Source organism: Bacillus sp. FSL K6-1366 (assembly GCF_037976695.1).
GTDB lineage: Bacteria > Bacillota > Bacilli > Bacillales > Bacillaceae > Bacillus > Bacillus subtilis.
In genome coordinates this window covers 2010574-2125916 of the sequence record NZ_CP150268.1, presented here as the reverse complement: position 1 = coordinate 2125916, position 115343 = coordinate 2010574, and the positions used below count along the sequence as shown (strand labels likewise).

Genomic DNA, 115343 nt, shown 5'->3' with positions numbered 1-115343 from the left:
TGTTCCCGATCTCATGCATTGCGGCGGACCGCGAGATCCTAGGCGTGTTTAACCCAGGCTCACACGGCTCAACATTTGGCGGAAACCCGCTTGCATGTGCAGTGTCTATCGCTTCATTAGAAGTGCTGGAGGATGAAAAACTGGCGGATCGTTCTCTTGAGCTTGGCGAATACTTTAAAAGCGAGCTTGAGAGCATTGACAGCCCTGTCATTAAAGAAGTCCGCGGCAGAGGGCTGTTTATCGGTGTGGAATTGACAGAAGCCGCACGTCCGTATTGTGAGCGTTTGAAGGAAGAAGGGCTTTTATGCAAGGAAACGCATGATACAGTCATTCGTTTTGCACCGCCATTAATCATTTCCAAAGAGGATTTGGATTGGGCGATAGAGAAAATTAAGCACGTGCTGCAAAACGCATAAATCCGCACCATGGCGGGATATTCACTTCGTTTGTATAAATTTACAACAGAAAAATTAGCACTCCCTATTTGCTCAGCTACAGTATTTTAGTATAATGTATCTTTATGAGAAGAAGTGAATTTTATATTAAATAGATAGAGACTCTTTGGACAGCAAACTGGGATAGCACCATGCAGATGTTCCAGCTTAGATCCAATACAAGTTGCTGAAGGGGTGCAGAATGTGAATACAAACCAAGATAACGGAAATCAGCTCCAGCGGACAATGAAATCGCGCCACTTGTTCATGATTTCATTGGGCGGAGTGATCGGAACCGGTTTCTTCCTTGGAACCGGGTTTACCATTAACCAGGCGGGACCGCTCGGCGCGGTTCTGTCCTATTTAGTGGGCGGCTTTATCATGTTTTTGACCATGCTCTGCTTAGGAGAGCTGGCAGTCGCCTTTCCTGTGTCGGGGTCCTTCCAGACCTATGCCACGAAATTTATCAGCCCGGCTTTCGGGTTTGCGTTCGGCTGGCTGTACTGGCTCGGCTGGGCGGTTACATGCGCCATTGAATTTTTATCAGCGGGGCAGCTGATGCAACGCTGGTTTCCGCATATAGACGTGTGGATCTGGTGTCTGGTCTTTGCGGCACTGATGTTTATTTTAAATGCGATCACCACAAAAGCCTTTGCGGAATCTGAATTCTGGTTCTCAGGCATTAAAATTTTGATTATCCTTTTATTTATTATTCTCGGCGGAGCTGCCATGTTTGGCCTGATTGATCTGAAGGGCGGAGAGCAGGCGCCGTTTTTGACACATTTTTATGAAGACGGGTTATTTCCGAACGGCATAAAGGCAATGCTGATTACGATGATTACCGTGAACTTTGCGTTTCAGGGGACTGAGCTGATCGGGGTTGCAGCCGGAGAAAGTGAAGACCCTGAAAAAACGATTCCACGGTCAATCAAACAGACAGTATGGAGAACGCTTGTCTTCTTTGTGCTTTCAATCATTGTCATTGCCGGCATGATTCCGTGGAAACAGGCGGGTGTCGTGGAAAGTCCATTTGTTGCCGTATTTGAGCAAATCGGAATCCCATATGCAGCTGATATCATGAACTTTGTTATTTTAATCGCGCTGTTATCTGTTGCGAATTCAGGTTTATACGCATCGACACGTATTCTGTACGCGATGGCGAATGAAGGACAGGCCTTCAAAGCGCTCGGAAAAACAAATCAGCGCGGTGTACCGATGTACTCGTTAATCGTAACGATGGCTGTGGCCTGCCTATCACTTCTGACAAAGTTTGCGCAGGCTGAAACTGTATATATGGTACTGTTATCTTTGGCGGGTATGAGCGCGCAGGTCGGCTGGATTACGATCTCGCTTTCCCAAATCATGTTTAGACGCAAATATATCCGCGAAGGCGGGAAGATAGAAGATTTGAAATTTAAAACACCGCTGTACCCGGTGCTTCCGCTGATCGGCCTAACATTAAATACGGTCGTGCTCATCAGTCTTGCATTTGATCCGGAGCAGCGTATCGCGCTGTATTGCGGCGTACCGTTTATGGTCATTTGCTACATCATTTATCATGTCGTCATTAAAAAACGCCAGCAGGCAAATCGTCAGCTAGAGCTTTAAAAACGTTGTCCGCAAGTCATCTTTGTTATAACCCGCATAGGACATTATCTTAAATGTTGAGGTGGAATCACAGATGGATAAAACGATTTCGGTTATTGGAATGCCAATGGATTTAGGACAAGCACGACGCGGAGTGGATATGGGCCCGAGTGCCATCCGGTACGCTCATCTGATCGAGCGGCTGTCAGACATGGGGTATACGGTTGAAGATCTCGGTGACATTCCGATCAACCGCGAAAAAATCAAAAATGACGAGGAACTGAAAAACCTGAATTCCGTTTTGGCGGGAAATGAAAAACTCGCGCAAAAGGTCAACAAAGTCATTGAAGAGAAAAAATTCCCGCTTGTCCTGGGCGGTGACCACAGTATTGCGATCGGCACGCTTGCAGGCACAGCGAAGCATTACGATAATCTCGGCGTCATCTGGTATGACGCGCACGGAGATTTGAATACACTTGAAACTTCACCATCGGGCAATATTCACGGCATGCCGCTCGCGGTCAGCCTTGGCATTGGCCACGAGTCACTGGTTAACCTTGAAGGCTACGCGCCTAAAATCAAACCGGAAAACGTCGTCATCATTGGCGCCCGGTCACTTGATGAAGGGGAGCGCAAGTACATTAAGGAAAGCGGCATGAAGGTGTACACAATGCACGAAATCGACCGTCTTGGTATGACAAAGGTCATTGAAGAAACCCTTGATTATTTATCAGCATGTGATGGTGTCCATCTGAGCCTTGATTTGGACGGACTTGATCCGAACGACGCACCGGGTGTCGGAACCCCTGTCGTCGGCGGCATCAGCTACCGGGAGAGCCATCTGGCTATGGAAATGCTGTATGACGCAGGCATCATTACCTCAGCCGAATTCGTTGAGGTTAACCCGATCCTTGATCACAAAAACAAAACAGGCAAAACAGCAGTAGAGCTCGTAGAATCCCTGTTAGGGAAGAAGCTGCTGTAATAAGAAAACCCCCGCATCCCGCGGGGGTTTCAGCGTGTCGACAAACCCTCGCATTCGTTGTCAGGCCTGCGCTTCGGTGCTCACGAATTCCAAACATTCGCTGCGCTCCAATGCTCGTTCTTCCTAGACTTCAAGGGTTTTCAATCACGCTGAAAAGATGAAAGAATCCTAAAACTACAAACCGTTTTAGGATTCTTTCGTTAAATTGAACCCCCGCACCCGCGGGGGTTTTTCATTTATCCAATCATTTTCTCAGCGACTTTCATTTCCTGTGAATGGGTTTGATGGTCTGCAATAAACCAACCTGATAAAATCACCGCTGCGACGCCTGCGCCAATCAGAAATCTTTTCATTTATATAACCTCCGTTCGTTTAATCAGTTCTTCAATCTGTAATGCTTCATAAAAAAAGTGGGCAGCTTCTTTGTAAAGCTCAAGTTCCCTATACCGTTCGCCAGCCAAAATGGAAAGTTCTCTTACACTGTCATACTCTTTCTCGGACAACAAGTCATCCATATGTTGTTTGCATAAGTAAAACGTTTCCGCATGACCCCCTTCTGCATAAATGGCATATAAAATGTCTATTTTTGCCTCACATATTCTATTCGGCTCAGCAGCCAATTTTTCCTTCACTTCTTGGTAATAAGATAAGGCCTGTTCTTTCATTTTGATCTTAAACAGCTCTCGTATCAGCAGGTAGGCAGAATGATAATAATAGGCGGAGCGGGCATACTCATCGTTCTGTAAGGCCTCTTCTAATTTCGAAACCGCTTCTTCTGATTTGCCGCTTTGCGCATGAAGAAGGCCGAAGTTATGCAAAAGCTGGGCTTCAAAAAAATGATCCTCTAATTCACTCGTGATCCGAATTGCTTCGTCCAAATAAGCCTCAGCTTCTTCAAACTGGCTCATCTCTGTAAAATTGCCTGACATGGTAATCAGCGCTGAAGCCAGCTTCTTTTTATAATCAGTCTCTTCCCTGAACGTTTTGACCGCTTGCCGTGTATGATTGAGGGATACAATATTTTGTCCCAGCTTATAATAGAGCTTTCCGACCTTCAGGTGAAATTCGGCTTTCTCAATCGGATCGGGAATGTTGTCGAGATACTGCTCTGCATCTTTATACAGCCCAATGGCAATGTCATAATTATTTTTATAGGCCTCATACATGCCTTCAAACAGAAAAAAGTAATATTTCAGCATGTCAGACGTAGCATTCATATGAGAAGGCTCCTCATGCTGAAAGCCCTGTCCTCTCGCCTCGTGAAGCAAAACCTTGTGGCGCAGTTCCAATAAGGAGAAGTAGGCAAGCACCTCCTGATCCTCTTCCATGTCATCCAATAAAGGCTTCACTTCTTCAAATAAACGGGAGGATTCTTCAACTTCATGTTTCTTGATAGCAAGGTACCAATCGTTGAGCATGCTAGCGATTTCTGCGGGTGCAATCTTATTCATGTGAAACTCCTTTCTCTAGTGACTTATCAATCTCAGTTGCTTATTCTGATAGTAACACCTCTTTCTATTTTATGTAAAATCCTCTAGTCAATATATGAAGGAGAGATGATATGACAATTATGCTGAGCCCAATGCAGACAGAAGAATTTCGGTCTTATCTCACGTACACAACAAAGCATTACGCGAAAGAAAAGGTAAAAGCGGGAACATGGCTGCCTGAAGATGCACAGCTTTTGTCTAAGCAGGCGTTTACTGATCTGCTTCCGAGAGGGCTGGAAACACCCCATCACCATTTGTGGAGCCTCAAGCTGAATGAAAAGGATATCGTTGGCTGGCTCTGGATACATGCTGAACCGGAGCATCCGCAGCAGGAAGCGTTTATTTATGATTTCGGGTTATATGAACCGTATCGGGGAAAGGGCTACGCAAAGCAAGCATTGGCGGCATTAGATCAAACGGCACGCAGTATGGGAATCCGCAAGCTGTCCCTTCATGTCTTTGCCCATAATCAGACGGCGCGAAAGCTATATGAGCAAACCGGATTTCAAGAAACAGACGTAGTGATGAGCAAGAAGCTTTAACGAAAAGGGCCTGATAAAGGCCTTTTTCTGTAAACGATTTCTAAAAATTCTGTAAATAACCTAGTTACTTTCCTTATTTTCCTAATATAATGTGGGTGAGGAAATTACCTTTCCTACACTCACAAGAAAAGAGGAGATGTAATGAAGTTGAAGAAACGAGTGTCGATGTTTTTGGTAGCGCTTACAATGTGCGGCGGCCTGTTTGTTTCTCCCGCCAAAGCCGTAAAGACCACAAATTATGCTGAAGAAATTGCCGCACTGCAGCCAGGCACGACACCGGAAGAAATCATGAAATCTGCCAGCCAGATTGCCAAACAGCAGCACGTAAAGCAGGACGTTATCCTAAAACAGTTCTATAAGGAAATCACGGCTGATAAAGCAGAAGGAGACCGGCTCGCCAAGGAAAGCGGCATGTCTATCATGGGCGGGTCGTCCGGCACGAAAAAACTCCCGACAAGCGCGAAAGGCAATATCTATTACACGAACTCCTACACAGCCTACTACAATCATGGCCACGTCGGCATGTACTCCGCTGCTGACAAAATTGTTGAATCTGTCCCGGGCGACGGCGTCAGGCAGATCGCTTATAATGCCAGAGACGTGGAAGACAACTCCATTGTGCAAACCGTCAGCGTATCCTCATCTCAAAAAACAGCTGCTGCCGACTGGGCGGTATCAAAAGTCGGCGACCCATACTCATTTAACTTCGTCAATAACAGAAATACCGGCCATGACGGCGCCAAAAACTGTTCAAAGCTCCTATGGTCTGCCTTTTTGCTAAAAGCAGGGATTGATATAGACAGCAACGGAGGCTTAGGCGTGTATCCGCGCGACATCACAAGTTCTTCGTATACGACAACTATCATGACCATTTACTAAGGAGAAGGCTATGAAAAAGTGGATGATTACCATCGCCATGCTGATTCTCGCAGGAATCGCACTATTTGTCTTCATTTCTCCTCTCAAAAGCCATAAAACCGTAAGTCAGCAGGATCTCAGAAACCCCGATTTCCTGGATGACAAAGAAGTCCTGCTGTATTTTTCATCCTCTGCAGATCAAGATGCATTTGGCGGCGGGAAAAGCTACGCCCTGTTTATCAGCCAGGACGGGACGCTGTCTTCCTTTAAGATGAAGGGCCTTGAGCTGGGCTCAGCCGAGGTTCACGGCGACAGTGTGATGCTGGAGGACAAAAACAAAATTTATACGATCAAAAACGGTCTGCGCTCCCATAAAAGAACCTATCAGCACACAGGCGACAGCGCAGGCTTTCTGCAAAACACGGACGGCTTTTACACCTTATACAACTCCGGCTACGACAAAAAGAAAGAAGGATACCGCTCAGAGCTGTACCGCCAAATGGACGGAGAGTGGAAAAAAGACGTCATCCCCTACTACATCCGAGCCTCCGGTTTTCATGACGGCGCCATTTACGCACTCGTCCCGACAGCTGACGAAAAAGGCTATGAGCTCCTTCAGATTCAAGCGGATCAGAAGAAGCTCACTTATCACACGATAACGGAATGGCAGTACCGGGAAGGAGCCTCAGTCGAATCCCAGCTTGCCGTGGACGACCAAGCTGTGTATGTCATGGTTCGCGGCCAAAAAGCCCACAATCTCTATCAAATGGTCAAGATTAACAAAAAAAGCGGCAAAGTAGAGCTGCATGACATCGCCGAATACAAAAACGACGAACAAACGATATACAGCTCCATGCCCTTCAGCTTTAAAAACAGCTTTTTCCCTTATGACGGGAACCTGTATTTCATTGACGGCTTCGGAAAGGTACACAAAATCGATGCCAAGACAGGAAAAACAAGCATCGCCTTCACCCTTTCCCAGGACAAAATGAAAGCCGATTTCAAAGAAATCACCCAAAAAGGCAGCAGCCTCTATTTCTTCACATACACGTATAACAAGCCTGCCTACATTGAACAGTACAGTTTGAAAACCGGAAAGAAAATGAAAGAAAAAGAGATTAGGAAGGTAAAGGATGTCGTGACGCCGAAGAGTCATTTGAAGCTGTATGATGTTGAGGTGATGAAGAGGTTTTAAGGCAAGGAGGTTAGTATGGGAGCCATTGCCGTTTTATTTATCGTTTTTGGTTTTCCGATCATCGCAGGTGTATTTGGTATAGCGGGTCATTTTTTATTTAAGAGGTTTTGGGTGGCACCGCTCATCGTTCTTATCGCGAGCTTGATATTGTTATTTACGTTAGCTTCGGGCAATAGCTCATTCATGTTTTGGGTTGTTATGTATACGGCGATTGCGTTGGTAACCAGTGTTGTCACATTATTTCTCAGGAAATTTTTTGAGTGATCTCTAATTATGAAGAGACTGGTGTGAAGTCTCTTTTTTTGTTGAACCGAAGTTTGCAGAGGATTTTGGGTATGTTTTAGAAACGAATCTAAAGGAGGAATTACATGCGTACCAAACGGGTTATTCTTCTGGCAGTTATGATCTGCATGGTTTCGGCCATTACTGTGTTCCTGTTAAATGGGTGTAAAGTCGACTTTTTAGACATCGCCGGAACCATTATTGGCTGCTTTCTTGGCATATTTGTTGTTGTAAGAATACAGAAAAAACAGTCGTGAGAAAGGGAAAGAGTCATGCCGAACCGAAGTCATGTTCAAGGACGGAGAGTCCAAACACATGAATGGGAGGAATGGCGTTGACAGGAAACAAAGCGGTTGTGTACAAAGGCAAAGGGACTGTAGCGGTGGAGGATATCGGTTATCCGGAGTTAATCTTGAGGGACGGGCCCGGCGTCCCGAAGGCGAATGTGAATCGAAAATGTGAGCATGGGGTTATTCTCAAAGTCATTACAACCAACATTTGCGGAAGCGACCAGCATATGGTCAGAGGCCGCACAACGGCGCCAGAAGGCTTGGTGCTCGGGCATGAAATTACGGGAGAAGTCATTGAAACGGGGCGTGATGTTGAATTTATCAAAAAAGGAGATATCGTATCCGTTCCTTTCAATATTGCCTGCGGACGCTGTGTGATGTGCAAAACGCAGAAAACGCATGTGTGCCTGAATGTCAATCCGGACCGGCCGGGATCGGCTTACGGCTACGTCGATATGGGCGGCTGGGTCGGCGGCCAGTCTGAATACGTCATGGTGCCATACGCTGATTTTCAGCTTTTGATATTCCCTGATAAAGAACAGGCGTTAGAAAAGATTCTCGATTTGACCATGCTGTCCGACATTTTCCCGACCGGCTTCCACGGAGCTTACACAGCGGGCGTGCAAACAGGTTCAACCGTTTATATCGCGGGAGCGGGGCCTGTTGGCTTGGCAGCTGCACACTCCGCTCAGCTCCTAGGCGCCTCAACCGTGATTGTCGGCGATCTGAACGAAGACAGACTGGCACAGGCGAGAAGCTTCGGCTGTGAAACGGTCAACGTGCAAAAACACGACCGCCTCGGCGAGCAAATTGAACAAATACTAGGTGAACCAACCGTTGATGCCGCAGTGGACTGTGTCGGCTTTGAAGCATCCGGACACGGCAATCAAGGAGAAGCGCCTGCCGCCGTGCTGAACTCAATCATGGACGTCACCCAGGTCGGAGGCAGCCTTGGCATTCCAGGCTTATACGTGACCGAAGATCCCGGTGCAAAGGATGCGGACGCCAAAACAGGCTCACTAAAAATCCGCTTCGGACTCGGCTGGGCTAAAGCCCACACCTTCGTCACCGGACAAACACCCGCCATGACATACAACCGCAATTTGATGAAAGCGATCCTGAGCGGCGGAGCGCAAATCGCAAAAGCCGTCAATGCCACCGTCATTTCTCTGGACGACGCGCCAAAAGGCTACAGCGACTTCGACAAAGGCGCAGCCAAAAAATTCGTCATCGACCCGCATGGAACATTGAAGTAAAAGAAAAAGCCGGACGTTCTCAGAACGCCGGCTTTATTGCTGGTAATCCGTTTCTTCAAAGCGATTTCCTGTTTCGTCTTGGACAATTAAGTCCCCTTCGATTTTGTCCAGTCCAATCAAAATATAAGGGTTTTTCTCATTTGCCGTAGGAGCAGGTTTTCGTTTCACAGTTACAATCGTTTCTTTAGGTGAGAATTTGACGTCTGACACTTCAAGCTTCTTATCTTTCTCGCTGCTTCCGAGAGACACGACGACCATTTTTTTACCTTCTGATATGGTGAAGACTTGATATCCTTTTACGTCATCATGCATTTGAAGATCATTTACGTACATTTTAATATCTGTCACTTCATCAAGTCGATCCTTCTCTAACACCCAATAAGATGGCTGACAACCACCAAGCAGCAGCATGATCACAAAAAGCCAAACCCATCTAAAGCGCAAATGCAGACCTCCCCACACATCGGTTACATCCAAACTAACACACGAGCGAAATAGAGTCATCAACAGCTTGTTTGTCGAATTGTGGATAAAACTCAGCCCGAAGCACTACTAACATGTGAATAAATAGGTTATATTGAGAAGAGAACATTTGTAAAAATGGAAGAAAACATCGGAGGATTTGAACATGAAACAAGCGTATTATTCCTGTGAAGAACACATCGAAACGGTGCTGGATATGTACATAGACGACCACGAGCTGCCGCCCGAAATCAGAAAAATCGAACATACTAACAGTTTATCCACAGCCTGTGAATTATGTGGAGACCCCGCAGTATATATAGTGGGGAACGAATGATCTTACACAAAATACAGAAAAGATATCCACAATTGTGGACAACATATATGAATAACTTGTTTTTAAAGTGGGGATGACCTGTGAATATCAATATTGTGACAATCGGAAAACTAAAAGAAAAATACCTCAAGCAAGGCATTGAAGAATACACCAAACGACTTTCGGCCTACGCAAAAATCGACATCATCGAACTCCCGGACGAAAAAGCGCCGGAAAACCTAAGCGACCAGGACATGAAAATCATAAAAGACAAAGAAGGCGACCGCATCCTATCAAAAATCAGCCCCGACGCCCACGTCATCGCCCTCGCCATCGAAGGAAAAATGAAAACATCCGAAGAACTAGCCGATACAATAGATAAGCTGGCTACATATGGAAAAAGCAAAGTCACCTTCGTCATCGGCGGATCACTCGGATTGAGTGACACGGTGATGAAGCGAGCGGATGAAAAGCTGTCGTTCTCGAAAATGACGTTTCCTCATCAGTTGATGCGTCTCATACTGGTGGAGCAGATTTATCGGGCTTTTCGGATTAATCGTGGGGAGCCTTATCATAAATAGAGGAAAAATTGAGTTTCAGGAAAGATAGAGGAGAAAAACAGAGTGGGAAACATAGAGAGACAAAATATTATTAGGTTTTAGGGGGAAAACCGAGCTGCGAATCACATTCTAAAAGGGCATGCTGTAAATCATTTAAGGTTCTATTGATTTAAAGTAAATCTATATAGAATGAAATTACATTATTTCAAATATATTTTAACCGTACCTCTTACCAGTAATCTTTTGTCTTCACTAATAAAGGAGGAGGACTATGTATTTAAGTAGTTTAAGCTTATTTAATTTCAGACAGTTTAGTACAAATAATGATGGTTCACCAGGAGTTACAGTATATTTGAATCCTACATTCAATCTCTTAGTAGGTGAAAACGATTCTGGGAAAACAGCAATAATCGATGGAATTAGATATCTATTGGGTAGTGTAAGTGAAGAGTACATTAAATTCAATCAAGAAGATTTTTATAGTCCATCTAAGGATAATTATAGTGATCATTTTTATATAGAAGGAATTTTTACAGATTTAAGTGATAAAGAAGCAGGAGCATTTCTTGAGTGGTTATCGTTCGATGAAGAAGGTAAGTATAGCTTGCGATTAATCCTTAGAGTAGAAAAACGCAAAAATGAAAATGGCATTGAATATTTGGACAGAAGATTATTGGCTGGTGAAGAGGATTTTGAAAGTAGATTAGATGTAGAAGCTAGAAATTTACTAAAAGTAACTTATTTAAAACCGTTAAGAGATGCGAGTGCAGAGTTGAAACCTGGTTTTAGGTCGAGGTTAGTTCATATTTTAAAGGCGCACCCAACGTTTAAGAATACAGAACAAGAAAATCATAGATTAATAGAAGTGATGAGGGAAGCCAATAAACAAATTGAAGAGTATTTTGAGGATGAGTACATTGAGGGGCACTCTTTAATTAATGATATAGAAAATCTTTTGAGTGATTTTTATGATAATCTGGATCAAAGTAAATCAAAAGCCAAATTTGAGGTTAGTCAAACAGATTTAAATTCCATTCTTCGAAAATTAAGTTTAAATACTGAAGATGTAAATCTCGGTTTGGGTAATTTAAACTTACTATTCATAGCAACTGAATTATTATTATTAAATAACTACTTATCAACAGAGGAAATCATAGGACCAAATATAACCTTAATTGAAGAGATAGAGGCACATCTACATACGCAAGCACAAATTAGACTGATAAAATTTTTAGAAGAAGAGCTAAAGAAAGAACATAATAACAGTCAGTTTATCTTATCCTCCCACAGCACCAATTTAGTATCGTCGGTAGATCCTAAGAATATTATATTGATACATGACCAAAAAGCATATCCAATGAGTGAGAAATATACTAAGTTGGACGCAAACGATTATAAATTCTTGGAAAGATTTTTAGATTCAACGAAGAGTAATCTATTCTTTGCTAAAGGAATTATCTTTGTTGAAGGAGAGTCTGAGATGTTCTTATTACCTGCTTTGGCAAATTTAATAGGATATCCACTACATAAACATGGTATATCCGTTGTTAATGTAAGGGGTACATCATTTGAGAGATATATTAGACTATTTTCAAGGTCAAAGCTTTGGAAAGATGAGATGAAATTATCCGAGATTAACATACCGATATCGATTGTAACTGATATAGATATCAAACCCTATATTTATTATGAATTAGAGGATTTAGAGAAGAATATCTTTGTTGTTAAGAATGAGGAAAAACTGAAAGAAATACTAACATATTTATGTATCCAAGAAGATAAGATAAACGAGGATTATATTGGGAAAAAGTATTCCACATTAAGAAAATTAGCTAAAGATTTTGGATTTAAAGTGACATCAGATAATGAAGAACACTTGATATCTCTGTTAACAACCGAGATCAGTAAGGAATATTTAATTTCTGAGGCTAAGGATAAAAGAGAACTAATCAGTGATCAATATAAGAAGTACAATTGTAATTTAGGGCTATATATAGCCCCGGAATGGACGCTAGAGTATAGTTTAGCTTTTAGCGTGTTAAGAAAATTACTCTATAAAAGCATCCATACAATGAGGTATAAAAAGCCTTTTGAAGGTAGATATAAAAAAGAGTATGATGAAATGATTTGTAAAATTAAGGATCATAAAAGAAACCCTGAAATAACAGCCTATGAAATATTTAAACCGTTAAATGATAAGATCGTTTCAAAAGCAGAGGTTGCCCAAACGTTAGCTGCTGTTATTAATAATGGAATTAAAACTTCTCCAGAAAAAGCAAAGAGTTTAAGAGAGAAAGTCTTAAATGATAATTATTTGAAGTACTTAGTAGATGCAATTATTCATACCTCTAATTCAACAAATAATGTAGTGGAGGTAATGTAAATGTTAGTTAATGAAAAATATTTAGAAGAAATCGAGAAAAGATTATTACCCAAGGGTGCCAGTTTCTCTGGTCAGCAAAAAGAAGTGATTCTTAACTCAGGCTCAGCAAATGTTGTGGCAGGTCCAGGTTCAGGAAAAACAACTGTTCTTACAGCAAAATGTGCCCTATTATTAACTGGTAAAAACAGTTATACTAAGGGTACTTGTTTAATTACACATACTAATGTTGCTGTTGATGAAATTAAAATCTCACTAAATAAAATAGGTATCAAAAATATTGACTATCCAAATTTTATAGGAACTATACAAGAATTTTTCAATAGATTTTTCACAAAGAAAGCATTTCATAAGTTGTTAGGCGACAGAAGGTTTAGGGTTTTAGAAGATGAAGAGTATAGAGAACTTTTTGAGGAGTATTTCGAAATAAATAAACCACATTGGTATACATATCGAACTCCAAATGTATTCAATTGCAATCCAAAACTTAGAATAAATGGAGACTCTTCATTCCATATTATTAGTAATGCAAACTCATCTTATAAAGAAGGCCTTGAGAAAAGTATTGAACAACTATTTAAGAAAGGGTTAGTAACTAATAAGCAGTGTCTTGAATTAGCAAATTGGTACATCAATAATAATAGAGACCTGATAAGGAAAGCCATATCCCAAAGATTTCATTTTGTATTGCTTGATGAGGCCCAAGATACTAATGAATTGCAATATACATTATTGAATGAGATTTTTTATGATAATGATCTCTCTTTCCAAAGATATGGTGATCCGTATCAAGCCTTATATAATATTTATGAAGACAATAGTGATGCCTGGGTTCCTTCAGAAGAGTTAGAGGTGATGCCTAGGTATGATATTTCAGAGACTTCTAGGTTTAGTGAAGATATTGCGAAAGTTGTCAGAAACTTATGTATAGAAAAATATCACAATTTTCGTTCTCTAAACACAGTAGATTCATTTAAACCACATTTTATAATATATGAAAATAATGAAGATTTAGTTAATACTTATAGAAATCTTATCAGTGAAAAAAGTAGTGTTTCTGAAATATTTTCGAGTTCTACTAAAAAAGATGCTATCTTATCGGTTAAACATGATGATTTGACCGAGATATTTAGCTTTTATACTAAGCCAACTGTAAAGGTCAAAAAAAGCCAAAGTAGAGTTAAACAAACATATGATTATTTTCTTGGTTTAATTGCAAAAGCTCAAAATATATCAGTCAAAGAGATCAAGGGTATGTTGGAAAATAATCATAATTGTAAGTCATTCTTGAGTTTGGGCGTAAAAAGTTTGTTGCTTGGTAAGGAGATAAATGAAGTTCAATTATATGTAGAAAAAACACTTGCTGAATTATCTCGTACTCTAGAAGTAGAATTATCGATTATAAACTTACGAGACCATATAGGGAATTTCCAACTGGAAATACCAACTACTGCATCCGAGCAAATGGAAAGTATTAAGGACGAATTTTATGTTGGTACCATTCACTCTGTAAAGGGAGAAACTCATCGCTCTACTTTACTTCTATTGAACTCAGTTTTTGAAGACTTTTCAAGTGGTAACAGCTACAATATTGTTGAATTAATTAGAGAGTATTTAGTAGGTAACTATCAAGAGCCTTATCTAATAAAAGATGGAATTAAACAGTCCGAAACATATAAAGCTCTAAAATTAGCATATGTAGCTTTAAGTAGACCTTCTCATTTAATTACAATAGGTATTCCAAAAGATTTAGCAGATAAAGAGTTTTTGGGTGATTTATGTAATTTTGGATGGGTCCGATATCAGATGGAAAAGGAAAGTATCGGTATAATAAATTAAAGGACTTAAACAGTTTACTTTAATCTTTTTGTTTTAATCTAATAATATATACTTATCCTTGGTGGTTTCTATTATTGCACTTTTTATAGATACCTTAAAAGATCTTCAACGTCAGAAACGCTATCTTTCAGGAAAATCGAAGTGATTGAATGTAACCGAATACAAACTTCTTGATCGGAGAGGTGTTTTTGGCGTTATTTTTTTGAATGCGGAACGTAGCAAAGGTAGATGTTTATATCGTCATTGAAGACATTAATCAATTCACCATAAAGTAAATACAAATATCCAGATTCCAAACGTGCCTTTTGATCTTTTGTACTAGTGTAACGGGAACAGTATTTTTATTAATTGATCTTTTAGGGAGAATTTGCTTCTCGCCAGTTACGTGATCTTTCAGGGTTGCGTTCCCTTCAACGTCAATATGAACATCTGCATGATCGAACGTCATCTTAAGCTCTATCGTTGAGGTTTGGAACTTTTTGTATGTATCTTAGTATTCAGCGGTATCTCCAGCATTAGGTAAAACCAGGTGGTTAATGTACTTACGCTTAAACTTCCTTTTTGTTTGTTCAATTAAAATAAGTATCCTAAACTTTTTAAGAGAAATTAATCTTATATGACTTCTATTAGTTCAGGTTTGTATATTCAAGGTAAGGGCTCTATTATCATCGAAAGTCTAAAATACGAAGTAGAAACCGGCTTTTAACGCCGCAGCAGACGAATGGGTATTTTCAAGAAATGTGCTACCTTCAAAATGCAACGTCTGTACCAGCTCCGTCATTCTTTTTCATGTTTATAAATAACCTCATGTAATCTTCTTCGGGTTTGTTTGATACCCGGATTTTAATTTATGTTTGTACAAAGTAGCTTCTTCCTTTATTTGCACTGGTATTTTTTAAGGATTTTATGACGAATAGATAACCATACTTGTTAGCAATTTTCTGTGCTAAATGAGAAATCGAAAAAAAGAGCCCAGAGAATATCTCTGAACCCCCTCCATACACCTCACTTCATATACCGATACTCCCGCAAACTCTCCAAAATCGCAACTTCCTGCAGCAATTCCTCACCAACATTCGTTTCCTTCACTTTCTTCCGCTCAAGCTCTTTGTCCACTAAGCGTTTCACGGTTAAGACATCGGTTCCGGTGCTTAGGACTTCTGCCTTGGAGTTGAAGTGTTTATGGGCGACGAGCTGCATGCCGTAGGAGTTGTATAGCAGCGTGTAGCCTGCGATGCCTGTTGTGGATTGGTAGGCCTTGGAGAAGCCGCCGTCGATGACGATCATTTTTCCGTTTGCTTTGATTGGGTCTTCTCCTTCGATTTCTTTTACGGGTGTATGGCCGTTGATGATATGGCCATGATCTGGATTGAGGCCGAATTCTGCCAGGATGTTTCGGCAGGTTGCCTCGTCTTCGCGTAAATAATAATACGGGTTTTTCTTTTCTTTATGTGTTTCCTTTTCTTTAATGAAATACCGCTCAAATGTTGTCATGGCGCGTTTTCCGAAGAGGGAGGAGTACTCGCCTGTCCATAAATACCAGGCCATATCTGTCGCCAGGTCATCGGTTTCTTCCGGGTGGGCAAAGGCTTCTCGCAAGAACCGTTCAAATACATCGAGCAGCTCACGGCCCGCATACGGTTTATCCTCAATCATCATCGTTTCCATATTGCCGTTTTCATCGACAGGAATACAGCCGTGAATTAGCAGGTTGCCGTTATATTTTAAATAAAGGCTGCCTTTTTTCATCATAAAATTCATATGGCGGCCCAGCTTTTCGGAATGCTGGACAGAGAATAGCAGCTTGTCTATGACTTCTGCTTCTTCTTCTAATAGCTGGTCAGGCTGCTCCGGATTAATCGTCGCAAAGCAGGTGTTTTCCAGTTGATATGTTTTTCCGTTTAGCGTGATTTCGTTTTTGTCGTAATCTATTTTCTCTAATAACAGCCGCTCTTCCATATTAAAGTTCGGCCGTCTCTTGATAATCGGGCTCTCAAGCTTGAATTGGATCATGGCAATCGCTTGATGGATTTTTGTGATTTGCTTAATCTCATCCTCTGGCCTGTTGTCGTCTGCTTTTGGACGGAACGCTGGGTTATCATCATAATATTTTTCGGCCAGGTTTAGCAGCGGTCTCAGGTTGATGCCGTACACGTCTTCAATAATATCCAGGTTGTCGTAGCGGGCACAGATGCGGATAATATTGGCCAAGCACACTTTGGAACCGGCATAGGCGCCGATCCAAAGGACATCGTGATTTCCCCACTGAATATCGACAGAATGATAGTTGATCAGTTCTTCCATAATCCTATCCGGCTGCGGTCCGCGGTCGTAAATATCGCCGACCACATGCAGATGGTCGACCACCAGCCGCTGAACGCTGTAAGCAAGGCCGGTGATCAGCTTATCGGCTTGGCCAAGTTCAATGATCTGATCAATGATTTCGGAGTAATATTGCTCCTTGTTGCCAGCTTGTTCTGTTTTGTATAACAGCTCCTCCGTAATATAAGCAAATTGGGCAGGCAGTGCTTTGCGCAATTTGGAGCGGGTATACTTGGAGGAGCAATATGAAACGAGCTTAATCATTCGATGAATCGTTTCTTTATACCACTCGTTTAACGCTTCTTTCGCATCAAAGTCATGTTTGATTAACTTCAGCTTGTCTTCCGGATAATAGACCAATGCTGCTAATTCATCGATTTCTCTATCGTAAATGACACCGCTGAAGATGTCGCGTATCTTCTCTTTGACTCGTCCTGAACCATTGCGCAGCACGTGCTGGAATGCCTGATACTCCCCGTGCAAATCACTGACAAAATGCTCAGTGCCCTTTGGCAGGTTCAATATCGCTTTCAAATTAATGATTTCTGTTACCACTTTTTCTTCACAATCGTATTTTTGCGCGAGTAGATCTAGATACTTGCTTTCCAAAACCGTCCATCCCCTTTTTAGAATAAACCCCTATTTATGAGCATGTGCATGATAAGGTGAATTTAAAAGTATGACATTGTTTTTCATCATTGGACCTTTATATGATAGTACCGCATAACTGCTTTTAGAGACAATTAAAACGAGAGAAAGAGGTGCCAAATGGGGGAAGCAAGAGCTTAAAACAGCTTTTCAGTACAGGTTGGTTTAGGGTAAGATTGTTTGCCTCATTTCTTCCACTTAAAATCTTTATATCCCTTAACTAGTGTAGTCAATATTGATGTTTTACTTTTCATTACGAAGCTTTAAATCAAACTATGGCCTTTCATTCGGTATAGCTTAGAGGGGCTAGAGGACTATAGGCTTTATATACCAAGAATAGTGACATTTTTCAGATTTTTTAGGTACAATATATTGACATGTATTGAATCATATAGAATAATTGCTTTATATTAGAAAAGAAGGAGGGATAATATGAAAAAGGAAAACACTAACAATGAGACTGTGAAAAACTTAGAATTTAAGGGTCTATTAGATGAATCACAAAAGCTAGCAAAAGTGAATGATCTTTGGTATTTTGTAAAATCAAAAGAAAATCGCTGGATTCTTGGAAGTGGTCATTAATTAGAGGGGTACAAAGGAGAGTCTAACTCTCCTTTACCATTTGTTGGGGGATATTTCATGTATAATAAAACAGTATCAATCAATTTAGATTCAAGGTGTAATGCATCCTGTGACCATTGTTGTTTTTCTAGTTCACCAACTTCAACAACCAGGATGGAAAAAGAATACATAAGAGAGTTAGTAACTGAATTTGCAAAAAACAAAACCATTCAAGTGATTTCTTTTACAGGTGGGGAAGTTTTTTTAGATTATAAATTTTTAAAAGAACTAATGGAAATCATTAAACCATATGAAAAACAAATAACGTTGATCTCTAATGGATTTTGGGGTTTGAGCAAGAAAAAGGTCCAGGAGTACTTTCATGATATGAATTCTTTAAATGTGATAGCACTGACTATAAGTTATGATGAGTACCATGCTCCATTTGTCAAGTCTTCCAGTATTAAAAACATATTAGAACATAGCAGGAAATACCCTGATATCGATATTTCTCTTAATATGGCAGTTACCAAAGACAAAATGTCCAACCATATTTTAGAGGAATTGGGGGATTCAATCTTAGGTGTAAAGATAACAAAATTTCCAATGATATCAGTTGGCGCTGCTAAAACTAGAATTAAGCAAGAAAACATACATAAATTTTACAGTCTTGAAGATGAAGATTCCTTACATTGTCCCGGATATGACATTGTATATCATCATGATGGAGAAATTTATCCATGTTGTTCCCCTGCTATTTTTGAAACGAAAATAACCCTAAGGGAAGAATATAACCAAAGTTTCGAAAGAACCGTGGAAAAGTTAAATTCCAATTTGCTATTATTTATTCTTAGAAAAGAAGGATTCAAATGGTTTTTGAATATTTTAAAAGAGAATAACAAGATAGAGGAATTTGACATTCCTTATGAATTTTCCTCTATTTGTGGAGTTTGTGGTTCCTTATTCAACTCTGCAGAAAAAATAAACTACTTCTATCCTTATATGGAAAAATACTATAATGAAAATTTTAAAGTATGAAGATGAAAAATATGAAGTGCTTGTGCAAAACAACGTATTTATAAAAGACAAAAAAAGCGGAGAATACTATAAAAATAGTTTAAGTTCTCTGTCAGGTGAACAATTATTACGTTTTAAAATGTATAAAGAGAAAGTATCACCAAAGTTTTTTTATCTGTTCTTATCCTTTACGGCTCTCATGTTCATATTAAATTATATTCATTTAATAAAATTGCAAAATGGATTGTCCTCAGTATTTTACGGCTGGAAAATGTGGATAATTATAGTTATTTACTTTATAATGAATATAGTGCTTCATGAACTGGGACATATTTATTCCTTAAAATTTTTCGGGAAAAACTTTGATAAAGTGGGATTCAAACTGAATTTTTATGTATTTCCTGCTTTTTATGTCCAATTGAATGAAACCTACATGCTATCAAGAAATGAAAAGATAATCGTTCATTTATTTGGCTTGTTTATCAATTATCTTTTAATAAATACATTAGAATTAATAAATCAATTTACATTTTCCAGTGAAGCATTAACTATGGCATTTATGCTTTTCTCGTCTACTTTATTGTGGAACTTAATCCCAATATTGAATTCTGATGGTTACAAAATTCTTTTAGCTTTTCTGAGCTTAGATGAATATAGCCGTTTTAAGACAAATCATTGGTTAGTTCTTACGATTCAAATTATAGGGATTGGCCTTGCAGTGAATTCAGTTGTACATTGGATATTATATATTGTAAACTAGAGTAAAAGATCTCCAAATTAGCCATCTAAAAACATTTCTTTCGCTTCCGGATCGGAAACGAAAGAGGTACCTCAAAAGCTTAGACATTAGTAACAAATCACAAGGCAGAACATTTTATTATTATGCAAATATTTCCTAGGAGTATGTATATGAATATAGCGAATTACACTTTAAAAGTGAAAGGCAAAACGTTACTTCAGGACACCGACTTGCATTTTTCGAGCGGGAAAATTAATCACGTTGTCGGAAAAAATGGAGTCGGTAAATCACAGCTTGCTAAAGACTTTTTGTTGAATAATAGCAAAAGAATCGGCAGAGATATTCGTCAAAATGTTTCTTTAATATCCAGCTCGTCGAATATACCTAATGATGTTTCTAAGGACTTTTTATTACACTTTTTGAGTAAAAAATTTGATGCAAAAATGATAGATAAAATCGCACATTTACTTAATCTGGATAATATTGATGGAAAAGTTCTGATCAAAAATTTGAGTGATGGACAAAAGCAAAAATTAAAATTGCTCAGTTTCTTATTAGAGGATAAAAATATTATTGTTTTAGATGAAATAACGAATTCATTAGACAAAAAAACGGTTATAGAGATTCATGGCTTCTTAAACAAGTATATTCAGGAGAACCCCGAGAAGATTATCATCAACATTACACATGATTTGTCTGATTTAAAGGCGATAGAAGGGGATTATTATATATTTAATCACCAAGAAATTCAACAATATCATTCAGTGGATAAATTAATTGAAGTGTATATAAATGAGTAATAAAACAGTGGGGGCTTGAGATGAAATTAGAGTTTAAAAAGAGTATTAGCAACAAAGTTATCATTATTTTAGGAGCAATGTTTGTATTTTTATTTTTGCTGGGTTATTTTTTACTTGTTGGAATCGATAAAGTCAGTAATGTTACACCTGAAATGTTTTTCTTTAGCTCCTATACTGTTGCGACCCAGTTTGGTTTGATGTTATTTTCATTTGTTATAGCTTTCTTTATTAATAGAGAGTATTCAAACAAAAATATTCTCTTTTACAAGTTAATTGGAGAGAACATCTATACTTTCTTTTATAAAAAGATAGCTGTTTTATTTTTAGAATGTTTTGCATTTATAGCGCTAGGCCTGCTAATCATATCGTTGATGTACCATGATTTTTCGCATTTTGCATTATTACTTTTTTTATTTTCTGCAGTTATACTGCAGTATATTCTAATTATCGGAACTATAAGCATGTTATGTCCTAATATATTAATTAGTATAGGTGTCAGTATCGTTTATTGGATGACTTCTGTTATCTTAGTAGCTATAAGCAATAAAACGTTTGGTTTCATTGCTCCTTTTGAGGCAGGTAACACTATGTATCCCCGAATAGAAAGAGTGCTGCAATCTGATAACATGACACTTGGGAGTAATGATGTTTTATTTATTATTTTGTATTTAGTTTCAATTATTATCATAAATGCGATTATCCTTCGCTTTTCTAAAACTAGATGGATCAAAATGGGCATTTAATAAAGGGAGCTACTTCACAATGAAGTAGCTTTTTATGTGCATCTATATATCATTAACATCAAGATTAATGCATGTGACTGGCTGAGTTTGTTAAGGGAAGGATGTTTTTCTGTTTGCATCGCCCAAACTATTATTGTTTTTCTTTCACCATCTTTACAAAGAGGAAAAAGATAATGAATACGATAAAGTAGTTCATTGGATTCTTAACGATACTCATCTCTAGTGAAATTTGTAAGAGTATCCAGAGCGCAAAGATGGCTAGTATGGCAGTAATGATGATTTTGTTCATGTCGACCACCTTCCATAGTGAAGCAGCTCTACAGCAAAAAACTATTAGCCTGTACGACAAACTGCGACTGCTTATAATTATACGAAATCTTCGAGTAATCAAACGGCTGCCCATTTGTCAGGTGAAAAATACTTTCTATATACAGCTTCGGCAGTCCAGCCTCTAATCCCAAATATTCCGCTTCTTCCTCATTAAGCTGGCCCACGTGCAGAAACAAATCAGAAAAACCAATCTTCAACCCCAGTCCTTCCCGGATGTAATGGAAGATGGAGTGGGAAACGATTTCGTTGTTTAAATACGTCACGATGGATTTGTTGTAATAGGATTCTTCGTAGCAAAGGGTCTGGCCGTTGATGTAGCGGACCCTTTTGACATAGTAGATGTCCTCGTTTATTTCGATATTCAGGTTTTCCGCCGCTTCCGGTGTTGGCTTTCTCACGTCCAGTTCGATGACTTTTGAGGTGACGTTGAAATCCTCGAGATCTTTTTTAAATCCCTGATTCGACAGAAGGCTGATATAGCCTTTTCGTTTATGTTTTCTGACGAAAATGCCGCTTCCTCTGACCTGAAAGATCGCGCCTTTTTGCTCTAATAGCTCGAGGGACTTTGTGATGGTGCTTTTGCTGACTTCAAACTGGGCCATGAGGGTTTCTAGGACTGGCAGTTTGTCTCCCTGCTGAAGCTGGTGTTCTTCTATATATGTTTCAATTTCCGTTGCGATTTGCTGGTATTTTAACATACGCATTCCTCATTTATTCGTTTAGTTTCACTTGTCAAAATTATAGCATAAACCGCTTACAATGATAGTTAGTGCGTAAATATTTTGTTTCGGCGTTGATAAATTATACCGGTACAATTATAATGGAAGCGTAACCAAAACGAAGGGGTGGGTGAAATGTCGGGGAAAGTGAGAGATTATACGAGACTAGCAAAAGACATTTTAGAGGCCGTAGGCGGGGAAGAGAATGTGATTGGGGCTTCTCGCTGCGCTACCAGACTTCGATTGGTGCTGAAGCGGTCTACCCCTAAAGCGAAGGATATCGTGAAATCGATGCTACCATCCCGGCGTCATTACGGTTGTCATGGTTACGCCTACAAAGCATGCGATTGGCCTGCGTTCAGCGTCCGGCGTCGAATTGCTTGTGCACATCGGGCTGGATACGGTGACATTTGACGGCACGCCTTTTTCCTTGAAGGTAAAAGAAGGCGATACCGTCAAAAAAGGCGAAGTGCTTGTTGAGTTTGATAAAGCTTTCATTGAAGACATTGAGGAAAGTGCATTACATCAAAAAATATTTACAGTCGTAAGCTGAGGAGGAATTAAACATGGGAAACATGCCAAAGGATTTTTTATGGGGCGGTGCTTTAGCTGCCCACCAATTTGAAGGCGGATGGAATCAAGGCGGTAAAGGGCCGAGTGTCGTCGATGTGATGACAGCGGGTGCGCACGGCGTGCCGAGAAAAATCACTGACACGATTGAAGAAAACGAATTTTATCCAAACCATGAAGCCATTGATTTCTATCACAGATACAAGGAAGATATCGCTTTGTTTGCGGAAATGGGATTAAAATGTCTGCGGACGTCCATCGGCTGGAGCCGCATTTTTCCGAAAGGCGATGAGGCTGAACCGAACGAAGCTGGTTTGCAGTTTTATGATGATGTGTTTGATGAATTGCTGAAGCATGGGATCGAGCCGGTCATTACCCTGTCTCACTTTGAAATGCCGCTGCACCTGGCAAGAGAATATGGCGGCTTCAGAAACCGGAAAGTCGTGGACTTCTTCGTCAACTTTGCAGATGCTTGCTTTACCCGTTACAAAGAGAAAGTGAAGTACTGGATGACATTTAACGAGATCAACAACCAAATGGATGTGAACAATCCGCTGTTCCTATGGACGAATTCAGGTGTTGTGGTTGACGAAAACGAAAACGCCAAGGAAGTCATGTACCAAACGGCGCACCACGAACTAGTGGCGAGCGCATTAGCAGTGGCAAAAGGAAAAGACATCAATCCAGAGTTCCAGATCGGGGCTATGGTATCACATGTGCCGATTTATCCTTTCTCCTCCAATCCTGAAGATGTGATGCTGGCTGAAGAAGAAATGAGGCAGCGCTATTTCTTCCCTGATGTACAGGTGCGCGGTTATTATCCAAGCTACGCGTTGAAGGAATTTGAACGCGAAGGCTACAACATCACATTCGAAGACGGCGATGATGAGATTTTAAGAAACGGAACCGTCGATTACTTAGGCTTCAGCTATTACATGTCAACAACTGTGAAAAGCGATGTGAAAAATGATAACACTGGCGATATTGTCAATGGCGGCTTGCCGAATGGTGTCGAAAATCCGTACATCACTTCGAGTGACTGGGGATGGGCGATTGATCCAACCGGGCTGAGATATACGTTAAATCGTTTTTATGACCGATACCAAATCCCGTTATTCATCGTTGAAAATGGCTTTGGGGCAGTGGATACGCTGGAGGAGGACGGCAAGGTTCATGATCCGGAACGCATTCAATATTTAAAATCGCATATTGAAGCATTGAAAAAAGCGGTCACGTACGATGGTGTTGATTTAATTGGCTACACGCCGTGGGGCATTATTGATATTGTCTCCTTCACAACTGGCGAAATGAAAAAACGCTACGGCATGATCTATGTTGATCGTGACAATGAAGGAAACGGATCCATGAAGCGGTATAAGAAAGATTCCTTTGAGTGGTACAAAAATGTCATTCAAACGAACGGCGAGGAACTATAAGAAGCTGGCCCGAATCGAGCACTTTTACCGTAGTGCCTGGTTCGGGTTTTTCTGTAGAAAAAGAAAAATCCGCTATCCTGCCAATCTGGCAATATAGCGGATTTTTTTATCAGTTACGGATTAGGTAATCAAACGCGCCGAGGGCGGCAGTTGCACCTGATCCCATCGAAATAATAATTTGGTTGTACGCACTGTCTGTGCAGTCGCCGGCAGCAAATAAGCCTGGTACGCTTGTTGCGCCATGTTTGTCGACGATGATTTCGCCCATGCGGTTGCGTTCAACCGTTCCTTCTAACCATTCTGTGTTTGGCACGAGACCGATTTGGACGAATACACCTTGAAGTTCAACGTGTTTTTCTTCGCCTGTTTCGCGGTCTACGTATGTGATGCCGTTAACGCTCTGATCGCCTGTGATTTCTTTTGTTTGTGCGTTTTTTACAACAGTAACGTTAGGCAGGCTGTAGAGACGTTTTTGCAGGACTTCGTCTGCTTTCAGTTCCGGTGCGAACTCTAGCACAGTAACGTGATTGACAATACCTGCAAGATCAATCGCTGCTTCAATACCAGAGTTTCCGCCGCCGATTACCGCAACGTCTTTGCCTTCAAACAATGGCCCATCACAGTGCGGGCAGTATGCGACACCTTTGTTTTTGAACTCTTGTTCACCGGGTACGTTGACATTGCGCCAGCGTGCACCTGTTGAAAGGATCACTGTTTTACTTTTCAGGACAGCGCCGTTTTCGAGTTCAAGTTCGAACAGATCTTTCTTCTCAAGGCGTTTCGCACGCTGAAGGTTCATAACATCAATATCATATTCCTTCACATGCTCTTCAAGACTTGCCGCAAGCTTCGGTCCTTCCGTCGCTTTGACGCTGATGAAGTTTTCGATGCTCATGGTGTCGAGAACCTGTCCGCCGAAGCGTTCAGCGACAACCCCAGTGCGGATGCCTTTACGTGCAGTATAAATCGCTGCACTTGCACCAGCAGGTCCGCCTCCGACAACAAGAACGTCATACGGCTCTTTGTCAGCAAATTCAGATGCATCTGTGCCGCTGCCCATTTTCGCAAGAATTTCTTCAAGCGTCATACGGCCGCTTCCGAAGGACTCGCCATTCAGGTAAACGGTCGGCACTGCCATGATGTTTTTGCTTTCAACTTCTGATTTGTATGCTGCACCGTCAATCATCGTGTGCGTAATGTTCGGGTTCAGCACGCTCATCATGTTTAAAGCTTGTACAACATCAGGACAGTTGTGGCATGTCAGGCTGATATAAGATTCGAAGTGGTATTCACCACTGATCTTCTTCACCTGATCAATGACTTTTTGGTCCACCTTAGGCGGTCTGCCGCTCACTTGGAGCAACGCCAGCACTAATGATGTGAATTCGTGGCCCAGAGGGATACCGGCGAAAGTCACGCCAGTGTCTTCTCCGACACGATTGACACTGAAGCTTGGCGTTCTGTTTAATTCAGCTTTTTCAACTGAAATTTTCGATGACATGGAAGCCAGCTCATCAACGAGAGCCAGCATGTCCTTAGAAGTGTCATCTTCGCCTGCGCTAACTTTGAGAACAATGTCATTCTCAATTAGCTGCATATATTGATTTAATTGTGCTTTGATGTTTGCATCAAGTACCAATTGAATGCACTCCTTAGATTTTACCTACTAGATCAAGGCTAGGTGTAAGAGTTTCGCCGCCTTCTTCCCATTTAGCCGGGCAAACTTCACCTGGGTTTTGACGAACGTATTGAGCTGCTTTTACTTTGTTTACAAGGTTGCTTGCGTCACGGCCGATACCGCCTGCATTGATTTCAACAGTTTGGATAACGCCGTCTGGATCGATGATGAATGTTCCGCGGTCAGCAAGGCCAGTTTCTTCGTCAAGAACATCGAAGTTGCGAGAGATCGTTTGAGATGGGTCGCCGATCATTGCGTAAGTGATTTTGCTGATTTTTTCAGAGCTGTCATGCCAGCCTTTGTGTACGAAGTGAGTATCTGTAGAAACAGAGTAGACTTCAACACCTAATTCTTTAAGAGCAGCATATTGTTCTTGAAGATCTTCAAGCTCAGTTGGGCATACGAAAGAGAAATCTGCTGGGTAGAAGCAGAATACGCTCCATTGGCCTTTCAAATCTTCGTTTGTTACATCGATGAATTCACCGTTTTTGAATGCTTTTGCTTCGAATGGAAGTACTTCTTTACCGATTAAAGACATAATGTATATTCCTCCTAAAAATGTATTAGAAAGCATAATCGCTTTCAATAATAATTCTAATTATATATGAATTATTAATTAATATATATTTTTTGTCAAGCCATAACCTACTTTTTTTCATCTTACTAAAGGTGTGACAGGTAGGATTTATGCATTTCTTTTATAACAAATGAGAGGCTGATTCTCAATTAGACAAGGTTTTCAGGGACTTTTGTAAATCAGAATGACAGGCCGTTTTGGCATTTGAACATTTTATGACACCATGGGCAAGGGGCAAAGGACAATGGCCAAAAGCAGAATAGAACGGAACAGCAAGCTGCTGTCACATGATAATCTTGGGGAATGTTTCTAGCTATTATTGTATCACTGTTTATGATATTTAAAACATAACTTATGTCTTCTGTTGTTTGGGATAGAAGAAAAAAACACGGTTCAGTTGAAAACTGACCGTGTTTCTGATGACAGGTTATTCAGACCAATTCGTATGGAAAACGCCGTCCATATCAGTCCGTTCGTACGTGTGAGCGCCAAAGTAATCGCGCTGCGCCTGCAAGAGGTTCGCATTGGAACGCCCTGTGCGGTAGCCGTCGTAATAAGAGAGCGCGGTAGTTAAGCATGGGAAAGAGATTCCGGTGCTGATACCCTCGCAAACGACTTTTCGCAGGCCAGTTTGATAGGCATGGAGCTTATCTGTGAAATAAGGCGCGATCAGCAGGTTAGCCAGATTTGGCTGCTCACTGAATGCTTCGCTGATCACGTTTAGGAAATCAGCGCGGATGATGCAGCCGCCTCGGAAAATCAAGGCGATGTCTTTGAGCGGCAGATTCCAGCCGTAAAGCTCAGATGACATCTTATATTGGGCAAAGCCTTGTGCATAGGCGCATACTTTCCCCATGTAAAGAGCCTGTCTGACGTATTCAATCCAGGTGTCTTTATCCAAGTGTTTTTCTTCGGCTTCCGGGCCTGCTAATACGTCTTGAGCTGCCATCCGTTCTTCTTTTAAGGATGACAAGTAGCGGGCGAACAAGGACTCTGTGATGATCGTGGACGGGATGCCGTTATCAATCGCCTGCATGCTCGTCCATTTCCCAGTGCCTTTTTGTCCGGTTTTATCAAGGATGACATCGATCAGAGGCTGCCCTGTTTTTTCGTCTTTTTTGCGTAAAATCTCAGCTGTAATCTCTATTAAATAGCTTTTCAGCTCACCTTGATTCCATGTTTCAAAAATAGATGCAATTTCATCTAGCGGCAGACGAAGCGTTTCTCTTAGAAACGTATACGCTTCTGCAATCAGCTGCATGTCTGCATATTCAATGCCGTTGTGCACCATTTTTGTAAAGTGCCCTGCCCCTTTTGGTCCGATATAGACACAACAAGGGTCATCTCCGACTTGAGCTGCGATTTTCGTCAGGATAGGAGCGGCTTTCTCATAGACGTCGCGATCTCCGCCCGGCATGATGGAAGGCCCTGTTAATGCACCGACTTCACCGCCGGAAATGCCGACTCCCAGGTAGCCGATCCCTTTTTCCTTCAGTTCGTCATATCTTCTTTCTGTGTCTTCATAGTGGGAGTTTCCTCCGTCCATGATGACGTCGCCTTCTTCAAGCAAAGGCTTTAATGATTGGATGACGGAATCTACGGGTTTTCCCGCTGTGACCATCAAAAAGATTTTTCTTGGTTTTTCTAACGATTGAACAAAGTCCTCAAGCTCGTAATACGGGCTGAGAGATTGTCCATCCAGCTTTTGGATAAGCTGGTCCGTTAAATCTCTGGTGTAATTATAGACAGCGACGTTTTCACCTTTATTTGCCATGTTTAAGGCGATGTTGCTTCCCATTACGCCTAAGCCTATGACACCAATCGAATTGAACATGTGTTACAGCTCCTTCTTAATTTCATACAACTAAACTTAACAATAAAATGAATCCCAGTCCAGCAACGGAAATAATGGTTTCCAGCAATGTCCATGTGGCGAATGTTTCTTTCATGCTTAATCCGAAGTATTCCTTGAACATCCAGAAGCCGGCGTCATTGACGTGTGAAGCGATGACACTTCCGGCGCCTGTTGCGAGTACGACTAACGCCAGGTTAACATCAGAATGGCCCAATAACGGAATGACCAGACCTGTTGTGCTTAGTGCGGCAACAGTCGCTGAGCCTAGAGAAATGCGCAGGATCGCCGCGATGAGCCATGCCAGAATGATTGGCGATAATGCCGTTTCTTTGAATAAGTCTGCTACGTAATCGCCGACACCGCCGTTGATCAGCACTTGTTTGAAGGCGCCGCCTCCTCCGATGATCAAAAGCATCATGCCGATTTGTGAAATGGCAGTTGAACAAGAATCCATCACGGTTTTGACTGGAATGTTGCGCTTGATGCCCATTGTATAGACTGCGACCAATAACGAAATAATCATAGCAGTCGATGCGTTTCCAATCAATCTGATAAAAGCTAAAATTCCGTTATCTGCAAACCCGATTGTTTCTTGAAGCAGGTCGATAATGGTCGCGACCGACATGATGATAATCGGGAGCATTGCAGTAAAGACACTTATTCCAAAGCCGGGTGTTTCTTCAAGGTTAAACGTTTTTTGTGTGCCGAGTGATGCAATATTGCCGTTTTTCGCAAATGATGCAGGAACGATTTTTTTCGCGAACTTTGTAAATAACGGCCCTGCGATGAGCACTGTCGGAACAGCAACAATAAAGCCGTACAGCAGCACTTCTCCAATGTTTGCGCCATACTCACCGGCGATCGCCGTAGGTCCCGGGTGCGGCGGCAGGAAACCGTGTGTGACGGATAGTGCTGCGACCATCGGGATTCCGAGAAATAAAATAGAAATCTTCAATTCTCTTGAAATCGCAAAGACAATCGGAATTAATAGAACCAGTCCTACTTCAAAAAATAACGCAATCCCAATAATAAATGAGGCAATGACAACGGCCCATTGAATATTTTTCTCACCGAATTTGTTGACGAGCGTCATCGCAATGCGCTGTGCGCCTCCTGAATCCGCGATCAGCTTGCCCAGCATCGCACCGAGTCCGAAGATGAGCGCGATGTGGCCAAGAGTCCCCCCTATTCCTGCTTCGATGGAGCTGACAACTTTATCGAACGGCATCCCGAGTGCCAGTGCCACGCCGAACGATACGACCAGCAGGGAAATAAATGTGTTTAATTTTAAGCCCATAATCAGAAATAGTAATGCTAAGATCCCAAGTGCAACGATGATTAACGGCATGGTAATGCCCTCCCCTTCATGTCATGTACTATTTGTGTGTGATTAAGCCCCTCTGATAATCTGCAATTTGTGTATATTGATTTTCTAATAATCTTGATAGATTGATGAAAATCGGCATTAATGTTCTGTATTCCTTGGCTGAGTCTTCAATCGGCGTATGTCTGTATGTGCTGCCGATCATGTCGGACACGGCGTCGAAAGAGTCAATTTTTCCTGTTGCATACAGGCCTAAAATGCAGGCGCCGAGACATGAGCTTTCGTAGCTTTCTGGAACGACAACCTCTGATTCGAAGATATCAGACATCATTTGGCGCCAAACCTCCGACCTTGCAAATCCCCCTGTCGCTTGGATGCGGGTTACCGGGCCATCCATGCATTCAGTTAACGCCAAGAACACCGTGTACAGGTTGTAAATGACGCCTTCCAATGCCGCGCGTATCATATGCTCTTTCTTATGCGACATGGTCAGGCCGAAAAATGAGCCCCGTACATCCGGATTCCACAACGGAGCGCGTTCTCCGGCGAGATATGGGTGGAACAGCAGACCGTCAGAACCGGGTCTGACGCGTTGGGCAATTTTCGTCAGCACGTCATATGGATCAATGCCCAGCCGTGTCGCTGTTTCGATTTCGGAGGAGGCAAACTCGTCTCTGATCCAGCGAAGGACGATGCCCCCATTGTTCACAGGTCCCCCAATAACCCAATGCTTGTCCGTCAAGGCATAGCAAAAAATTCTCCCTTTTTCATCGGTTTGCGGCTTGTCAATAATCGTCCGGATGGCACCGCTTGTACCGATGGTGACGGCGATTTCTCCCTTTTTAATGGCGTTGACGCCGAGGTTGGACAGCACGCCGTCGCTGGCCCCGATGACAAAAGGCGTTTCCGGATCGATTCCCATTTGGATCGCTATTTCTGGGCTGCAGTGCTGAAAGATCTCGGTTGTCGGCACGAGTTTGGATAAGTGATCCGGCGTGATGCCTGCGATGCGCAGTGCCTCTTCGTCCCAAGCCAAGCTTTTCAGGTTCATCATGCCTGTCGCTGATGCCAATGAGTAATCGATGACATACTCATTGAACAGCTGTTTAAAAATGTATTCTTTGATGCCGATATATTTTTTTGCCTTGGAAGCGATTTCTTTCCTTTCATTCGTGATCCAGGCAATTTTACTTAACGGTGCCATCGGATGAATCGGTGTTCCCGTCCGTTTGTACACCTCATGTCCGTTCAATTCCTCTTTGATCTTATGCGCCCAGCCTTCACTTCGGTTGTCGGCCCATGTGATGCATGGCGTCAGCGGCTTGTCATTTTCGTCGATTGCAATGACGCTGTGCATGGCGCTGCTGAACGAAATGAAAGAGATCTGTTTTTCGGGATGCTGTTTTGTAATTCTCGCTGTTGTATGGATGACTGCCTGAAATATCTCTTCCGGGTTTTGTTCAGCTGTTGAGATGTCCGGTGTATAGAGCGGGTAGCCGATGCTTTCTTTCTGTACCACATCTCCGTTTTCACTGAACAGCACAGCTTTTGTGCTTGTCGTGCCGATATCGATTCCTAACATATAACTAGTCATTGTTGTATTCAGCTCCTTTTGCCAGCATTTGTTGTGAGAGCCATAGGTCTTCTACCTTATCCTGCACATCATCAAAGTTTTGGTGAAGAGACTGAATCATCAGCGCCCTATCCTTTGTTTTGATGGCTTGAATATAAAGCTCGTGGTTATCTAAAATCCTTGTGAAGTCTTCATACTTTTCCTTTAACCGTACCCGCATCGATAAAAGAATAAAGCTTTCCATGACGGGTTTTAGATTGTTCCAGATCATCTGAATGTATGAATGATCAATCGCTCGGATAATGGTTTCATGGAACAGCACATCTTGAAATGAAAATTCGTCAGCGTCCTCATATTTGATTGAGACTTTCATCATTTCAAGAATTTTGCTGAGATCCTTAACTAAAGGCTCAATGTCTATTTTGACAAGCCGTTCAAAGACAAATGTTTCTAATAGTAACCGCACATCATAAATTTCCGCGATTTTCTTCTCAGTTAAACCAATTACGACCGCTCCCATTCGTTCTAAGCGGATGATTTTTTCGGATGCGAGAATTTTTAGCGCTTCGCGAACCGGCGAACGGCTTACTGAAAACTCGGCGGCGATTGTATTTTCTGATAAAATGGTACCGCTTTCAATCAGGCCTGAAACGATCCGCATTCTCAGCTCGTATGCGACACGAACTCCGGTTGACGCTTTTGAGAGCCATTTTGCGGGATACAACAGGTCTTTGGAGTCTAGCATACACTCACCTTCCTCACTCAAGAAGTATACTTGTATACAAGTATGATAACGTGAATATTTCTTTTATGCAAACACTTTCATTTCTAATTTTTAATAAAATTTTTCCCAATCATTATGGTATTTATTTCTAAATGGAATATGGTACATTGGAGATAACTAGCATAAGTGAATCATGTTTTGAAAGAGGCGATTTGGATGAAAATCATCATTGCACCTGATTCTTTTAAGGAAAGCTTATCAGCTCTGGAGGCCGCAGACGCGATAGAAAGAGGTTTCAAGTCGGTCTTTCCGGGTGCTGATTACAGAAAATTGCCGATGGCGGATGGCGGCGAGGGAACTGTTCAATCTCTGGTCGATGCGACCAACGGAAGGATCATAGAGCAAGTTGTCACAGGGCCGCTGGGGGAACCGGTGAGAGCTTTCTTTGGCATGATGGGAGATGGGAGAACAGCTGTGATTGAAATGGCTGCTGCTTCAGGGCTGCATCTGGTGCCTGTAGATAAGCGAAATCCGCTCATCACTACAACAAGGGGAACGGGAGAATTAATCGGAGCAGCTCTTGATGCAGGAGCGGAGCGTTTGATCATCGGAATCGGCGGAAGCGCCACGAACGACGGGGGAGCCGGGATGATTCAGGCATTGGGCGGAAGGCTTCTTGATAACTCAGGCAGCGAGATTGGCCCAGGGGGCGGCGCGTTATCTCAGCTTGCATCAATAGATGTGAGCGGGCTTGATTCCAGATTGCGGAATGTCAAACTGGAAGTTGCCTGTGACGTGGACAATCCGTTAACAGGACCAAAGGGTGCTACGGCTGTTTTCGGACCGCAAAAAGGCGCGACGGCCGACATGCTGGATGTACTAGAACAGAACGTAAACCATTTCGCTGATATGGCAGAAAAAGAGCTCGGATCAACCTTCCGAGATACAGAGGGCGCCGGTGCAGCGGGCGGTCTTGGATGGAGCCTGCTGACTTATCTTCAGGCTGACCTGAAAAGAGGCATTGATATTGTCCTTGAAGCGGTTGATTTTGAAAGTATCGTTCAGGATGCAGATCTTGTGATTACCGGCGAGGGACGGATCGACAGCCAAACGGTTCATGGAAAAACGCCGATCGGCGTAGCCAAGGCGGCTAAATCATACGATGTGCCTGTCATCGGTATTGCGGGATCAGTATCACGTGACAGTGATGCCGTCTATCAACACGGAATCGATGCGCTTTTCAGCATCGTCCCCGGAGCCGTGCCGCTAGAAGATGCGTTTGAACATGCCGCGGAATATATGGAAAGAACGGCGCGGGACATTGCAGCGTCTATCAAATTGGCGAAAACGATGTTTCTGATATAGCCGATGCACACGCCAATGCATAGCCATCCTTCTTTTTGGGTAGAGACAGTTAACACACAATGAGGAATTCATCCCAGAAGGAGGACGCAGATATGACTGTACAAGAAATCAAAGGAAAAAAACTAGTAAAAGGCATTGCGCCAAATGTGGAGCCGGAAGCTCTGTTAAATGATAAACGAAAAGTATTTTTGTTTGGTTCCCCTAGTTAAACAAACATTGGAGACCAAGCGATTGCGTATGCGGAAGAGAAATTTATCAAAAATCATTTTCCGTATTATGAATACATTGAGATTATGGATTATGCGACGGATGAGGGCATTGAACTGGTGAAGGAGATCATTCGTGAAGACGATATTGTCTGCTTTACAGGCGGAGGGAACTTAGGAAACCTTTATCTCGATATTGAGGAAGACAGAAGAAAGGTCTTTTCGGCGTTTAAAGACTACAAATCAATTTCTCTGCCACAATCCGTTTATTTTGAGGATACAGAGGAAGGACAGAAGGAAAAGAAAAAAACACAGGATGCGTACCATCAAAATACAAACTTAACGATTGCTGCGCGTGAGACGCAAACACTGGATGTTGTGAAAGAGACCTTCAACTCCAATGTGATCTTTACACCGGACATGGTGCTTTCCTTGGATATTGTGCCGCGAGAGCTCGAGCGGGACGGCGTTCTCTTTATTTTAAGAGCGGATAAGGAGAAAGTGACTGACGAAGATTTTATTTCACAGATGAAGCAATGGGCAGAAAAAACAACTTACACAGAGCGTACCGATACGGTGCTGGATACGGTCGACACCATCGATTACGCTGATCGTGAAAAGCATTTTATGGAGATGCTGGACCGCATCGGCTCCAGTAAATTGGTGATTACCGACCGCCTTCACGCGATGATTTTCTCGATTATCACCAAAACACCTTGCCTTGTCTTTGGAAACAGCTATGGCAAAGCCAAACATTCATACCGGGATTGGCTTGAAAGCTTAAACTTCATTGAGTATACGGATAAGAATGATGTTGAGGAGCTGGAGCGTATGATTGACCGCCTGCTTCAAGCAGAACCGAATGACGTTGATTTATCTAAGGACTTTCAGCCGTTGATTGATTTTTTTGCTTCTTAAACGAAAAAGACTGCCCTCCCCCGGGGCAGTCTTTCTTTGTTAAATATGAAACAGCCAGACGACGAGCGGGCCGAAGAATGAGCCGAGCACCGCACAAAGCGTCATGGAGACGGAACTCATGGAGACGGCCAGTTCCCCATATTCCAATGCTTTGGAGGTGCCCAGTGCATGGGAGGCGCTGCCTAATGCAATGCCTTGTCCAAGGGAACTGCGTATGCGAAGCCATTTTAGGAAAAGAGGCCCGAGGATGACGCCTGAAAAGCCCGCAATCATGACAAATACGACTGTCATGGAAGGGACGCCGCCAAGATCGGCGGCGATCTGAATAGCGACAGGGGTTGTGATCGACTTTGGCAGAATGGATAATAAGAGATCATGATCAATCCCGAATGCTTCTGCGAAGATCAGCCCGCTGATCATTCCCATGCATAATCCGACCAGGACGCCGCCTAAAATGGGAACACAATGTTTGACAATAATATGCCATTGTTTATAAAGCGGATAGGCCAGTGCCACGACAGCCGGCCCAAGCAAAGAATTGATCCATTTCCCCCCGATCATATAGCCTTCATAGGAAACATGGAACATCATCAAAACCGCTACAATCAAAATGGTCGTTGTCAGAACGGGGATCAGAAATGGAAGCGGGAATCGCTTATAGAGTTTGACCATCGCTAAATAAGCGGCAACTGTTAAAAGAATTATAATGATCGCGATACATGCTTGCTGCATTTCTCTTTCTCCTCCCGTTTTTTTGCTTTTTTCTCTAATAGCTGGCTGGCGAATCCAGCCGCAATGATCGTGACGATGGTGCTCAGAACGACTGTAATCAGCAGCATCAGGCCATTGAATGAAATGAGAGACGGATAGTTTATCACTCCTGTCATTGCCGGGATGAACAACAATGGAAGGAAGGATAATAAAAACCCTGCTCCGTCTTCAATGATGGAGACGGGAACAATACGGAGGCCCAAGCAGATCAGAAGCAATACCAATCCAACGATGCTTCCTGACACGGGTAAATGAAACAGATGCTGAATGGCTTCCCCGATCATAAAAAATACATATAATATCAACACTTGCAAGATAATTCGTATGACTTTCACATCAAGTGCTGCTCTCCAATCAGAACAGCTTCCTCCTTTCTGGTGCTTGCTTCTAGGATGGTTCTGAGGAATCGCTTTACTTTCTTTTTATATGATTGTACTATACAAGTATAATGATTGATTTAGTCATATAACGACTTGTATTTATTCAGTTAATGTACATTTGTATTATACAAGTATATATGATGTTGTCAATGCCAGAGATTGGAATAGGGAGCGAGAGCGATTGCAAAATCAAAATCCAGTTGAATTAATTGAATATGAGCTGACGACTTTTATCAGGAGAGCTGTTTATCTGGATCAATCAGAGAAAAGAACAGGGAATTTGGAGAGATCTTCGTACTTATTACTGAGACAATTGGATGAGTTTGGGCCTGCTCGTGTTAAGGAATTGGCAGAATCGTTTAAGCTTGATATTTCTACTCTTTCAAGACAAGCAGCTGCATTAGAGGCAAAGGAGCTCATCTATCGTTTCTCAGACCCATCTGATGGGAGAGTCAGCCTGTTTACTATTACAAAACTCGGCAAACAACTATTAAAAGCCGATCAGCAAAAGCGCCTTGAACGTTATGAACAGATGCTGAAAGAATGGTCAACACAGGAAAAAGAGTTGTTTGGCGAGCTGCTGCAGCGTATGAACAAGGCTTTTATCGATTAACAGCTGAAAAACCCATGGTTCGCTGGAACAGCATGGGTTTTTCTATCATGGTCAGAGATTATCTGCATCGTTTGGCGGCAGCCCAAGCCACTAGTCCGGCAACAACAGCCGCCGATACAATGGGGCGCTTCGTCGCTTTTGTGTAGTAGCTTCTTGACCTCATCCATCCTTTATTTGTGCCTCTGTCATGCATACCGCAGCCCGCATCATAAAGAGCGCTTTCTTCTCGCGGTTTGGACGGTCTTTCGGCATGCTGGCTGTGATACATGATTTTTTCCATCAGTCTGTCGGTCAGACGAGGGAAAAGCGCGCCCAGCATGGCGATGGCTTTGGCCTGTGAGCCGATGTACATGTCGCGCTTAGGGTGTTCGGCGGCAAACAGGATAGCTTCGGCGACTGCTTCCGGCGGATAGATCATGGAGCGGTAATGAGCCGGCTGTTTGTCGAGGTAGCTGTGCGCATGCTCGTTATAAGGCGTGTCAATTCTGCCCGGGTGGATGAGCGTTACCGAGACTGGCGCCTGTTCCTTTTCGAGCTCCATTCGGATGCTTTCCGTCCAGCCGTGAAGCGCAAATTTGGCAGATGCATATGTGGATTGAATGACCGTTCCCCTGTCTCCGAACAGGCTTCCTACATTAATGAGTGCGCCCGGCACACCTCTGCCGGTGTAGTGTTTGACAGCCGCTCTTGTTCCGTAAACAGGTCCCCAGAAATTTGTGTCGAACATGCGCTTCATGTCTTCGACGGTGACGTCCATGGCATGTCCGAAAGTCGAGACGGCCGCATTGTTGACCCATGTGTCAAAGCGGCCGAATGTGCTGATCGCGGTTTCTGCGATGCGGTTGACGTCCTCTTCTTTTCCGACATCCGCCTTTACCCATATGGCGTCGTGCCCTTTTTCCTTAAGTTCATCAGTGAGCTCCTTCAGCGCGTCTTCATTTCGCGCTGCTGCCACGACCTTTGCGCCTTTTTCAGCTGCCATTCGTGCCGTGACAAGTCCGATTCCGCTTGAAGCGCCGGTAATGACGATCACCTGATCCTTAAGCTTTTTCAGTTTGAGCTTTGTTTTTATGGCGGGGTTTTGTCGTTCAAGTTGTTCTGTATTTGTGACTGAATGATCGATTGTCATTGAGAGATCCCTCCTAGACGCTGTTTTTGTACATTACCCCATCCGGAAGGGTCTTACCCCTTTTGACAATCACAGGGTTCTTTTTTATATTATATAAGTCGCTCTACCATACCTAGGAGGGAATGTTTTAATGACTAGCAGAGGAGATTCACGTGAAAAAATCCTTCACACGGCGTCACGTCTGTTCCAGCTGCAAGGATATCACGCGACAGGTTTGAACCAGATTGTAAAAGAAAGCGGTGCTCCTAAGGGATCGCTTTATCACTTTTTTCCGAATGGCAAAGAAGAATTAGCAATTGAAGCGGTTACATATACAGGGAAATTGATTGAACATCTGATACAGCAAAGCATGGATGAGTCCTCTGATCCAACAGAAGCGATTCAGCTTTTTATCAAAAAAACAGCCAGCCAATTTGACAACACAGAAAGCATTAAAGGTATTCCAGTCGGTTTGCTGGCGAGTGAGACAGCGTTAATCAGTGAACCGCTGCGGACGGTTTGCATGAAGGTGTTTAAAAGCTGGGAAGCAGTTTTTGCCAGAAAATTAATGGAAAACGGATTTGCAGAAGAAGAAGCAAATCAGCTTGGAATGCTGATTAATTCGATGATTGAGGGCGGCATCATGCTTTCGTTAACGAATAAAGACAAAACGCCCCTTCTTCTCATTGCCGAACAAATACCAGTGCTGGTGAGAAAAAAAGGGTAGCATTTTGTTATCCTTTCTCCTACAATTATATAGAACGGTCTAGACAAATAAATGATAATATATAGACTGGTCTAAATTGGAGGAAACGATAATATGAAAACATTATGTACACATTCATTGCCTAAAGAAAAAATGCCTTATTTGCTCCGGAGCGGAGAAGGCGAGCGCTATCTGTTCGGCAGACAGGTTGCCACGGTAATGGCGAATGGGAAGAGCACAGGTGATCTGTTTGAGATCGTGCTTCTTTCCGGGGGAAAAGGAGATGCCTTTCCGCTTCACATCCACAAGGACACACATGAAGGAATTCTCGTTTTGGACGGGAAACTGGAACTGACACTTGATGGTGAACGCTATTTATTAATATCAGGTGATTATGCGAACATTCCGGCGGGAACACCGCACAGCTACCGGATGCAGAGCCACAGAACAAGACTGGTATCTTACACGATGAAAGGAAACGTAGCGCACTTGTATTCCGTTATTGGGAATCCGTATGATCACGCTGAACATCCGCCGTACGCAAGCGAAGAAGTCTCAAACGAGCGATTTGCAGAAGCAGCCGCTGTAGCGGACATTGTATTTCTAGATGAAGGAAAGCCTGCATGTTCGGCCAAATTAGCGGAACTTACAGAGCTGCCAGATGGAGCGGTTCCATACGTTCTTGAATCTGGAGAAGGAGATCACCTGTTGACTGGAGATCAGCTTCACCGCATTGTGGCTGCACAAAAAAATACAGATGGGCAGTTTATCGTCGTATCCTCTGAAGGCCCTAAAGGTGACCGAATCGTTGATCACTACCATGAACATCATACAGAAACATTTTATTGCCTTGAAGGTCAGATGACGATGTGGGCAGATGGCCAGGAAATTCAGCTGAATCCGGGAGATTTCCTGCATGTCCCTGCAAATACCGTTCACTCCTATCGCCTTGATTCTTACTATACAAAGATGGTGGGCGTATTGGTTCCTGGTTTATTTGAACCGTTTTTCCGGACGTTAGGCGACCCGTATGAAGGCCACATCTTCCCATGTGAGCCTCAGGCTTTGCGCTTTGATCGCGTTTTGCAGAATATCGAAGCATTAGATTTAAAGGTGATGAAACCATAAAGATGACAAGATTGTAAGGTTTTCATGCCGGCCTGACACCTAAATCGATGTTTCCGCGCTTCATTTTTTCATACCCTTAAGGTACAGAAAAAAGGAGCGTGATGGCTATGTCTTCATTACAGCCGACTTTAACAAATGAGCGGATCGGTGTGCTTGATGTGCTGAGAGGAATGGCGATTTTCGGCATCTTATTTGTCAATCTGGCACATTTCAGTTATCCGGATATGTATTTGTCTATGCTTGGAAAAGAGAATTTTTTCATGGATAAGTGGTCTGAAGCTGATTTTGCCGCCGCAGATATACTGAAATTCTTCATTCAAATAAAATGTATTTTATTGTTTTCCTTTTTATTTGGATTTGGCATGGTTGTCATGATGGAGAGAGCAGAAAACAAAGGGAAACGGTTTGTTCCGTTATATGTGAGAAGGTTAATGGCGCTTCTCTTGTTTGGAACGATTCATGCCTTTTTGATATGGGACGGAGATATTTTAACAGAATATGCCCTGCTCGGTTTTGTCCTGCTCTTGTTTCGAAAAGCAAAGCCGAAAACACTGCTGATATGGGCGGTCTCTTTGTATCTTTTGTTTTCCATTCCGTTCATGTTGACAAGTTTTGATCAATCAAACGGACAGGAATGGGTACAAGCGGTAAAACAGCAGGCAAAACAAGCGATTCATGTTTATGGAAGCGGCAGCCTGAAGGACATTGCAGAACAGCGGATCCATGACCGTCTTGTTTATATGTCTTCGAATGGCATGCTTACGTATAATCCGCTCAACTTCTTCTTTGCATCCATTCCATATTTCAGCATGTTTTTGCTGGGAGCTGCGGCAGCGAAATCTCGGTACTTGCATGAACCAGAAAAGCATCGCAAAGGATTAAAACGATTGTGGATGGCTGGGCTTGTCATCGGCATCGGCGCCCAGGTGCTGTACAGTGTAACGGATAAAGAAATATGTTTGCTGATTGGCGCGCCTTTCCTCATGTTTTTCTATGTTACAACGGTTGTCTATCTTTATCATAAAACAAGAGTGAGAACAGTGCTGCAATCATTCTCCGCTGTTGGGAGGATGGCATTTACCAATTATCTGATGCAGTCTATTGTATGTACTTGGATTTTTTATCATTACGGCTTGGGCCTGTATGGAAAAGTGTACCCTGCTGCCGGTGTGCTCATTACAATTGCTGTTTGTGCCGTTCAAATGGTCTTCAGCCACCTTTGGCTTCGTGTCTTTCGGATGGGGCCGTTTGAGTGGCTGTGGAGAAGCGCTACGTATCTGTCGTGGCAGCCTATTGTAAAGAAAACAAAAGTCTAGATGCCTATTGGCGTCTAGACTTTTTTCTATTATTTATACACGACACGTGTTTTGCAAATGATGTCATGCAGGCCTTTTTTCTCTCCAAAGGCGATCATGATAAACCCGATATAAAAGATGATTCCAGATAAGATATAGGCAAAGTAACGGCCAATTCCCTGTCCGACAGAAACCCGTTCACCTTGTTCATTGACCACTTTCAGGCCAAGAATTTTTTTGCCAAGTGTGCCTTGCATTTTAGAAGCTGTGAGCAGCCCGTAATATAACACGCTGATGACGATCATGATCAGCATAGTAGGCAAAAATGCAAGCGTCATGTATTTCACTAAATACTCTTCTTCCGTCATGTAAGGGTTTGTTGCCACAGCCCCAGCTACAAACACAGAATTGATAATAAATAGAATAATATAACTAGGAACAGATACAATAATGCCGTCAATAAAATAAGCTAAAAAACGAATCCAAAATCCTGCTGGTTTTTCCATGTATTTTTCTCTCTCCTCTGAATTAATCTGGAATAGTATACTTTGAAAAACATGTACATGCAATATGGTATGGTGATAAAATCCTGATATTACAGAAAAATGAGTCTTTTATCCTTTGTTTTTTACTATATAAATATACTAGAAAGAAGCATAGCAATTGTGTATGTATTCTGGAATTTTTTAAAAATATAATGAATATAACATTCAACTTATTTATAATAAAAAAGGTTAATATTTCTATTAAAGGAGGAGTTTGATGTCAAAAAAAAATAGCGTGGCGATCATGACAACCATTTCTGCGTTTCTTTTTTGCGCCGTGATTGTGGCGGCTTCACTTTCGCCGCTGGCCGGAACGGGAGCGGCGGCCAATCAGTTTAATTCAGCTGGCATGTGGTCAGCTGTCGGTATGATCCTTGTCTTGTATTTCATTCCATTTCTCGTTTATATGCTCGGAGTCGATGCAATGAGGTATGTCATGGCGGTGCTTTGCGGCTTCGGGCTTTTGATTCATTTGTCTTCGGCCGGTTTTATCTTGATGTTTAGTTTCTTTAGTGACCATCTGCTTTCTGAGGTGATCTTTGTTTTGGGAGTTAGTCTCGCTGCGGCTGCTGTCAACGTCATTTGGTTTGTGGCTGCATTTCGATCGGGTGCTGAAAAAACGTCCGTGAATACTCTTACATAGTTTTCTAGTTTGTGATGTTTTTGTGAAATAGATTTATAAAATGGATGAATATGTTATGATGGTCACAAATTAGAAGTTACATATAATGGGGGTCTCAATGATGGTCAAGTCATTTCGTATGAAAGCTTTGATTGCGGGAGCTGCGGTGGCGGCGGCTGTTTCGGCCGGCGCTGTTTCTGATGTGCCCGCTGCCAAAGTGCTTCAGCCGACAGCTGCTTATGCGGCGGAAACGGTGTTTTCTCAAAATAATGGAGCATCTGGCTTTTTGCCAGGAAGATATGATGTACAAGCGATGGCGCCTGCCATGTTTAACTGGTCACGCGAAAGCCGGTTCGCCGGAAATACAGACGGGACGCTGAAATGGCAAAACGACATCAGAACGACTCCGCAAAATGGAGCGGGGGCTGTGATTGACGGAGACGGCACAGTATATCTTCATTCCAGAGACGGGGAAATGAAAGCCTTTAATCCAGACGGCTCAGTCAAATGGGTGACGAGCAATCTTGGAAAAACATATACGCAATCTCCTGTACTTGGGACCAACGGCGTTATCTATTTGGCATCCTATGACAAAAAGATTTATTTTATTGACAAAGAAACGGGAGAAATTTTAACAACGGTTCCGTTAAGCGGCGGGCCAAGCTCTGAAACGGTGATCGGTTCAGACGGGACGTTGTATTTCTCAACACTTGATAATTATGTTCACGCGATCAAACCGACGTCAAAATCAACCTGGACAGAGCGCTGGAAGTTGAAAACAAATGGTGTCGTCAGCTCTGTGCCGGTGCTTGCCAAAAACGGCACCGTGTATGTCGGCACATATAATTACGTGTTTTATGCGATCAACTCCGGAACCGGACAGGTGAAATGGTCCAGAACGACGTCAAATGCGTTTAAAGGATATCCGGTGATTGATAAGGACGGAAACATTTATGCCGGCAACCAAGATGGACAGCTGTATGCTTATACATCAACAGGCAGTTTGAAATGGACATTCCCGCTAAACGGGTTCTCCAGCTCATCTCCTGCGATTGATCATAATGGCAATATCTACATCGGCTCAGGAAGCGGCGAGCTGTTTTCCATCAGCAAAAACGGGGATATGAACTGGTCATTCTACACAGACGGCCCTGTCAGAACGGCGCCGCTGATTGACGCGAAGGGAACGGTTTATTTCGGGTCAGATGATATGAAGGTTTATGCGGCAGACGCAAACGGCAATGAATTATGGAGCTATCAAACCGACAGCAACGTCGTGTCTTCTCCTCAGCTCGCTGAGGACGGAACGCTTTATATTGGAAGTTATACGAAGCTGATGGCTTTTGGGAAATAGTAAAACAGGCTGGCGAGGTTAACTCGGCAGCCTGTTTTTTTGATCAATCAAGATATTTATTTTTATAGACAACCTTTGTCCCGCAAATATAATTATGTAATGCCAGTTTAGAGGGAAAGGCCGCCATGATAAAACCGATATATAAGATCTTAAATAATGTGTAAGCGAAGAAACGGCCGAAGCTGTGCCAAAAAGAAATACGCTCGCTATACTGATTGACAACGATGATGCCCATGAGTTTTTTTCCCAATGCTGCTTGCATGTTTGAGGAAGTCAGCAAGCTATAGTAAAGAATAGCGAAAATAAATATGATGGCCAAAACAGGGATTGTGCCAATGATCAACATGAAAAACTCATATCGGGCTTCTGACATGTGTGTACCTGCTGCATCAATGAGTGGCAACACAATGAAGGTGTTAATGAAAATCATAATGAAAGAGAATATAGCTATAATAAATACATCAATAATAGAGGCGGCTGCCCGAATCCAAAATCCAGCTGGTTTTTCCATGTATAATATTCTTTCCTTTGAAGTTTTCTGGGATATTATACGTTAGGGGCTGCAGGGTTTCAATGAGATAGACTAGAGGAATTTGGTCTCGTAGTAAAAATGGTATTTTATCACTTTTAATCTCTTTGATATAAAGATAAAAAAAGAACCTGCAAGATGATGCAGATTCTCTTCATTACGATTATTCAGCGGCTTGAATAAATACACCCTTCTCATGAGAAAACTCTTTGAATCCGTATACCCCATGATAGGAGCCGATTCCGCTTGTGTTGACGCCGCCGAATGGCAGGTTGACGTCACTGAAATGGACGACGACATCATTGATGGCGGCATTTCCTGATGTCGTGTGCTGAAGGACGTTGTCAATCAGGTCTTGGTTTTTGCTGAACACATAAAGTGCAAGCGGTTTATCGCGGTCATTTACGTAATCGATGACCTCGTCGATGTCTTCATAGTTCATCATTGGCAGGATCGGTGCGAAGATTTCCTCCTGCATGATTTTCATGTCAGGCGTGACGTTTTTCAAAACGGTTGGCGAGATCGTGCGGTCGCTGGCATCGAATACGCCGCCGAACACCACTTCCGCCCCTCTTTCGATGGCATCGTCGAACAGATCTTTGACGCGGTTGAAGTTGCGGTCATTGACGATCTGCGTAAATTTGCTGCGGTCTGGGGTATGATCATCCTCCATAAATCCAGCGTTGACGACTGTTTGTAAAATCCCCGCGAACCTGTCCTGAACGTCTTTTTTAATGAACAGGTAATCAGGTGCGATGCAGGTTTGGCCGGCGTTTACGAATTTCCCGACGGCGATCTTTTTCGCTGCGTCCATCAGATCGTATTCACTGTCAATGATCGTCGGGCTCTTGCCGCCAAGCTCAAGTGTGACAGATGCCAAGTGTTTGGCAGCCGCTGTCATGACAATTTTCCCGACATTTGTGCTTCCAGTGAAGAAAATATGGTCGAACGGCTGATCAAGTAGTTCGGTTGCCACCTCAACCTCTCCTTCAAAAATCGCGACTTCTTTTTCATCAAAAGCGTCTCTTATTACTTTAGCGGCAATGTTGCTCGTGTTCATCGTGAAATCGGACAGCTTCACAATCGCGCTGTTTCCGGCTGCGAGAGAAGCGGCAAGCGGCGCCATCGTCAGCATAAACGGATAGTTCCACGGGCCGAGGATGAGTGTGACGCCTTTAGGCTCGTACATAAGAATTCCGTTTGCGTCAGGGCTTAACGATGAACCGACTTCTTTAGGCGCCATCCATTGTTCCAGGTTATTCATATTATCTCTAATCGCTTTTTTTGTTCCTTCGATTTCCGCTTTTTTGACTTCGTGATATGGTTTGCGGACGTCTTTGCGGATCGCTTCGATGATTTCTTCTTCATGGGCGATGACGGAATCTAAAAAGCGTTGAAGCTTTTCTCTCCGCTGTTCCGCTGTTGAAGCGCGCAAGGCTTTTTGCTGTTTTTTCTGAAGCTGAAAGACACGCTGGATGTCGTCCTTTACTTGCTGTTCCATTGTAAAATCCCCCTCATTTGCTTTCTTCTTTTCTCGGACCTATTATAAGGTGGTACCTTTTCTGTAAGAAAGACAACGGTGAACCATCTATACGTTACCGTACATATATCTAAGATCTGTCTAATGATTGGAGGTGTCTTTTGTGCCGGAATCTGCCGAAGCTCAAGTGAAAGAGGCGCTGCTGGCTTTATTGAAAGAAAGAGATATTCAACACATCACAATGAAAGAAATCGCTGAGAAGGCCAAAGTGAGCCGCGGATCGCTCTACCTTTATTATGAGGATAAGTTTTCAATCATTGAGGATGTGATCGAAGACATGAAGGAAGGACTGGGCAAAGCGCTTTTTGACGCCTTCAGTCATATGGATACCCTTCATTTGAACAAAAAACGGCAAACGGTGCATCCGACGCTGTCCTTTGTTCATGAGCATCGATCCTTTTTTTCTGTGATGATGAACAGAGGGCATTTCCATCGTTTTTTTAGGGATGTGTTTCAGCAGGATGTGCTGCTGACTCCGGTCCATGTGAATTTGACGCCGATCGAACGGGAAATTTACGGACATTACCGGGCCTTGTATACGTACGCGATTATCCTGTATTGGCTGAATGAGGATGCGGCCGCGACTCCGGAAGCTATCAGCCAAAAGGTATGGGAGCTTGTTTCTCAAAAGAGATTTTATTGGCTGTTTGGACAAGCTGTGCCAGGAGAGCGAGAGAATGACAAGCAAATCGACAGGCGTGTGGTTCGAACGAGAGAGGCGCTCCAGAAGGCATTTCTGGACGTGCTGGCGGAGAAAAAAGACTACGCAGCCATCACAATTTCGGATATTACCCGGAAAAGCAATATCCGCCGTGCAACCTTTTATGATCACTATGCCAATAAGGAGGAATTGCTCCAAACCATGATACAGCGATCATGTGCGGAGATCATTGATCACCTGACGATTGCCTCCAGCCCGAATGAATTTTCCTTAAAGGAAGCGGAGAAGGCGCTCGCCAGTCTGCTTTCTGCTTTGTCAAACATGCCCATTGTCCATTTTCTCAATCGGGAATGGGGTGTTCCTCATGTGATACCTGATATGTTCAAAGCGCTGGAATCGTTTTATCTGCATCAGCAAACTGATATTCACGCAGAGAAAAAGCTTTATGCCCATTATGTATCCGCAATGATTATCGGGTTGCTTTTGTATCGGCTGGATGAAGGAAAGGCGCATCCGCCTGAAGTGCTGGCGAGGGAATTTTTGCAGTTTTTGGATGTGAAAAAGTATAAGGTTGTATTGCTTTGAAAGACAAAAAGAGAGGGACATCCCCTCTCTTATTTCGTTTCTTTCTTCCATTTCTCATCAATCAGCATTTTCCCTGGCCATGTGTATGCCATGATGCCGCCGTCTGCGGTGATGTCCTCTCCTGTGACGTATGAGCTGTCGTCTGACGCGAGAAACAGGGCCACTGTCGCCATTTCCTTCGGCTGGCCGAGGCGGCCGAGCGGCGTGATCCATTTGTTGGCTTCGCGGAATTTTTCACCCATTTCCTGTTCTTTGGTGCCTGCTAATTTGTCAATCAGTGGGGTTTCGATCGTACCCGGTGAAATGGAATTGACGCGGATGCCGTTCCGTGCGTAGTCGATCGCCATCGCTTTTGTCAGGTTGGTGATGCCGCCTTTTGCTGCGTTGTAGCCCGAGCGGTCAAGATCAGCGGCACGGCCTGACATGGAGGAGGTGTTGATGATGGAGCCTCCATTTTCGAGCATGAGCGGAATCAGATATTTGCTGCAAAGGAATGTGCCGCGCAGGTCGACAGCGATAATGCGGTCAAACAGGTCAACCGGATATTCGTGCACCTTTCCGCCTTCCTGATCAACGCCGGCATTATTAAACAGAATATCAATCGTTCCGCATGCATCCTTGATTTGATCAGCAAATGCTTTCACACTGTTTTCATCTGACACATCGAGGTGAAAGGATTCGGCCTGTCCTCCGTTTTTTCTGATTGCGTCAACTGTTTCTTCCATTTGATCTTTATTGATATCTCCGATGATCACACGCGCGCCTTCATTGGCAAAAACCTCCGCCGTCGCTTGACCAATGCCTGTCGCGGCGCCTGTGATAACTGCTGTTTTGTTTTCAAGTCTTCCCATGATACGAGACCTCCTTTTTCTATTTGTCTTCCCGCTATGTGCAGTGATAAACATGCGAGAAAAGAAAGGCCAGCATATGTTAAGATGAATTAGAAATTGTTGGGAGGTTTGTATGTTTGAAGGTACAGCATAAGAAGGAGCTCAAGTTTTATTGCATCGTGACCATTCCATCTGCATTTGTTGTGCTGACTGTCATCTCTTTTTTATTGCAAGAGATTACGTTTCCGGTGACTGCAAGCGCATTTCTGAGTGCTTCATGGCATAATCTATTGTTTTTGATACCGTTCGGTTTGTTTTTCTACCCGGTGCATATATGGATGAAGCGGGAGTTTGGCCGCTGGAATGACACAGAAAAAAAGAGAGGATGATGAAGCCTCTCTTTTTTATGAGAATGAGTGAGAAAAAGAGTGAAAACAAATCCAACTAATGTTAAATTTACATATATATGCATCTATCAATCTAATTGACAATTGTCATCTTATGTGATAAATAGATGCTGAAAAGGGTTTACATAATGGTAAAGGAGCGATCAAGAGTGGCGAAAAAAGAGTTTAAAGCAGAGTCTAAACGCTTGCTGGATATGATGATTAACTCCATTTATACCCAAAAAGAAATTTTCCTGCGCGAGTTAATCTCCAATTCGAGTGATGCGATTGACAAAATCTATTACAAAGCGCTTACGGACGATGCGCTTACGTTTGATAAAGACAGTTACTACATAAAGGTCGCAGCTGACAAAGATGCGAGAACATTAACCATCTCTGATACGGGGATCGGAATGACAAAGGATGAGCTTGAACAGCATCTTGGAACAATTGCAAAAAGCGGTTCCCTCGCGTTTAAAAAGGAAAACGAGCTGAAAGACGGACATGACATTATCGGGCAGTTCGGTGTCGGTTTTTACGCGGCATTTATGGTTGCCGATGTCGTGACAGTCATCAGTAAAGCGCTTGGCAGCGAAGAGGCTTATAAATGGGAGTCTGCGGGTGCAGATGGCTATACGATTGAGCCGTGTGAAAAGGATTCTGTCGGTACAGACATTATCCTGAAAATCAAAGAGAACACAGAAGATGACAGCTATGACGAGTTTTTAGAGGAATATCGTTTAAAAGCGATCATCAAGAAGTACTCCGACTTCATTCGCTACCCGATCAAAATGGATACCACCATTAATAAGCCGAAGGAAGGCAGCGAAAATGAATTTGAAGAGGTGCAGGAAGAGCAGACGGTCAACAGCATGGTGCCGATTTGGAGAAAAAACAAAAGCGAGCTGACAGATGAGGATTATGAAAAATTCTATGCTGAAAAGCATTACGGGTTTGATAAACCGCTCACACACGTTCATATCAGTGTGGATGGAGCCGTTCGCTACAACGCAATTCTATTCGTCCCTGAAAACATGCCGTTCGACTACTATTCCAAGGAATATGAGAAAGGCTTGGAGCTGTATTCCAATGGCGTGCTGATCATGAATAAGTGCGCAGACCTGCTACCGGACCACTTCAGCTTTGTGAAGGGCATGGTCGATTCTGAGGATCTGTCGCTGAATATTTCCAGAGAAATGCTGCAGCATGACCGCCAGCTGAAGCTGATCGCGAAAAACATCAGCAAGAAAATCAAAAGCGAGCTGCAAAGCCTGTTGAAAAAAGACCGCGAGAAATACGAGACGTTCTACAAGTCGTTCGGCAGACAGCTGAAATTCGGCGTGTACAATGATTTTGGCGCGAATAAGGATCAATTGAAGGATCTCCTCTTATTCTACTCTTCAAAAGAGAAAAAACTGGTCAGCTTAGACGAGTATGTTTCCAGAATGCCAGAGGAGCAGAAATTCATTTATTACGCGACCGGTGATTCTTACGACCGCATTGAGAAACTGCCGCAAACGGAAATGGTGGCGGACAAAGGCTATGAAATCCTCTACTTTACTGAGGACATCGATGAGTTTGCAATTAAAATGCTGGCTTCTTATCAGGAAAAAGAATTCAAGTCCGTATCAAGCGGAGACCTTGGCATAGACACGGATGAGGATCAAAAGCAGTCCGAGGAAGAGGAAAGCAAGTATAAGGAACTGTTTGAGGAAATGAAAAACATTCTGTCAGACAAAGTGAAAAACGTCAGAATCTCAAAACGGCTTAAATCACATCCAGTCTGCCTTGCTGCTGACGGCGAAGTGACAATTGAGATGGAAAAAATCTTAAACGCGATGCCTGACAGCCAAAATGTGAAGGCGGAAAAAGTGCTGGAAATCAACCCAAATCACGAGGTATTCCAAACGCTGCAGGACGCGTTTGAACAAGATAAAGAGAAGCTGAGCCTGTACACAAACCTTCTGTACAATCAGGCGCTTCTCATCGAAGGCCTGCCGATTCAGGACCCTGTGGAATTTACGAACAATATTTGCAAGGTCATGGTGTAAACAGAAAAAGGAATCGTCCCATAAGGAGACGATTCCTTTTTTTATAATGTACGCTCATTCAGCACTTGGTTTTGGGTGCTTTTCTTCTTTTTAAACCGTTTTTTCAGGCTTGCTTCAATTTCTTCCAAGCTTTTCCCTTTGGTTTCCGGTACCATGTAGAACGCGAAGAAAAATGAGAGAAGACAAATGACTGAGAAAACCATAAAGACCCATGCGATGCCCATCGCGCTTAGCATCAGCGGAAAGACAAGCGACACGATCAGGTTAGCCGCCGATAACACCAAAGTCGTGAACCCTGTCGCGGCTCCGCGTGCTTTGGACGGGAAGAGCTCAGGCATGAGCACCCACACTACCGGACCCCATGTCGCCTGGTAAAAGACGATATAGACACCTAGAAAGACTACTGTCATCCACGCTGTTGATGCGGAAAGTCCGAGCGTTAGGAGCACGCCTGATAAAGCAGCAAGGCTCAGTGTGATGCCGACACTTCCCCAGATCAGAAGTTTTTTGCGGCCGACACGGTCAATTAAGATCATGGCAGTGATACACATGATGACGTTGAGGATGCCGATTCCCATTGTGCCGAGCGCCGAAGCTGATGTGCCAAGACCGGCCTTCGTAAAAATGGTTGGCGCGTAGTAGATGACCGTGTTAATGCCGACCGCCTGCTGGAAAATGGCAAGACCGACGCCAATCAGAAGCATAGGGCGAATCCACTTGGCTTTCAGCACGCCGAGTGTCGTTTCTTTTTTCTCCGCTTCCCCTTGCTTCATCTCTGCCAATTCCATTTCGATGTCTTTGGGATCATGAGTGATGTTCATGATGCGTCTCGCTTCTTCTTCACGGCCGCGCTTCACGAGCCATCTTGGCGATTCCGGCATGAACGCGATGCCGATTAATAGAAGCACGGCAGGCACTGCGGCCAGACCAACCATCCAGCGCCACGCTTCAAACGGTGTGAACAGGTAGTTAACGATATAGGCAAGCAAAATCCCGGTGACAATCATTAAGTTGTTCATTGTGCCGAGTGTCCCGCGAATTTTCGTCGGTGCCATTTCGGAAAGATACACGGGCACAAGTGCCGTTGAACCGCCGACGGCCAACCCTAGTATCACCCTAGATGCAATCAGCATGCCGATTGTTTGAGAAAATGCGCAAGCGAGCGCTCCGATAATGAAAATGATGGAAAGGACAAATACAACCTTTCTCCTGCCCCAGCGGTCTGAGCATGTGCCGCTCAAGGCCGAACCGAAAATCGCGCCAAGGAGCAGCATGCTGACAACCAATCCTTCTGTCAATGTCGTTAAAGGAATATCGTTATTGATAAACAGGAGTGCTCCGGAGATAACACCTGTATCGTAACCATATAGCAGTCCCCCTAAAGCGCCGAAAAAGTAGATCATATATTTCCTTGTGTCTTTCTTCACAAATGTCTCCTCCTCAGTTGTTGAGCCAATGAGTATCTAAAATGTATAACAAAGTTAATAGATTAGTACCCATTTCCTATCTCATTTGAAACATTTGTTTTGAACAAACGGAAACGTTAAAGCCAAAAGAGATGATCACAGATCCGCTGAGTTTAGGAAAAACGAAATAACTTTATGCTCAGAGAAACCATTAAAAAAACCTTACCCGCGCGGAGTAAGGTTTTGATTAAGACATTTTTATTCTTCTGCTTCGTTGACGAAAACCAAGGCGGAGAAGCCTTTTTTCTTATCAAATTGCAATTCAACGACGGTAACGTCCGGATTGAAGTTGTGGTATTCCTCTAAGAACTGAATAATGCCTTCTGAAATGTCATCTGACATAAGCTGCTTGTGGTGCAGGCCAAATGTAGCTTCAGCGAAGAACCCTGTACGCTTGTTATAAGATAGCTCCTTTACTTCAACGTCTTCAGGGTAGATATCTTCTTCATTGGAAATATACACGCAAATTCCGTCTACAATTTCTTGCTCATTTAATATTAATCTCATTGCCTAAAATCTCCTTCTATACGTCTTCGGTGCTTTAAATGCGCGAATCAACGCGATGACAATGATTAAAATAATGATTAAAGCGATGATATCCACGATCCAGGCAATGGGTGAAGCGCCATAAGAAACATAGCCGGGGCCTCCGGCTGGATGATAGGTGTAACCCCACGGGTGCATCATGCTGATCATGAACATACCCATTGTAAATCCGCTATAATATCCAAACCATCCTGATGGCGCGAAACCTGCGTGATAGTAATGATTGACTGAAACATATCGTCCGCCAACATAGGCTTTAGACGTTTTTCCGCTGTATGTCTTTCCGGTTACTTTTGATGTAGCGCCGGAAAAGGTGCCTGACGATTTTTTAGAGCTTGATGAGCTTGCCTTTTCCGAAGGCTTCTTTTTAAGCGAAATCGATGATGATGAATCGTCAGGCGTCTTGGATTTTTTGCTAGAAGAGCTTGATCCTGAGCTGTAGCTTGATTTCGGGCTTGATTTATAGCTTCCGCTGTATGACGAGCTTGAACTTCGGCTGCTGTAACTAGATGATGAGCGGCCGCTAAAGCTCTTTGCATGAGAAATCGTTGATGGCAGCAGTACACCTAAAGCAACGGTTACTGCAACTAAGGCTTTTACATATTTAAGTTTCATTCTGTTTCCTCCATAGACCATCGAAACGGTCCGCTATTCTGACCAGCAAATAAAAGAAGCTGGGTCAGCTTTATTTCATATGAGCTAGATGATATGAACGTTTCATACTTTTGCTTTCTCAATCACTTTCTTTCTGAGATAAACTACCTTTATTTTATCGGATTTATGGCTCATTTTGTAAGGTTTTGCTTCAAAATCAGTTATTTAGGAATTTATCGCACAAAAAAACAGCCTTCTCCAATGGAGAAGGCTGCTTTCTTCTTATGCGAACAGCTTATCAATAAATGAAATATCCTCTTGAGAAAGCGTCACGTCGGCTGTTTTGATGTTATCAATCAGCTGATCGGCACGTTTTGCTCCCGGGATTAAAATATCAATTTCCGGTCTTGCTAAATACCAGGCCAATACGATGTGAGGGATATCCACGTTGTGTTTTTCGGCAATCGGCGCAAGCTTGTTGACCTTTCTGATATTTTCTTTGAAACGCTCGCCCTTGAAGTGTTCCTGTTCGTTTCGCAGGTCGCCTTCTGGGAACGTTGTATCTTCTGTATACTTTCCTGCCAATAAACCTGATACGAGAGGGAAGTAAGGGATAAATGAAATATTATGCTCCTTCGTATACGGGAAGAATGTTTTTTCTGCTTCACGGTTTAACAGGTTGTATTCGCCTTGCAATACATCTACCAAACCGTCTTTGTTTGCTTCTTTCAATTGCTCTAAAGAGAAGTTGGATACACCGATGGAGCGGATTTTTCCGGCTTTCTTCATCTCATTCAGCGCGTTAACAGCTTCATCCTTAGGCGTATGTTCGTCAGGGAAGTGAATGTAGAACAAATCGATATAATCGGTATTCAAGCGCTTCAGGCTTTCATCAACTGATTTTTTAAGAAATTCTGGTGAATTATCAAAGACAAAGTCATTGCCTTGTTTTCTGTGAGCGGCTTTTGTCGCGATGACAACATCTTCACGGTTGAATTCACGCAGCACTTCACCAATTAATTCTTCGGAACGGCCGATCCCGTAAATATAAGCGGTGTCTAACATTGTCACGCCATTACGGATCGCCTCGCGCACCAATTCTTTTCCGGTTTCTTCATTTAGGTTCGGATAGAGGTTATGTCCTCCGACAGCATTTGTTCCTAATCCGATAGGGAATACCTGCAAGTCTGATTTTCCGAGCTTCGCTTTTTTCATGATCTGCCTCCTAGAATAAAATGGATGATAGACTCTCAACACTATTGTAAACGTTAGGCCAGATGAATGCCGATTTGATGCTCATTGCAGTACTGCGTGTACTCGTCGTCTAATGGCTGAGAGGTCACAATGCAATGCAGCCTGTCAAACGGCGCATATGTCAGAAGCGTTGATTTTCCGAATTTAGAATGGTCAGCCAATAGATACACTTCTTTTGCTTTTTCTGAAATCCTCTTTTTAATTTCATACTCCAGCAGATCCGAATTGGTCAATCCGTGTGTCAGCGTCGTTCCGGTAGCGGACATAAAGGCTTTGTTGATATTGTACTTATCAAGCATAGCCGGGTCGTCCATGCCGACAAAGGAGCGGGTTTTTCTCTTATAGTTGTTTCCGATAATGATTAAGTTGATATTCTTCAAAGCTGACGCCGCATTGATAATGTCTAAACTGTTGGTTAAGATGGTGACATTTTTGGCTGGATCAAGCGTATCAAGAATAGACTTTGTCGTCGTTCCTGAATCAATGAAGACCAAATCGTGATCTTCAATAAATCGGGAAGCATAATGGGCGATTTTTGTTTTTTCATCCTGGTGCTGAATGGTGCGATTTTCAAAAGGAACTAATGCGGTTTTTTCAATAGATGTTACGCCGCCGTATACTTTTTCAATCGCACCCTTTTCTGTAAGCTTGTTGATATCACGTCTGACTGTGTTTTTGGAGACATTGAACACCTGGCACAGCTCATCTAAGGAAACAGTGCCATGCGATAAAATGTACTCCTCCATTTCCTGAATCCGCATCAGTTTCATATTAAAAACTCCTTCTTGAATCTTTACGTAACATAAATATATAATAAAAACCAAAAGTTAATCAATAGTTGCTTAAAAAATGATAACATCGGTGTATATCTTTTGCAAGGTTCGACGGGCTTCTCTTACCTCTCTTACTTGATTAAAAGATTAATATAATAAAAATAATGAAAAAATGTAGTGTTTATGATTGACTTATGGGTATTATACGATTAGAATATAACCAAGAAATGACCAAAAAGTAACCTGTTGTGCATGAAATGGTTGCTTGTATGTAAATATGCATCCGCCATTTATTTTTTTGGTTTTTTGAAAGCGTTTAATTCTTGGCTTGCTGAAAAGTGGATATTGATATGAATCTATCCGGAACCATCCATACAAGTGTATGTGTTTACTAATGAAGGAGGCAATAAGAATGGCAGAAATCAGAAAATTAAAAAACTACATCAACGGTGAATGGGTTGAAAGCAAAACAGATCAATATGAAGATGTCGTCAATCCGGCGACGAAAGAAGTACTATGCCAAGTGCCGATTTCTACAAAAGAGGATATTGATTACGCAGCGCAAACGGCGGCTGAAGCATTTAAAACATGGTCAAAGGTGGCGGTTCCGCGCCGTGCCAGAATTCTATTTAACTTCCAGCAGCTGCTGTCTCAGCATAAAGAAGAACTGGCTCATCTGATTACCATTGAAAACGGAAAAAACACAAAAGAAGCTTTAGGTGAAGTGGGACGCGGGATTGAAAACGTAGAGTTCGCCGCTGGAGCACCTTCCCTGATGATGGGAGACTCGCTTGCCTCTATCGCAACGGACGTTGAAGCGGCGAACTACCGTTACCCAATCGGAGTTGTCGGCGGAATCGCACCATTCAACTTCCCGATGATGGTTCCTTGCTGGATGTTCCCGATGGCGATCGCGCTCGGCAACACATTTATTTTAAAGCCATCTGAGCGGACTCCGCTGTTAACAGAGAAATTGGTTGAGCTTTTTGAAAAAGCGGGCCTTCCGAAAGGGGTATTCAACGTCGTATACGGTGCGCATGACGTTGTGAACGGCATCCTTGAGCATCCCGAAATTAAAGCAATTTCATTTGTAGGCTCCAAGCCAGTAGGCGAATACGTCTACAAAAAAGGAAGCGAAAACTTAAAACGCGTTCAATCTCTGACTGGCGCGAAAAACCATACGATTGTCTTGAACGATGCGAATCTTGAAGACACGGTCACAAACATCGTTGGAGCTGCCTTCGGTTCTGCCGGTGAACGCTGCATGGCTTGTGCGGTTGTGACGGTTGAAGAAGGAATCGCTGATGAATTTATGGCGAAGCTGCAGGAAAAAGTGGCGGACATTAAAATCGGTAACGGCCTTGATGACGGCGTGTTCTTAGGACCGGTGATTCGCGAAGACAACAAGAAGCGCACGCTCAGCTATATCGAAAAAGGTCTTGAAGAAGGTGCCAGACTCGTATGTGACGGACGTGAAAATGTGTCAGACGACGGCTACTTTGTCGGCCCGACGATCTTTGACGATGTCACAACAGAGATGACGATCTGGAAAGATGAAATTTTCGCTCCGGTCTTATCTGTCATTCGTGTGAAAAACCTGAAAGAAGCGATTGAAATCGCCAATAAGTCTGAGTTTGCGAACGGCGCCTGCTTGTTCACATCCAACTCAAACGCAATCCGCTACTTCCGTGAAAACATTGATGCGGGAATGCTAGGCATCAACCTTGGGGTGCCGGCTCCAATGGCGTTCTTCCCATTCTCAGGCTGGAAATCTTCATTCTTTGGAACGTTGCATGCGAACGGAAAAGACAGCGTCGACTTCTATACACGTAAAAAAGTGGTAACGGCAAGATATCCGGCACCTGATTTCAACTAAACGACGAACAGCCGAACGGCGTCCATGTGCGCTGTTCGGACTCATTCTGCCAATAGAAAGAGGAGGGCTTCTCTATGAGTTATTTGTTGCGTAAGCCGCAGTCGCATGAAGTGTCTAATGGGGTCAAACTCGTGCACGAAGTAACGACATCCAACTCTGATCTCACTTATGTAGAGTTTAAAGTGTTAGATCTTGCATCAGGTTCAAGCTATACAGAAGAATTGAAAAAACAAGAAATCTGTATTGTGGCGGTAACGGGGAAAATTACAGTGACAGATCATGAGTCGACTTTTGAGAATATCGGCACGCGCGAAAGCGTATTTGAACGAAAACCGACAGACAGCGTCTATATTTCAAATGACCGTGCATTTGAGATCACAGCGGTCAGCGAAGCAAGAGTGGCGCTTTGCTATTCTCCATCGGAAAAGCAGCTTCCGACAAAGCTGATCAAAGCGGAAGACAACGGAATTGAACATCGCGGGCAATTTTCAAACAAACGTACTGTTCATAACATTCTTCCGGATTCAGACCCTTCAGCTAACAGTCTATTAGTAGTTGAAGTCTATACAGACAGCGGCAGCTGGTCCAGCTACCCGCCTCACAAACATGATCAAGACAACTTGCCGGAAGAATCTTTCTTAGAAGAAACGTACTACCATGAGTTAGACCCGGGACAGGGCTTTGTATTTCAGCGCGTATACACAGATGACCGTTCTATTGACGAGACAATGACTGTGGAAAATGAAAACGTTGTCATCGTTCCTGCGGGATACCACCCGGTAGGCGTTCCGGACGGATACACATCCTACTATTTAAATGTCATGGCAGGGCCGACGCGAAAATGGAAGTTTTATAACGACCCGGCGCATGAATGGATTTTAGAACGCTAACAAGTGAGGAGTGGCTGTTTACGATGAAGTATACATTCAATGAAGAGAAGGCTTTTGATATTGTTGCCATCGGCCGGGCATGTATTGACCTGAACGCAGTCGAATACAACCGCCCAATGGAAGAGACGATGACATTTTCCAAATACGTTGGGGGTTCACCTGCGAATATCGCGATCGGCAGCGCGAAGCTTGGCTTAAAAGCGGGCTTCATCGGCAAAATTCCGGATGACCAGCATGGAAGATTCATAGAGTCCTATATGAGAAAGACCGGCGTTGATACAACACAGATGGTTGTTGATCAAGATGGACACAAAGCAGGCCTTGCATTTACAGAAATCCTCAGCCCTGAAGAATGCAGCATTTTAATGTATCGCGATGATGTGGCGGATCTTTATCTTGAGCCTTCAGAGGTAAGCGAGGACTATATCGCAAATGCGAAAATGCTGCTTGTTTCCGGGACAGCGCTCGCCAAAAGCCCGTCACGGGAAGCGGTATTAAAAGCTGTTCAATACGCGAAGAAGCATCAGGTCAAAGTGGTGTTCGAACTGGATTACCGCCCGTATACGTGGCAGTCATCAGATGAAACAGCCGTTTATTATTCTTTGGTTGCCGAGCAGTCTGATATCGTCATCGGCACACGCGATGAATTTGATGTGATGGAAAACCGCACAGGCGGAAGCAATGAAGAATCCGTCAATCATTTATTTGGCCATTCAGCCGACCTCGTTGTCATCAAACACGGCGTCGAAGGCTCTTACGCATACAGCAAATCCGGCGAGGTATTCCGCGCCCAAGCGTACAAGACAAAAGTGCTGAAAACCTTTGGGGCCGGTGACTCCTATGCGTCAGCCTTTATCTATGGCCTTGTCAGCGGAAAAGACATTGAAACGGCATTGAAATACGGCAGTGCTTCAGCTTCTATTGTGGTGAGCAAGCACAGTTCGTCAGAAGCGATGCCGACTGCGGAAGAAATCGTACAGCTTATTGAAGCACAGTCATAATTGAAAAAGATCGAGTAAAGGTGGGATCGTTTGTGGGTAAGAAAATTCGCTTAACAACAGCACAGGCGCTGATTAAATTCTTAAACCAGCAGTACATCCATGTTGATGGAAAGGAAGAGCCTTTTGTCGAAGGGATTTTCACAATTTTCGGCCATGGAAACGTATTAGGGATCGGGCAAGCGCTTGAGCAGGATGCAGGCCATTTGAAAGTCTATCAAGGGAAAAATGAACAAGGAATGGCGCATGCGGCCATGGCGTACAGCAAGCAAATGCTGAGAAGAAAAATATATGCGGTGTCTACATCCGTCGGACCGGGAGCGGCTAACTTGGTGGCGGCAGCCGGCACTGCATTGGCAAACAATATCCCAGTTCTCTTGATTCCGGCAGACACATTTGCGACAAGACAGCCAGACCCTGTACTGCAGCAAATGGAGCAAGAATACAGTGCGGCGATTACGACAAACGATGCATTGAAGCCTGTATCGAGATACTGGGACCGCATTACGCGCCCTGAGCAGCTGATGAGCAGTTTGCTGCGCGCGTTTGAAGTCATGACTGATCCGGCAAAAGCAGGTCCGGCAACGATTTGTATTTCTCAGGATGTTGAAGGGGAAGCATACGATTTTGATGAAAGTTTCTTCGTCAAACGGGTTCACTATATTGATCGCATGCAGCCGAGCGAGCGCGAGCTTCAAGGTGCGGCGGAGCTGATTAAATCTAGCAAAAAACCTGTGATTCTCGTCGGCGGAGGCGCAAAATATTCCGGTGCGCGCGATGAATTGGTTGCCATTTCTGAAGCCTATAACATTCCGTTAGTTGAAACGCAGGCAGGAAAGTCTACTGTTGAGGCAGATTTTGCGAACAACCTTGGCGGAATGGGCATCACAGGTACACTTGCGGCAAACAAAGCGGCCCGCCAAGCTGATTTGATTATCGGCATCGGCACAAGGTATACAGATTTTGCGACATCCTCTAAGACCGCTTTTGATTTTGATAAAGCGAAGTTTTTGAACATTAACGTCAGCCGAATGCAGGCGTATAAACTTGATGCATTCCAAGTGGTGGCGGATGCGAAAGTGACGCTTGGCAAACTGCACGGCTTGCTTGAAGGCTATGAGAGCGAGTTCGGCACAACGATCCGGGAGCTGAAGGACGAATGGCTGGCTGAACGCGAGCGTCTCAGCAAAGTGACATTTAAGCGGGAAGCATTTGATCCGGAAATCAAACATCACTTTTCTCAAGAGGTCCTGAATGAATATGCTGACGCGTTGAATACGGAGCTTCCGCAAACAACGGCATTGCTGACAATCAACGAGACGATTCCTGATGACAGCGTCATCATCTGTTCAGCAGGCTCACTCCCAGGAGATTTGCAGCGTCTGTGGCATTCTAATGTTCCGAATACGTATCACCTGGAGTATGGATATTCTTGCATGGGCTATGAAGTGTCCGGGACACTCGGTCTTAAACTGGCCCACCCTGACAGAGAAGTGTATTCAATCGTCGGAGACGGCAGCTTCCTGATGCTTCATTCTGAACTGATCACGGCGATTCAGTACAACAAGAAAATCAATGTGCTGCTCTTTGACAACTCAGGATTCGGATGCATCAACAACCTGCAAATGGATCACGGCAGCGGCAGCTACTATTGCGAGTTCCGCACAGATGACAACCAAATCCTGAATGTCGATTACGCGAAAGTCGCTGAGGGATACGGCGCGAAAACCTACCGCGCAAACACAGTAGAAGAATTAAAAGCGGCGTTAGAGGATGCGAAGAAACAGGATGTATCAACATTAATTGAAATGAAGGTGCTGCCTAAAACAATGACGGACGGCTATGACAGCTGGTGGCATGTCGGGGTGGCAGAGGTATCTGAACAAGAAAGCGTTCAGAAGGCATACGAAGCAAAAGAGAAAAAGCTGGAATCTGCGAAGCAGTATTAGAGGGGAGGCACCAAGATGGGCAAAAATGAAATCCTGTGGGGAATCGCTCCCATTGGGTGGCGGAATGATGACATGCCTGAAATTGGAGCGGGAAATACACTTCAGCATTTGTTAAGTGATATCGTTGTCGCGCGTTTTCAAGGCACGGAGGTCGGGGGCTTTTTCCCCGAACCTGCCATCCTGAACAAAGAGCTGAAGCTTCGGAACTTACGCATTGCAGGAAAGTGGTTCAGCAGTTTTATTTTGCGTGACGGACTTGGTGAAGCGGCAAAGACATTTACCCTGCATTGTGAGTATTTGCAGCAAGTAAACGCGGATGTCGCAGTTGTCTCTGAACAAACGTACAGCGTGCAAAGCTTGGAGAAAAACGTGTTCACAGAGAAGCCGCACTTTACGGATGATGAATGGGAGCGGCTTTGCGAAGGGCTGAATCACCTTGGCGAAATTGCCGCTCAGCATGGCTTGAAGCTTGTCTATCATCATCATCTCGGCACTGGTGTCCAAACAGCGGAAGAAGTGGACCGCCTGATGGCAGGAACTGACCCTTCGCATGTACACCTCCTCTATGATACAGGCCATGCGTATATTTCTGACGGCGATTACATGGGGATGCTTGAGAAGCATATCGGCCGCATTAAGCATGTGCACTTTAAGGATGCCCGCCTGAATGTCATGGAACAATGCAGGCTCGAAGGACAATCGTTCCGGCAATCATTTTTAAAAGGCATGTTTACGGTTCCCGGTGACGGCTGCATTGACTTTAGAGAAGTATATCAGCTGCTGTTGAAGCACAGTTATTCCGGATGGATTGTCATTGAAGCTGAACAAGACCCCGATGTTGCAAACCCGCTGGAGTATGCATTGATTGCGAGAAACTATATTGATCAGCAGTTGTTGGATCTGGCTTAATGGGGAATGAACATATGGGCAATACCAATGGAGATTCAGCCTTCAATAAACGGACAATCGCGGCAGCATTGGCCAACTATATTGATGCCGGTTCAATTGTGGCAGGCTCCGCCGGTTTATCATTATGGGTCAGTTACCTTAAGCTATCCGATACACAAATCGGGCTGCTCGGCGCGCTGAGCGCAAATGCGATTTCTGCCGCTGTCGGCGCGCTGCTTGGCGGGTTTCTGGCTGATAAAGTCGGACGGAAGGCTGTTTATACCAATAGTATGCTGGTTTATGCACTAGGGATTTGTTTGGTTTTGTTCGGGGTTAATTTCCCCATGTTGTTAAGCGGTTACATCATTATCGGTTTATCAGTAGGAGCTGACATAACCGCGTCATGGACCATTATTGCGGAAAATGCGCCAAAGAAGAATCGGGCCAGGCATTGCGGCGTAGCACAAGTCGCTTGGGCCGCGGGCGCTGTCGTTGTACTGCTCCTCTCCGTACTGGCCGGTGACTTGGGACTCTTGGGGAATAAAATCGTATTTGCCCATCTGCTTGTGATTGCGCTGATTACGTACATCCTGAGAATCAGGCTTCCGGAATCAGACGCCTGGCAGACAAAAAATCAGCCGGAGGATGCTCAGGCAGAGAAGCCGGCTGTACTGAATAAGACATCGTATTTTGATTTGCTCAAGCCTATGTATCTCAAAAGCATATTGTTTTTGATGGGTGTGTACTTGGTTTGGAACTTAGCCGCCGGGGTCATGGGCTTCTTTATGCCATACATTTATCAGCAGGTCGGCGGTGTATCTGCCAACATGGCCAACCTTTTGCAAATGGGGCTGTTTATCTTCACAGGATTGGGGGTCGCCTTGATCTTCATGCCCTTTGCCGACAAATATAGAAAAACCGTATTTGGAATCGCCGCTTTCATGGCGGTGATCGGGTGGACACTGTTTCTGCTGCCAGTTGAAGGCCTGCCGATTCTGCTCCTGTTTATTGTCGTGATCGGCATCAATAACGGAGCAGGGCAGCAAGCGAACTATCAGTTATGGGCTAGTGAAATCTTTCCTACGCAATATCGTGCTTCCGCACAAGGACTGATGTTTTTCCTTGTCCGTATTTCAATAGGGATTTGGAGTCTGTTTGTCCCAATGATTATCACCAATTTCGGCATTGGAACGATGGCTGCAATTCTTCTCGGATGTGTGACGGCCAGTATGATCATCGGGCTGCTCTTTGCGCCGAATACGTCTGGCAAGTCGCTTGAACAAATTCAAGAGGAACTCTACGGGTCTCCTCAGAGCCAAGTAAAGCAAGGAACAGAAAGCAAAATCATGTAACCAACAGAAGGAGTGGCTGTCAATGAGTTTACGTATTGGCGTAATTGGAACTGGAGCAATCGGAAAAGAACATATTAACCGCATCACGAACAAGCTGTCAGGCGCGGAAATCGTAGCCGTAACGGATGTTAATCAAGAAGCTGCACAAAAGGTCGTTGAACAATACCAATTAAACGCGACGGTTTATCCGAATGATGACAGCCTGCTTGCAGACGAAAATGTAGACGCTGTTTTAGTGACAAGCTGGGGGCCTGCGCATGAGTCAAGCGTGCTGAAAGCCATTAAAGCCCAGAAATATGTGTTCTGTGAAAAACCGCTCGCGACAACGGCTGAAGGATGCATGCGCATTGTCGAAGAAGAAATCAAAGTGGGCAAACGCCTTGTTCAAGTCGGCTTCATGCGCCGTTATGACAGCGGTTACGTACAGCTGAAGGAAGCACTCGACAATCATGTCATCGGCGAGCCGCTTATGATTCATTGCGCGCACCGCAACCCGACTGTAGGAGATAACTATACAACGGATATGGCCGTAGTTGACACGCTTGTTCATGAAATTGATGTGCTGCACTGGCTCGTCAGCGATGACTACGAGTCCGTTCAAGTCATCTACCCGAAAAAATCGAAAAACGCGCTGCCGCATTTAAAGGATCCGCAAATCGTCGTGATTGAAACAAAAGGCGGTATCGTCATCAATGCTGAAATCTATGTGAACTGTAAATACGGCTATGACATTCAATGTGAAATCGTCGGAGAAGACGGCATCATCAAGCTTCCCGAGCCATCAAGCATCAGCTTGAGAAAAGAAGGCAAATTCAGCACAGATATTTTGATGGATTGGCAGAGACGCTTTGTCGCTGCGTACGATGTGGAAATCCAAGACTTTATTGATTCGATTCAAAAGAAAGGCGAGGTCAGCGGACCGACGGCATGGGACGGCTATATTGCTGCTGTCACGACTGATGCGTGTGTAAAAGCCCAGGAATCTGGACAAAAAGAAAAGGTTGAATTGAAGGAAAAACCGGAATTCTATCAATCTTTTACAACAGTTCAAAACTAAAAAACAGAGGAGTGAAAATATGAAGTTAGCATTGGATCCATCCATGTATCGTGATGATTTAACTTTAGAGGAAACGGTCTATAAAACGGCGGAGCTTGGCTATGAATATATCGAATTGTCTCCGCGCGAGGATTTTTGCCCGTTTTATAAATATCCGAAAGTCGATTCAGCAAAGATCAAACAATTAAAGCGCCTTTTAAGAGATACAGGTGTTAAGCTTTCATCGCTTCTTCCTCTTTACCACTGGGCGGGTCCTGATGAAGACCGCCGGCAGGCAGCGGTGCGCAATTGGAAACGGGCAATCGAAATTGCGGTTGAACTTGAAGTGGATTTGATGAACAGCGAATTCAGCGGTTCAAAATATGATCCTTTAACAAGTGAAGAAAAATTTATCAAATCCATGGATGAGCTTCTGCCAGTCTTTGAAAAAGAAGGTATTAAACTTAATCTTCAAGCCCACCCATACGATTTTATCGAAACGCACAAAGGTGCGATGGATATGATCCGTGCGCTTGACAAGGATTGGATCAATCTTGTCTACTCGACTGCGCATACGTTCTTCTATGATGACGGCAAAGGCGACATCGAGACCATGTTTGACGAAGCCGGCGACCGCCTCACACATGTTTTATTTGCAGATACCTATAATCATAAAGCGGCTCATGGCCTTCGCTACATCGTCAATCCGCCTGACGCGAAAGTAACGGTTCACCAGCATTTGGACATTGGTCAAGGCGAGGTTGATTTTGATACGATTTTCAGAAAACTGAGAGAGATGAAGTTCGACGGAATTGCGACGAATGCCGTATTTGCTTGGGTCGATGAAAGAGCGGATGAATCAAGCCGATTTATGCTTAAGAAAATGAAAGAAGAATTAGGTCTGGCATAAGCTGAGCATGGAGTTCGGCGGGATATGGCGACAGCCTTCCTGCCGAACTCCCTTCATATCTAAAACGCAGATGGGGGAGTCTGGCATGAAACTTTGTTTTAATGAAGCGACAACATTGGAAAACTCAAACCTTAAACAGGATTTAGAACTATGCGAAAAGCACGGCTATGATTATATTGAAATCCGCACAATGGATAAGCTGCCGGAGTACTTAAAAGATCATTCATTGGATGACCTTGCGGAATATTTTCAAACCCATCACATCAAACCGCTTGCTTTAAACGCACTCGTTTTCTTCAACAACCGTGATGAAAAGGGCCACAACGAGATCATCACTGAATTTAAAGGCATGATGGAAACATGCAAAACCCTCGGTGTGCAATATGTGGTGGCCGTTCCGCTTGTGACAGAGCAGAAGATTGTAAAAGAAGAGATCAAAAAGAGCAGTGTAGACGTGCTGACTGAGCTGTCAGATATCGCGGAGCCGTACGGCGTAAAAATCGCGCTTGAATTTGTCGGCCATCCGCAATGTACGGTCAATACGTTTGAACAGGCGTATGAGATCGTAAACACAGTTAACCGTGACAATGTCGGACTTGTCCTTGACAGTTTTCACTTCCATGCAATGGGTTCAAATATTGAGAGCTTAAAGCAGGCGGACGGAAAGAAAATCTTCATCTATCATATTGATGATACAGAAGATTTCCCAATCGGCTTTTTAACAGATGAGGATCGTGTATGGCCTGGACAAGGGGCAATTGACTTAGATGCCCACTTATCAGCACTGAAGGAAATTGGCTTCTCTGATGTTGTATCGGTTGAGCTCTTCCGGCCTGAATACTATAAGCTGACTGCTGAGGAAGCCATTCAAACAGCGAAAAAAACAACAGTGGACGTCGTATCAAAATACTTCAGCATGTAATGGATAAAGGAGGGGTGGACATGGCTTTTGTATCGATGAAAGAGCTTCTTGAAGATGCAAAGCGGGAGCAATATGCAATTGGCCAGTTTAATATCAACGGCCTGCAATGGACGAAGGCGATTTTGCAGGCGGCGCAAAAGGAGCAATCACCGGTCATCGCCGCGGCTTCCGATCGCCTGGTCGACTATTTAGGCGGATTTAAAACGATTGCCGCCATGGTAGGGGCGTTAATAGAGGACATGGCAATTACCGTTCCGGTCGTGCTTCATCTCGATCACGGCAGCAGTGCGGAACGCTGCAGACAGGCCATTGATGCCGGATTCAGCTCAGTGATGATTGACGGCTCCCATCAGCCGATTGACGAGAATATCGCGATGACAAAAGAAGTCACCGATTATGCCGCAAAACACGGCGTGTCAGTAGAAGCCGAAGTCGGCACGGTCGGCGGAATGGAAGACGGACTGGTCGGCGGGGTCCGCTATGCGGATATCACGGAATGTGAGCGGATCGTTAAAGAAACCAATATCGACGCGCTGGCCGCCGCCCTCGGCTCTGTACACGGCAAATATCAGGGTGAGCCGAATCTCGGATTTAAGGAAATGGAGGCTATCTCCCGCATGACTGATATTCCCCTCGTTCTTCACGGGGCATCCGGGATTCCGCAGGATCAGATCAAAAAAGCCATCACGCTCGGCCACGCGAAGATCAATATCAATACGGAATGTATGGTAGCGTGGACAGACGAAACACGCCGCATGTTTCAGGAAAACAGCGATCTGTACGAACCGCGCGGCTATTTGACACCCGGCATTGAAGCCGTGGAAGAGACAGTGCGAAGCAAAATGAGAGAGTTCGGATCAGCCGGTAAAGCAGCTAAGCAGCAGGTCGGCTAAAGAGACCAGAAACCGCCGAGATGGCGGTTTTTTTGTGCGGTGTTGCGTCCATACGCCCAAAACGATTATGATGATGGCAGCAGTGTAAGAAACGGGAGTGGTTCAGTTTGAATAAAATCATGATTGTGGAAGACAGTGAAGACATTCGCGGACTATTGCAGAATTACCTTGAAAAATACGGATATCAAACAGTGGTCGCCGCGGATTTTACAGCTGTTCTTGATGTCTTTTTGCGGGAAAAGCCCGATGTGGTGCTGCTTGATATCAATTTGCCGGCATATGACGGATATTATTGGTGCCGGCAGATCCGCCAGCACTCCACAAGCCCGATCATCTTTATTTCTGCCAGAAGCGGGGAAATGGATCAGGTGATGGCGATTGAAAATGGGGGAGACGATTATATCGAAAAACCGTTTTCTTATGATATTGTGCTGGCGAAAATCAAAAGCCAGATCCGGAGGGCGTACGGGGAGTACGCCGCAAAGCAGGGAGAGAAAGTGGTTGAATATGCCGGCGTTCAGCTCTTTGTGGAACGGTTTGAACTGCGTTTTCAGGATGAAAAAAGCGAGCTTTCTAAAAAAGAAAGCAAGCTTTTGGAAGTGCTGCTTGAGCGGGGAGAAAAGGTGACGAGTCGGGACCGTCTCATGGAAAAGACGTGGGACACCGACATATTCATCGATGATAATACACTTAACGTGTATATCACGCGGCTCAGAAAAAAACTGCGGGAGCTGAATGCGCCTGTTTCTATTGAAGCGGTGCGGGGCGAAGGCTACCAGCTGAGGGCGCAGTCATGAAGCTGTTTCTCCGGTCTCATGCAGTGCTGATTCTGCTTTTTTTCCTTCAAGGGCTGTTTGTCTTCTTTTATTACTGGTTTGCGGGTCTGCATTCTTTTTCTCACTTGTTTTACATATTGGGCGTGCAGCTTCTTATTTTGGCGGGTTATCTTGCCTATCGCTGGTACAAAGACCGCGGCGTGTATCATTGGCTCAGCTCGGGGCAGGAAGGGACGGATATCCCGTATCTCGGTTCTTCAGTGTTCTGTTCAGAGCTGTATGAAAAGCAGATGGAGCTGATCCGGCTGCAGCACCAGAAGCTCCATGAGACCGAAGCCAAGCTTGACGCGCGGGTGACGTATATGAATCAATGGGTGCACCAAGTGAAGACGCCGCTGTCGGTCATTAATTTAATCATTCAAGAAGAGGATGAGCCCGTTTTTGAACAAATCAAAAAAGAAGTCCGGCAGATTGAATTCGGGCTGGAGACGCTTCTTTATTCTTCAAGGCTCGACCTGTTTGAACGGGATTTTAAAATCGAAGCGGTTTCCCTGTCCGAGCTTCTCCAATCAGTCATTCAAAGCTATAAACGATTTTTTATTCAATATCGCGTTTATCCGAAAATGAACGTTTGCGATGATCATCAGATTTACACCGATGCCAAATGGCTCAAATTTGCGATCGGCCAAGTGGTCACAAATGCGGTCAAGTATTCAGCGGGCAAGAGTGACAGACTTGAGCTGAATGTCTTCCGCGATGAAGACAGGACGGTGCTTGAAGTCAAAGATTACGGTGTCGGGATTCCCTCGCAAGACATCAAGCGGGTGTTTGACCCTTATTACACCGGTGAAAACGGGCGGCGTTTCCAAGAATCTACGGGAATCGGCCTCCATCTCGTCAAAGAAATTACAGATAAGCTCAATCATACGGTGGACATCAGCTCGTCTCCCGGTGAAGGGACATCAGTTCGATTTTCATTTCTTACAAAAATGTAAGGCTGCGTTAAGAAAACAACATAGCCCGCTTTGTTTCCCCTTGATAACATGGATTTATGTCAAGGGGATTTTTATGTTGAACGTCCCGGCACTACATGAAAGCAGCCCAGATCAACAAGAATAAAACCATAAGGAGGATTTTCATGGCGAATATGCTTGAAGTCAAACATATAAATAAAACCTATAAAGGACAAGTGTCCTATCAGGCCTTAAAGCAAATTTCATTTTCAATAGAAGAAGGCGAGTTCACGGCGGTGATGGGGCCGTCCGGGTCCGGAAAAACAACGCTTTTGAATATCATTTCAACGATTGACCGTCCAGATTCAGGCGATATCCTGATTAACGGAGAAAACCCGCATCGCCTGAAGCGGACAAAGCTCGCTCATTTCCGCCGCAAGCAGCTCGGATTTGTGTTTCAGGATTTCAACCTTCTGGACACGCTGACGATCGGTGAAAATATCATGCTGCCGTTAACGCTTGAAAAAGAAGCGCCGTCTGTAATGGAAGAAAAACTGCACGGCATCGCGGCAAAGCTCGGTATCGAAAACCTGCTTAACAAGCGGACGTTTGAAGTATCCGGAGGCCAGCGCCAGCGGGCCGCCATCGCAAGAGCGGTCATTCATAAGCCGTCACTCATTCTGGCCGATGAACCAACTGGAAACCTTGATTCCAAAGCGACAAAAGACGTCATGGAAACGTTGCAGAGCCTGAATCGGGATGATCATGTCACGGCTTTGATGGTGACCCACGATCCGGTTTCGGCAAGCTACTGCCGCCGCGTCATCTTTATAAAAGACGGCGAACTGTTTAATGAGATTTACCGCGGGGAAAACCGCCAAGTATTTTATGAACAAATTCTCGATGTGCTGTCTATGCTGGGGGGAAACGCAAATGACCTTTCTTCAGTTCGCTTATAAAAACGTCACGAGAAACAAAAGGGCCTATCTTGCATTCTTTTTAAGCAGCGCCTTTTCCGTTTTGATTTTCTTTACCTTTGCGATGTTCCTGTTTCATCCGGCATTAAAGGAAGGCTACCTGAATAACATCGCCAAAAAAGGCTTAACCGCCGCGGAATGGATGATCTTTGTTTTTTCTTTCTTATTTGTTCTGTATTCGGTTAATGCATTTTTGAAATCGAGAAATAAAGAATTCGGCATTCTGCTCATGCAGGGCATCACGCCGGGGCAGCTGAGAAAGCTCATTACTGCGGAAAATATGATCATCGGCGTCATGTCAATTGCAGCCGGTATTATCGGAGGATTCATTTTTTCAAAGACGTTCTTTACGGTCGGCGCTTATATTTTAGAAATGGACGCGCTGCCTTTGTATATGCCTTGGAAAGCGCTCGGTATTACGGCCTGCGGATTTCTGCTCTTATTTTTCTTTTTATCGCAGTTTACGATCCTTTTTGTCAGATCAAATACGGTTATCAAATTAATAAAGGGCACTGGCAAGGTTAAACCGGAGCCTAAGCCGTCCGTGCTTCTGTCCTTATTCGGCATCGCCTGTCTGTGCGACGGGTACGGCATGGTCCTTAAAGGCAATGTCCACGGGGCCGAACCGTTTATCATTTTACTGCTCACCGTCATCGGAACATATTTCTTTTTCAGCCAAAGCAGCATATGGATTCTGCGCGCGCTGAAGAAGTGGAAAACCTTTTATCTGCGCGGGAAAAACGTCATTTGGGTTTCTGACCTTGTCTATCGTTTAAAAGACAACGCCCGCCTGTTCTTTATTGTCAGCATTATTTCCGCGGTTGCGTTTACTGCGACAGGCGTGCTCGCAATGTACAAATCGACCGTCGGAGCGGAAGAGTCCGCTTATGAAATGGAGTATTTATCTTACAGCAACAATCCAAAAGAACAGACTCATTTGAAAGATATTGACCATGAACTGAAAACACACGGTTTTACGTATACGAAAGACAAAATAGATGTTTCCTATGTTCGCTATCAGGAAGGAGAAACTGTTCCCCCTGTTTACATGATCAGTGAATCGGATGCGGCAAAATACTTCCATGTCAAAGTGAACGGCCTGAAAGAAGACGAGGCTGTCTATTTCCCGGGAACGTATGACCGCAATTTCAAAAACGAAGCGCCGGATCAGCTGAAGCTGCTGAACCAAAAAGAGGAGCTGTCTGATCAAAAACTGTCGGTAAAAGAAGTCAAAAAACCGCTGATCTCATTGAATGCCATCATCGCGGTGAATGATCAAACCTTTGATCAGCTGAAATCACTCGGTGATAAAGCGTCATTATACGGCTACAGCTATGATCATTGGAAGGACAGTCTTGAGATCAGCCAATCCTTGCAAAATGAGATTTACGGCAATTATATCGACGTGCATTCTGATTTTGCTTCAAAAGCCGGGACTTACTATGATACGGTGCAGCTGCCGAGCCTGAGTTTATTTATCGGCCTGTTTATCGCAATTGTATTCTTTGTCGCGGCAGCAAGTTTCTTATATTTCAGGCTGTTCACTGATTTAGATGAAGACCGGGAGCGCTACCGTTCACTGGCCAAAATCGGCCTGAGTGAGCGTGAAATGGCACAAAGCGTGACAATACAATTGGCGATTCTTTTCTTCTTTCCATTTGTCATTGCCGTCATGCATACACTGTTTGCCTTGAGAACATTGGCTGTGGAAGGCTATTCTGATGTCGCGGGGCCGCTCAGTCTCACCATCGGAGGGTTTTTCATTTTTCAGCTTCTATTCTTCCTCGCGGTGCGGTCAAGCTATTTGAAAAAAATGAACAAGTAAGGGGAGTGCAAAGATGAAAAAAGCAATGGCAATCCTGGCCGTCTTGGCGGCTGCTGCCGTAATATGCGGGCTTCTCTTTTTTCATAACGATGTTACAGACAGATTTAATCCGTTTATTCACCAGCAAGATGTCTATGTTCAGATTGATCGAGATGGCAGACATCTTAGTCCGGGCGGTACTGAATATACATTAGACGGATATAATGCATCCGGGAAAAAAGAAGAAGTGACCTTTTTCGCCGGCAAAGAGCTTCGGAAGAACGCGTATTTGAAGGTAAAGGCGAAAGGAAAGTATGTCGAGACTTGGGAAGAAGTCAAGTTTGAAGATATGCCGGACTCCGTACAGTCAAAATTAAAGTGAATCATAAAAAACGGCACAGCGTCATGACTGTGCCGTTTTTTTATTTTTTATTTTCTTCGGCCCGTTTGATCAGCATGTCGGTGATGATATCCACCTGTTTGCTGACAGAAATCGGGTCGTACGGGTAGAACGTGTCAAAGTCATTGATAAACACGCGATTATGTTTAACAGCGTCAAGATTTTTCCAAATAGAGGAATTCTCCAGCTTGTCGAGTGTTTTGCTTTCGCCTTTCGGGTTGTAATCCGTAATGAACATATAATCTGCGGCATACTCAGGAATAACCTCTTGAGAGAGCTGTTTCATCTCTCCTTTTTTGATGACATCTTGCTCAATTTTTTCAGGCGCTTTTAACCCAAGTGCATTGTATACAGCTTGGCCGCCGCGTCCGCCATTGTCATTGAACACCCAGAATTCGCCCTTGTCTGTGTTTTCATAAATGCCGAAGGTCGCATCTTTGTCGATGACGCCGGCAATTTTCTTCTTAGCTGCTTCCGCATTTTTGTTAAAGTCAGCCATAAAGGATTTTGCTTTGTCTTTCGCTCCGGCGATTTCTCCGAACATGCTGACTGTGTCTTCTACGTTTTTCGCTGTGTTATAAGGTATGACAACAGTCGGAGCGATTTTCTTTAATTTATCAACATTCTCTTCATTCATGACAACAATTAAGTCAGGCTGAAGCTCCATCACTTTTTCAACGCTGATTGGATCACCAACATCCTTCACATTTTTCAGCTTTGATTTTAAAAACGGATTATCAAATGACCATGAGCCTGAGCCGACCACATTGGCCCCGACAGACAGCAATTCACCGGCATAAAAATCAGTGACGATGCGTTTCGGATGTGCAGGAATGTTGACGTTCCCTTTTGGTGATTTGTATGTTCTCATTTCTGTTTTTTCGGAAGCAGAATCGCTTGAGCTCCCTTTAGAAGCCGTGCCGCTGCAAGCGCTGACAAACATGAGAAGCAGCACAAGCATGCCCACGAGCAATATGTTCTTTTTCATCAAGAACCCTCCCACTATGTATCTCAATAGATTAGTAATGATTATCATTATCAATTAATAATATAGCAAGAAACCTGTTCTCCGTCTATCACTATTTTTAAGGGGGAAAGTTTTTCCCGTTTATGGGTGACGCGGTATGCCTAATCGATTATTATAGGTAAATAGGAGGAGAAAAATATGGGAATTACAAAAAGAGGTTCCGCTTGGGAATGGCTGCATAGCTGGTGGATGCTGTTTATTTTCATGCCTTTTGCCATTACCAGTTTTTTTGCCTTTTTATTTATTGGCATCAAGGTTAGAAATAGAAAGTGGATCATGTACGGCATCATTTATTTTTTCATTTTTGCGTTTGGTTTTGTTTTGCCCGATCTGCCCGGTGTTTTTATTGTGGTCCCGTTATGGGCGGTGACCATTATTCATGGATTTAAAGTGCGCCCGCTGTATTTGATTCAGCTGGATGTCTACAAAGATCATGTGGAGGCGCGGGCTTTTGCCGAGGCAAGAAGTGAAGCCGAGAGCAGATTTCATGCACCGAAACAGTCTATTCAGGATATACATATTCGCAAAGAACAGTAAGAAAAAAAGCTCAACACTCGCATTGTGTTGAGCTTTTTATATGTTACTGCTGGTAGGATTGCTGCTGAAATGGCGTGTTTTGGCCGAATGGAAGTGTAGACACATTCGTATTCATGACGCTGGATTGTCCAGTAAGTTCCTGTTGCATTTGGTTGCACATGTTGACAACCTGCTGGCACTTTTGAATCGCCATATCATGCCCGTGCAGTGCTTGCTGAATGGTATGTGCAGCTTGTTGTTCGTGGTTTAGAATCTGCTGCAGCATTTGGATGTTTTGCTGTTCCTGATGAAGCATTTGGCGATATTGCTGGCTGCTTTGCTGTGTCTGCTGAATGAGCTGCTGAGCAGTTTGGCGGCATTGGTTCAGCTGCTGCAAGCCGTGTTGTGTATTATGCATGAATGATCCCTCCATGTATCGATTGACGTGAGTCGGTATTATCATGCAACTTGAATGAAAAGAAATTCCGTCAAAGAGGAACTACAATTATTTTCCTCAGCCCCTCTATCTTTGAATGAAAACGGTAAAGATTGTATACTGGGTACAAACCCTTTTTATGTAAATGTTTCCGTTTTAACATATAAGAAATGCGGAAAACGAAACCCTGAGATGGGAGAATCGTATTCCGCTTTTTTTCTTTGTTTCGCTCAGAAACCGCCTTCCCCTGCAGTAAATGGGATATTCAGCCGGTTTTCTACTGTACGGAGGCGCTGATTGAGCCGATTTAGGCGGCGTGTATGGCGTTCAACAGCCTGGCTTAACTGATTGACCTGTTCGGCAATCCGTGCAATTTCCCGATTTTGACGGCGGTCTTCGTTTGTCAGACGGGTTAATTCTCTTGACTGCTGTTCATTTTGCCGTTCAAGTGCTGCGATTCTTCTTTCCAATGCCGGCTGTCTGTCCATTTGGTATGGATCGTATACATCCTGCTGCGGATAAGGATTGTACTCATAGTGGCTATAGTAAGGTTCCTGCTGAGGCAGCTGAGGGCTGTAATATTGATAAGGGTTCATGTGATCAGTCTCCTTGTGGGTGAATTCCTTATAACTTATGTAGTCATTGGCACAGTGGCACGGCATTCGCCCAAAAAAGGAGGAAAGAATGGTGATCCCCTTGAGAAACAAATATGGCATTTTGTTTTTAATTGCTGTATGCATCATGGTATCGGGCTGCCAGCAGCAAAAAGAAGAGACGCCGTTTTATTACGGAACGTGGGATGAGGGGCGTGCCCCCGGGCCAACGGACGGTGTGAAATCAGCAACAGTCACATTTACCGAAGACGAGGTTGTGGAAACGGAAGTGATTGAAGGAAGAGGAGAGGTACAGCTGCCTTTTATGGCATACAAGGTGATTTCCCAAAGCACTGACGGGTCTATCGAGATTCAGTACCTCGGCCCCTATTATCCGCTCAAAAGCACGCTGAAAAGAGGAGAAAACGGGACATTGATATGGGAGCAAAATGGACAGAGAAAAACGATGACAAGAATCGAATCAAAGACCGGCAGGGAGGAGAAAGATGAGAAATCAAAAAGCTGAAAGACTGGTGGCAGCGGGGCTTGTTTTACATATCATTCAATGGATATTTATATTATGGGCTTTTCTCAAAGTCAAACAGTTATTTAGTGACTATACGATCTATAACCCTAATGTCATCAGCGGCTCCATGCAGTCCTTATCGTTTATACAAATGATGCGCGCTATGATGTACTCAGGGGCAATCGTGAATTATGTTTTGTTTTTTGCCCTTGTATTGCTGATTTATGGCATAGTGCTTCATGCCATCCTGATCGTTCTGGAAATGGCGGCTTACGTCATGATCAGACGGAATCCATCATCTTCATGGGGGTTCTTTTTCATCGCGGCGGGTGTGAAGCTTGCCATCTTGAATATAACCGGCATTCCTTTTCTAGCTGCCGGCTTTCTGCTGATGAAACAGAAAAAAGCAGAAAACGGCGTCAAGGCAGAAAGAAAGCGGAAACCGCGCTTGCGTATCCGAAGACAAGGGCGGCGTCTAAACAGAATCCGGAGAAAACCATCTCTTCCGGTTGAATATCAAAAAGAAAAAACGATATGATGGGACTATAGCCTGAAAACGACATGAAGGAGATGCAGGATGTACAAACTAATTGCAATTGATATGGATGGAACACTTTTAAATGATCATCATGAAGTAACAGAGGAGGTCCGCGACGCCCTTCACGCGGCAAAAGCGGAAGGTGTCAAAATTGTGCTTTGCACCGGCCGGCCTATCGGGGGTGTGCAGAGATATTTAGATGAACTGAATTTAATTGAAGAAGGCGACTATGTTATTGCGTATAATGGAGCACTTGTTCAAAATACGCATACAAATGAAGTGGTCTCGGAGCTGTCTCTCGGTTATGATGATTTGACTTCATTATATGACCTGAGCTTAGAGCTGAAGACGCCGATGCATTTCTTTGACTCATCTAATTTGTATACGCCTAACCGGGACATTAGCGAATTTACCGTATACGAATCCTATGTGACACAGGTGCCGCTTCATTTCCGCAAAATTGACGAGGTGCCAAAAGATATCCTCATCCCGAAAGTGATGTTTATTGATAAACCGGAGAACTTAAGCCGCGTCATTACATCGATTCCAAATGACGTGAGAGAAAAATATACAATGGTCAGAAGCGCGCCTTTCTTTTATGAAATTCTGCATTCGGAAGCCAGCAAAGGAAATGCTGTACGCCAGCTGGCTCAGCTGCTTGGAATTGAACAGGCGGAAGTCATGTGCATAGGCGACAACGGGAACGACCTGACAATGATCGAATGGGCGGGCTGCGGGGTTGCCATGGCAAACGCCATCCCAGAAGTATTGGAAGCAGCAAACTTTCAAACGCGCTCCAATAATGAACATGGTGTTGCGCATGCGATTCACGAGCTTGTTTTGGCTAAATAATAAAAAATCCAGCCTTCTAAAGGCTGGATTTTTTCGTTTTATTTGATGTAATGTCAATTCTTTGACGAACCGATTTGACTTTCGTTATGCTGATAAAACCAATTCGTTCACAATATGTATGATATTAATCTGAATTGAAAAGGGGACTGATCAAATGTGCACAAGTCTTACATTGGAAACTGCTGACCGTAAACATGTATTAGCGAGAACAATGGATTTTGCATTTCAGCTGGGGACAGAGGTGATTCTCTATCCGCGCCGTTACAGTTGGAAGAGTGAAGCTGACGGAAAGGCCCATCAGACACAGTACGCATTTATCGGTATGGGAAGAAAACTTGGTAATATTTTATTTGCAGACGGCGTTAATGAAAGCGGTTTATCATGTGCTGCACTTTATTTTCCTGGCTATGCGGAGTACGAAAAAACGATACGGGAAGATACCGTTCACATTGCCCCGCATGAGTTTGTGACATGGGTGCTGTCAGTCTGTCAGTCTTTGGAAGACGTAAAAGAAAAGATTCGATCTTTAACGATTGTAGAGAAAAAATTAGATCTATTGGATACAGTTTTACCGCTTCACTGGATATTGTCAGACCGGACGGGCCGAAGCCTGACGATAGAACCGAGAGCAGACGGCCTCAAAGTCTATGATAATCAACCTGGTGTCATGACGAACAGCCCCGACTTTATATGGCATGTAACCAATCTGCAGCAATATACAGGAATCAGACCGAAGCAATTAGAGAGCAAAGAGATGGGCGGATTAGCCCTTTCTGCTTTTGGCCAAGGCTTAGGAACTGTTGGTCTGCCGGGGGATTACACACCGCCTTCCCGGTTTGTCAGAGCTGTTTATTTGAAAGAACATCTAGAGCCGGCGGCCGATGAAACGAAAGGTGTAACAGCCGCTTTTCAAATTTTGGCAAATATGACGATACCAAAGGGCGCAGTGATAACGGAAGAAGACGAAATTCATTATACGCAATATACTTCCGTGATGTGCAACGAAACTGGAAACTACTATTTCCACCACTATGACAATCGGCAAATCCAAAAAGTAAATTTATTTCATGAAGACCTAGACCGCCTTGAGCCTAAAGTGTTTTCTGCTAAAGCAGAAGAAAGTATTCTAGAACTTAATTAAGATTCAATTAGCTGATTTCGGTATGAATCCGGGATCAGCTTATTTTTTTATGTGATGTCTCAGCTTCTGAATGAGTGGGAAAATGAACCGTTCTACGACGGCGATCACGCGCGTTTATTAGCAAAGAGCAAAAGCGGCGGCAAAATGCGTATGGTCGGAAGTAGAGATAAGGTGCAAGCTACATTTATATAAAACTTTGGATCAAAACGAGTCTCAGCATCAGACTGGTTTTGCCAGTATACAGGTTGCACAAATGCCGCCCCATGATCCCGCGAGTTTTCAGCTTAAAAAGAAAAATTTAATCTTAACTCATTGACAAACGTCCAAGACAAAGGTACATTTTGATTTATTCATATTAAACGACTAGGAATATAGGAGTTTATTTTTCGGATTATTCAGCCTAAAAACATGATAAAAGGAGTATCGTCATGACAAGCAAAAAGAAACAAATCAAATTAGGGGTATTTTTAGCGGGTACAGGCCACCATGTTGCGTCTTGGCGGCACCCGGAAGCGCCGTCAGATGCGAGCATGAATTTGGATTATTTTAAAGAGCTTGCGAAAACAGCGGAGCGAGGCAAGCTGGATATGCTGTTTTTAGCGGACAGCCTTTCAATTGACAGCAAATCACATCCAAATGTATTAACAAGGTTCGAGCCATTCACCCTGCTCTCTGCTTTGGCGCAGGTCACATCAAAAATCGGACTGACAGCAACAGCCTCCACTACATACAGCGAGCCATTCCATATTGCCAGACAGTTTGCGTCATTGGATCATCTCTCCAATGGCCGTGCCGGATGGAACGTCGTCACTTCATCTATTGAATCAACAGCACTGAATTTCAGCGGTGAAAAGCACCTTGAACACCATTTGCGCTATCAGCGGGCAGAGGAATTTGTCGAGGTTGTAAAGGGGCTTTGGGATTCATGGGAAGAGGACGCCTTTATCCGTAATAAAGAAACGGGTGAATTCTTTGACAAAGAAAAAATGCACGAGCTGAACCACAAAGGAGAATATTTCTCGGTTCGCGGACCTCTGAACGTTTCAAGAACCCCGCAGGGCCAGCCGGTCATTATCCAGGCAGGATCATCAGGAGACGGAAAAGCGCTGGCTGCCAAAACAGCCGAAGTGATCTTCACAGCACAAAACCACCTGGAATCAGCTCAAGAATTTTATCAATCCATTAAAGAACAGGCTGCGGAATTCGGACGTGATCCAGAAAAAATTGCCATCATGCCGGGTATTTTCCCAATCATTGCCGATACAGAAGAAGCAGCGCAAGCCAAATACAAGGAGCTTCAAGATCTGATTATCCCATCTGTCGGTCTGCAAATTCTCCAAAATTACTTAGGCGGAATTGATTTGTCGGCATATCCGCTTGATGGGCCGCTGCCGAAGCTTGACGCAGAAGCTTCCAATGCGGTGAAGAGCCGCTTCAAGCTTGTTCAGGAGATGGCTGAACGTGACAATATGACGATACGAGAGCTTTACAAATACGTTGCAGGCTCCAGAGGCCACCATATCTTTGTCGGCACGCCGGAGCAGCTCGCCGACAAGATGCAGGAATGGGTGGATACGAAAGCGTGTGACGGGTTTAACATCATGCCTCCGCTTCTTCCAGAAGGAATTGAAGTGTTTGTTGATCAAGTGGTTCCGATTTTACAGGAGCGCGGCGTGTTCAGAAAAGAATATGAAGGCACAACATTACGAGAGCACTTCGGTTTGGAAAAGCCGGTAAACCGCTATGCAAAGTAAGGAGGAACGCTAGATGAAGCCACAATACCGCCTTGCAGTTGAACGTGATGCCGAACAGCTTCTCGAGCTGACATTGCGGGCTTATGAACCGATTCGAAAGCTCGGCATTCGTTTTGCTGCCGCTCATGCGGATTTGGATTTGGTGCTGAAAAATATTCGGGAAAATGCTTGCTACGTCATGGAAGAAGACGGGCGGATCATCGCGACCATCACCTTGAGAATGCCTTGGGGAAAACAGCCGGGACCGTATGGCGTTCCGCATATCTGGTGGTTTGCTGTGGACCCCGACACCGGAAAAAAAGGAATCGGAACAAAGCTGCTTCAATGGCTGGAGGAAACAATCCTTCGCGATACGTTAAAGGTTCCGTTTGTCTCACTCGGAACAGCGGATAAGCATCCGTGGCTGATTGAGATGTACGAACGAAAAGGATATGTCCGCTCAGGTGAACAAGACCTTGGAAAAGGGCATATCACAGTCTATATGAAAAAACAATTGCGACATGATCTATAAAAATAGAAAAGGCGGGAAAATCAAATGAAGATGAAAAAATGGACAGTGCTGGTCGTTGCTGCATTATTAGCGGTGCTCTCAGCTTGCGGCAATGGAAACAGCAGCAGTAAAGAGGATGACAATGTGCTTCATGTCGGTGCGACAGGACAAAGTTACCCATTTGCTTATAAAGAAAACGGAAAGCTGACAGGTTTTGACGTGGAAGTGATGGAAGCAGTCGCTAAGAAAATTGACATGAAACTGGACTGGAAGCTGCTTGAATTCAGCGGGCTGATGGGAGAGCTTCAAACAGGCAAGCTTGACACCATTTCTAACCAGGTAGCTGTGACAGACGAACGTAAGGAAACGTATAACTTTACGAAACCATACGCTTATGCGGGAACACAGATTGTCGTCAAAAAAGACAATACAGACATCAAATCAGTAGACGATTTAAAAGGCAAGACAGTCGCAGCCGTTCTCGGTTCAAACCACGCGAAAAACCTTGAAAGCAAAGATCCTGATAAAAAAATCAATATCAAAACGTACGAAACACAAGAGGGTACGCTGAAGGATGTTGCGTACGGCCGTGTAGACGCTTATGTCAACAGCCGAACTGTATTGATCGCGCAAATCAAGAAGACCGGTTTGCCATTAAAGCTTGCAGGAGATCCGATTGTTTACGAACAGGTTGCATTCCCATTTGCCAAGGACGATGCGCACGACAAGCTCCGCAAAAAAGTCAATAAGGCGCTAGATGAATTGCGTAAAGACGGAACACTGAAAAAACTCTCTGAAAAATACTTTAATGAAGATATCACAGTAGAACAGAAGCATTAAGAAACGGCGGTGACTCACCAGAATGAACACGATTGATTGGGAATTCATGATATCAGCGTTCCCGACTTTAATTCAGGCCCTTCCGATCACGTTGTTTATGGCTATAGCGGCTATGATTTTTGCCATTATCGGAGGACTTATTCTCGCACTCATCACAAAGAACAAAATTCCAGTGCTTCATCAGCTGTCAAAGCTGTATATATCCTTTTTCCGAGGCGTGCCGACACTGGTGCAGCTGTTCTTAATCTATTACGGGCTGCCGCAGCTGTTTCCAGAGATGAGCAAAATGACAGCTCTCACAGCTGCCATCATCGGGTTAAGCTTAAAAAATGCAGCATATTTGGCAGAAATCTTCCGGGCTGCCCTCAATTCTGTTGATGACGGGCAACTGGAGGCGTGCCTGTCTGTCGGTATGACAAAATTTCAGGCATACAGACGGATTATTTTGCCGCAAGCGATCCGAAATGCGATTCCGGCAACGGGCAATACATTTATCGGGCTCCTGAAAGAAACGTCACTGGCCTTTACATTAGGGGTCATGGAGATGTTCGCCCAAGGGAAGATGTACGCTTCAGGAAACCTCAAATATTTTGAGACGTACTTGGCGGTTGCGATCGTCTATTGGGTTCTTACCATTATCTACAGCATTTTGCAGGACTTGTTTGAACGTGCCATGAGCAAGCCATACCGGACTTAGAGGTGAAATCAGTTGATAACAGTAAAAAATATTCGCAAAGCGTTTAAAGATCTCGTCGTGCTCGACGGAATCGATCTAGAAGTGAAACGCGGAGAAGTGGTGGCAATCATCGGTCCGTCCGGTTCCGGAAAATCAACGCTTCTCCGGTGCTTAAATCTATTAGAGCGTCCGGATCAAGGCCTTATTGAAATCGGAGAAGCCAAACTGAATGCGGAAAAGTTTACACGCAAGGAAGCACATCGGCTTCGCCAGCAAACGGCCATGGTCTTTCAAAACTACAATCTGTTTAAAAATAAAACGGCTCTGCAAAACATTACAGAAGCTTTAATCGTGGCTCAACATAAACCACGCGACGAAGCGAAACGTATTGGAATGGAGATTCTGAAACAAGTCGGTCTGGAGCATAAGGCTGACAGCTATCCAATCACAATGTCCGGCGGCCAGCAGCAGCGAATCGGCATTGCGCGGGCGCTTGCGGTCAATCCGCATGCGATTTTGCTGGATGAACCAACGTCAGCGCTTGACCCTGAGCTCGTCACAGGGGTGCTTCAGGTCATCAAGTCCATTGCGGAAAAACAAACAACGATGATCATTGTTACACACGAAATGGCGTTTGCAAAAGAGGTTGCTGATAAAGTGATTTTTATGGCAGACGGCCATATTATCGAGCAGGGAACGCCAGAGGAACTGTTTGACCATCCGAAAAACGAACGGACGAAACGATTTATCAAGCAGGTGGGAGAGCCTGCAGAGCTTATATAAGAAGGGGAGAAGAACAATGGCCGACAAAGCGTTTCATACCCGTTTAATCAATATGCGGCGTGATCTTCATGAACATCCTGAACTGTCATTTCAAGAGGTTGAAACGACGAAAAAAATCCGCCGTTGGCTTGAGGAGGAGCAAATCGAAATACTTGATGTCCCTCAATTGGAGACTGGCGTGATTGCAGAAATCAAAGGACGGGAAGACGGCCCCGTGATAGCAATACGAGCGGATATTGACGCGCTCCCGATTCAAGAACAGACGAATCTTCCATTTGCATCTAAGGTTGATGGCACAATGCATGCGTGCGGACACGATTTTCATACTGCTTCTATTATCGGCACAGCGATTTTGCTGAATCAAAGAAAGGCCGAGCTGAAAGGTACAGTCCGCTTTATCTTTCAGCCGGCCGAAGAAATTGCCGCAGGAGCAAGAAAGGTTCTAGAAGCTGGCGTACTTAATGACGTTTCTGCGATTTTCGGCATGCACAATAAGCCGGATCTGCCTGTCGGGACCATTGGTGTAAAGGAAGGTCCGCTCATGGCAAGTGTTGACCGATTTGAGATCGTCATCAAAGGGAAAGGCGGGCACGCCGGCATCCCAAATAACAGTATTGATCCAATCGCTGCAGCCGGACAAATCATCAGCGGGCTGCAATCTGTGGTCAGCCGCAATATCAGCTCACTGCAAAACGCAGTCGTCAGTATCACAAGAGTACAGGCGGGCACCTCGTGGAACATAATTCCAGACCAAGCTGAAATGGAGGGGACGGTTCGAACCTTTCAAAAAGAAGCGCGGCAGGCTGTTCCGGAGCATATGAGACGAGTGGCTGAAGGAATTGCAGCGGGCTATGGGGCACAAGCAGAATTCAAGTGGTTTCCTTATTTGCCTTCCGTTCAGAATGACGGCACATTTTTGAATGCGGCATCCGAAGCTGCGGCACGGCTTGGCTATCAAACCGTTCACGCTGAGCAGTCTCCGGGCGGAGAAGACTTCGCTCTGTATCAAGAGAAGATTCCGGGATTTTTTGTCTGGATGGGAACGAACGGGACGGAGGAGTGGCATCATCCGGCCTTTACACTGGATGAAGAAGCCCTTACGGTTGCCTCTCAATACTTTGCGGAGCTGGCGGTTATTGTATTGGAGACCATCAAATGAGCAAACAAGGGCTGACAGCAGGTCTTGCAGCGGCTGTGAGAACGTCACAACCTGAGTATTCAGTTGACGCGATTCGCGAAGCAAAAAAAGGATTACTTGATTTTATTGCCGCTTCATTCGCAGGAAGAGAAGATAAAGGCATTCAAAAGCTCCTCCGTCTGATAGAGGATGAAGGAGGACGGCCCCTTGTTCCTATTATCGGACAGGGCAAAAAGGCCGCGCCATTACAATCCGCGATGCTGAATGGATTTATCGCCCATGCATTGGATTTTGATGATGTCCACTCCGATGTAAGAGGACACCCCAGTGCAGTCATTGTACCGGCCCTTATTGCTTCTGCCGCTCGCGGACATGACGAGCGGCTTCTTGGCGCTTATATTGTTGGTATTGAAGTGATGGCACGGCTGGGAGAATCAATTGGCAGCCGCCACTATGAAAAGGGCTGGCATAATACAGGAACGCTTGGTGCCATCGCTGCTGCCTGCGCCGTAGGTTATGCTGAGGAGCTGACTCAGGAAGAGCTGGAAAAAGCAATTGGTTTTGCGGCTACGCAATCTGCTGGGATGAGGGTGCAATTTGGAACAGAAATGAAACCGCTGCACGCCGGTTTGGCGGCTCAGGCTGGCTTGCTGGCCGTTAAGCTGGCCCAATCAGAATTTGGCGGGTCCCGCACGGCATTTGATGGAGAAACTGGTTTCTTCAGTCTGTACGGTGACGTTGAGAAAGCACAACACACTTTGCTAAACGATTGGGGGGCACCGTGGAGAATTGTGCAGCCGGGTCTATGGTTTAAAATCTATCCATTTTGTTCCGCGGCACACCATGCTGCAGATGCGGTACGACAGCTTATCTCCGAAGAAACCATTTCTGCTGCCAATACCGAACGTATTGAAGTGATATTTCCGCCAGGCGGAGATGCTGCATTGACGGAAAGATCTCCAAAAACTGGAGAGGAAGGCCGTTTCAGCGTTGAATATGTGATTGCTCTTGCTTTGCATGGACACGGCCTGACCGTTGAACATTTCAGCAGTCAGCCGATCCCAAACGGCATTCAAACGACAATAGGGCATATTCAGCGCGTATATGACAATGCTACTCAGCCGGCCCCACATGCCGTTCCAAAAGGCCGTTTCACGATTGTCCGGGCCTATTTATCAGACGGCCGGATTTGCGAAGCGCGTGTGGACTGCCCAAAAGGGGCACCAGGAAATGAGCTGTCTGAAGAAGACATAATAGAAAAATTGACATTAACGGTCCCGCAAGAAAAAGCGCGACGCATTATAACAGCCGTTGAAAAAGCCGATATAAAAGAATTTTTAGCTCATATTGAATAAGATCAACTCTATTCGGTGATTTCAGATGATATGATAAAACCAATCATACGTTTGAAAAAGGAGAAAACCATGACGGTGAATGACGCGGTTGTATTCATTTTGGCTGCCTTTTTACTATGGGGAGCGGCGGATTATTGTTTGGGAAACAGATGGGGGCTAGGCGAGCGGTTTGCGGACGGCTTTAAGGCTATGGGGCCGCTGGCGCTGTCCATGATCGGAATTGTATCGCTGGCGCCCGTGCTGGCAGCAATCTTGATTCCCATTGTTGCTCCGTTTTACACAGCGATTGGCGCGGACCCTTCTTCCTTTGCGAACACCATTTTGGCGATTGATATGGGAGGATATGCGCTGGCTGGAGAAATGGCGAAAGATCCGCAGGCCGGGCTGTTTTCATGGGTGTTTTTAGGAACAATGATGGGACCGGCAATCGTCTTCACGATTCCCGTCGCTCTTGGCATCATCGAAAAAGAGGATCATCCGTATTTTGCGAAAGGCATATTAATCGGGCTGTGCACAGTGCCGATCGGTTGCTTAATCGGCGGATTATGCGCAGGCTTTGACATCGGCATGATAGGTAAAAATCTTCTGATCCCGAGTCTGTTATCTGCTGTCATCGCTTTTGGGTTATGGCGATACACCGACAAAATGATTCAGTTGTTTCATCTCTTCGGGAAAGCGGTCAGTATGGTTGCGATTATCGGGCTTGCAGCTGTTTCTGTTGAAACGATGACCGGCATTGTGCTGATTCCGGGAATGGAGAATGTCGAGACAGGGATACAAACGACAGGGACCATCGCCATTGCTCTGGCAGGGGCGTTCCCGATGACGGCATTTATTACAAAAACCTTTAAAAAACCGCTTCAGGCTCTGGGGAAATGCCTTCATTTAGATGAGACAGCAACAGCAGGCTTAGTGACCTCTTTGGCGCATCATATCCCAATGCTGGCTTCATTAAAGGATATGACGCCGAGAGGAAAGGTCATCAATGTCGCGTTTGCGGTCAGCGGCGCCTTTGTACTCGGCAGCCATCTCGGTTTTGTAGCTGGAATGAAAAAAGAAATGGCGGCGGCCATGATCATTGGGAAATTAGCAGGCGGAGTCACAGCTGCCGCAGCGGCTGCTTGGATGACACCTGCACAATCAGCTAAACAGCAAAAACGAACCTCTGCCAGCCATAGCTGAGGCAGAAGCTGTTTCAACTTTGTCCAATCGGGAATGTTACAGTAAAGATTTCTGTGAAAGAGGGTTGGACACATGGCGGTGAAAGACCGGTACATGTCAAAAATAAAACAGGAAACCAAGCCTTGGATCAAACGATTCGGGAGGCTTGGTTATTTTGCATTCGGCGGCGTTTTTATTCTGCTTGGGGTTTTGGCTTTTATGACGGCTGCCGGGGCAGGCCGCGCCAAAGATTCGAGCGGAGCTCTCCAAACGCTATCACGCATGCCGTATGGGTCACTATTGCTTTTTTTAATAGGCATCGGCCTTATCGGCTATGTAATCTGGATGGTGTTAAGCGCGATCAAGGACACGGAGGGACACGGAAACAGCAGGCGAGGCCTGTCACGGAGAATAGGAAACTTTTTCAGTGCCGCCGTTTACACATCCATCGCTTGGAATGCCTTGCGATTTGTGTTTGGCCAAGGGGACGGCGGCACTTCAGAACAGACGTGGTCCGCTTATGTATTGGCGCAGCCGTTCGGCCAATGGCTCACAGGGCTTACGGGTGCGGGTTTTATCGTATTTGCGATTGTTCAATTTATGAAAGGCGTTCGGGCTGCTTTTATGAAAGAATTTGATACGTCAAAAATGAACAAACAAATGATATGCATCACGAAAAACACCGGACGCGCAGGCAATATCGCCCGGGCCATTATTTTCTCTGCTATCGGCTATTTTCTGATCAAGACAGCCATGACCGCTGATCCCGACGACACAAGAGGCTTTGACGGCGCGCTCGCCGAACTCGCGCAGCAGCCGCATGGCAAATTGATTCTGTCTATATTGGCATTAGGCCTGATCCTATATGGAATGTACGCCATTATGAAAGGCATTTATCAGCATATGACCTGGGAGAAGTAAGCTCTGGGCAGGTCCGCGCCCAGAGCGTTTTTCAGTTTCTTAGAAATCAGGTGGATGAAAGCCGGCGCCAGCCTGTATAATAAAAGCAAATCAAAAGCAGTTTTATCAGGACTGATCCACAGGGAGGTGCAGAATGGATCGGGAAAAACAACAATTAAGCATAGAAGCGGCAAGGCTTTACTATCAGTCTGACTACAGTCAGCAGCAAATTGCTGAGCAGCTCAACATTTCAAGGCCAACCGTTTCCCGGCTGCTGCAATATGCAAAGGAAAAAGGGTATGTCCAGATTCGCGTCATGGACCCTTTTGAGGATTTGGATGCGCTCGGTTCCATACTTGAAGAGAAATACGGGCTCCTTGAGGCGCATGTTGTGTTTTCCCCGACACCCGATTATGCAGGAATTACACATGACCTAAGCCGCTATGGTGCAGAATATATGCATGAAACGGTAAAAGACGGCGACATTGTCGGCGTCAGCTGGGGAACCACCATGTATCAAATCGCGCAAAACATGCAGCCGAAGCAGGTAAAAGGCGTCGAGGTCGTCCAGCTGAAAGGCGGTATCAGCCATTCCCGGGTAAACACGTATTCGGCTGAAACGATTCAGCTGTTTGCGGAGGCTTTTCAAACGATGCCGCGCTATCTCCCGCTTCCCGTCGTGTTTGATAATGCGGATGTGAAGCGAATGGTGGAGAAAGACCGTCATATTGAGCGGATTATTGAGATGGGCAAGCAGGCGAATATCGCTCTCTTTACGGTCGGGACTGTCCGTGATGAAGCGCTGTTGTTTCGGCTCGGATATTTTAACGAAGAAGAGAAAGCCCTGCTGAAAAAACAGGCCGTCGGGGATATTTGTTCACGCTTTTTTGATGCGAAAGGGAATATTTGCAGCAGTGCCATCAATGACCGGACCATCGGTGTTGAGCTTGAAGACCTCAGGCTGAAGGAACGCTCCATTTTAGTTGCCGGCGGAAGCAGAAAAGTATCTTCCATTCACGGAGCATTAACCGGAAAATATGCCAACGTTTTAATCATTGACCAGCATACCGCGAGGGCGCTTGTTAATGATTTGTGACACGTTCAAACCTTTCGTTGAACAAAATTTCAATTACCAATTTACATATGTTCAAAAGTCGGTTATGCTAAAAAATATCTTAACAAAAAAGGAAGTGTGCGAAGGATGTCATTAGCCAACATAATTGATCATACAGCTTTGAAACCGCATACACAAAAAGCGGAAATTCTAAAACTAATTGAAGAAGCGAAAACATACAAATTTGCTTCAGTATGTGTCAATCCGACATGGGTGGAGCTTGCTGCAAAAGAGCTTAAGGGAACTGGAGTCGACGTTTGTACGGTCATCGGCTTCCCGCTCGGTGCCAATACAACTGAAACAAAAGCGTTCGAAACAAAAGACGCCATTTCAAAAGGCGCCACTGAAGTGGATATGGTCATTAATATTGCCGCTTTAAAAGACAAGGAAGACGATGTGGTGGAAGCTGATATCCGCGGTGTAGTGGAAGCTGCAGCCGGAAAAGCGCTTGTCAAAGTCATTATCGAAACGTGCCTTCTGACTGATGAAGAAAAAGAACGTGCATGCCGTTTAGCGGTGTCTGCGGGAGCCGATTTCGTAAAAACATCAACAGGCTTTTCTACAGGCGGCGCAACGAAGGAAGATATCGCCTTAATGCGCAAAACAGTAGGACCTGATATCGGCGTGAAAGCATCTGGCGGCGTCAGAACGAAAGAAGATGTAGACACAATGGTAGAGGCCGGAGCAAGCCGAATTGGCGCCAGCGCAGGTGTTTCTATCGTAAAAGGAGAAAATGCATCAGGCGGAGACAACTATTAAGAGCTGACGGAAGGCAGACTGCTTTCCGTTTTCTGAGGAAACAGTGATTGTAAGCGAATACAAATAAAGGAGAAACACATATGAAGTATTTGATTGGGATTATCGGTTTAATCGTGTTTTTAGGCCTCGCGTGGATCGCGAGCAGCGGCAAAAAAAGAATTAAGATCCGCCCAATTGTTGTTATGCTCATTTTGCAATTTATTCTTGGCTACATTCTCCTCAATACCGGAATAGGGAATTTCCTCGTGGGAGGATTTGCAAAAGGATTCGGTTATCTGCTTGAATACGCGGCAGAGGGAATTAACTTTGTGTTTGGCGGCTTGGTGAATGCGGACCAAACGACATTCTTTATGAATGTTCTCTTGCCAATCGTGTTTATTTCCGCTCTGATCGGGATTCTGCAAAAGTGGAAAGTCCTCCCGTTTATTATTAGATATATCGGCCTTGCCCTCAGCAAGGTAAACGGTATGGGAAGATTGGAATCGTATAACGCAGTGGCTTCTGCGATTTTAGGGCAGTCAGAAGTATTTATCTCCTTGAAGAAAGAACTCGGTCTTTTAAATCAGCAGCGCTTGTACACGCTTTGCGCATCTGCGATGTCAACTGTATCAATGTCGATTGTCGGCGCGTATATGACAATGCTGAAACCGGAATATGTTGTAACAGCGCTGGTCTTGAACTTATTTGGCGGTTTCATAATTGCTTCTATTATTAATCCGTACGAGGTTGCAAAAGAAGAGGATATGCTTCGTGTTGAGGAAGAAGAAAAACAATCTTTCTTCGAAGTGCTCGGAGAATACATCCTTGACGGTTTCAAAGTAGCGGTTGTCGTCGCTGCGATGCTGATTGGATTTGTCGCGATTATTGCATTGATCAATGGCATTTTTAATGCAGTATTCGGTATTTCGTTCCAAGGCATTCTTGGATATGTGTTTGCTCCATTCGCTTTTCTTGTCGGTATCCCATGGAATGAAGCTGTTAATGCGGGAAGCATTATGGCAACAAAAATGGTATCGAATGAATTTGTCGCCATGACGTCGCTTACGCAAAACGGTTTCCATTTCAGCGGCCGTACAACAGCGATCGTATCGGTATTCCTTGTGTCATTTGCGAACTTCTCCTCAATCGGAATCATTGCCGGTGCCGTAAAAGGACTGAATGAAAAGCAAGGAAATGTCGTCGCTCGTTTCGGCTTGAAATTATTATACGGTGCTACGCTTGTCAGCTTTTTATCAGCAGCAATTGTGGGCTTGATTTACTGAACTTAATCGAAAAGGATCGGTGACCAAACATGAGAATGGTAGATATCATCATCAAAAAACAAAACGGAAAAGAACTCACCACTGAAGAAATTCAATTTTTCGTGAACGGCTATACAGACGGAAGCATTCCTGATTATCAGGCAAGCGCGCTTGCTATGGCGATTTTCTTCCAGGATATGAGTGACCGTGAACGCGCGGACTTGACGATGGCTATGGTGAACTCCGGTGAAACGATTGATCTTTCTGCCATTGAAGGAATTAAAGTGGATAAACACTCCACTGGCGGCGTCGGCGACACGACAACGCTCGTTCTCGCTCCGCTTGTTGCGGCTCTTGATGTGCCGGTTGCTAAGATGTCCGGCCGCGGCCTCGGCCATACGGGCGGCACGATTGATAAGTTAGAGGCAATCGCCGGCTTCCACGTGGAGCTGACGAAGGATGAATTTATTAAACTTGTGAACCGCGACAAGGTTGCGGTCATCGGCCAAAGCGGCAATTTAACGCCGGCTGATAAAAAACTGTACGCGCTTCGTGATGTAACGGGAACGGTCAATTCCATTCCGCTCATTGCAAGCTCGATTATGAGCAAAAAAATCGCTGCCGGGGCGGACGCCATCGTGCTTGACGTAAAAACGGGAGCGGGCGCCTTCATGAAAACAGAAGAAGACGCAGCTGAACTTGCCAAAGCGATGGTACGCATCGGAAATAACGTCGGCCGTCAAACAATGGCTGTCATTTCAGACATGTCCCAGCCACTCGGCTTTGCGATCGGAAATGCGCTTGAAGTCAAAGAAGCGATCGACACACTCAAAGGCGAGGGACCTGAGGATCTTCATGAGCTTGTCTTAACGCTCGGCAGCCAGATGGTTGTGCTTGCGAAAAAAGCCGATACATTGGACGAAGCAAGAGCGAAGCTGGAAGAAGTCATGAAAAACGGCAAAGCGCTTGAGAAATTCAAGGATTTCCTGAAAAACCAAGGCGGCGACAGCTCAATTGTTGACGATCCGTCTAAGCTTCCGCAAGCCGCATATCAAATTGATGTGCCTGCCAAAGAAGCGGGTGTCGTCTCTGAAATCGTTGCGGACGAAATCGGTGTCGCAGCGATGCTGTTAGGTGCCGGTCGCGCCACAAAAGAAGATGAGATCGATTTAGCCGTCGGCATCATGCTCCGCAAAAAGGTCGGCGACAAAGTAGAAAAAGGCGAACCGCTCGTGACGCTTTACGCCAACCGCGAAAACGTTGATGAAGTCATCGCAAAAGTCTATGACAACATCCGCATCGCCGCGGAAGCGAAGGCGCCGAAGCTGATTCATACGTTGATTACTGAATAAAAATAAAGCACATCCCATCCTGAGTGGGGTGTGCTTTTTTGATTACAGGATGTGATCAGCCTGATATTCCTCTTGGCTGATTTTTTTCGCTTTTGTAACATTTCTTTTGAAATGGTAGATCAGATAGCAAAGGATGATACAAGGAACTCCGCAGAAAAGTGCGATTCTTTGATTGGGATCAAAAGCAAGACCGATACAAGAAGCAGAACATAATAAGAGAGCGGCTATAGGCATAAGAGGATAAAGCGGCGTGCGAAATGTCAGATCTTTTACATTCCCCCCTTTTTTCAGAAATCTCTTTCGAAACAAGAACTGGGACAAGGCAATGCTCATCCAGACCACGACTCCTGCAAATCCAGCAATTGCGACCATCACCACATAGACAGTTCCAGGGGCCACGATACTGGAAACGAGAGATAAACAAGATACAGCCATACTGATCATTAAGGCATTTAAAGGAATGCCTTTAGAGGTCACTTTCTTAAAACGGGAGCTGATCATGTTTTCATTTGCTAACGACCACATCATACGGGTCGAAGCATATAAGCCTGAGTTGGCGACAGACAGCAAGGCTGTTAATATCACGAAATTCATAATATCAGCAGCGTAAGGGATTCCGATCTCCGCAAATACGGCGACAAATGGGCTTTCAATCACGCCTGCGTCCTTCCACGAAATCAACCCGGATAATACGAACACAGCGCCAATGAAAAAAATGACTGTCCTCCATGCGACATTACGGATGGACCGCGGAATATCCTTTTGAGGATTTGCTGATTCTCCTGCTGTAACGCCGATTAACTCTGTACCGGAAAAGGCGAAGCTCACAGATATCATCGCGATAAAAACGGCAAGAAAGCCATTCGGAAACAGCCCGCCATGGTCCGTGAAGTTTGACAACATAGGAGCATCCGCCGTTCCGTTTAAAGAGATCAGGCCAAACATGGCGGCTCCTCCTAAAATGATAAATAAAATAATGGTGACAATCTTTACGCTGGAAAACCAAAATTCAGTTTCCGCAAATAACTTAACTGAAAATGCGTTGCATATAAAAAGAAGGGCTGCAAAAATCGCACTCCACATCCATACACTGCTGTCAGGGAACCAGCGCTGCATGAGAATACCGGATGCGGTAAACTCAGAGCCTACCGTCACCACCCAATTGATCCAGTACATGATGCCGACCATAAAACCGGTAGATGGACCGATAAATGTTGTAGCATATTTTTGAAAAGAGCCGGTCACCGGCATAGCAACCGACAATTCGCCGAGACATTGCATGACGAGGTACATCATCAACCCGCCGATTACATAAGCGAGTATCGTACCGCCGGGTCCGGCTTGATGTAGCGTATAGCCTGTACTGAGGAAAAGTCCTGTGCCTATGACGCCTCCCAAAGAAATCATAAATAGGTGCCTGCTTTTCATTGTGCGTTTTAGCTGTTGGCTGCTGTTCTCCTGAAGATTCACTGTCTCGCCCTCCTTTTAGCTGCCATTCCTTAGGCAGATGAGTTTCTTATACCCAAAATACAACCTGCCAGAAGATCACTTGAATGGGGAGAGTTTCATTCCTTTTAATGCGTGTAACAGAACATGAGCTGCAGCTCTGCTTGTCATATCTCGAAAATCGAGGGTAGGATCGACTTCAACAATTTCAATCCCGGCAATATTGGGCTGTTGTGCGATGTACTTGACTGCTTCAAGCAATTCGTCTGTATAGAGGCCGCCCGGGCCAATCGCTGGACAGCCGGGTGCATGGGACTGGTCTAAGACATCCATGTCAACAGATATAAAAATGAAATCTGTTCTATCTTGAACAACAGGCAAAATCTCTTTTATCGTTGGGATTAGTCCTTTTTCGCGGATCATGTCCATCGTGTGAATGTTCACGCTATGTTTTTTTGCATATGCTTCATAGGCCTGGCTGTTGCTGAATTCTCTGATACCCAGCTGGATCAAATGTTGACCTTCAATGATCTCTTCATCCAAAAGGCGGCGGAAGGGGGTGCCGTTTGTCGGCCCCCCGTCCTCCGTATTGCGAACATCGTGATGGGCATCAAATTGAATCACTGCTGTCGTTCCTTTTGTTTGTGCTATCGCTTTTATTGTGGAGTAGCTGATAGAGTTATCTCCCCCAAGTATGAGCGGCACCCAATCCGGATGGTCCGAAAGCAGAGCGTGCATGGTTTGGAAAATGTGATGATGTGACTTTACGATATCAGTGACATGAATATCGATATCCCCCAGATCATATAGAAGCTCTGATACGACATGCTCTCCAAGCTCAGCAGAATAGGCTGATGAATGTTTCAGAGCCTGGCGTATTGTTCCGGGTGCAAAGGAAGCGCCTGAATGACTGATGGAGGATTTTGATAGGGGGACACCTATCAACGCCGGTCCCTTAATGTCCTGGCCGTCCCATGTTGCGATCAGGTCGCTCATTTTTGTGACATCCCGGTCTTTAAACGAAGATCCGGCCTCTCTGAGAAAAGGGTACTTATCCAAGAATGGCTCCCTCCCTGTTGACAACAATTGTTCCGTTTTTCATGACTTGATGTACATGATTGACCCCGTAGTGATACGGAATATACATATAGTTCGAGGCTTGCCAAATGACTAGATCAGCTGAGCGGCCGACTTTGAGCTGACCGGCTTCCTCTCCTTTCCCTATGGCGTATGCGGCATTGACTGTGACCGCATGCCAAATTTCTTCTGCAGTCATTTTCAGATGAAGCGCGGCAATGGACATAATCAGCTGGATATTTTCAGTCGGTGAGCTGCCAGGATTAAAATCCGTTGCCAAGCTGACACATACACCTTCATCAATCATAGCTCTAGCCTTGGCGTATGTGCTTTTGCCAAGATAAAATGTCGTGCCCGGCAAGAGGACGGCGATCGTTCCTGCCTCATTCAATTTCTTTATGCCTTCGTCCGATGCACCTACCAAATGGTCGGCTGAGACGGCCTTTAGCTCACCTGCTAATTCAGCACCTCCAAGCGGATCGATTTCATCTGCGTGTATTTTTAATCCGAAGCCTGCCTCAGCTGCTTTTTGTAAATAACGGCGGGATTGGCTGACTGTAAAAACGCCTGTTTCTGTAAAAATATCAGCAAAGCTGGCGAGCTCCTGCTCTTTGATTTCCGGCAAAAGGGAAAGCATTTGATCCAGAAATTCATCTGGATCGTTTTGATATTCGGGAGGAATCGCATGGGCTCCCATAAATGTGGAAACAAGGTCAACAGGCTGGCTTTCATGCAGTTTCTTTGCGACACGCAACTGTTTGAGCTCTGTCTCTTTTTCCAAGCCGTAGCCGCTTTTCACTTCTGCTGTGGTTGTGCCGTAGGACAGCATTCTTTGCAGATGAAAATGGGCTTTTTGCAGCAGCTCTTCTTCTGAAGCCGCCCTGGTATCCTTGACTGTAGACAGAATCCCGCCGCCCTGCGCCAGAATATCCAAATATGAAATGCCCTGAAGCTTAAGGTTCATCTCCTTTTCACGAGATCCGCCAAATACAAGATGGGTGTGCGGATCAACGAGGCCGGGCGTTACAAGGCGTCCCGAACAGTCAATGATTTCGTCTGCCTCGTAACCGGCTTCAGCCCCTTTTTGTCCGGCGAACACAATTTTCTGTTCATGAATGCCGACAACAGCGTCTTCGATCACATGAAGATCCTGCATGCTTTTGCCTGCCCGCGGACCGCTGCTTTCCATCGTCAAAAGCTGACCGATGTTGATGAGAATCGTATCAATTTGCTTTGGCATGTCATCACTCCTTTATTTTTGCATCGGCACGATAATGTCCTGTTCCTTCGCTACTTCAACGGCACGTTCATAACCCGCATCCGCATGACGGATAATGCCCATTCCTGGGTCGCTCGTTAAGACCCGCGCGAGCCGCTCGTCAGCCAGCTCACTTCCATCGGCCACTGCAACCATGCCGGCATGCAGGGAATAGCCCATTCCGACGCCGCCGCCATGGTGGAAGGAAACCCAGCTTGCACCCGCCGCCGTGTTGACAAGCGCATTTAGCACAGCCCAGTCACCAACAGCGTCACTTCCGTCTTTCATCGCTTCTGTCTCCCGGTTTGGAGAGGCGACAGACCCGCAGTCCAAATGATCTCTCCCAATAACGACAGGCGCTTTTAGCTCCCCGCTTCTAACCAGCTCGTTAATGGCGAGGCCCATCTTTTTTCGTTCTCCATATCCAAGCCAGCAAATACGGGACGGCAAGCCTTGGAAGGTGACTTTTTCCTGTGCCATATCAATCCAGCGGTGAAGGGCTTTATTTGTCGGGAACAGCTCTTTTAATAACGCATCCGTACGGTAAATATCTGCCGGATCTCCGGAAAGCGCCGCCCAGCGGAACGGCCCTTTTCCTTCACAGAATAAGGGGCGGATGTAGGCAGGGACAAAACCCGGAAAATCGAAGGCATTCTCCAGCCCTTCATCCTTTGCGACTTGCCGGATATTGTTGCCGTAGTCAAATACAATAGAGCCCTTTTGCTGAAAGGCCAGCATGGCTTCGACATGTTTTTTCATGCTTTGCTTCGCAAGGCGCACGTAAAGCTCTGGATTGTCTTGACGCAAACAGTCAGCTTCATCAAGGGAGTAGGCCTCGGGAACATAACCGATTAAAGGGTCATGGGCAGATGTCTGATCTGTCACAATATCAATTTTGACGCCTCGGTTCAAAAGTGTGTGATGCACCTCAGCTGCGTTTCCGAGAAGTGCAATGGACAAAGGTTTTCCTGCCAGCTTTGCCTCTTCAGCCCAAGCTAAGGCTTCCTCAATCGATGCTGTTTTTCGATCGCAGTATTTTGTTTCGATCCGCTTGTCGATGCGTTTCTCGTCAACCTCGACAGCAATGACGACGCCTTCATTCATCGTGACAGACAGCGGCTGTGCGCCTCCCATTCCGCCGAGACCCGCTGTCAGCGTCAACGTTCCTTTTAAGCTGCCCCCAAAGTGCTGTCGCGCCAGCTCAGCGAAGGTTTCATAGGTTCCTTGCAATATGCCTTGTGAGCCAATGTAAATCCAGCTGCCAGCCGTCATCTGTCCGTACATCATTAACCCTTTTTTCTCAAGTTCGTGGAAATGCTCCCAGTCTGCCCACTTCGGAACAAGAACAGAATTTGCCAGGAGCACGCGCGGGGCCTGCGGGTGTGTACGGAACATGCCAACAGGCTTACCGGATTGCACGAGCAATGTTTCATCATTTTTTAATGTTTTCAAGGAATGCTCAATGGCGTGAAAAGCGTCCCAATCCCGTGCGGCTTTGCCGATCCCGCCATATACGATGAGGTCCTCCGGCTTCTCGGCGACCTCTGGATCAAGGTTGTTTCGAAGCATCCGAAGCACTGCCTCTTGCTCCCATCCTAAGCATTCAAGCTCTGTTCCTCTGTTGGCACGGATTGATTTTTTTACATCAGTCATATGTTCATCCCCCTTAGTTCTTTATTCTGATGATCAGGTATTAAAGATTCCTTCTTCAGCCAGTCAGTCAAGCGTTCAATGTCATAGGAAAAAACACGGTCCTGCTGAATGGACGGCACGACTTTTCTCATTTCCTGAAAAAGCTGTTTCGTATAGGACGCTGCATGTTCTATGCCTCTGTATTCAACAGCCTGTAATGCGCAAATCGCTTCGATCGCAATGACTCTCCTTGTATTTGCGATCACCTGATAAGCATGCCGAGCGGCGATGGTTCCCATGCTGACATGGTCCTCTTGGTTGGCGGATGACGGAATGGAATCCACACTTGCCGGATGGGCCAGTGTTTTATTTTCAGAAACGAGTGAGGCCGCGGCGTACTGCATGATCATTGCACCGGATTGCAGACCGGGATGAGGGCTCAGGAACGGCGGCAGGTCATTCAGCTGCGGATTCACAAGTCGTTCGATCCTGCGCTCTGCGATATTCGCAAGCTCTGATATTGCGATTTTCAGAAAATCCATGGCAAAGGCGATCGGCTGTCCGTGAAAGTTTCCGCCGGAAATCACTTTGTCACCGTCATTGAAAATGAGTGGATTGTCTGTAGCGGCATTCATTTCAATCTCTAATTTTTCTTTGACATAGCCTAGTGTCTGCCAAGTCGCACCGTGTACTTGCGGAATACAGCGCAATGAATAGGCATCCTGAACCCGCAGTTCTCCCTGGGAGGTTGTCAGGCCGCTGTCAGAAAGATAGAAGCGAATTCGTTCTGCGACATCAATCTGCTCCTGATAGCCGCGGGCTGAGTGAATATCCTCGTCAAATGCATCGATAATTCCCCGCAAACCTTCAATCGTTAAGCTGGCAATGCGTTCTGTTTGATAGGCTAGTTTCTCAGCTTCAATGTAGGCGACCACTCCCATTGCAGTCATGGCCTGAGTCCCGTTAATCAAGGCAAGCCCTTCCTTGGATGTCAGCGTTACCGGTTGAATACCGGCTTTTTTCAAGCCTGTCATTGCCGGCATTCTTTCCCCCTCAAAAAAGACCTCTCCTTGCCCGATCAGCGCAAGCGCCAGGTGGGAAAGCGGCGCCAGATCTCCGCTTGCGCCAAGTGATCCTTGCTGAGGGATGACAGGATGGACGCGTTTATTTAAAAAAGCAAGCAACTGCTCGATCAGCTCAGCGCGGACACCGGAAAAGCCTTTTAACAGCGCATTGGCGCGCAAAAGCAGCATTGCCCTGGAAACACACTCAGGAAAAGGGTCGCCGACTCCGCAGGCATGAGAAAGGATTAAATTCAGCTGCAGCGCCGCCGAGTCTTCTTTTTGAATCAGGACATCGCTGAATTTGCCAAATCCGGTGTTGATGCCGTAGATTGTCTTTTCGTCGCGTACAATCCGTTCCACTGCTGCTCTGCTTTTTTTCACGCGCTCCATACTTTCCTCGGAAGCCGCTGCCTCCTCAAAATCAAACAGCACACGAGCGACGTCGGCTGTTGTCAATGAAGTACCGTCTAAAGTCACCATAAGCCCAACTCCTTTTTCTTTACTTTGGTAAAGCGCCCATACAAAAAGGAGCTATGCTGTGAACATCTGTTTTCACGCATAGCCCCCTATCGTCTAAGATCTATGGGCTGTTTCATATGTGATTAATTCCAACACCGAATGTCTCGTGCTCAAGACCTTTAATCGGCGCCCCGATTGTTCCGTAAAGCGAGACAGCAATCCAATCGCCTTCCGCTTCACTTTCATAAGGATTTCCCCTCAAAACGGCAAACCTCAAGCCCACCGTCCGAAGCAGCGATCCTAGAAGCATTTCACCTCTGGTCACGCCATGCAAAGCCTCCATCGTCGCATGATAAAGCGCATGTGACTCCCGATAACCCTCAGATTGAATGACACCGCTCTTTTTGGAAGCGATTTCAATTGCGGCTACTACTTTATGCGCGTCCATTGATCCTACCTTGCCAAGACAGACCCTCCATCCGTCTCGCTCCAGCTCCTCAACCTGCGTACTCTCTTCCGCCTCATTCAGCAGCAGGAGAACAGACAGCCGGCCGATCCGACGCTCTTTATGCAGTGTCATATGAATCACTCAATTCCTAAAAATTCTGATAACTATTAACTGAGTATTATATTAATTGGTTCAGCAGCAGAAGTCAAAAGGTTTTTTACAGTCTTTAACAAGTTAGATTGCTATTGTAATAGTGTGACGCAGAAAGCAGAACAGGTTTTTTCAGCGATTGCACACGATATCCAGACAAGGAGGCAAGCGCCGCTGTCTTACTCTCAATATGCGTTTACTAAGTCGCATTTTTCGCAAGGCATTTTATAAAGAGCCAGCCGAATGACTCTGGTGTTGACGGGCAATCAGGCATCATCTTAAAAACCGCCGACAACGAAATGGCTGTATCACAGTCGATGCAAAACCTGACAAAGCAGTTATTACATGTACGCGAATGAAAAACAGAGTGATGAAAGAAGGAGAAACAGCAAAAGAGTTGAACTATGAAGGAGAGGATATGCAAGCAGCAGTTCTGCGCAAAACAGCCAGACAATGTAAGAGAACAGTGAGAAATCACCTATCTGTTTGAATATGAAAACATTCGGCTGTTTTAATAGGCCGGGGTTTCTTCATAGGGAAATGTAAGCGCTTAAAAATTTAATAAAAAAAGTGAGGCGAATTGGTTAAATGTTCAACCGATTGTTTCGTGTATGTTTTCTTGCAGCTCTTATCATGGCCTTCATCCTCCCAAGCTCCGTCTATGCACAAAAACCAGTATTTAAAGAAGTCAGCGTCCATGACCCTTCCATCATTGAAACAAACGGCACCTTTTATGTTTTTGGATCTCATCTCGCTTCAGCAAAAACAAATGACCTCATGCAATGGCAGCAGCTGACCACCAGCGTAAGCAATGACAACCCACTTATTCCGAATGTCTATGAAGAATTAAAAGAAACCTTCGAATGGGCGCAATCCGATACTCTTTGGGCGGCTGACGTCACGCAGCTGGCGGACGGCAAATACTACATGTACTACAACGCCTGCCGCGGCGACTCGCCAAGATCCGCCATGGGTGTTGCCGTTGCTGACAACATCGAAGGCCCATACAAAAACAAAGGCATCTTTTTGAAATCAGGAATGGAAGGCACAAGCAGCGATGGAACACCGTATGACGCAACCAAACACCCGAATGTCGTCGACCCGCATACCTTCTTTGATAAAGACGGCAAGCTGTGGATGGTGTACGGATCATACTCAGGCGGCATTTTCATTCTTGAAATGAATCCAAAAACGGGCTTCCCGCTTCCTGGGCAGGGATACGGAAAAAAACTGCTCGGCGGCAACCACAGCAGAATCGAAGGCCCGTATGTTCTCTACAATCCAGACACCCAATACTACTACTTATACCTATCATATGGCGGTCTTGATGCAACAGGCGGCTATAACATCCGTGTGGCCCGCTCCAAGAAACCAGACGGCCCTTACTATGATGCAGAAGGCAATCCAATGCTCGACGTCCGCGGCAAAGAAGGCACATTCTTCGACGACCGTTCCATCGAACCATACGGCGTCAAACTCATGGGCAGCTACACTTTTGAAACAGAAAATGAAAAAGGCACCGGGTACGTCTCACCAGGCCACAACTCCGCATACTATGATGAAAAAACCGGGCGTTCCTATTTAATCTTCCACACCCGCTTCCCGGGCAGGGGTGAAGAACACGAAGTCAGAGTCCACCAATTGTTCATGAACAAAGACGGCTGGCCGGTAGCAGCGCCATATCGTTATGCGGGCGAAACATTGAAAGAAGTAAAACAAAAAGACATCACAGGAACATACAAAGTCATCCAGCACGGAAAAGACATCTCAGCCGACATCAAAAAAAACATCAACATCCAGCTCAACAAAAACCACACCATTTCCGGGGAAATGACCGGAACATGGAAGAAAACCGGAAAAAATACCGCTAACATAACGTTAGCTGGCAAGAAGTATAACGGGGTATTTTTACGCCAGTGGGATTCGGTGAGAGAGAAGAACGTCATGACGTTTAGTGTGTTGAATGGCAGCGGTGAGGCTGTTTGGGGATCTAAATAAGATGGAGAAGCGCCTTCGTAGGAAGGCGTTTTTTTATGAGCTTTATTGACTATAAGAAATTGTTAAGTGGGAGAAAAAATAAAAATGAAAGAGAGATTAAAGACTTAAATAAAAAGTCCCTCCTATGATTATTTTCTCCCTCTCATAAGGTGATGAGATCTATTTTTAGCATTTTAGAACCAGTTAAACATCTCTCAAGACAAACCTTTTTACCTATTTATCCAATATGACCCATCATGTAATATGAAAATAGTCTGTATTGTAAAGAATTGACACAGTTTGATAGAAACATGAGGTGTTGCGGCATGCATAGTGAAATGTTGTTACATTCGGTAAAAGCCGACTTACATGAAAAACAGGAACAAATCCATCAGTTAAAACGAGTGCTGCACGAAATCAGGCAAATCAAACACGAATTTTCAGAGGCCCAGCATCTCATTCACCGGCCTCATCTCACCCCGGATGCATGGAGAGGAACACATGCGGAGCGGTTTGAAGATATTCGTGAAGGAATGAACAAAGCATATCAGCAAATCAAAAGCGATCAAGTCAGCGGAATCATCGAAAGCATTCAAGGCAAAATCCACTCATTAGAGAGCGATGTGTATTCCATCAGGCACCAGATCACGAGGATAGAGCATGAAATAGAGAAGGAAAAACATAAAAAGTGAGGTGAGCACAAATGGCACAGGAAATTAAAATGGTGTATGGCACAGTGAAGCAAGGGCTTTCTCAGCTCAAGAATTCAGCTGAACTCAAGTCCTCCTTGCCCGGCCATCTCTCAGGCAGAAACCATTTGAATGTTGTGAAGTCCATCGAGCAATTAAATAAGGACATCAAAGAGCTCACTGAAGCATATGCGTCTGTTCTGGCCAAGCATATCGCACAAACGGAAAGCGCGGTAAACGCCATGAAGGAAACGGACGAAAACATATCATCTTCCATGAAATAAAGCGCGGGAGGACAAGGGATTGAAAACATTAGATGTCCATGCTCTTCACGAGGGCATTCAGCATACGATTGAGAAACTGGACAAGCAAAAACAACAGCTGGAGAAGCTGGAAAAAAGCGTTGAGCATCTGGCAGGCATGAAGGATGCGCTGAAAGGAAAAGGCGGAGATGCCATCCGGACCTTTTACGAGGAGTGCCACAAGCCTTTTCTCCTTTTCTTTGGCATGTTTATCGACGAATACAAAAAAGTGCTGAAACAAACACAGCATGCGATTTCCTCTGTAGAATCTGACTCCCACGGCATGATCGCAGAGGCTTTTCTCTCACACGATGCGAGACATGGGGTCAAGCATGCACGAGAAGTGACAGAGCAGCTCACTGATGCAGTCAATCGCCAGACATCAGCCATCGGCCACATCGTCAGCTTGCCGGCAGTCAATGATACCTTTTTCCGAATGGAAACAGAACAGGCTGAGCGACTGATTTCAGACACCCTGAATAAGCTCTTTCAATTTGACGGCCAGCAAACCCAAGCACTAGAAGCCGCAAAATCAGATTTTCAAACGATGAAAAAATATATAGACCAGCTCGAAACCATGTACACCGGCCCGAAAATTGAAATCACAGGCTACAAAAGCGGCTCCATTCTGAAATCACAGGAAGAAGAAAACATCAACCAAACCTTCGGCGCGATTAACCCGCAAATGAAGCAGTCGGATGATTCACCGATGGAGATGATGCTGAAGAAACTGGAGAAACATAAGCAATCAAACGTTGATTCTGTGATGATGGATGACAAACAACAGAAGATCGAGCGCGAGATTCATGCTGATGATAGTAACTTAACGGTATTACAGAAAGAAGCAGCAGCCCACCTGAAAGTCTATGGAGACATACGGGTGGTAAATGATAAACTATATAATCATAAAGGATTAAAAAAGATAGATACGATAGAAGTGATTGACGAACTAACTCGTGATACTGCAAGCATCGACTACGTCGGCGGCAAATATTATGTATATGAAAACGGCCAAATTGTGAGAGAACTCTACGCTGGAGGGAAAAAGCGGCTAGAAGAAGTGTCTTACATTCCAGAGGATAAAGTAGGCGGAGCTAAGCCACTGGATTCATTTTTGGCTGGAACGCAGTATGAATTTATTGAGTGGGTAAGCCCTCAGGGTGCTGTTAAAAAATTGGCGGTCCGAGGCGGGAAGCGTGTTGTCACAGATGTGGCTAAACATGTTGCGGAGAAGGAAAGTAAGGGTGAGGTTAATAAGGTTGCTTCAAAGGGTGCGAGTGAAGGTAAGAAATTGGTATCTTCAAAGACGGTTATTAGCTCAGATATGGAAGCGAAAATATTGGAAGGACAACGTAAAGTTCCAAAAAATATTTTAATAGGTGGACATTCCTCAAGTATAAACAACGCTAATGATAATTTCGCAGTGGAAGTACTATCTACTAATGCAGATGGGACGAAAAGTGTTATGTTTACTAAGCAATTTGTAGATGGTAATATTTCTAAAATTAAAAAGAGTACATTATTTCCGGAATCGTGGAATGATGATCAGATTCTTAAGAGTATTATAGAGGTTGGAAATACACCACCTATATCTACAAGGTTGAGGGATAGATCAACTTGGCATAGAGCATCAAAAAATGGAGTGGAAATAGATGTTATCAAAAATGGTGACGAGGTAACTAGTGGTTACCCAACAGGAAAGGTAAATGCGCCTCGTCCATCAGGTTTTTGAGATGTAAATTGAAAGGTGATAAAAAATGTATAGAGAATTAGATAATCTTTTATCTGCTGAAACAACTGAGGACTCATGGTACGATGATGGTTGTATAATTGCAAGTGATATATTGTCAGACTTTAGAGCAGATGATTGGGGAAAATTAAAAAACGAAGCACTTACTAAACCTTTGGAATGGCAAAAAAAACTGGCATACTGTATGGATAATAACGGAAGTTCACATGAATTTTCAATATTACTATCACTACTTAGTATTGATAATGAAGAGCTATTTGAGGTATGCATAGATTCTCTAAGAAGCTTTGTGACTCCCGAGAGTAAACAAATGATATTGAACGATCCATCCATACTTCAGAGAATAAATGATAAGTTGCCAAAAGCAAGTGCCCCAGTAAAGAAAATACTTGAAGACTTCCTTGAGAAGGTTCATTCTTAATAATTTGTTATAGAATTGTTTATACAACAATGCTTAAAAGTCAATGATAACTTTTTAAAGCTTATTCTCACACAGTGGTGTGAAGTGGAATAAGCTTTTCCTATTGCAGGATCAGCTTATAATTTTAAAGACTCAGGTAAAATAACCACATGGAAGAGATAGATGGTGTATACAGTTGAGATAATCAAGAAAAACGAATTTGAATGTAACTGGATTACATTGTTTATTAGTAGGCAGTTTAAGTTAATTTCTTCACAAGAAGTAACAAATTATGCGGTTAATTATCTAGTGAATAATCCTAATATTAAAGATGAGAATATCTTTGAATTGGCGTGGGAACAAACTGAAGAAAGAGCAGATGCATTATTAGACCACATAGTCTCTAATAGCCGTTCTGAAGTCTTGAATAGAGAGTATCATAAGTGGTTATACACTGTTTTGAAGAATATATAATAATTCTTCTGATGATAGTATGTTTAGCGACATTGAAAACATTGTTTATATGTTTAACACAACTGAACATATGAACAATTTTTTTAGAACTGTATCGCCTGTTTTCTATTATCCTTCTGATTTGAAATATACAGTAAAAGAACTACTGAAAGAATTTTTTTGGAAACTGAGAGGAAAATAATTTCTAATTAATTATGATTGGGAAATACTCATTATATTGCTTGCGTTACCTCACACCATCTACCGGTGAATAAGAAATAACGGAGATAGTATATTGCTCAGATATAAATATGCAATTGAATATATAAATGATTATGATGAAGTCATTTTGGATTTGGAAAAAGAGAAAATACTTAAAAATGGTTACCTTATTAGTAATTCGTTAGGATCTGATATATTTAGTGATTTCGATAGCATAAAGGAAGAAATTGAACAATTATTAAAAGTATTGTCTGGGGAATTACCAATATTCGAAAGTGGCGGGAATTTAAATTTAATTAGTTCTGATAAACATAAAACAGTGATTGAAGATATTTTCGCAGATGAAGATGAAGGAGATTGTATATGCACAATAGAGACGGTGGAATATACCAAGATCATTTTAATCTGGGCAAAAGAAAGTATTAAGTACAAAAACAAAAGAGACGTTCTATCAGCAGAAGAAGTTGATGAAAGAATAGGTTGGATAAAAGAAAAGTGGAGTGAATTGAATTTTACTAATTGAGGAATAAACAGTGGCGGTATACATTTTATTACTAAAAGAATATGAAGATAATGAAACTGTGGTTTACAAATTGGGGCCTCATGAAAATACTATGGGCAAAATGAAATTAAATAAAATAATTAGGGAATTTTCAGAGTTAGAAGAAATTAAAGACTTCCCGTCAACATTTTATTTTGATCGAGCTGCACATAGATTAGCAGTTTGTTTAGTAAAAGAAGAGGGTGTATTTCCAGTAAAAACGGCTTTTGAGTCTTAGCAAATAATGAAGCTTTTATTGACAACAATGCCCTTCAAGGTTTTAACGCATTCAATATAATAAAAATCAAAGAGGTTCTCCTATGATATATAAAGCACTTATTAAAGGACTTGATCCACATATAGAAGAGGAAGTGATACTCGAAATTGAAGGGGTTGAATTCACAGGTTTTTCATCTGTCTGTCCTTATGAAATTGAAGTGGGGAAAAAATATCCTGTGTTAGTTGGTTTTACGATTTTGGATGAGTTAGTTATTCGTGAAAGTATAGAAAAAACAAAAGAATTAGAACGGATTGGTTTAGGATATCAATATTATATTAGGGGGGTTTTACAAGAGGATTCAATTGATGCAGGAATCGTTCTTACTGATGAAGATGAGTATTTTTCTGAATATCCTTATTTAATTGGGAAAAATGTTGAGATGAAGGTTGACAGGATAAGTATAGAATTTTTAAGGGAGGCTGTTTAAATATAAAAAGTAAAATGATTATAAAAATGGAAACTTAAATTTTTTTATGAGAAGGCTTTGTTCTTGGACATAATCAGAAAAAATTATGAAGGAAACCTTGATTGACACTGCCATAAATAATAGCTGAAGAAATACATAAGGTGATTGTAGAGAGTGAAGAAGATAGATGAGAAATTTTTATTGAGAAAAATAAATGAATCATTATTAATCATTCAGATTGTTTTGCCCCTAGCAGGAATAGTTCTAACTATCACGACAATATGGTTAGCAAATACCAATCAAGTTAACGATATAGAGTTATATGTAATTGCTGGTTTTTCATATGGTGTATTTTTCTTTTTGTTCCCTTTAGGTATTTATATATTTAGGAAAAGAATACTTATAAAAAAATTAAATGATTTAGACGGATATCAATAAGTTTCTAATACGTGAACGTACAGTTTAAGAGCCATTGGGTTGAAAAAAATCCATTCAAGAAAGTCATCCGGGAATAGGGTTTGAAACTATTATTAGAAGGTCATTTGAAATTATGTTAAAAACATTAGAATGTAGAGATAAAAAGCCTATGAAAGTAGAATTTGATGTCTATACACCAATTAATATAGAATTTGGAAATTGGGATATATCAGAAGATAAAACGGTATACTGGAGAACCGGAGATTTTAAAAAATCATTAATTGAAATAGGATTTGCACAAAAAACAGGAGAAATTCGTTCTATTACATTAACTCTGTGTGAAAGTGTTTATAAATCTAAAGAATGGAATATTGAAAACATTGAACCAATAAAAGGGGTTCCTGTTCTTAGCGTAGACCGACAACGGAATGAAACGTATATCGATGAAAAAGGAATATTAAACGTATATATAACAGATAAGACAGTTTATATTCAATTTTCAGCTCATGAGATAGAAGCTCTTATAGAAAATAATCACGTATTATTTTGTTTGGATTGTGATGACAATATTTGTGGTGTCATTATAAACGATGTAGGAGATAATGAAATCAACATATTAGAACAGGCATTAAAATAATAATAAAGAAAAACCTTGAAGAGTAAACCTTTCAAGGTTTTTGACAATTATCATCTTTTTCTAGCAACAACAAATAAAAAGTTAAGGGGCAGTTTAAAAATGTTCACTACTTACAATGAATATGATTTATTAGAACTGTTTGATAGCGAGCCAATAATCGTGGTGAGTGACCCCCTTGCAGAAATATTTATGTACTCTATCCAAGATATGAAAGGCTTTAAACTGATTCTGACAATGGATGTATACGCTTTGGAGTGCAATCTAAGTCTCACCTCCAATGAGTTGCTTGTTTTTGAATCTAAGTTTATAAATGTTACTCAATTAAAGAGATGTAATTCTGATCTATTTATATATATTCATAACGAACCAAAGGTAAAGGTTATATTTAAAAAGCAACTTGGAATTATTTTTGTTTAATGACATATATGAAAGCAAGGATGTTAGAAATTAAAAATCGCTTTAAATACTTTCAAAGTACATCATGTAAATGACGATTAGAAAACTCTTTACGTTGGGTTGAAGCAAGGGTGGATAAACAAAATTGAAGTAATGAATTATGCTGTTGAATATTTGATGAACCATCCCGGTGTACAACGAGAAGAAATTCTAGAACTGGCTTGGGGAGACAAGGATGATATTGAAGAAGCCATTTTGAATATATTACGAGTTGAAGAAAATAGTTTCTATGCTATTGAAAAAAGAAAATGGAGATATGTTATTCTTCTTGAAGTAAAATCAAAGTATAGTGATCATGGAATTGAACTTTTGAGCAAGCTTGCGGAAGTTTATGCAGATATGAATTACCCTGAAGATATGGCGGGTTTTATTCATTATCATCCTTTTAATAACGGATGTAACTCGCATTTACATTCCTATGAAAAAAATATAAATAGATTATGCAATTTGTTTCAAGATTTTTTAGTAAGGAAAAAACAAAATATACAAAATGGCTTACCGTTATAAAAAATAGTCCTTATTGAGCAATCACCTTAGTCAACACCAAAAAAATGAAAGCGTTGACATCCCGCGAATCTAGTGCTAAAGTATATCCTACAAACAAATAAAACGACCCGTCAGGATTGTTACTGCGAAAGCAGGCAAAACCTAAATGGTGCAGGTGCAGGAGGAGACTCTCGCAATCTGTGTCATTTAGGTTTTTTTTATTCTCTTTTAGGAGGTGATGCAGCATTTGATACAAAAAAAGCTGGAAGAAAGGCGGCCACCTTTCTCCCAGCAGTCCCCCCATAAAAAGGAGGTATACACATGGATTATGATAAATTATCGAAGGACATATTACAACTCGTAGGCGGTGAAGACAACGTTCAGCGCGTGATTCACTGCATGACGAGGCTGCGTTTTAATCTTCATGACAATTCGAAGGCGGATCGCAGTCAACTGGAGCAACTGCCTGGAGTGATGGGCACCAATATCAGCGGCGAGCAGTTTCAAATCATTATCGGAAACGATGTGCCGAAGGTGTATCAGGCGATTGTGCGGCACAGCAATCTCAGTGATGAGAGGAGCGCTGGTTCATCCTCTAAGAAAAAGAATGTGCTGAGTGCGGTCTTTGATGTGATTTCTGGTGTGTTTACCCCGATTCTGCCTGCGATTGCGGGAGCGGGGATGATCAAAGGGCTTGTTGCGCTGGCAGTTACGTTTGGCTGGATGGCGGAGAAGAGCCAGGTTCATGTCATTTTGACGGCTGTCGGTGACGGTGCGTTCTACTTCCTGCCGCTCCTGCTAGCGATGAGTGCGGCGAGAAAATTCGGAAGCAATCCGTACGTAGCGGCAGCCATTGCGGCGGCGATTCTGCATCCGGATTTGACAGCCCTGCTCGGTGCGGGGAAACCGGTTTCCTTTATCGGGCTTCCTGTAACCGCTGCCACTTATTCGTCAACGGTCATCCCGATTTTGCTGGCGATTTGGATTGCTTCGTACGTAGAAAAATGGATTGACCGTTTTACACACGCATCTCTCAAATTGATTGTGGTTCCGACGTTGACATTATTGATTGTCGTGCCGCTGACATTGATTACAGTCGGTCCGCTTGGCGCTATTTTAGGAGAATACTTGTCTTCTGGGGTCAATTATTTGTTTGATCATGCAGGGCTTGTGGCGATGATTTTGCTGGCGGGTACATTCTCTTTAATCATTATGACGGGCATGCACTATGCCTTTGTGCCGATCATGATCAACAACATCGCTCAAAACGGCCACGATTATTTACTGCCGGCTATGTTTTTGGCGAATATGGGGCAGGCGGGAGCATCATTTGCCGTCTTCCTTCGCTCCAGAAACAAAAAATTTAAATCACTCGCGCTTACCACAAGCATCACGGCGCTGATGGGGATCACAGAACCTGCGATGTATGGCGTGAATATGCGATTGAAAAAGCCGTTTGCGGCCGCTTTGATTGGCGGTGCAGCCGGTGGCGCGTTTTACGGCATGACGGGTGTTGCTTCCTATATCGTCGGGGGGAATGCAGGTCTCCCGAGCATCCCTGTCTTTATCGGCCCAACGTTTATTTACGCGATGATCGGCCTTGTGATTGCGTTTGCGGCGGGAACAGCAGCTGCGTATTTGCTTGGATTCGAGGATGTGCCTTCTGACGGCAGCCAGCAGCCGGGCAGCAGAGAGATCATTCACAGCCCGATTAAGGGAGAAGTGAAAGCCTTAAGTGAAGTCAAAGATGGAGTATTTTCTGCCGGGATCATGGGAAAAGGATTTGCCATTGAGCCTGAAGAAGGAGAAGTTGTGTCGCCTGTTCGTGGAAGCGTTACCACCATTTTTAAAACAAAACACGCAATTGGCATTACGAGTGATCAGGGAGCTGAAATACTCATACACATTGGATTGGACACGGTGAAGCTGGAGGGACAATGGTTCACGGCTCACGTCAAAGAAGGCGACAAGGTCGCACCGGGAGATCCGCTCGTGTCCTTTGATCTGGAGCAAATCAAAGCCGCGGGATATGACGTCATTACCCTGGTGATCGTGACCAACACAGACCAATATTCATTTTCGCCGGTAAAAGAGATCGGTAAAGTGCAGACAAAAGAAGCGCTGCTTGCTTTATCTTGAAAAAACTAATGGGGTGATCAATATGAGTTCAAACGCAAAACGATTTCCAGAAGGATTTTTATGGGGCGGCGCAGTTGCTGCCAACCAAGTGGAGGGTGCTTATAACGAGGGTGGTAAGGGGCTTTCGACAGCTGACGTATCGCCGAACGGGATCATGTCTCCATTTGATGAATCAATGACTTCCTTGAATCTGTATCACAACGGGATTGACTTTTATCATCGTTATAAAGAGGATATCGCCTTATTTGCAGAAATGGGATTTAAGGCGTTCCGCACATCGATTGCGTGGACGAGAATTTTTCCGAATGGCGATGAAGAGGAGCCCAATGAAGAAGGCCTCAGCTTTTATGATGATCTGTTTGATGAGCTGTTAAAGCATCATATTGAGCCTGTCGTAACCATCTCTCATTATGAAATGCCGCTCGGTTTAGTGAAAAATTATGGCGGCTGGAAGAATCGCAAAGTCATAGAGTTTTATGAACGCTATGCCAAAACGGTTTTCAAACGCTATCAACACAAAGTGAAGTATTGGATGACGTTTAATGAAATTAACGTGGTGCTCCATGCGCCATTTACCGGGGGCGGTCTTGTCTTTGAAGAAGGAGAAAACAAATTAAACGCGATGTACCAGGCGGCACACCACCAATTTGTGGCCAGTGCTCTTGCTGTCAAAGCGGGTCACGACATCATTCCTGATTCGAAAATCGGCTGTATGATAGCGGCAACGACAACCTATCCGATGACTTCTAAGCCGGAGGATGTCTTCGCGGCAATGGAGAATGAGCGCAAAACACTTTTCTTCTCAGATGTTCAGGCAAGAGGCGCATACCCGGGATATATGAAACGCTATCTGGCAGAAAACAATATTGAAATTGAAATGGCTGAAGGCGATGAAGAGCTCATGAAAGAACATACTGTGGATTATATTGGATTCAGCTACTACATGTCGATGGCGGCGAGCACAGATCCGGAAGAGCTTGCAAAATCAGGAGGCAACCTGCTGGGCGGAGTCAAAAACCCTTACCTCAAATCATCAGAATGGGGCTGGCAAATTGATCCAAAAGGCTTGCGCATCACGCTCAACACCTTATACGACCGTTATCAGAAGCCGCTGTTCATTGTTGAAAATGGCCTTGGCGCTGTAGACAAGGTTGAAGAGGACGGCACGATTCAGGACAATTACAGAATCAACTATCTGCGTGATCATTTAATTGAAGTGCGCGAAGCCATTGCGGACGGCGTTGAATTAATCGGATACACATCATGGGGGCCAATTGACCTTGTCAGCGCATCTACTGCGGAAATGAAAAAACGCTACGGCTTCATTTATGTGGACCGGGACAATGAAGGAAATGGAACATTTAATCGTATCAAGAAAAAAAGCTTCAACTGGTATCAGCAGGTCATCGCCACAAACGGAGAGAGTCTCTGACAATTTTTTGAAAACTCATGCACTTCAATTGACAATAACGAAATGCAGGCAGACAATAAAAGAGAAAGATGAACCACCCACAGTCCGAAAGGCGGGAAGAGCATGTTTAACAAAATGTTAGTAGCGATTGACGGATCAGACATGAGTGCAAAAGCGCTTGATGCCGCAGTGCATTTGGCAAAAGAGCAGCAAGCGGAACTAAGCATTCTTCATGTGGGGAGAGAAGCCGTCGTCACGACTTCTTCTCTGACGGGAATTGTCTATGTGCCTGAACACTTTATTGATGAAATCAGGAGCGAGGTTAAAAAAGAGGGCCTGAAAATCCTTGAGAATGCAAAAGAAAAAGCAGCCGAAAAAGGCGTTCAAGCTGAAATCATTTACGCGAATGGCGAGCCGGCGCATGAGATACTAAATCACGCAAAAGAGAAAGGCGTCAGCCTGATTGTAGTTGGCAGCCGGGGGATCAGCGGCCTGAAAGAAATGATGCTTGGAAGCGTCAGCCATAAAGTGTCTCAATTATCAACATGCCCGGTTTTGATTGTTCGATAGATTTGTAAAAAAAGCGCCCAAGGGCGCTTTTTTTTTATCTGTTAGAAAATGTAACTAATAATATATCTCGATGCGCACCATCTCTATTGGCAGTGCCGACCGGTGTAACCGCATGAAAGACCTTTTGCCCGAGAGCAAGTGTCTCAAGCGGGTCTGTCAGCCGCAGCACTTTATCAATTTGCCTAACAGACGGAGCAATTAAGTTATCTCCTCCGATAGCATCTTCGCTCAGCTGAAATAGATGGACGAAAACAAGCGGTTCATCGTCACGATGCAGCCAAATGGGTGAGCTGTATGAAGGCGCGTCAGGTGTCACTTGATATCTGACTTGGTGAAGCCCGACGATCACTTCTTTCTCCCAATCTACAAAATCGGTTTGGCGAGCCATTTCTACATTTGAATGTATCATGTGCCGCGTTACAGGATGCTGTAGAAACTCATCTGATATTTTTTCAAATTGTCTGACGATACCGCCATCATCATAATTATATTCTTTTGATTGGAAATATCCATTATCCGGATCTAATTCAAGAGTGTCGGAGTGAGGAGCCAAAATGTAGCGGGAATGCGCTCTGTAACGGCCGCCTCCTTTAGGATCAGCTTTCAAATCATCATATGTAAGCTGTAGTTCGCGGACTGCAGCGTCCGTTGTTTTCTGCTGATAGAAATCTGCTGGGATATACGAATAGCCGTTTTCCTTTAAAAAAGAAGCATATTTAGAAATATCGGATGTCAACTCTTTTTGTACGTTTGAAACTTGAACCATATGAATCTCTCCTTAAAAAGTAGATGATTTTTTTAGTAATTTCCTGTATGATAGAAAATGTGGAAAATAGAGGATGTAGTGCAATGCTAAATTATTTGTAATATATTGTCAAATATAATATTCAGATTATTACAAATTACCAAAATGAAAAAAGGCAGAATGTAAAATGATGAAGAAAAAGAATATAATGATAACTGGGGCAAATAGCGGAATCGGCTTTGCCGCGGTAAAGCAATTTCTAACAGAAGGCTTTCGAGTCGTTGGAGTGGATATTCAAACGAATAAAATGTCAGAATTTATAGTAAACAGTGAGTTTCACATGGAAAAAGCAGACTTGTCTGATGTCCGGCAGGCGGAATCTTTGATGCCAAAGCTAGAACAAAGCCAATTGATTCCGGACATCTTAATTAATGCAGCAGGGATAAGGGAAATTACCCCTGTTCTTGAATTATCAGCAGAATCATTCAAAAAGGTCATAGACATTAATCTCACGGCAGCCTTTATTCTTTCCCGAGATGCGGCAAGGCTGTGGTCAAAGCTGGGAAAACGAGGCTGTATAATCAACATCGCCTCTGTGTCCGGGCTGATGGCAGAGCCTGCGCGGGCTGCCTATGTGTCTTCCAAGCATGCGATCATCGGACTGACGAAGCAGCTCGCTATGGAGTTCGGATCAAAGGGGATCAGGGTGAATAGCATTTCACCGGGCGTGATCCAAACAGAATTAACGGAAGAGTATTTTCAAGACGATGAAATGGTTCAGCTGATCAAAGATAACCATGCCCTTCATACGTGGGGGCAGCCGAGTGATATCGTTTCCTGTATGAAGTATTTGGCTTCTGATGAGGCGCACTTTATTACAGGTTCAAACTTTGTCATAGACGGCGGCTGGACGGCCGGCAAGAAACTATAAAAAAGGAAAAGCACCTTGCAGTTGGGGTGCTTTTCCCTATACATAATTGGAGGTAGAATACGCTTGATGCAGCAAGATCTCTCAATCACACCAAAACAAAAATCAACAGCCGTAATCAAAATGGTCATCTCTATGGTGATTTTCGGCTCCATCGGCTTTTTCTCAGAGCATACCAATCTGCCGTCATTTGAATTGGTCTTTGTCCGCTGCCTTTGCGCGACGCTGTTTTTAGGCCTTTGCTGGCTGGCGTCCGGCCAGTATAAAACTGAAAAATGGAGCAAGAGAGACGTGCTGCAAACATTGGCGTGCGGTTTCTTTCTTGTATTCAACTGGGTGTTTTTATTTAAGTCTTTTGAAGAAACGTCTGTTACAATTGCCATCTCCGTTTATCATCTAGCGCCGGTGCTTGTTCTTCTTCTGGGGAGCTTCTTCTACAGAGAGAAATTAAATGTGATCTCCGTCAGCTCCATTATCATCTGCTTTCTGGGAACTGCGCTGATTTCCGGGATTAACGGCAGCACTTCATTGACACAGCTGATGGGATCAGGGATCATATGGGCAGTTCTCGCCGCACTGTTTTATGCGTTCACCACTTTATTGGGAAAAGGCATTCACAATCTCAGTCCTTACACGACCACCTTCTTGCAGACGGGTTTAGGGGTTATCATCCTGATTCCGTTTATTCACTTTGGCGCTTTTGCTAACCTATCTCAGGGAAACTGGATTATGGTGGTATCTACCGGCATCATCCATACGGGTATTGTATATTTGTTGTTTTTTGACAGTTTACGATTTTTATCAACGAAATTTATTTCAATCATTGTATTTCTCGACCCCGCTGTCGCGATCGTGCTCGATACCGTCTTCACAGGCTTCCGCCCTGACCTCTATCAAACGCTTGGCATCGTGCTGATCTTTGCGGGCATGGCCTTGACGCTTGTCAGGAGGCAGGGGAAGGCGAATGTGGCAGCTGAGGGTACGGATATTGAACAAATGCAATAATAGAAAATGTAAAAAGGCCTATGCGGCCTTTTTTGATTCTTAAAATAACATAAACATTCTAGAAAAATATTGTAATCCTATTCCAATGAAGCTAACATGTTAAATCAATAATACAGTTATTTCAAATTATTGGTGCGAAAAAAAGCTTTCTCAATTAGTAAAAGGAAAAGTGAATGTACTATTTTGATGAAATATCAACTCTTAATGACTATGATTGGCTTGAAAAAAATATAAAACAATAGAGCATATAATATATTGAAAACTTAGTTGGTATTAAAAAGCGATAGTAATGATTATATATACTCTGCAAATTTAAAAACTAAGACGAAACTGTCGTGAGACGGGTGTGGATTCTGTCGGATAAAGAGCCGGACTCAGAAGCATTTTGATCAGCTCGCGATATCTGAAGAAGGTTTTTTGGTTGGGACGTTCAATAATTACAGTGCAGACCTTAAGTCGTCTCTTTATTTGATTTCTGCCGATGTGAGTCAAGAGATGGAAGAGATAACATGCTGTGATTCGAACGGTGAAGGCCTAGATGTTCAACAGCTGAAACTGACAAGTTACGCTTGTTTACGCAGTGGCCTCTTCTGGTGTTTATAAGCAGGATATCCAATAAGGTGTAGGGATGAGATTATGATGAATTGGCGCGCTTTAAGTCAGACAAAACAAGACCGCATCTGGTCAGAAGTGAACAAGCTCATAAAATGGAAGCCCGGAAGCAGATGTCATCACATCATCCCGCCTGATCCATATCGAGTGTTTGATATCTCAAGCGCGATGAGCAGTAAAGCTGGTCATAATGATGTGAGCGGAGTGCTAAGTGATTTAGAGACTTCTATTTTAAAAGCATTTCAATTAGGTACTGGAAAGAACGATGTAATGTACGCACTAGATTGGCAGCATGACGGATATACCTTTAGTCCTCATCAGGCAATGCCTAAGGATGAATTTGGCGAATGGCCTGTTCCCGTATTTCCAAATGGAGACTATTATTTCTTTTTTCATCAGGACTTCTCCTGGGGACTTTTGGGAGACCCGTGGAAATTGACAATCACTGTGTTTGGTGAAGAGCTGTTGGAGGCGATAGATAATAATCCGCCTATCCTGTTTCAAGATAAATGAGTTTGTTATTTAACATGTGCGGAGGGAGAGGATCAGCGTGCTTCAAAAGCTGAGAAAGAGGCAGCGAGAGCTTGAGGACAAGCCGTACCCTGATGAAATGTACGGCTTTGAAGCGGAAATACATGAGTTTTTTATGCTTGTTGCCGGCAGTTTGGATTATGTCCTGGCGAATAAAAGGATGCCCTGGCATCAGCGGCATTCGTTGGAGAAAAGCTTTTTTGAGCTATATCCTGAAATACCACCGGCAATGATCAAAAACAATAACGAACTGTATCATCACATTCTCTTGTATGAGCAAGTCAGACAAGAGATTTGTGTTGCGCTATCCAACTGATAAGGGGGAAGGTTTTATGGAAAAAACCTCTATAAGCAGTATCGGCAATTTGGACATGGTTGATCTTAAACCTGACCAAATCGTTACGTCATGCGAACTTAAAGATGCAGAGTCGTTTTATCGTTTTTGGCAAGGGCTTACCTGTGAGCGAATCATGATACAGGTGATAACGACTGGCTCATTTATAGAAGACCTGTCAGAGTTTGTCAAAGGCTATGCTTACAAGGTGACGAAGCTGGCGAAAAGGCAATTTCATTTCCAATGCGTAGTACATGAAGCAGACCGGGACATTGCAGATTTTCTCTTTCTGTTAGCTTCTATAAATGATGATGTTTTTCTGATCACTGATCCTCAACCGGATAAAAGCTATTTTTCAGAAGGGAAGCTCCAATGCCTAACGGA

119 protein-coding genes and 5 pseudogenes (2 of these 124 only partly in view) are annotated in these 115343 nt (G+C 44.0%); 89 read left to right on the top strand and 35 right to left on the bottom strand.

All coding sequences use genetic code 11. The features are described from left to right. The 3 genes from rocD to rocF all read left to right on the top strand — a co-directional run. Positions 1-416, top strand: partial view of an ornithine aminotransferase gene (rocD, locus tag MHI44_RS11110; RefSeq protein WP_339201944.1) — the 3' end only. The gene continues 790 nt to the left of window position 1, outside the view; 416 of the gene's 1206 nt are visible here — the last part of the coding sequence; the start codon falls outside the window, past its left edge; the stop codon is at positions 414-416. A gap of 222 nt (positions 417-638) precedes the next feature. Next, entirely contained in the window at positions 639-2042 is a 1404-nt protein-coding gene (locus MHI44_RS11105; protein ID WP_014481465.1) for an amino acid permease, read from the top strand. Between the two features lie 73 nt (positions 2043-2115). Then, the gene (gene rocF / locus MHI44_RS11100) at positions 2116-3006 is read left to right on the top strand and encodes an arginase (protein ID WP_003226959.1); all 891 of its coding nucleotides are present in this window, start codon (positions 2116-2118) and stop codon (positions 3004-3006) included. A gap of 236 nt (positions 3007-3242) precedes the next feature. On the opposite strand, the gene MHI44_RS11095 is transcribed toward rocF, so the two are convergent. Both MHI44_RS11095 and rapG read right to left on the bottom strand, forming a co-directional pair. Beyond that, positions 3243-3359, bottom strand: coding sequence for a Phr family secreted Rap phosphatase inhibitor (locus MHI44_RS11095; RefSeq protein WP_003226961.1), 117 nt, complete (start codon positions 3357-3359; stop codon positions 3243-3245). Next, on the bottom strand, positions 3360-4457 hold the full coding sequence (rapG, locus tag MHI44_RS11090; protein ID WP_088327346.1) for a response regulator aspartate phosphatase RapG: 1098 nt from the start codon (positions 4455-4457) through the stop codon (positions 3360-3362). Between the two features lie 110 nt (positions 4458-4567). Here rapG and MHI44_RS11085 point away from each other — a divergent pair, with 110 nt between their 5' ends. The 6 genes from MHI44_RS11085 to fdhA all read left to right on the top strand — a co-directional run bounded on the left by MHI44_RS11085 (position 4568) and on the right by fdhA (position 8919). After that, positions 4568-5038 (top strand): GNAT family N-acetyltransferase, encoded by a 471-nt coding sequence (locus MHI44_RS11085; RefSeq protein ID WP_339201943.1) that lies wholly within the window; start codon positions 4568-4570, stop codon positions 5036-5038. Between the two features lie 141 nt (positions 5039-5179). Continuing rightward, on the top strand, positions 5180-5917 hold the full coding sequence (locus MHI44_RS11080) for a YiiX/YebB-like N1pC/P60 family cysteine hydrolase (protein ID WP_015715046.1): 738 nt from the start codon (positions 5180-5182) through the stop codon (positions 5915-5917). A 10-nt stretch (positions 5918-5927) separates the two neighbouring features. Continuing rightward, the gene (locus MHI44_RS11075) at positions 5928-7091 is read left to right on the top strand and encodes a hypothetical protein (RefSeq protein WP_339201942.1); all 1164 of its coding nucleotides are present in this window, start codon (positions 5928-5930) and stop codon (positions 7089-7091) included. A 15-nt stretch (positions 7092-7106) separates the two neighbouring features. After that, a complete protein-coding gene (locus tag MHI44_RS11070) occupies positions 7107-7355 on the top strand; it encodes a DUF2651 family protein (RefSeq protein ID WP_003226970.1) in 249 nt (82 codons plus the stop codon). A gap of 104 nt (positions 7356-7459) precedes the next feature. Next, positions 7460-7630 carry a hypothetical protein gene (locus tag MHI44_RS11065; protein WP_327847087.1) on the top strand — a complete coding sequence of 57 codons (171 nt, stop codon included), beginning with the start codon at positions 7460-7462 and terminating at the stop codon, positions 7628-7630. 62 nt (positions 7631-7692) lie between these two features. Next, positions 7693-8919, top strand: coding sequence for a formaldehyde dehydrogenase, glutathione-independent (fdhA, locus tag MHI44_RS11060; RefSeq protein ID WP_339201941.1), 1227 nt, complete (start codon positions 7693-7695; stop codon positions 8917-8919). Between the two features lie 33 nt (positions 8920-8952). On the opposite strand, the gene MHI44_RS11055 is transcribed toward fdhA, so the two are convergent. Next, the gene (locus tag MHI44_RS11055) at positions 8953-9363 is read right to left on the bottom strand and encodes a hypothetical protein (protein WP_339201940.1); all 411 of its coding nucleotides are present in this window, start codon (positions 9361-9363) and stop codon (positions 8953-8955) included. 184 nt (positions 9364-9547) lie between these two features. On the opposite strand from MHI44_RS11055, the gene MHI44_RS11050 reads away from it, so the two are divergent. The 4 genes from MHI44_RS11050 to MHI44_RS11035 all read left to right on the top strand — a co-directional run bounded on the left by MHI44_RS11050 (position 9548) and on the right by MHI44_RS11035 (position 14476). Beyond that, positions 9548-9718, top strand: a complete 171-nt coding sequence (locus tag MHI44_RS11050; protein WP_003219122.1) for a CxxH/CxxC protein — start codon at positions 9548-9550, stop codon at positions 9716-9718. Between the two features lie 80 nt (positions 9719-9798). Next, positions 9799-10278, top strand: a complete 480-nt coding sequence (rlmH, locus tag MHI44_RS11045; RefSeq protein ID WP_003243164.1) for a 23S rRNA (pseudouridine(1915)-N(3))-methyltransferase RlmH — start codon at positions 9799-9801, stop codon at positions 10276-10278. A gap of 250 nt (positions 10279-10528) precedes the next feature. After that, the gene (locus MHI44_RS11040; RefSeq protein ID WP_148343403.1) at positions 10529-12640 is read left to right on the top strand and encodes an AAA family ATPase; all 2112 of its coding nucleotides are present in this window, start codon (positions 10529-10531) and stop codon (positions 12638-12640) included. Beyond that, the gene (locus MHI44_RS11035; protein WP_339201934.1) at positions 12641-14476 is read left to right on the top strand and encodes a UvrD-helicase domain-containing protein; all 1836 of its coding nucleotides are present in this window, start codon (positions 12641-12643) and stop codon (positions 14474-14476) included. 304 nt (positions 14477-14780) lie between these two features. Here MHI44_RS11035 and MHI44_RS11030 read toward each other — a convergent pair. Beyond that, positions 14781-14933: pseudogene (locus MHI44_RS11030) on the bottom strand (Pathogenicity island protein); the annotation flags it as partial. 548 nt (positions 14934-15481) lie between these two features. Further along, positions 15482-17407 carry a fructose-1,6-bisphosphatase gene (gene fbp / locus MHI44_RS11025; RefSeq protein WP_014478521.1) on the bottom strand — a complete coding sequence of 642 codons (1926 nt, stop codon included), beginning with the start codon at positions 17405-17407 and terminating at the stop codon, positions 15482-15484. Between the two features lie 471 nt (positions 17408-17878). Here fbp and MHI44_RS11020 point away from each other — a divergent pair, with 471 nt between their 5' ends. The 5 genes from MHI44_RS11020 (at position 17879) to MHI44_RS11000 (ending at position 21306) form a co-directional block, all read left to right on the top strand. Beyond that, on the top strand, positions 17879-18028 hold the full coding sequence (locus MHI44_RS11020; RefSeq protein ID WP_014478520.1) for an epipeptide YydF family RiPP: 150 nt from the start codon (positions 17879-17881) through the stop codon (positions 18026-18028). 57 nt (positions 18029-18085) lie between these two features. Beyond that, entirely contained in the window at positions 18086-19045 is a 960-nt protein-coding gene (locus MHI44_RS11015; protein ID WP_003242609.1) for a YydG family radical SAM peptide epimerase, read from the top strand. Next, positions 19026-19784 (top strand): zinc metalloprotease LiaK, encoded by a 759-nt coding sequence (gene liaK, locus MHI44_RS11010; RefSeq protein WP_339201930.1) that lies wholly within the window; start codon positions 19026-19028, stop codon positions 19782-19784. The genes MHI44_RS11015 and liaK overlap by 20 nt, the downstream gene beginning before the upstream one ends. Before the next feature lie 149 nt (positions 19785-19933). Continuing rightward, positions 19934-20563: an ATP-binding cassette domain-containing protein gene (locus tag MHI44_RS11005; protein WP_038429933.1), complete on the top strand. Its 630-nt coding sequence runs from the start codon at positions 19934-19936 to the stop codon at positions 20561-20563. A gap of 20 nt (positions 20564-20583) precedes the next feature. Beyond that, complete coding sequence (locus tag MHI44_RS11000) at positions 20584-21306, top strand: peptide ABC transporter permease (protein ID WP_003226987.1); 723 nt, start codon at positions 20584-20586, stop codon at positions 21304-21306. Positions 21307-21436: 130 nt separating this feature from the next. Here MHI44_RS11000 and MHI44_RS10995 read toward each other — a convergent pair whose 3' ends face one another. Next, positions 21437-21595, bottom strand: a complete 159-nt coding sequence (locus MHI44_RS10995) for a hypothetical protein (protein WP_019712615.1) — start codon at positions 21593-21595, stop codon at positions 21437-21439. A gap of 28 nt (positions 21596-21623) precedes the next feature. Further along, entirely contained in the window at positions 21624-22334 is a 711-nt protein-coding gene (locus MHI44_RS10990; RefSeq protein ID WP_019712614.1) for a GntR family transcriptional regulator, read from the bottom strand. Between the two features lie 156 nt (positions 22335-22490). Between MHI44_RS10990 and MHI44_RS10985 the strand changes: the two genes are divergently transcribed. From MHI44_RS10985 to bglA, 3 genes and pseudogenes are all read left to right on the top strand, one after another. After that, complete coding sequence (locus tag MHI44_RS10985; protein ID WP_075058871.1) at positions 22491-22769, top strand: PTS transporter subunit EIIB; 279 nt, start codon at positions 22491-22493, stop codon at positions 22767-22769. Beyond that, a pseudogene (locus MHI44_RS10980) lies at positions 22669-22908 on the top strand (PTS glucose transporter subunit IIA); the annotation flags it as partial. The gene MHI44_RS10985 and the pseudogene MHI44_RS10980, both read left to right, overlap by 101 nt. A gap of 13 nt (positions 22909-22921) precedes the next feature. Continuing rightward, positions 22922-24361: a 6-phospho-beta-glucosidase BglA gene (gene bglA, locus MHI44_RS10975; RefSeq protein ID WP_046664033.1), complete on the top strand. Its 1440-nt coding sequence runs from the start codon at positions 22922-22924 to the stop codon at positions 24359-24361. Positions 24362-24470: 109 nt separating this feature from the next. On the opposite strand, the gene ahpF is transcribed toward bglA, so the two are convergent. The 6 genes from ahpF to gntR form a co-directional block, all read right to left on the bottom strand. Then, the gene (gene ahpF, locus MHI44_RS10970; RefSeq protein ID WP_032722779.1) at positions 24471-26000 is read right to left on the bottom strand and encodes an alkyl hydroperoxide reductase subunit F; all 1530 of its coding nucleotides are present in this window, start codon (positions 25998-26000) and stop codon (positions 24471-24473) included. Positions 26001-26013: 13 nt separating this feature from the next. Next, positions 26014-26577 carry an alkyl hydroperoxide reductase subunit C gene (gene ahpC / locus MHI44_RS10965; protein WP_003243686.1) on the bottom strand — a complete coding sequence of 188 codons (564 nt, stop codon included), beginning with the start codon at positions 26575-26577 and terminating at the stop codon, positions 26014-26016. Positions 26578-27043: 466 nt separating this feature from the next. Next, positions 27044-28450 carry a decarboxylating NADP(+)-dependent phosphogluconate dehydrogenase gene (gnd, locus tag MHI44_RS10960; protein ID WP_003243876.1) on the bottom strand — a complete coding sequence of 469 codons (1407 nt, stop codon included), beginning with the start codon at positions 28448-28450 and terminating at the stop codon, positions 27044-27046. A gap of 22 nt (positions 28451-28472) precedes the next feature. Then, entirely contained in the window at positions 28473-29819 is a 1347-nt protein-coding gene (gene gntP / locus MHI44_RS10955) for a gluconate permease GntP (protein WP_032722778.1), read from the bottom strand. Positions 29820-29847: 28 nt separating this feature from the next. Continuing rightward, positions 29848-31389 carry a gluconokinase gene (gene gntK, locus MHI44_RS10950; RefSeq protein ID WP_015250835.1) on the bottom strand — a complete coding sequence of 514 codons (1542 nt, stop codon included), beginning with the start codon at positions 31387-31389 and terminating at the stop codon, positions 29848-29850. After that, on the bottom strand, positions 31382-32113 hold the full coding sequence (gene gntR / locus MHI44_RS10945) for a gluconate operon transcriptional repressor GntR (protein WP_003243132.1): 732 nt from the start codon (positions 32111-32113) through the stop codon (positions 31382-31384). Before gntR ends, gntK begins: the two co-directional genes overlap by 8 nt. A 195-nt stretch (positions 32114-32308) precedes the next feature. Between gntR and MHI44_RS10940 the strand changes: the two genes are divergently transcribed. Both MHI44_RS10940 and MHI44_RS10935 read left to right on the top strand, forming a co-directional pair. Further along, positions 32309-33457, top strand: a complete 1149-nt coding sequence (locus MHI44_RS10940; RefSeq protein ID WP_032722777.1) for a glycerate kinase — start codon at positions 32309-32311, stop codon at positions 33455-33457. A gap of 92 nt (positions 33458-33549) precedes the next feature. After that, positions 33550-34581, top strand: a pseudogene (locus MHI44_RS10935) (polysaccharide pyruvyl transferase family protein). A gap of 39 nt (positions 34582-34620) precedes the next feature. Here MHI44_RS10935 and MHI44_RS10930 read toward each other — a convergent pair. Together MHI44_RS10930 and MHI44_RS10925 are read right to left on the bottom strand one after the other, a co-directional pair. Then, positions 34621-35313 carry an LrgB family protein gene (locus MHI44_RS10930; RefSeq protein ID WP_032722776.1) on the bottom strand — a complete coding sequence of 231 codons (693 nt, stop codon included), beginning with the start codon at positions 35311-35313 and terminating at the stop codon, positions 34621-34623. After that, positions 35283-35687, bottom strand: coding sequence for a CidA/LrgA family holin-like protein (locus tag MHI44_RS10925; protein WP_009968420.1), 405 nt, complete (start codon positions 35685-35687; stop codon positions 35283-35285). The genes MHI44_RS10930 and MHI44_RS10925 overlap by 31 nt, the downstream gene beginning before the upstream one ends. 226 nt (positions 35688-35913) lie before the next feature. Here MHI44_RS10925 and MHI44_RS10920 point away from each other — a divergent pair, with 226 nt between their 5' ends. Further along, positions 35914-36345: a MarR family transcriptional regulator gene (locus MHI44_RS10920; RefSeq protein WP_326236913.1), complete on the top strand. Its 432-nt coding sequence runs from the start codon at positions 35914-35916 to the stop codon at positions 36343-36345. Positions 36346-36403: 58 nt separating this feature from the next. On the opposite strand, the gene MHI44_RS10915 is transcribed toward MHI44_RS10920, so the two are convergent. Beyond that, complete coding sequence (locus MHI44_RS10915; RefSeq protein ID WP_077670852.1) at positions 36404-37474, bottom strand: SDR family oxidoreductase; 1071 nt, start codon at positions 37472-37474, stop codon at positions 36404-36406. A 130-nt stretch (positions 37475-37604) separates the two neighbouring features. Here MHI44_RS10915 and yxaF point away from each other — a divergent pair, with 130 nt between their 5' ends. The 3 genes from yxaF (at position 37605) to MHI44_RS10900 (ending at position 40603) form a co-directional block, all read left to right on the top strand. Beyond that, positions 37605-38180, top strand: coding sequence for a transcriptional regulator YxaF (gene yxaF, locus MHI44_RS10910; protein ID WP_021481046.1), 576 nt, complete (start codon positions 37605-37607; stop codon positions 38178-38180). Positions 38181-38273: 93 nt separating this feature from the next. After that, a complete protein-coding gene (gene qdoI, locus MHI44_RS10905) occupies positions 38274-39287 on the top strand; it encodes a quercetin 2,3-dioxygenase (protein ID WP_339201923.1) in 1014 nt (337 codons plus the stop codon). Between the two features lie 107 nt (positions 39288-39394). After that, a complete protein-coding gene (locus MHI44_RS10900) occupies positions 39395-40603 on the top strand; it encodes a DUF418 domain-containing protein (RefSeq protein WP_212059275.1) in 1209 nt (402 codons plus the stop codon). 29 nt (positions 40604-40632) lie between these two features. Here the strand turns inward: MHI44_RS10900 and MHI44_RS10895 are convergent, their stop codons facing one another. Continuing rightward, the gene (locus MHI44_RS10895) at positions 40633-41088 is read right to left on the bottom strand and encodes an RDD family protein (protein ID WP_003242940.1); all 456 of its coding nucleotides are present in this window, start codon (positions 41086-41088) and stop codon (positions 40633-40635) included. A 256-nt stretch (positions 41089-41344) separates the two neighbouring features. Here MHI44_RS10895 and MHI44_RS10890 point away from each other — a divergent pair, with 256 nt between their 5' ends. Both MHI44_RS10890 and MHI44_RS10885 read left to right on the top strand, forming a co-directional pair. After that, the gene (locus tag MHI44_RS10890) at positions 41345-41770 is read left to right on the top strand and encodes a DUF5391 family protein (RefSeq protein WP_003242533.1); all 426 of its coding nucleotides are present in this window, start codon (positions 41345-41347) and stop codon (positions 41768-41770) included. Between the two features lie 100 nt (positions 41771-41870). Then, entirely contained in the window at positions 41871-43103 is a 1233-nt protein-coding gene (locus tag MHI44_RS10885) for a PQQ-binding-like beta-propeller repeat protein (RefSeq protein ID WP_029318572.1), read from the top strand. A 43-nt stretch (positions 43104-43146) separates the two neighbouring features. Here the strand turns inward: MHI44_RS10885 and MHI44_RS10880 are convergent, their stop codons facing one another. Further along, positions 43147-43614 carry an RDD family protein gene (locus tag MHI44_RS10880; protein WP_339201922.1) on the bottom strand — a complete coding sequence of 156 codons (468 nt, stop codon included), beginning with the start codon at positions 43612-43614 and terminating at the stop codon, positions 43147-43149. Between the two features lie 181 nt (positions 43615-43795). Next, a complete protein-coding gene (locus tag MHI44_RS10875) occupies positions 43796-45133 on the bottom strand; it encodes an aldehyde dehydrogenase family protein (RefSeq protein WP_029318575.1) in 1338 nt (445 codons plus the stop codon). Between the two features lie 142 nt (positions 45134-45275). Here MHI44_RS10875 and MHI44_RS10870 point away from each other — a divergent pair, with 142 nt between their 5' ends. After that, positions 45276-46418: a TetR/AcrR family transcriptional regulator gene (locus MHI44_RS10870; protein ID WP_319620326.1), complete on the top strand. Its 1143-nt coding sequence runs from the start codon at positions 45276-45278 to the stop codon at positions 46416-46418. Between the two features lie 29 nt (positions 46419-46447). On the opposite strand, the gene MHI44_RS10865 is transcribed toward MHI44_RS10870, so the two are convergent. Further along, positions 46448-47269 carry an SDR family oxidoreductase gene (locus MHI44_RS10865; protein WP_029318577.1) on the bottom strand — a complete coding sequence of 274 codons (822 nt, stop codon included), beginning with the start codon at positions 47267-47269 and terminating at the stop codon, positions 46448-46450. Between the two features lie 116 nt (positions 47270-47385). On the opposite strand from MHI44_RS10865, the gene MHI44_RS10860 reads away from it, so the two are divergent. After that, the gene (locus tag MHI44_RS10860; RefSeq protein WP_212082609.1) at positions 47386-47637 is read left to right on the top strand and encodes a hypothetical protein; all 252 of its coding nucleotides are present in this window, start codon (positions 47386-47388) and stop codon (positions 47635-47637) included. Between the two features lie 167 nt (positions 47638-47804). Continuing rightward, positions 47805-49685: a molecular chaperone HtpG gene (gene htpG / locus MHI44_RS10855; protein ID WP_327845741.1), complete on the top strand. Its 1881-nt coding sequence runs from the start codon at positions 47805-47807 to the stop codon at positions 49683-49685. 41 nt (positions 49686-49726) lie between these two features. Here the strand turns inward: htpG and MHI44_RS10850 are convergent, their stop codons facing one another. The 5 genes from MHI44_RS10850 to iolR form a co-directional block, all read right to left on the bottom strand. Then, positions 49727-51112, bottom strand: coding sequence for a sugar porter family MFS transporter (locus tag MHI44_RS10850; RefSeq protein ID WP_046161055.1), 1386 nt, complete (start codon positions 51110-51112; stop codon positions 49727-49729). A gap of 237 nt (positions 51113-51349) precedes the next feature. Then, positions 51350-51658 (bottom strand): YxcD family protein, encoded by a 309-nt coding sequence (locus MHI44_RS10845; protein WP_003227046.1) that lies wholly within the window; start codon positions 51656-51658, stop codon positions 51350-51352. Positions 51659-51661: 3 nt separating this feature from the next. After that, complete coding sequence (locus MHI44_RS10840) at positions 51662-52312, bottom strand: hypothetical protein (RefSeq protein WP_069323023.1); 651 nt, start codon at positions 52310-52312, stop codon at positions 51662-51664. Positions 52313-52573: 261 nt separating this feature from the next. Further along, positions 52574-53506, bottom strand: a complete 933-nt coding sequence (locus MHI44_RS10835; protein ID WP_003227049.1) for an aldo/keto reductase — start codon at positions 53504-53506, stop codon at positions 52574-52576. Between the two features lie 53 nt (positions 53507-53559). Beyond that, complete coding sequence (gene iolR / locus MHI44_RS10830) at positions 53560-54315, bottom strand: myo-inositol utilization transcriptional regulator IolR (RefSeq protein ID WP_003227050.1); 756 nt, start codon at positions 54313-54315, stop codon at positions 53560-53562. Positions 54316-54730: 415 nt separating this feature from the next. Between iolR and iolA the strand changes: the two genes are divergently transcribed. From iolA to MHI44_RS10755, 15 genes are all read left to right on the top strand, one after another. Continuing rightward, positions 54731-56194 carry a methylmalonate-semialdehyde dehydrogenase gene (gene iolA / locus MHI44_RS10825; RefSeq protein ID WP_339201920.1) on the top strand — a complete coding sequence of 488 codons (1464 nt, stop codon included), beginning with the start codon at positions 54731-54733 and terminating at the stop codon, positions 56192-56194. A 74-nt stretch (positions 56195-56268) separates the two neighbouring features. Continuing rightward, positions 56269-57084 carry a 5-deoxy-glucuronate isomerase gene (iolB, locus tag MHI44_RS10820; protein ID WP_339201918.1) on the top strand — a complete coding sequence of 272 codons (816 nt, stop codon included), beginning with the start codon at positions 56269-56271 and terminating at the stop codon, positions 57082-57084. Positions 57085-57107: 23 nt separating this feature from the next. After that, complete coding sequence (gene iolC, locus MHI44_RS10815) at positions 57108-58085, top strand: 5-dehydro-2-deoxygluconokinase (protein WP_029726145.1); 978 nt, start codon at positions 57108-57110, stop codon at positions 58083-58085. A gap of 32 nt (positions 58086-58117) precedes the next feature. Continuing rightward, entirely contained in the window at positions 58118-60031 is a 1914-nt protein-coding gene (gene iolD, locus MHI44_RS10810) for a 3D-(3,5/4)-trihydroxycyclohexane-1,2-dione acylhydrolase (decyclizing) (RefSeq protein ID WP_181217578.1), read from the top strand. 15 nt (positions 60032-60046) lie between these two features. After that, a complete protein-coding gene (gene iolE, locus MHI44_RS10805) occupies positions 60047-60940 on the top strand; it encodes a myo-inosose-2 dehydratase (RefSeq protein ID WP_069703573.1) in 894 nt (297 codons plus the stop codon). Between the two features lie 14 nt (positions 60941-60954). Next, on the top strand, positions 60955-62271 hold the full coding sequence (iolF, locus tag MHI44_RS10800; RefSeq protein ID WP_032725035.1) for a myo-inositol transporter IolF: 1317 nt from the start codon (positions 60955-60957) through the stop codon (positions 62269-62271). A 22-nt stretch (positions 62272-62293) separates the two neighbouring features. Continuing rightward, complete coding sequence (gene iolG / locus MHI44_RS10795) at positions 62294-63328, top strand: bifunctional inositol 2-dehydrogenase/D-chiro-inositol 1-dehydrogenase (protein ID WP_029318586.1); 1035 nt, start codon at positions 62294-62296, stop codon at positions 63326-63328. Positions 63329-63347: 19 nt separating this feature from the next. Further along, positions 63348-64217, top strand: a complete 870-nt coding sequence (locus tag MHI44_RS10790; RefSeq protein WP_015250852.1) for a sugar phosphate isomerase/epimerase — start codon at positions 63348-63350, stop codon at positions 64215-64217. 85 nt (positions 64218-64302) lie between these two features. After that, a complete protein-coding gene (gene iolI, locus MHI44_RS10785) occupies positions 64303-65139 on the top strand; it encodes a 2-keto-myo-inositol isomerase (protein ID WP_029318587.1) in 837 nt (278 codons plus the stop codon). A gap of 20 nt (positions 65140-65159) precedes the next feature. Further along, positions 65160-66032 (top strand): 6-phospho-5-dehydro-2-deoxy-D-gluconate aldolase, encoded by an 873-nt coding sequence (gene iolJ, locus MHI44_RS10780; protein ID WP_003242766.1) that lies wholly within the window; start codon positions 65160-65162, stop codon positions 66030-66032. A gap of 107 nt (positions 66033-66139) precedes the next feature. Beyond that, positions 66140-66829, top strand: a complete 690-nt coding sequence (gene yxdJ / locus MHI44_RS10775) for a two-component system response regulator YxdJ (RefSeq protein WP_003243527.1) — start codon at positions 66140-66142, stop codon at positions 66827-66829. Further along, positions 66826-67803 (top strand): two-component system sensor histidine kinase YxdK, encoded by a 978-nt coding sequence (yxdK, locus tag MHI44_RS10770; RefSeq protein ID WP_003227076.1) that lies wholly within the window; start codon positions 66826-66828, stop codon positions 67801-67803. Before yxdJ ends, yxdK begins: the two co-directional genes overlap by 4 nt. 143 nt (positions 67804-67946) lie before the next feature. Continuing rightward, on the top strand, positions 67947-68720 hold the full coding sequence (gene yxdL, locus MHI44_RS10765; RefSeq protein ID WP_003243557.1) for an ABC transporter ATP-binding protein YxdL: 774 nt from the start codon (positions 67947-67949) through the stop codon (positions 68718-68720). After that, a complete protein-coding gene (gene yxdM, locus MHI44_RS10760; protein WP_339201912.1) occupies positions 68695-70563 on the top strand; it encodes an ABC transporter permease YxdM in 1869 nt (622 codons plus the stop codon). Before yxdL ends, yxdM begins: the two co-directional genes overlap by 26 nt. A gap of 13 nt (positions 70564-70576) precedes the next feature. Beyond that, positions 70577-70924 (top strand): YxeA family protein, encoded by a 348-nt coding sequence (locus MHI44_RS10755; protein WP_003227084.1) that lies wholly within the window; start codon positions 70577-70579, stop codon positions 70922-70924. Positions 70925-70964: 40 nt separating this feature from the next. Here the strand turns inward: MHI44_RS10755 and MHI44_RS10750 are convergent, their stop codons facing one another. Beyond that, on the bottom strand, positions 70965-71930 hold the full coding sequence (locus MHI44_RS10750; RefSeq protein ID WP_095252483.1) for an iron-hydroxamate ABC transporter substrate-binding protein: 966 nt from the start codon (positions 71928-71930) through the stop codon (positions 70965-70967). A gap of 177 nt (positions 71931-72107) precedes the next feature. On the opposite strand from MHI44_RS10750, the gene MHI44_RS10745 reads away from it, so the two are divergent. Then, a complete protein-coding gene (locus MHI44_RS10745) occupies positions 72108-72506 on the top strand; it encodes a hypothetical protein (protein WP_003227087.1) in 399 nt (132 codons plus the stop codon). 43 nt (positions 72507-72549) lie between these two features. On the opposite strand, the gene MHI44_RS10740 is transcribed toward MHI44_RS10745, so the two are convergent. After that, positions 72550-72903 (bottom strand): hypothetical protein, encoded by a 354-nt coding sequence (locus tag MHI44_RS10740; RefSeq protein WP_003236356.1) that lies wholly within the window; start codon positions 72901-72903, stop codon positions 72550-72552. A 248-nt stretch (positions 72904-73151) separates the two neighbouring features. Beyond that, complete coding sequence (gene cotNE, locus MHI44_RS10735) at positions 73152-73517, bottom strand: inner spore coat protein CotNE (RefSeq protein WP_003227093.1); 366 nt, start codon at positions 73515-73517, stop codon at positions 73152-73154. Between the two features lie 88 nt (positions 73518-73605). Between cotNE and MHI44_RS10730 the strand changes: the two genes are divergently transcribed. From MHI44_RS10730 to MHI44_RS10645, 18 genes are all read left to right on the top strand, one after another. Further along, complete coding sequence (locus MHI44_RS10730) at positions 73606-74040, top strand: YxeF family protein (RefSeq protein ID WP_015250859.1); 435 nt, start codon at positions 73606-73608, stop codon at positions 74038-74040. Further along, positions 74021-74578 carry a hypothetical protein gene (locus MHI44_RS10725; RefSeq protein WP_144527194.1) on the top strand — a complete coding sequence of 186 codons (558 nt, stop codon included), beginning with the start codon at positions 74021-74023 and terminating at the stop codon, positions 74576-74578. The genes MHI44_RS10730 and MHI44_RS10725 overlap by 20 nt, the downstream gene beginning before the upstream one ends. Before the next feature lie 39 nt (positions 74579-74617). Then, positions 74618-75430, top strand: a complete 813-nt coding sequence (gene yidA / locus MHI44_RS10720; protein ID WP_003227099.1) for a sugar-phosphatase — start codon at positions 74618-74620, stop codon at positions 75428-75430. A 154-nt stretch (positions 75431-75584) separates the two neighbouring features. Continuing rightward, positions 75585-76571: a penicillin V amidase gene (gene yxeI, locus MHI44_RS10715; RefSeq protein ID WP_339201910.1), complete on the top strand. Its 987-nt coding sequence runs from the start codon at positions 75585-75587 to the stop codon at positions 76569-76571. 54 nt (positions 76572-76625) lie between these two features. Further along, positions 76626-76763 carry a hypothetical protein gene (locus MHI44_RS10710; RefSeq protein WP_170948334.1) on the top strand — a complete coding sequence of 46 codons (138 nt, stop codon included), beginning with the start codon at positions 76626-76628 and terminating at the stop codon, positions 76761-76763. A 236-nt stretch (positions 76764-76999) separates the two neighbouring features. Continuing rightward, positions 77000-78325 carry an LLM class flavin-dependent oxidoreductase gene (locus MHI44_RS10705; RefSeq protein WP_163130400.1) on the top strand — a complete coding sequence of 442 codons (1326 nt, stop codon included), beginning with the start codon at positions 77000-77002 and terminating at the stop codon, positions 78323-78325. 13 nt (positions 78326-78338) lie between these two features. Continuing rightward, a complete protein-coding gene (snaB, locus tag MHI44_RS10700; protein WP_003227107.1) occupies positions 78339-78836 on the top strand; it encodes a sulfur-containing aminoacid acetyltransferase SnaB in 498 nt (165 codons plus the stop codon). Between the two features lie 24 nt (positions 78837-78860). Beyond that, positions 78861-79655: an amino acid ABC transporter substrate-binding protein gene (locus MHI44_RS10695; RefSeq protein ID WP_003227109.1), complete on the top strand. Its 795-nt coding sequence runs from the start codon at positions 78861-78863 to the stop codon at positions 79653-79655. Between the two features lie 22 nt (positions 79656-79677). After that, positions 79678-80352: an amino acid ABC transporter permease gene (locus MHI44_RS10690; RefSeq protein WP_003243465.1), complete on the top strand. Its 675-nt coding sequence runs from the start codon at positions 79678-79680 to the stop codon at positions 80350-80352. A 12-nt stretch (positions 80353-80364) separates the two neighbouring features. Beyond that, positions 80365-81114: an amino acid ABC transporter ATP-binding protein gene (locus tag MHI44_RS10685; RefSeq protein ID WP_014478463.1), complete on the top strand. Its 750-nt coding sequence runs from the start codon at positions 80365-80367 to the stop codon at positions 81112-81114. 16 nt (positions 81115-81130) lie between these two features. After that, positions 81131-82273 (top strand): N-acetyl-sulfur-metabolite deacetylase SndB, encoded by a 1143-nt coding sequence (sndB, locus tag MHI44_RS10680; protein ID WP_339203495.1) that lies wholly within the window; start codon positions 81131-81133, stop codon positions 82271-82273. Then, entirely contained in the window at positions 82270-83607 is a 1338-nt protein-coding gene (locus MHI44_RS10675) for an MmgE/PrpD family protein (RefSeq protein WP_256683106.1), read from the top strand. The genes sndB and MHI44_RS10675 overlap by 4 nt, the downstream gene beginning before the upstream one ends. A 69-nt stretch (positions 83608-83676) precedes the next feature. Next, a complete protein-coding gene (eutH, locus tag MHI44_RS10670; protein ID WP_339203492.1) occupies positions 83677-84789 on the top strand; it encodes an ethanolamine utilization protein EutH in 1113 nt (370 codons plus the stop codon). 72 nt (positions 84790-84861) lie between these two features. Continuing rightward, entirely contained in the window at positions 84862-85689 is an 828-nt protein-coding gene (locus tag MHI44_RS10665) for a DUF1206 domain-containing protein (RefSeq protein WP_015385093.1), read from the top strand. 133 nt (positions 85690-85822) lie between these two features. Continuing rightward, positions 85823-86764, top strand: coding sequence for a DNA-binding transcriptional repressor DeoR (gene deoR, locus MHI44_RS10660; protein WP_014478458.1), 942 nt, complete (start codon positions 85823-85825; stop codon positions 86762-86764). 105 nt (positions 86765-86869) lie between these two features. Beyond that, positions 86870-87541 carry a deoxyribose-phosphate aldolase gene (deoC, locus tag MHI44_RS10655; protein ID WP_015385091.1) on the top strand — a complete coding sequence of 224 codons (672 nt, stop codon included), beginning with the start codon at positions 86870-86872 and terminating at the stop codon, positions 87539-87541. Between the two features lie 80 nt (positions 87542-87621). Next, on the top strand, positions 87622-88803 hold the full coding sequence (gene nupC, locus MHI44_RS10650) for a nucleoside permease NupC (RefSeq protein WP_003244143.1): 1182 nt from the start codon (positions 87622-87624) through the stop codon (positions 88801-88803). A gap of 29 nt (positions 88804-88832) precedes the next feature. Further along, a complete protein-coding gene (locus tag MHI44_RS10645; RefSeq protein WP_038428059.1) occupies positions 88833-90134 on the top strand; it encodes a pyrimidine-nucleoside phosphorylase in 1302 nt (433 codons plus the stop codon). Between the two features lie 42 nt (positions 90135-90176). Here MHI44_RS10645 and MHI44_RS10640 read toward each other — a convergent pair whose 3' ends face one another. From MHI44_RS10640 to hutP, 6 genes are all read right to left on the bottom strand, one after another. After that, positions 90177-91604, bottom strand: a complete 1428-nt coding sequence (locus tag MHI44_RS10640; RefSeq protein ID WP_339203488.1) for an amino acid permease — start codon at positions 91602-91604, stop codon at positions 90177-90179. A 75-nt stretch (positions 91605-91679) separates the two neighbouring features. Continuing rightward, positions 91680-92639, bottom strand: coding sequence for a formimidoylglutamase (gene hutG, locus MHI44_RS10635; protein WP_003227136.1), 960 nt, complete (start codon positions 92637-92639; stop codon positions 91680-91682). Then, a complete protein-coding gene (gene hutI, locus MHI44_RS10630; RefSeq protein ID WP_339203487.1) occupies positions 92632-93897 on the bottom strand; it encodes an imidazolonepropionase in 1266 nt (421 codons plus the stop codon). The genes hutG and hutI overlap by 8 nt, the downstream gene beginning before the upstream one ends. Positions 93898-93909: 12 nt before the next feature. Continuing rightward, a complete protein-coding gene (hutU, locus tag MHI44_RS10625) occupies positions 93910-95568 on the bottom strand; it encodes a urocanate hydratase (protein WP_339203485.1) in 1659 nt (552 codons plus the stop codon). Then, entirely contained in the window at positions 95565-97091 is a 1527-nt protein-coding gene (gene hutH, locus MHI44_RS10620; protein WP_339203483.1) for a histidine ammonia-lyase, read from the bottom strand. Before hutH ends, hutU begins: the two co-directional genes overlap by 4 nt. A 112-nt stretch (positions 97092-97203) precedes the next feature. Continuing rightward, complete coding sequence (gene hutP, locus MHI44_RS10615; RefSeq protein WP_144530957.1) at positions 97204-97650, bottom strand: hut operon transcriptional regulator HutP; 447 nt, start codon at positions 97648-97650, stop codon at positions 97204-97206. 317 nt (positions 97651-97967) lie between these two features. Between hutP and MHI44_RS10610 the strand changes: the two are divergent. From MHI44_RS10610 to MHI44_RS10530, 17 genes and pseudogenes are all read left to right on the top strand, one after another. Further along, positions 97968-98127, top strand: a pseudogene (locus tag MHI44_RS10610) (hypothetical protein). Between the two features lie 129 nt (positions 98128-98256). Continuing rightward, positions 98257-99666: an arabinan endo-1,5-alpha-L-arabinosidase AbnB gene (gene abnB, locus MHI44_RS10605; protein ID WP_339203480.1), complete on the top strand. Its 1410-nt coding sequence runs from the start codon at positions 98257-98259 to the stop codon at positions 99664-99666. A gap of 305 nt (positions 99667-99971) precedes the next feature. After that, entirely contained in the window at positions 99972-100337 is a 366-nt protein-coding gene (locus MHI44_RS10600; RefSeq protein ID WP_339203478.1) for a DUF5082 family protein, read from the top strand. Positions 100338-100348: 11 nt separating this feature from the next. Continuing rightward, a complete protein-coding gene (locus MHI44_RS10595; RefSeq protein WP_003218942.1) occupies positions 100349-100618 on the top strand; it encodes a YwqI/YxiC family protein in 270 nt (89 codons plus the stop codon). Between the two features lie 19 nt (positions 100619-100637). Next, positions 100638-102368 carry a T7SS effector LXG polymorphic toxin gene (locus tag MHI44_RS10590; RefSeq protein ID WP_339203477.1) on the top strand — a complete coding sequence of 577 codons (1731 nt, stop codon included), beginning with the start codon at positions 100638-100640 and terminating at the stop codon, positions 102366-102368. A gap of 25 nt (positions 102369-102393) precedes the next feature. Beyond that, a complete protein-coding gene (locus MHI44_RS10585) occupies positions 102394-102807 on the top strand; it encodes a hypothetical protein (protein ID WP_015483915.1) in 414 nt (137 codons plus the stop codon). A gap of 162 nt (positions 102808-102969) precedes the next feature. Beyond that, positions 102970-103260, top strand: coding sequence for a DUF2247 family protein (locus MHI44_RS10580; RefSeq protein ID WP_224588581.1), 291 nt, complete (start codon positions 102970-102972; stop codon positions 103258-103260). Positions 103261-103534: 274 nt separating this feature from the next. Beyond that, complete coding sequence (locus tag MHI44_RS10575) at positions 103535-103984, top strand: hypothetical protein (RefSeq protein ID WP_339203476.1); 450 nt, start codon at positions 103535-103537, stop codon at positions 103982-103984. A gap of 10 nt (positions 103985-103994) precedes the next feature. After that, a complete protein-coding gene (locus MHI44_RS10570; protein ID WP_130573038.1) occupies positions 103995-104240 on the top strand; it encodes a hypothetical protein in 246 nt (81 codons plus the stop codon). Between the two features lie 82 nt (positions 104241-104322). Further along, a complete protein-coding gene (locus MHI44_RS10565; protein ID WP_212060110.1) occupies positions 104323-104709 on the top strand; it encodes a hypothetical protein in 387 nt (128 codons plus the stop codon). A 153-nt stretch (positions 104710-104862) separates the two neighbouring features. After that, entirely contained in the window at positions 104863-105126 is a 264-nt protein-coding gene (locus MHI44_RS10560) for a hypothetical protein (RefSeq protein ID WP_014665973.1), read from the top strand. A 112-nt stretch (positions 105127-105238) separates the two neighbouring features. Next, on the top strand, positions 105239-105742 hold the full coding sequence (locus MHI44_RS10555) for a hypothetical protein (protein ID WP_041521459.1): 504 nt from the start codon (positions 105239-105241) through the stop codon (positions 105740-105742). A gap of 15 nt (positions 105743-105757) precedes the next feature. Continuing rightward, positions 105758-106159 carry a hypothetical protein gene (locus MHI44_RS10550; protein WP_339203474.1) on the top strand — a complete coding sequence of 134 codons (402 nt, stop codon included), beginning with the start codon at positions 105758-105760 and terminating at the stop codon, positions 106157-106159. A gap of 99 nt (positions 106160-106258) precedes the next feature. Next, a complete protein-coding gene (locus MHI44_RS10545) occupies positions 106259-106705 on the top strand; it encodes a DUF2247 family protein (protein ID WP_212060120.1) in 447 nt (148 codons plus the stop codon). A 300-nt stretch (positions 106706-107005) separates the two neighbouring features. Next, on the top strand, positions 107006-108823 hold the full coding sequence (bglP, locus tag MHI44_RS10540; protein ID WP_339203472.1) for a PTS beta-glucoside transporter subunit IIABC: 1818 nt from the start codon (positions 107006-107008) through the stop codon (positions 108821-108823). Between the two features lie 22 nt (positions 108824-108845). Beyond that, entirely contained in the window at positions 108846-110255 is a 1410-nt protein-coding gene (gene bglH, locus MHI44_RS10535; RefSeq protein ID WP_339203470.1) for an aryl-phospho-beta-d-glucosidase, read from the top strand. 102 nt (positions 110256-110357) lie between these two features. Beyond that, positions 110358-110804 carry a universal stress protein gene (locus MHI44_RS10530; protein ID WP_339203468.1) on the top strand — a complete coding sequence of 149 codons (447 nt, stop codon included), beginning with the start codon at positions 110358-110360 and terminating at the stop codon, positions 110802-110804. A 34-nt stretch (positions 110805-110838) separates the two neighbouring features. Here the strand turns inward: MHI44_RS10530 and MHI44_RS10525 are convergent, their stop codons facing one another. Beyond that, the gene (locus MHI44_RS10525) at positions 110839-111570 is read right to left on the bottom strand and encodes a 2OG-Fe dioxygenase family protein (protein WP_339203466.1); all 732 of its coding nucleotides are present in this window, start codon (positions 111568-111570) and stop codon (positions 110839-110841) included. Positions 111571-111736: 166 nt separating this feature from the next. On the opposite strand from MHI44_RS10525, the gene MHI44_RS10520 reads away from it, so the two are divergent. The 6 genes and pseudogenes from MHI44_RS10520 to MHI44_RS10495 all read left to right on the top strand — a co-directional run. Then, a complete protein-coding gene (locus tag MHI44_RS10520) occupies positions 111737-112480 on the top strand; it encodes an SDR family oxidoreductase (protein WP_339203464.1) in 744 nt (247 codons plus the stop codon). A gap of 66 nt (positions 112481-112546) precedes the next feature. Next, positions 112547-113482 carry a DMT family transporter gene (locus MHI44_RS10515; RefSeq protein WP_247471907.1) on the top strand — a complete coding sequence of 312 codons (936 nt, stop codon included), beginning with the start codon at positions 112547-112549 and terminating at the stop codon, positions 113480-113482. Positions 113483-113805: 323 nt separating this feature from the next. Beyond that, positions 113806-114101, top strand: a pseudogene (locus MHI44_RS10510) (hypothetical protein); the annotation flags it as partial. A gap of 17 nt (positions 114102-114118) precedes the next feature. Continuing rightward, positions 114119-114607 carry a DUF2716 domain-containing protein gene (locus tag MHI44_RS10505; RefSeq protein ID WP_339203462.1) on the top strand — a complete coding sequence of 163 codons (489 nt, stop codon included), beginning with the start codon at positions 114119-114121 and terminating at the stop codon, positions 114605-114607. 37 nt (positions 114608-114644) lie between these two features. Continuing rightward, the gene (locus tag MHI44_RS10500; protein ID WP_024571833.1) at positions 114645-114941 is read left to right on the top strand and encodes a YxiJ family protein; all 297 of its coding nucleotides are present in this window, start codon (positions 114645-114647) and stop codon (positions 114939-114941) included. 16 nt (positions 114942-114957) lie between these two features. Further along, positions 114958-115343, top strand: the 5' portion of a protein-coding gene (locus MHI44_RS10495) for a hypothetical protein (protein WP_339203460.1). 67 nt of this gene lie beyond the right edge of the window; only the first 386 of its 453 coding nucleotides appear in the window; its start codon is at positions 114958-114960; its stop codon lies beyond the right edge, outside the window.

Excerpts from the sequence above, each read along its gene's own strand:
- rocF (WP_003226959.1), top strand. The coding sequence starts at position 2,116 with ATGGATAAAACGATTTCGGTTATTGGAATGCCAATGGATTTAGGACAA.
- MHI44_RS11095 (WP_003226961.1), bottom strand. The coding sequence starts at position 3,359 with ATGAAAAGATTTCTGATTGGCGCAGGCGTCGCAGCGGTGATTTTATCA.
- rapG (WP_088327346.1), bottom strand. The coding sequence starts at position 4,457 with ATGAATAAGATTGCACCCGCAGAAATCGCTAGCATGCTCAACGATTGG.
- MHI44_RS11085 (WP_339201943.1), top strand. The coding sequence starts at position 4,568 with ATGACAATTATGCTGAGCCCAATGCAGACAGAAGAATTTCGGTCTTAT.
- MHI44_RS11080 (WP_015715046.1), top strand. The coding sequence starts at position 5,180 with ATGAAGTTGAAGAAACGAGTGTCGATGTTTTTGGTAGCGCTTACAATG.
- MHI44_RS11075 (WP_339201942.1), top strand. The coding sequence starts at position 5,928 with ATGAAAAAGTGGATGATTACCATCGCCATGCTGATTCTCGCAGGAATC.
- MHI44_RS11070 (WP_003226970.1), top strand. The coding sequence starts at position 7,107 with ATGGGAGCCATTGCCGTTTTATTTATCGTTTTTGGTTTTCCGATCATC.
- MHI44_RS11065 (WP_327847087.1), top strand. The coding sequence starts at position 7,460 with ATGCGTACCAAACGGGTTATTCTTCTGGCAGTTATGATCTGCATGGTT.
- fdhA (WP_339201941.1), top strand. The coding sequence starts at position 7,693 with ATGGGAGGAATGGCGTTGACAGGAAACAAAGCGGTTGTGTACAAAGGC.
- MHI44_RS11050 (WP_003219122.1), top strand. The coding sequence starts at position 9,548 with ATGAAACAAGCGTATTATTCCTGTGAAGAACACATCGAAACGGTGCTG.
- MHI44_RS11040 (WP_148343403.1), top strand. The coding sequence starts at position 10,529 with ATGTATTTAAGTAGTTTAAGCTTATTTAATTTCAGACAGTTTAGTACA.
- MHI44_RS11035 (WP_339201934.1), top strand. The coding sequence starts at position 12,641 with ATGTTAGTTAATGAAAAATATTTAGAAGAAATCGAGAAAAGATTATTA.
- MHI44_RS11020 (WP_014478520.1), top strand. The coding sequence starts at position 17,879 with ATGAAAAAGGAAAACACTAACAATGAGACTGTGAAAAACTTAGAATTT.
- MHI44_RS11015 (WP_003242609.1), top strand. The coding sequence starts at position 18,086 with ATGTATAATAAAACAGTATCAATCAATTTAGATTCAAGGTGTAATGCA.
- liaK (WP_339201930.1), top strand. The coding sequence starts at position 19,026 with ATGAAAATTTTAAAGTATGAAGATGAAAAATATGAAGTGCTTGTGCAA.
- MHI44_RS11005 (WP_038429933.1), top strand. The coding sequence starts at position 19,934 with ATGAATATAGCGAATTACACTTTAAAAGTGAAAGGCAAAACGTTACTT.
- MHI44_RS11000 (WP_003226987.1), top strand. The coding sequence starts at position 20,584 with ATGAAATTAGAGTTTAAAAAGAGTATTAGCAACAAAGTTATCATTATT.
- MHI44_RS10995 (WP_019712615.1), bottom strand. The coding sequence starts at position 21,595 with ATGAACAAAATCATCATTACTGCCATACTAGCCATCTTTGCGCTCTGG.
- MHI44_RS10990 (WP_019712614.1), bottom strand. The coding sequence starts at position 22,334 with ATGTTAAAATACCAGCAAATCGCAACGGAAATTGAAACATATATAGAA.
- MHI44_RS10985 (WP_075058871.1), top strand. The coding sequence starts at position 22,491 with ATGTCGGGGAAAGTGAGAGATTATACGAGACTAGCAAAAGACATTTTA.
- bglA (WP_046664033.1), top strand. The coding sequence starts at position 22,922 with ATGGGAAACATGCCAAAGGATTTTTTATGGGGCGGTGCTTTAGCTGCC.
- ahpC (WP_003243686.1), bottom strand. The coding sequence starts at position 26,577 with ATGTCTTTAATCGGTAAAGAAGTACTTCCATTCGAAGCAAAAGCATTC.
- gnd (WP_003243876.1), bottom strand. The coding sequence starts at position 28,450 with ATGTTCAATTCGATTGGTGTCATAGGCTTAGGCGTAATGGGAAGCAAC.
- gntP (WP_032722778.1), bottom strand. The coding sequence starts at position 29,819 with ATGCCGTTAATCATCGTTGCACTTGGGATCTTAGCATTACTATTTCTG.
- gntK (WP_015250835.1), bottom strand. The coding sequence starts at position 31,389 with ATGACTAGTTATATGTTAGGAATCGATATCGGCACGACAAGCACAAAA.
- gntR (WP_003243132.1), bottom strand. The coding sequence starts at position 32,113 with ATGCTAGACTCCAAAGACCTGTTGTATCCCGCAAAATGGCTCTCAAAA.
- MHI44_RS10940 (WP_032722777.1), top strand. The coding sequence starts at position 32,309 with ATGAAAATCATCATTGCACCTGATTCTTTTAAGGAAAGCTTATCAGCT.
- MHI44_RS10930 (WP_032722776.1), bottom strand. The coding sequence starts at position 35,313 with ATGCAGCAAGCATGTATCGCGATCATTATAATTCTTTTAACAGTTGCC.
- MHI44_RS10915 (WP_077670852.1), bottom strand. The coding sequence starts at position 37,474 with ATGACAATCGATCATTCAGTCACAAATACAGAACAACTTGAACGACAA.
- yxaF (WP_021481046.1), top strand. The coding sequence starts at position 37,605 with ATGACTAGCAGAGGAGATTCACGTGAAAAAATCCTTCACACGGCGTCA.
- qdoI (WP_339201923.1), top strand. The coding sequence starts at position 38,274 with ATGAAAACATTATGTACACATTCATTGCCTAAAGAAAAAATGCCTTAT.
- MHI44_RS10900 (WP_212059275.1), top strand. The coding sequence starts at position 39,395 with ATGTCTTCATTACAGCCGACTTTAACAAATGAGCGGATCGGTGTGCTT.
- MHI44_RS10895 (WP_003242940.1), bottom strand. The coding sequence starts at position 41,088 with ATGGAAAAACCAGCAGGATTTTGGATTCGTTTTTTAGCTTATTTTATT.
- MHI44_RS10890 (WP_003242533.1), top strand. The coding sequence starts at position 41,345 with ATGTCAAAAAAAAATAGCGTGGCGATCATGACAACCATTTCTGCGTTT.
- MHI44_RS10885 (WP_029318572.1), top strand. The coding sequence starts at position 41,871 with ATGGTCAAGTCATTTCGTATGAAAGCTTTGATTGCGGGAGCTGCGGTG.
- MHI44_RS10880 (WP_339201922.1), bottom strand. The coding sequence starts at position 43,614 with ATGGAAAAACCAGCTGGATTTTGGATTCGGGCAGCCGCCTCTATTATT.
- MHI44_RS10875 (WP_029318575.1), bottom strand. The coding sequence starts at position 45,133 with ATGGAACAGCAAGTAAAGGACGACATCCAGCGTGTCTTTCAGCTTCAG.
- MHI44_RS10865 (WP_029318577.1), bottom strand. The coding sequence starts at position 47,269 with ATGGGAAGACTTGAAAACAAAACAGCAGTTATCACAGGCGCCGCGACA.
- MHI44_RS10845 (WP_003227046.1), bottom strand. The coding sequence starts at position 51,658 with ATGAGATTAATATTAAATGAGCAAGAAATTGTAGACGGAATTTGCGTG.
- MHI44_RS10840 (WP_069323023.1), bottom strand. The coding sequence starts at position 52,312 with ATGAAACTTAAATATGTAAAAGCCTTAGTTGCAGTAACCGTTGCTTTA.
- MHI44_RS10835 (WP_003227049.1), bottom strand. The coding sequence starts at position 53,506 with ATGAAAAAAGCGAAGCTCGGAAAATCAGACTTGCAGGTATTCCCTATC.
- iolR (WP_003227050.1), bottom strand. The coding sequence starts at position 54,315 with ATGAAACTGATGCGGATTCAGGAAATGGAGGAGTACATTTTATCGCAT.
- iolA (WP_339201920.1), top strand. The coding sequence starts at position 54,731 with ATGGCAGAAATCAGAAAATTAAAAAACTACATCAACGGTGAATGGGTT.
- iolB (WP_339201918.1), top strand. The coding sequence starts at position 56,269 with ATGAGTTATTTGTTGCGTAAGCCGCAGTCGCATGAAGTGTCTAATGGG.
- iolC (WP_029726145.1), top strand. The coding sequence starts at position 57,108 with ATGAAGTATACATTCAATGAAGAGAAGGCTTTTGATATTGTTGCCATC.
- iolE (WP_069703573.1), top strand. The coding sequence starts at position 60,047 with ATGGGCAAAAATGAAATCCTGTGGGGAATCGCTCCCATTGGGTGGCGG.
- iolF (WP_032725035.1), top strand. The coding sequence starts at position 60,955 with ATGGGCAATACCAATGGAGATTCAGCCTTCAATAAACGGACAATCGCG.
- iolG (WP_029318586.1), top strand. The coding sequence starts at position 62,294 with ATGAGTTTACGTATTGGCGTAATTGGAACTGGAGCAATCGGAAAAGAA.
- MHI44_RS10790 (WP_015250852.1), top strand. The coding sequence starts at position 63,348 with ATGAAGTTAGCATTGGATCCATCCATGTATCGTGATGATTTAACTTTA.
- iolI (WP_029318587.1), top strand. The coding sequence starts at position 64,303 with ATGAAACTTTGTTTTAATGAAGCGACAACATTGGAAAACTCAAACCTT.
- iolJ (WP_003242766.1), top strand. The coding sequence starts at position 65,160 with ATGGCTTTTGTATCGATGAAAGAGCTTCTTGAAGATGCAAAGCGGGAG.
- yxdK (WP_003227076.1), top strand. The coding sequence starts at position 66,826 with ATGAAGCTGTTTCTCCGGTCTCATGCAGTGCTGATTCTGCTTTTTTTC.
- yxdL (WP_003243557.1), top strand. The coding sequence starts at position 67,947 with ATGGCGAATATGCTTGAAGTCAAACATATAAATAAAACCTATAAAGGA.
- yxdM (WP_339201912.1), top strand. The coding sequence starts at position 68,695 with ATGACCTTTCTTCAGTTCGCTTATAAAAACGTCACGAGAAACAAAAGG.
- MHI44_RS10755 (WP_003227084.1), top strand. The coding sequence starts at position 70,577 with ATGAAAAAAGCAATGGCAATCCTGGCCGTCTTGGCGGCTGCTGCCGTA.
- MHI44_RS10750 (WP_095252483.1), bottom strand. The coding sequence starts at position 71,930 with ATGAAAAAGAACATATTGCTCGTGGGCATGCTTGTGCTGCTTCTCATG.
- MHI44_RS10745 (WP_003227087.1), top strand. The coding sequence starts at position 72,108 with ATGGGAATTACAAAAAGAGGTTCCGCTTGGGAATGGCTGCATAGCTGG.
- MHI44_RS10740 (WP_003236356.1), bottom strand. The coding sequence starts at position 72,903 with ATGCATAATACACAACACGGCTTGCAGCAGCTGAACCAATGCCGCCAA.
- cotNE (WP_003227093.1), bottom strand. The coding sequence starts at position 73,517 with ATGAACCCTTATCAATATTACAGCCCTCAGCTGCCTCAGCAGGAACCT.
- MHI44_RS10730 (WP_015250859.1), top strand. The coding sequence starts at position 73,606 with ATGGTGATCCCCTTGAGAAACAAATATGGCATTTTGTTTTTAATTGCT.
- MHI44_RS10725 (WP_144527194.1), top strand. The coding sequence starts at position 74,021 with ATGAGAAATCAAAAAGCTGAAAGACTGGTGGCAGCGGGGCTTGTTTTA.
- yidA (WP_003227099.1), top strand. The coding sequence starts at position 74,618 with ATGTACAAACTAATTGCAATTGATATGGATGGAACACTTTTAAATGAT.
- yxeI (WP_339201910.1), top strand. The coding sequence starts at position 75,585 with ATGTGCACAAGTCTTACATTGGAAACTGCTGACCGTAAACATGTATTA.
- MHI44_RS10710 (WP_170948334.1), top strand. The coding sequence starts at position 76,626 with ATGTCTCAGCTTCTGAATGAGTGGGAAAATGAACCGTTCTACGACGGC.
- MHI44_RS10705 (WP_163130400.1), top strand. The coding sequence starts at position 77,000 with ATGACAAGCAAAAAGAAACAAATCAAATTAGGGGTATTTTTAGCGGGT.
- snaB (WP_003227107.1), top strand. The coding sequence starts at position 78,339 with ATGAAGCCACAATACCGCCTTGCAGTTGAACGTGATGCCGAACAGCTT.
- MHI44_RS10695 (WP_003227109.1), top strand. The coding sequence starts at position 78,861 with ATGAAGATGAAAAAATGGACAGTGCTGGTCGTTGCTGCATTATTAGCG.
- MHI44_RS10690 (WP_003243465.1), top strand. The coding sequence starts at position 79,678 with ATGAACACGATTGATTGGGAATTCATGATATCAGCGTTCCCGACTTTA.
- sndB (WP_339203495.1), top strand. The coding sequence starts at position 81,131 with ATGGCCGACAAAGCGTTTCATACCCGTTTAATCAATATGCGGCGTGAT.
- MHI44_RS10675 (WP_256683106.1), top strand. The coding sequence starts at position 82,270 with ATGAGCAAACAAGGGCTGACAGCAGGTCTTGCAGCGGCTGTGAGAACG.
- eutH (WP_339203492.1), top strand. The coding sequence starts at position 83,677 with ATGACGGTGAATGACGCGGTTGTATTCATTTTGGCTGCCTTTTTACTA.
- MHI44_RS10665 (WP_015385093.1), top strand. The coding sequence starts at position 84,862 with ATGGCGGTGAAAGACCGGTACATGTCAAAAATAAAACAGGAAACCAAG.
- deoR (WP_014478458.1), top strand. The coding sequence starts at position 85,823 with ATGGATCGGGAAAAACAACAATTAAGCATAGAAGCGGCAAGGCTTTAC.
- deoC (WP_015385091.1), top strand. The coding sequence starts at position 86,870 with ATGTCATTAGCCAACATAATTGATCATACAGCTTTGAAACCGCATACA.
- nupC (WP_003244143.1), top strand. The coding sequence starts at position 87,622 with ATGAAGTATTTGATTGGGATTATCGGTTTAATCGTGTTTTTAGGCCTC.
- MHI44_RS10645 (WP_038428059.1), top strand. The coding sequence starts at position 88,833 with ATGAGAATGGTAGATATCATCATCAAAAAACAAAACGGAAAAGAACTC.
- hutI (WP_339203487.1), bottom strand. The coding sequence starts at position 93,897 with ATGCCAAAGCAAATTGATACGATTCTCATCAACATCGGTCAGCTTTTG.
- hutU (WP_339203485.1), bottom strand. The coding sequence starts at position 95,568 with ATGACTGATGTAAAAAAATCAATCCGTGCCAACAGAGGAACAGAGCTT.
- hutH (WP_339203483.1), bottom strand. The coding sequence starts at position 97,091 with ATGGTGACTTTAGACGGTACTTCATTGACAACAGCCGACGTCGCTCGT.
- hutP (WP_144530957.1), bottom strand. The coding sequence starts at position 97,650 with ATGACACTGCATAAAGAGCGTCGGATCGGCCGGCTGTCTGTTCTCCTG.
- abnB (WP_339203480.1), top strand. The coding sequence starts at position 98,257 with ATGTTCAACCGATTGTTTCGTGTATGTTTTCTTGCAGCTCTTATCATG.
- MHI44_RS10600 (WP_339203478.1), top strand. The coding sequence starts at position 99,972 with ATGCATAGTGAAATGTTGTTACATTCGGTAAAAGCCGACTTACATGAA.
- MHI44_RS10595 (WP_003218942.1), top strand. The coding sequence starts at position 100,349 with ATGGCACAGGAAATTAAAATGGTGTATGGCACAGTGAAGCAAGGGCTT.
- MHI44_RS10585 (WP_015483915.1), top strand. The coding sequence starts at position 102,394 with ATGTATAGAGAATTAGATAATCTTTTATCTGCTGAAACAACTGAGGAC.
- MHI44_RS10580 (WP_224588581.1), top strand. The coding sequence starts at position 102,970 with ATGGTGTATACAGTTGAGATAATCAAGAAAAACGAATTTGAATGTAAC.
- MHI44_RS10565 (WP_212060110.1), top strand. The coding sequence starts at position 104,323 with ATGATATATAAAGCACTTATTAAAGGACTTGATCCACATATAGAAGAG.
- MHI44_RS10555 (WP_041521459.1), top strand. The coding sequence starts at position 105,239 with ATGTTAAAAACATTAGAATGTAGAGATAAAAAGCCTATGAAAGTAGAA.
- bglP (WP_339203472.1), top strand. The coding sequence starts at position 107,006 with ATGGATTATGATAAATTATCGAAGGACATATTACAACTCGTAGGCGGT.
- bglH (WP_339203470.1), top strand. The coding sequence starts at position 108,846 with ATGAGTTCAAACGCAAAACGATTTCCAGAAGGATTTTTATGGGGCGGC.
- MHI44_RS10530 (WP_339203468.1), top strand. The coding sequence starts at position 110,358 with ATGTTTAACAAAATGTTAGTAGCGATTGACGGATCAGACATGAGTGCA.
- MHI44_RS10525 (WP_339203466.1), bottom strand. The coding sequence starts at position 111,570 with ATGGTTCAAGTTTCAAACGTACAAAAAGAGTTGACATCCGATATTTCT.
- MHI44_RS10520 (WP_339203464.1), top strand. The coding sequence starts at position 111,737 with ATGATGAAGAAAAAGAATATAATGATAACTGGGGCAAATAGCGGAATC.
- MHI44_RS10515 (WP_247471907.1), top strand. The coding sequence starts at position 112,547 with ATGCAGCAAGATCTCTCAATCACACCAAAACAAAAATCAACAGCCGTA.
- MHI44_RS10505 (WP_339203462.1), top strand. The coding sequence starts at position 114,119 with ATGATGAATTGGCGCGCTTTAAGTCAGACAAAACAAGACCGCATCTGG.